We start from the raw sequence: 87,653 nt of genomic DNA, 5'->3' as shown, positions 1-87,653 counted from the left end.
AAAACAAGCGCCGCAAGCGGCAATGAGCCTACTTGGATAAGTCTAAAATATGAAACGCTCAGTGCCAACGTTGGCACTGAAGATAAAAAACCAGAGTCTACGCTCTGGTTTTTTTATGCGCTAAATTTATAACAGTTAGGGGTAATGCAATGATCAGGAATGGATGATAGTAGTCTTGGAAGCTCGCATTTATCTGTTTCGTCCGCGAACAAAAAAAGGAGGCCACATAGGGTCTCCTTTTTTATGCCAAAGCGATGTCGGTTAAGATATTAGTTTGAAAACAACACTGATGAGCCTTGATTCAGGCTAGTCAGTAACAGTGTTTTACCATTAACAATATCAATGCGACGGCTTTGCTGCGCTTCCATTTTTAAGAATTGTTTAATCATTGCCAATTGCTCGTGGGTAAATTCATCAGACTGCGCAGTTGCAGTATCTTTAAACGCACGAGGCGAAATGAGCAAATAGTTGTCGCTAATCGTCCAGCTTCCGGTTTCTGAAATTTTTAGTAATGTATGTGAACTCGGATCTTTGCCGAATAAACGCATAGAAGATTCACGAATATATGTGCCTTCAGGAAGGTACTTCACGTTCGCGGACATTTCGAGACGGCTCAAAGGACCAATATCGGTGTCCGGAGCATTTCTGGATGCAAGAATAGCGACCATGTTACTTTGCCATTCATTAGAGGTGAGCACTTGCTCGAGCTTTAAGTCGCTGCCCCAATAAAGCCAAGCACTTAATGCAGTGGAGGCTGCAAGCAGAATGGATGCGTATTTCATTTTCATCATATTATCCTTCTACTGGCACACTTTACTGAGGTCGGATTGCTCGGTGAAGATTCTCATTGTAACGTTCTCTCCAGAATGCTCCACCGTATGGATGAAGTTGAGTGCAATTTGATCGCTTTGATCGCCAGTAACAATGACTTGCTCGGGTTTCTTTTCAAGCTCGTGTGATTCAATGTATTTTTGAACACACTGTTCAATTTTAGGCTGCCAAGTGGAAACATCGGGGTGACTTTCGGGTGTGACAATTCTTACTTCATCAACAATCGCAAGCTCTCTAAAACTCGATTCAGCAGGGTTTGTGCCAATCAATACTAAGATTGGTAGTAATAAGGCTGCAACAACCATTCCCCATACTGCAGGTGGCGTTTTTTCTGCTGGTGCTTTGCTCACAGGAACATCAGGTGTTGTTGCGGTTGTGGCTTGAACATCTACCTGGTCGTTAGGCAATTCAGCCACCGGCGCTTCATTGACATTATTAAGGTCAATAGAGCTTGAAGGCGCAGTTCGCTCTACGGTTGAAATCAGTTGATAACCACGTTTCGGCACCGTTTTAACAAATAACGGTGATTTTGTTGGGTCCTTAAGCATTTTTCTGAGCGTTGAAATCGCCTGAGTGAGGCTAGAGTCATCAACCTCAAAGCCTTGATCTCGCCAAACGTATTCGTGTAAATCATGACGAGTGACGACTTCATTAGGGCGCTCTGCAAGCAGAAGCAAAATGCGACTTTCGTTACTACCAAGACGTACTACTTCATCATTGTTGGTTTGGTCGACCAAGGAATTGTTATTTGGATCAAAGATATATCTTTGGCCGAGTATGAATTTAGTGCCTATGTTACTCATTGCATTCTTCTTTATAATTGTCGCGGAGCGATGGATAATAATAGTTAGGCGCTGAATGTCGTGCAGTGCCAATTATAGTAATTTAGGATTTTTTTATAGTCAGGGGCACAAGGATAATAAAAACAAATCAAAAAAACAGCATTTTTATGTTTTTTGACCTTGAATTTACAATCTTCAGCCTCATTTCTGTATCAGAACAATCTTAAGTGTATCGAGTGCAAATAAATGTCGATACTTGATACGAAAAGTGTGATGGAGATAACATGAGCGCAACCGAAACAACCAATAAAGAAACTCGTGGCTTTCAATCCGAAGTAAAGCAACTACTTCATTTAATGATTCACTCTCTGTATTCCAATAAAGAAATTTTTCTTAGAGAATTGATCTCGAATGCATCCGATGCCGCAGATAAACTGCGTTTCCAAGCACTTTCTAACGGTGATTTGTATCAAGGTGATGCTGACCTTGGCGTTAAATTGTCGTTTAGCGAAGAACACAATACTTTAACGGTTTCTGATAACGGCGTAGGCATGTCACGCGATGACGTGATTGAGCACTTGGGAACGATCGCAAAATCGGGCACAAAAGAGTTCTTCTCTAAACTTTCTGAAGAGCAAGGTAAAGATTCGCAGCTTATCGGTCAGTTTGGTGTGGGGTTTTATTCGGCGTTTATCGTTGCTGACGCGGTGACGGTTCGCACTCGTGCGGCTGGTGCATCTGCGGAGCAGGGCGTGCAATGGCACTCTGCGGGTGAAGGTGAGTACTCAATTGAAGATATCACCAAAGAAACGCGTGGCACCGACATCGTTCTCCACATGCGTGAAGAAGGAAAAGAGTTCCTTTCAGAGTGGCGTTTAAAAGAAATTATCAGCAAGTATTCTGATCACATTGGTATCCCGGTTTCCATCCAAACGGCAGAGCGCGACGAGGAAGGGAAAGAAACGGGCGAAACTAAATGGGAGCAAATCAACAAGGCGCAAGCGTTGTGGACTCGTAATAAGTCGGACATTAGCGACGAAGAGTATCAAGAATTCTACAAGCACGTTTCTCATGATTTTGCTGATCCACTTCAATGGAGTCACAACAAAGTTGAAGGTAAAAACGACTACACGAGCTTGCTATATATCCCAGCTAAAGCACCGTTTGATATGATGAACCGTGACCATAAAAGTGGTTTGAAACTTTATGTTCAGCGCGTGTTTATCATGGATGACGCTGAGCAGTTCATGCCATCTTACTTGCGCTTTATTCGTGGCTTGATTGATTCAAACGATTTACCGCTCAACGTATCTCGTGAAATCTTACAAGATAATAAAGTGACGCAATCACTGCGTAATGCTTGTACGAAACGTGTATTAACCATGCTAGAGCGTCTAGCGAAAAATGACGAAGAAAAATACCAGTCGTTTTGGAAAGAATTTGGTCTTGTTCTAAAAGAAGGCCCAGCAGAAGACATGGCCAACAAAGAAAAAGTGGCGGGTCTGTTGCGTTTTGCCTCAACAGAGGTGGATTCAGCTGAACAAACGGTTGGTTTAGCATCTTACATCGAGCGCATGAAAGAAGGTCAGGATAAGATTTATTACCTGACAGCAGATAGTTATGCTGCAGCGAAGAACAGCCCTCACTTGGAGCAATTCAAAGCGAAAGGCATCGAAGTGGTTCTGATGTTTGATCGCATTGACGAATGGCTAATGAACTACTTGACCGACTTTGACGGCAAACAGTTCCAGTCGATCACAAAGTCTGGTCTTGATCTGAGCAAATTTGAAGACGAAGCTGAGAAAGAGAAGCACAAAGAAACAGAAGAAGAGTTTAAGTCAGTGGTTGAGCGCACTCAAGCCTACTTGGGCGATCGAGTGAAAGAGGTACGTACTACCTTTAAGCTTGCCACCACCCCAGCGGTCGTGGTGACAGATGATTTCGAAATGGGTACACAAATGGCCAAGCTGCTAGAAGCGGCGGGTCAGGAAGTGCCAGAGGTGAAATACATCTTTGAAATTAACCCTGAGCATGAATTGGTTAAGCGCATGGCTGATGAAGCTGATGAAGAAGCGTTTGGTGGCTGGGTAGAAGTCCTACTTGGACAGGCCATGCTTGCCGAACGTGGTTCTATGACGGATCCTTCGCAGTTCCTAGGTGCCGTTAACCGACTTTTGTCTAATGTGAAGTAGTCACGTTTATTGAAATCAATGGGCTCAGCGTGCTGAGCTCATTGTTTTTTCGTAGTAAGGATCTCGTTTTTAGGTAACTTTATCTTTTCTGCGGGTATTCTTTAGTCGTATTTCACTCCAAGCAAGAATTTTCTATGCTAGAATGCGACGCTTGAATAATCATACATATCACTTTTATACCGAAACTTATCGTCGATACGCTATTCAAAGCCATGCTTTGATTGTGAGCTTCGGTATAAAGTCTTTTTATTTATAAGAGGAAACAACATGCGCATCATTCTTCTAGGTGCTCCAGGTGCTGGTAAAGGCACACAAGCTCAATTCATCATGGAAAAATACGGGATTCCTCAAATTTCTACTGGTGATATGCTTCGTGCAGCGATCAAAGCAGGCACTGAGCTTGGTAAGAAAGCGAAAGCGGTTATCGATGCAGGTCAACTTGTTTCAGATGAAATCATCTTAGGTCTTATTAAAGAGCGTATTGCTCAAGACGATTGTGAGAAAGGTTTCTTGCTAGATGGTTTCCCTCGCACTATTCCTCAAGCTGACGGCCTAAAAGAAATGGGCGTTAACGTTGATTACGTGATTGAATTTGACGTAGCGGATAGCGTGATTGTTGATCGCATGGCGGGTCGTCGTGCGCATCTAGCGTCAGGTCGTACTTACCACGTGACTTACAACCCACCTAAAGTGGAAGGTAAAGATGATATTACTGGTGAAGACCTAGTGGTTCGTGATGACGACAAAGAAGAGACAGTACGTGCTCGTCTAGGTGTTTACCATGATCAAACTTCGCCATTGATTGCTTACTACGGTAAAGAAGCTGAAGCAGGCAACACTCAATACCTTAAGTTTGATGGTACTAAGCAAGTTGACGCGGTAAGCGCCGATATCGAAAAAGCACTGTCTTAATTGCTGATTCGTGAATCTTGTTAAAAAACGACCCTTTAGGGTCGTTTTTTTTATTGATCCAATCCTAGATTCAATGGGTATAATCACGGTCGTTAATTGAATAAATCAAAAGGAAGTCTATGAGCATGGCACCAAAAACAGGAGTACTCTTGGTTAACCTAGGCACTCCAGATGCGCCGACACCAAAAGCAGTGCGCGCATTCTTAGGTGAGTTTTTACATGATCATAGAGTCGTAGATATGACTCGTTGGCTGTGGTGCCCCATTTTGCATGGTGTGATTTTGCCAATTCGCTCGCCAAAAGTGGCAAAGCTCTACCAGTCAGTGTGGATGGATGAAGGCTCGCCTTTAATGGTGCACTCAGTAAGGCAAGTAAAAGCGCTTCAGGAGCGTCTAAATGTACCAGTAGAGCTAGGAATGACTTATGGTAACCCATCGCTTAAGCAGGGGGTGTCCTCTTTGCTAGAGCAAGGCGTAGAGAAAGTGATTGTATTGCCTTTGTACCCACAATATTCCGGCACAACCAGCGCAGCTGTTTTTGATGGATTAGCAAAAGCGTGTAAGTCATTTCCAACAATACCGAGTGTCGACTTTATTCGAGATTATTATCAGCATCCGCTTTACATCAAAGCGCTCGCACAAAAAGTGCGTGCACACTGGGACAAACATGGGCAAGACTATCTGCTTTGCTCTTACCATGGTATCCCAAAACGCTATGCTGATAATGGTGATGTATACCCTCAGCATTGTGAACAAACGACGACGTTGTTGGCGCAAGAGTTAGGCTTGGACGATTCTCAGATAGGAATGAGTTACCAATCTATTTTTGGACGTGAAGAGTGGTTACAGCCATACACAGCAAAGACGTTGGAAGTATTGCCTAATCAAGGCATTAAGCGTTTAAACGTGATTACACCCGCTTTCTCTGTTGATTGTTTAGAGACGTTAGAAGAGATCGCGGTGGAGTGTCGTGATATTTTTGTCGACGCCGGTGGTGAGTCATATCAATATATCGAGTGTTTGAACGACTCAGAACTTCATATCGACATGATGGTAGACCTAGTTCAAGCAAGCTTGTAGCTCAAGCTAACTAAAGGTTTATAGCTCAGGCTAACTTATAGCTCAAGCTAACTGATAACTTACGACTTACGAGCCTTTGACTTTCTGTATTGAAGCTTCGGGGTCATTCAAGATTATTGGCTGTTAAGCATAAAAAACGCCACCCTACCTAGGGTGGCGTTTTTTATTATAGTTCTATTTTGTTCGCATCAATTAGGCGATTTGAGCTTGTTGCTCTTCGACTTCTTGAGCGTTTGATGCTGCAGGTTGCTCTGCACCGTGCATCCATTTTACCAGTGTGTTTGCGCACAGCAGCAAGATAACGCCGGAAATAACCGCAGTGATTGCAATACCACCGAAGATAGACATTGCGCCTAACTCACCAACATGTGAGCCAATCAAGCCTGCTACGTAGTTTGCAATCGCGTTGAAGCCAAACCATGCACCCATCATCAGTGAAGCAAGACGAAGTGGAGCGAGCTTGGTGACCAGTGACAGACCAATAGGAGAAATACACAGTTCACCCAACGTGTGGAAGAAGAACGCACCCACTAGCCATAGCATCGACGTTTTCACGTTGGTGTCACCGCCTTGCTCCATTACCGCACCTACCATGCACAAGAAACCCAGTGCAAGGAAGAAAAGTGCTAGAGCAAATTTAACTGGAGAGTTAGGTTCACGTTTACCCAGTTTAACCCAAAGCGCTGCTAGAACGGGGGCAAGCGTAATGACAAAGAATGGGTTAAGAGATTGGAACCAAGCCGCAGGGACTTCAAAACTACCAATCATTCGGTCGGTATATTGCTGCGTGTAGATGTTCATCAAGCCACCAGCTTGTTCAAAACCTGCCCAGAATACAATAACAAACAAGCCCATGATAAGAATGACTTTAAGGCGATCTAGCTCTTCGCGAGTTAACGGCGCTTTCGTTTTGTTTTTATTCAGTGCTCTCGCTCGCGCGGCCGCAGGAACCGTACCAATATCGCCTAACCATGATTTAGACATTGTCAGTTGCATAATAATACTGATCACCATGCCGATGCCGGCAATCAGGAAGCCAGCACGCCATCCGTAAGAGCCTGTTACTGAACCAGAAGCGATGCCCGCTAACAGTGAGCCTAAGTTAATGCCCATATAGAAAATGGTAAATGCGCCATCACGACGGTTGTCACCATCTTTATAAAGATCGCCCACCATTGTTGATATGTTTGGTTTGAACATACCATTACCAGCAATCAACAGAGCCAACCCTAAGTAGAACGCTTGTTCTGCTGGCAGTCCAATCGCACCGACTGGCATAGCTAGGGTAAATTGTCCCGCAGCCATGAGTACACCACCGATGATGATCGAGCGACGCTGACCTAAGTAGTTGTCAGCAATCCAACCACCGATGAGAGGGGTAATATAAACCAGTCCAGTATAGATGCCATATAAGTCCAGAGCATCTTTAGTGGACCAACCCATACCGCCATTCATCGTTGCGTCAGTCAGGAAAAGGACCAAAATGGCACGCATCGCATAATAGGAAAAACGTTCCCATAGCTCAGTACCAAACAGTAAAAACAGCCCCCGAGGGTGACCTAAAATGTTGTGTTGTGCTGTCATAAGTTTTACTAATTTTAGTTATGAAAGAATATAATGTGCACCAAGATATACATAACAAAATTAATAACTGCAATAGGGTTGTTTTATAGCCAATATGAATGTTTTCACTAAGTGCTTAAATTGTAAGAATTTTTAACTGGAAGAGCACGAAAACAGCGTGCTGGAAACTAATATTTCACTTTTATTGCGTTGCAAGTGACTGTTTTGTCTATAAAGCACTGTAAGAAGCCCCCTACTGCCTATTAGGAAAAGTTGCCTTTGTGGTACGATATAAGGCAGTTAGTGCAGGCGAACTATAAAAATTAAGGCTAAGTGAACACAATGAAACGTTGGTATTTACTGTATTGTAAGCGCGGTGAGCAAGTGAGAGCAAAACTCCACCTAGAAAATCAAGGCTTACAATGCTATTACCCTGAAGTTGAAGTGGAAAGAATCCGACGAGGAAAAAGACAAAAGGTCAAAGAACCGTTGTTTCCTTCGTACATTTTTATTCAGTTTGATTTTGAAGCTGGTCCCTCTTTTACCACGATACGCTCAACGCGAGGCGTGGTGGATTTTATTCGTTTTGGTGCCCAGCCAACAGAGGTTCAAGGGGATCTGGTATTTGAGCTTCAGCAAGCGGTTTACTCGCATGTTGAAGCGGAAGAAGGCGCACTCCCTGATGTCGGGCAAAAAGTTCGAGTGACGGCGGGTCAATTTTCAGGTATTGATGCGATTTTTCAAGAGAAGGATGGCGATACGCGTTCGATTATGTTGGTCAATCTAATCAGCAAGCCTGTACCAGTGAGCATTGATAATAAAGATCTTGATCTATAAAGCAGGAGTTATTGTAAGGCTCAATCAGAAGTGATTGAGCCTTAGCTTTCAAAGATGAGCTCTCTACCTTATTTAGAATAAGGGGGTGCTTACCTTTCATCCTCAGGCAATTGAACATTCAGTTCGAGTACAGAGATATCGTCATCTTTATGCTCAAATGAAAGATCAACCATTGATGGGTCCACGTCCACGTATTTAGCAATGACCTTCAGAATATCTTCTTTCAACTGCGGTAAGTAAGAAGGCGATGGCGACCCTTCACTGCGGCGCTCTGCGACAATGATTTGCAGTCGTTCTTTGGCAAGATTTGCCGAGTTTTTCTTTTGTGGGCGGAAAAATTCAAGTAATGACATGCATTAACCCCCAAATAGACGTTTGAAAATACCCTTCTTCTGCTCGGTTAGGAAGCGGAAATCCACCTGCTCTCCTAATAAGCGCTCAACCGTGTCATTATAGGCCAATCCGGCGTCTGACTCATTGTCGAAAATTACCGGCACACCTTTGTTTGAGGCGTTCAACACCGCTTGACTCTCTGGAATCACGCCAAGTAATGAAATGTGCAAAATTTCTTCAACATCTTCAACCGACAGCATTTCACCTTGATTGACGCGAGTTGGGTTGTAACGAGTTAACAGTAGGTGCTGTTTGACAGGTTCTAAGCTTTCTTCTGCTCGTCTGGATTTAGAGTCGAGAATGCCAAGGATTCGGTCTGAATCTCGCACAGAAGATACTTCTGGGTTTGTGGTCACAATGGCTTCATCTGCGAAGTACAGGGCCATTAACGCCCCTTGCTCAATGCCCGCTGGTGAGTCACAAATGACAAAGTCAAAGCCCATCTCATCAAGGTCATCGAGTACGCGACGCACACCATCACGTGTTAGTGCATCTTTATCGCGAGTTTGTGAAGCTGGAAGAATAAAGAGGTTATCAGTACGCTTATCTTTGATCAGCGCTTGATTCAACGTCGCTTCACCATTGATGACATTAACGAAGTCATAAACAACGCGACGCTCACAGCCCATGATTAGATCGAGGTTACGCAAACCAATATCAAAATCAATCACTGCCGTTTTCTTACCTTTTAATGCAAGACCAGAGGCGATAGCAGCGCTAGAGGTTGTTTTCCCTACGCCACCTTTTCCTGATGTTACAACAATAATGCGGGCCATTATTCTTATTCCTTAATTTCTATATCGTGAGAATGTCAAATCTGAGGCTATCGTCTGTCATGCCAAACATGACTTTTTTTCCCCAGTATTCGCTTTCAATCTGGTCGCTAAGCCAGTAGTTACCTGCAATGGATACTAGTTCAGCTTGTAAATCGTGGCAGAGTATTTTTGCTTCAGTGGAGCCGCTAGCGCCTGCAATCGCGCGCCCTCGGAGTGTGCCATGAATATGGATGGTACCGTCAGCAATCACTTCAGCACCGGCACTCACGTGGCTTAAAATCACCAAGTCGCCATTTTTGGCATAAACTTGTTGGCCTGAGCGTACGGGAGTACGAATTATTTTGGTTGGCTCCATTTTTGCCGGCGCTTTAGCTGGCGTTTTACTTGCCGTCATAATGGCAAATCCAGCCTCAGATGCTAGATTTTGGGTACGTTTATCTTTGCAACCCGTCACACCGACTGGGATCATTCCGGCTTCTTCGATGCCTAGTTTTAGGTCGAGAAACGCGATATCGTCGTGGACTTGGCTGATATTTAAGACAACGGGCGCCGCAGCAAAAAAAGTCGGAGCTTGTTTAACTTTTTCTTGTAAAAAGTGAACGGCTTTAGACACATCGTTGTCAGAAAGATGCAACACCGATAAGGTGAAGCTACTGCCTTTCAAATCAGGGGATGGTGACATTAATGATCAAATCCTTGTGCCAATGACATTGCTTTAGGTTAGGCTAATCATGTTATATTTCAACACTAAAGACAGCAAGCTATCTTGCTCGCAAATAGATAATTTACTCTCATTTTCGATTAAACAACCTGCATCGCCTTTTTTTCAACAAAAACAGCGGTGACAAAAGAGACATATCAATGCTTTGTTCAATTTATAAAAGTGCAAAAAAGCAAGGGGCTTACCTCTATATCACTACGAAAGATGACTTTTCACAGGTTCCTGACGCCTTACTTGAAATGTTCGGAAAACCAACGTTAGTTATGGTAGTAAAATTGGATGGCCGAACGCTTGCCCAAGTGGATGTAGATATCGTTAAACAGTCATTACAAAATGAGGGTTTTTTCTTACAGTTGCCACCGCCGCAAGAGAATTTGCTCGACACTTATAAAGAGCAAAAAAAGGCGCAGAAAAAATAATAAAGACAAATCGGTGAAGACGCTCTGGGGAGGGCACTTTGAAAAGAATGTTATCAGTTGTGTTAGGCGTTAGCTTATCAGCGAGCGTACTAGCATCAGAAAAAGGAAGCTTTGAAGAGTACGTTGAAGGCTTAAAGCAAGAAGCAAAGTCGTTAGGTATCTCGCAACAGATCTTAACAGAAGCATTTCAAGGCGTTGAGTTTAAGCCAAGAGCGGTGACGGCCGATCGAAATCAACCAGAGAAAAAGCTAACGCTAGACGAATACATACCGCGAGCCGTGCCAGACTGGAAAGTCAAAAAAGCCAAAGAATTGCACCAAAAATATTACGCTGAACTTCAGCAGGTCGCGGATGAATATGGTGTTCAATCTCGCTTTATCGTCGCGCTTTGGGGCGTAGAGAGCAACTTTGGTACGTTTACGGGCAACTATCGCGTTATTGATGCGTTGTCGACCTTGGCTTACGAAGGGCGACGCGAAGCCTTTTTCCGTAAAGAAGCACTCGCCGCGCTGACTATTTTGGATCAAGGACATATTGCTCCGGATAAAATGAAAGGCTCATGGGCAGGCGCGATGGGGCAAAGTCAGTTCATGCCTAGCTCTTTCCTTAATTTTGCTGCTGATGGTAACGGTGATGGTAAAAAGGATATTTGGAACTCAGAAGCCGATGTCTTTGCGTCGACTGCCAATTATCTTGCCCAGTCGGGATGGGATGACAGTTATACATGGGGACGCCAAGTTAAAGTCCCTCACGGCATTTCACCCGAGCTACAAGGGCGAGAGGCTGAAAAAGGTAAGTATCTTCAAGAGTGGAGTAAGCTTGGCGTCACTCGTTACGATGGCCGTCCACTGCCACAGCTAGATGAAGACATTAAAGCCTGGTTAATTATGCCTGATGACGAAAATGGTCGCGTGTACTTGGTTTATAACAATTACAATGTACTAATGAAGTGGAATCGCTCGTATTATTTTGCACTCGCTGTGAGTCATTTAGCTGACCGTATTGCAATGGATTAATACGCGTTAGATCTGTATTGATAGTTTTGTATCAATCACAAGAACCATACAAAAAGGCCTTAAGAATTTTTATCTTAAGGCCTTTATATTATCTATTCTGGTTTCTATCAACGACGACCTTATGCGTTACCTAGCCAGTTACACCTTCCAAAAAGCGAGTGAGTTCATCAACGGCTTGGCGATTGGAGGATTGCACTGTTACTTCCGTGCCTTTAACTAAGTTTAGTGTTTGGATCTTGAAGAGGTTTTTAGCGGTAGCAGTTTTGCCGTGGGAGGTGATTTCTACGTCTTCAGAATATTTCTTTGCCTCTTTAACAAACAGGGCAGCAGGACGTGTGTGAAGGCCGCTTTCAGCAGTAATGGTGGCATTCTTTTTGTACATAGTGTCTATCCTCATAATTCATTATTATTTTCACTTCGCCTAGTTCTATCTGAGGAAAGGACGAAAAACCGTGACCTAAGTGCAAAATGCCAATTGTCAAAATGTATATTGGGGAAAAATGAGAGTCAGGGATAACTATTGTATTGATTTATATGTGTTAAAAGAAAAAACACCTCAACTTGATGACTCAAATTGAGGTGTTAGCGTGTTCGAAGAGGTGAAAAGTCGCAGGTTACTTTTTAGCGGTATGAAACTGTTCGCAGGCAATCATGGTGTTTTCAATCAAGCTTGCTACAGTCATCGGGCCAACACCACCAGGTACGGGGGTGATAAAGCTTGCGTTGTTTTTGGCAACATCATATTCCACATCGCCAACTAATTTTCCATCGTCCATTCGGTTGATACCCACATCGACCACAACAGCCCCTTTCTTGATCCAGTTACCCGGAATGAAGTTAGGTTTACCAACGGCAACGACGACGATATCGGCTTGACGAACATGACCTTCTAGATCTTTGGTGAACCGATGGCAGGTCGTTGTGGTGCAACCCGCGAGTAGAAGCTCAAGTGTCATAGGGCGGCCGACGATATTAGACGCGCCAACGACGACAGCATGTTTGCCACGCATTTGGATGTTATAGCGATCCAATAGGGTGATAATACCTTTTGGTGTACAAGAGCGTAGCTTAGGCATACGTTGGGCGAGTCGGCCTACATTGTAGGGGTGGAAACCATCAACGTCTTTCTCTGGGATGATGCGTTCAAGAATAAGCGTGTCGTCAATGCCAGCAGGGAGTGGCAATTGCACCAAAATACCATCCACTTCTGGATCGTGATTAAGTGTATCTACAAGGCTTAATAGCTCATCTTGGTTTGCGGTTGCAGGCAGATCATAAGATTTAGAAACAAATCCCACTTCTTCACATGCTCTGCGCTTACTTCCGACGTAAACTTGTGAGGCAGGATCTTCTCCTACCAGAACAACCGCTAAGCCCGGCGCCCTAAGGCCTGCATCGGTACGTGCTTTTACTCGAGCAGCGACTTCAGAGCGGACAGTTTGAGAAATAAGTTTCCCATCGATGTTTTGAGCAGTCATAATTTTCCTTGAGAAAGTTAATTGGCTGTTATTTTTGTGTGTATTGTCCCAGAAAAGTATTTCAAAAGCCAGAAAGCAAACGTTTGCCTAGTTTGAAATATCACCATTGACTGATAGATTGTGTTTTTTTTGGGCATTTGAATCACAAAGAGTAAGAAACCCATTGATTTACCGAGTTCATCTCGTATAATCCTTTCCCTGTAGCGCGCCCTTAGCTCAGCTGGATAGAGCACGTCCCTTCTAAGGATGTGGTCGCAGGTTCGAATCCTGCAGGGCGTGCCATTTATTAAGAGACCCCTGATAGCTCCTTGAGTTATCAGGGGTTTTGCTTTTTCTGCGATGTATATCGTATCTGCTACACTATCATCACCTTATTACGCGTCATTCATCACGCGTTATTATTAGCGCGTCATCGACAATGTGAGAGATTCTTTTATGCCGTTTACTAAACTTGGGCTCAGTACCCCATTACTGAATGCGATTGAAAAAGTGGGTTACGACAAGCCAACGACGATTCAGAATAAAGCGATTCCGCTGATTTTAAACGGTGACAATCTTCTTGCTGCGGCGCAAACGGGTACAGGTAAAACAGCGAGTTTTGTATTACCTATTCTAGAAAAATTAAGTCGAGCGGAAACTCAGCGTAAGAAGCGGGCAAGAGCGCTTATTTTGACTCCGACACGAGAATTAGCGCAGCAAGTTCATCAGAGTATTGAAACGTATGGCCAAGAGTTATCACTTAAGTCCATGGCGATGTACGGTGGTGTTGATTACGCACCCCAGAAACAAGCCCTCATTGATGGTATTGATATTGTGGTGGCCACACCGGGTAGATTGTTAGACCTTTATGGCCAACATGCGATTCACTTTGATGAAGTAGAATGCTTGGTATTGGATGAAGCTGACAAAATGCTTGATATGGGCTTCATTGAGGCGATTAACAAGATTATTGCTCGCGTACCAGAAGACGCACAAACACTGCTGTTTTCCGCCACGCTATCCAATCCAGTTCGAGAGTTGGCTCGCAGCGCAATTGATAACCCTTCAGAGATCAGTATTGCTAAGCACAGTGCCTCTAAAGGAAATATTAAGCAATGGATAGTGACGGTTGATAAAGATATTAAGTCATCATTGTTAAGCCATTTATTAACTGAAAACTCATGGTCGCAGGCGCTGATTTTTATCGAGACGAAGCACGGTGCTGCAAAACTAGTGAGTCAACTTGAAAAGCGCGGCATTCAAGCGGAAGCGTTTCATAGCGGTCGTAACCAAAAAGTACGCCAGCAATTGATTGAAGACTTTAAGGCTGGGAATATTCAATACTTGGTGTCGACAGGGGTGGCCGCGCGTGGCATTGATATTGAAAACCTACCGATTGTTATCAATTACGATTTGCCGTTCCCTGCAGATGAATACGTTCATCGTATCGGTCGTACAGGGCGAGCAGAAGCGGCAGGTGAAGCATTGTCACTGGTATCGAGAGATAACTTTAAGAATTTATGCATGATTGAAAGCCGCTTAGGGCACTTACTTGAACGTGTGGAGATTGAAGGTTTTGAGCCTCGTAAACCTGTGCCTATTTCGATTTTAAATTATGTACCAAAGCATAAACGTAATAGCGAAGAGCGCTAAGCTAATCACCGCGATGATAAAGTTCTAACAATAATAATAATAATAATAGTAATAGTAATAACAGAAGAACGATAGCCTCTAGTATTTTACTAGGGGCTTTTTTACGTTTTGGGCAATGGTGTTGTTTACCAATTATCCTAACCGCCTAATCAAATTATACGAGGCTATTAAAGTGTAGGCTTGCATGGGTTAGTGTATCGATTTGTCGCTATTGTGGATGAAGGTCGGCGCTGGTGTAGAAAAGTAAGCAGCTCGGGTGAGCTGCTTAGAGCGGATATTTTATCTATTGGACTAGTTTGATCACGTACTCGCAGTTTTTAACACTTAATCCGCTTTTTCGATCAAAAGCGTAATGCCATCGACATCAATAACGCGGACGAGCGATCCTGATGCTATAGGTTCATCGCTGTAGGCAGTCCAAGAGGTGTCACCAAGATTAATTCGGCACTTACCTTTATTGATGTCGTGTTCTAATACGGCGGTTTGACCGATCAGCTGTTTATCTTTTTGGTTTAGATCTCGGCTATTATCTGAGCGTATGTCAGTCTTATGTTGCTTGCGCCACCATAGCCATGTGAGCACTAGGGCAAAGACGCCAAAACTGACCCATTGTAGCTGCCAACTGATTGGCAAAAAGGCGACAATGATGCCAACCAACATAGCAGAGATACCAAGCCACAATAAATAGCCCGCAGTGCCAAGTAGCTCCCCACATAAGAGAAGCAACCCAAATGCGAGCCAGTGCCAATAGTTAACTTGGTTTAATAACTCAATCACGCAGTGTCCTTGTTATCATCTTTGGATTGATTAAACATTTCCGCGATGCCAGCCACTGAGCCCATTAGACCGGTTGCTTCGAGCGGTAGCATAATGATCTTACCGTTTTCAGCTTGGCCTATTGATTTTATAGCGTCAGTGTAACCTTGGGCGATGAAGTAGTTTACGGCTTGCATATCCCCTTGGGCGATAGCCATTGAAACCATTTCAGTGGCTTTAGCTTCCGCTTCAGCCGCTCTTTCTCTAGCTTCAGCTTGAAGTATAGCAGCTTGCTTCTCACCTTCAGCCTTTAAGATTTCGGATTGCTTGTGTCCTTCGGCACGTAGTATCTGAGCCTGTCTTACCCCTTCAGCTTCTAAAACTTCAGCACGTTTGTTTCGTTCCGCTTTCATTTGAGCATTCATCGCAGCGGTGAGGTCTGCTGGTGGTTGAACATCACGGATTTCGATGCGAGTCACTTTCACCCCCCATGAGTTTGTTGCTTCATCAACGATGGCAAGTAATTTGGTATTTATGGAGTCCCGTTGACTGAGCATTTCATCAAGCTCCATGGAACCTAGGACGGTACGCATATTCGTGAGAGTCAGGTTGCGAATTGCATGCTCAAGATTAGTAATCTCATAGGCAGCTTTAGCCGCGTCGATGACTTGAACAAAGCAGACGGCATCGATTACAACATTGGCATTGTCTTTACTGATGACTTCTTGTGGTGGGATATCCAGTACACGCTCCATCATATTGATTTTATTTCCAATGGAATCAACAAATGGAATGATGAGGTTGAGTCCCGGTTTAAGGGTATGGGTGTAGCGTCCAAAACGTTCGACAGTCCAGTTATCGCCCTGTGATACAGTTTTAACCCCCGCAACCAAAAATACGATTGCGACGAGGATAAAACCACCAATAGTAACCATTGCATCAATAGCCATGAGCATATTCCTTGTATGAAATTTAATCCATTCTGGACCAATAAGAGCATGAGCGCAAATGGAATAGTGTATCGGTGTGTATTAGGGGGGTGACTGAATTGTAATTAATATCAATGAGTTAATAAAAGGGAGGCGATGCCTCCCTTTTATTTGATCAGTAGAGTAAGGAGTAGAGTTGTCGGCGATATTTACCAGCAACGGGATTACCCTGTCCTAGAGCTGAAAGGATGTCCATGAAGGTTTTTTTGAGTTCGCCATCTAACGCATTGAGATCGCGGCTTACATAGCCCCAAAGTAGCTCAAGGGCTTCTTCATCTCGACCGACTTGATGGTATTGCAGTGCCAGTTCAGCGACGATCTTAAGCTCGTCAGGGGACGCTTTTAGGGCGGCCTCTAATGACTGAATTTCAGGACTATCGGCGGCTTGCTTGTGCAGCTCAAGTTTAGACACCAACGTTTTATAGTAGTTATCTTTATATTCTAGTGGAATGCTGTCTAGCATCGCTTCAGCGAGATCGAATTGATTGGTTTCTAACAAGCTGTTTGCTCTTGCGAGTTTTATCTCTCCTTTGTTTTGATACTCTTCCGACAAAGTAGCAAACAAAGTAAGAGCTTCGGAGTGGGCATCTTGCTGAGTCAGCTCTAGTGCTTTTTGTGCTGTCAGTTCATCTTGGCTAGGAAGGTGTTTCGCTAACATCGCCGTGATGGCTTCAAGAGGCTGAGGACCGCCTAAACCGTCTACTGGCTGGCCATTGACAAATAATGCAATCGTCGGCAGCGCTTGTACGCCGAATTGACCGGCGATGGCTTGCTGTTCTTCGCAGTTTAACAGGGCTAAGGTAAAAGCACCGCTGTATTGCTCTGTTAGTGCTTTTAATGATGGGATCATTTGAACGCTTTCTTCACTCATCGGCGCCCAGAAATGAATGAGTACTGGCGTGCTCATGGAGCCTTCTAATACTTGGCGAAAATTTTGCTCATTCAGATCAACAATGTACGGTGGTTGCATCCAATAGTCCTTGTTTGTATTCACGTTAGTTCTACAAGCAAGATTGGTATGAAAGAGCTGAAATTCAAGGGTATAAAGAAATTCCAGGTAATAAAGAACTTAAGCGTGGTGCAGAAACCAAAACACCGCACTTTTCAGTGCGGTGTCCATGGCGTTTTTGGTATCGGCTGTTTGGGGGAGTTAAAACCAAACAAAATAGGCGAGCGTCACCCCCACAGCGACCCAATTAAGCTGATTTAACGTCATGCTGTCGTATCCAGATTAATCACTGCAAGCTATAGGATCATCATTGATCCTTCGGAAAGTCGCGACAATAAAACTTATTGCTGCGAGCCTATATTGAGTAATATATCGATACTTTGTGACATTAAAATTACAAATGAACGAATTCTATGCAGCTTTTCGCAATATCGGGTCAAGCCACTTGCCCGGTAGCAGTCTTTTTAGTAATGCAAAGATCTTTGTTGGTGTCGTGATCCGGTATCGGAGTTTGGGGTGGCTGGATTCAAGTGCATGAAGCAATGCAGGCAGACAGGAAGTCGGTGGTAGCGTAAATTGGTTGTTTGATTCTGTGGCCGAGAGGCGTTGCAGTTGTTTTTGATATTCGGCTTTATGGATGCTGGTTTCGACGTTGATCCATTTAAGAAAGGCGGCTTTAGCGTTGCTTCTAAATTGTGTTTCGATAGGACCGGGTTCAATTAAGGCAATACGTACGTTGGATGAGTGTAATTCTAAACGCAACGTATCTGTCCATCCTTCCAATGCAAATTTAGAGGCGTTATAAGCGCCACGATATTTCATTGCAGCAAAACCAAGTACGGAACTATTCTGAATAATACGACCTTCATTTTGCTGACGCATAATTGGTAAGATGAGTCGTACGAGTTCATGCCAACCAAAGAAATTAGCCTCAAATTGCGCTCTGAGTCCATCGGTCGGAAGATCTTCTAATGCTCCCGGTTGTCCATAGGCACCATTATTGAATAATCCAAATAGTCGGCCTTCACAAAGCGCGAGAGTCTTTTGCACACCGAGCTGAATACTCTTTGTATCAGTAAGATCCAACTGAATACAGGTTAGACCTTCGCTTTGTAGGCGTTTAACATCCGATGTTGAGCGACAGGATGCAATGACATGGTAGCCGCGTTTGTTGAGCTCATGCGCAGCGGTATAGCCAATACCGCTGGAACAACCTGTGATTAGTATAGCCTTTTTCATTTAAGTATTAATGCCTTAGTCCATTAGAAAGCTAACCATAGCGACTAGAGGCTAGTTGAGACAAGTGTTATCGACTTTTAATTAATATATTCTTCAAAGCGGGCTCAATATGAGGAAAAGAGAAGTTAAATCCTATTTCCGTTAGACGTTTGGGTTTCGCTCTTACGCTGTCCAGTAGTAAGCAAGATGACTCTCCCATGAGTATTTTTATGAGCCACGCTGGCGTCATTAATATATGAGGGCGCTTTAGGGTTCTTGCCAACATTCGGCTAAATAAAGCGTTAGAAACGGCATGCGGCGCGCAAAAATTAAAAGGTCCTTGAGCATGTGGGGTATCGAGTAGGGCAACGATACCTCTCACCATATCGAGGATATGGATCCATGGCAGGTACTGCTTACCGTGGCCAATTGGACCACCAAGCCCCAGTTTGTAAGGTAGTAACATCTTGCTCAGCGCGCCTCCGTTGTCCCCCAATACGACACCGGTGCGCAATAGGCAAACACGTGTCCTCTCGGATTGCGCCCTCATTGCAATAGCTTCCCACTTTTCACACACGATGTGAGCAAATGTGTTTTGGTGTACCTGTAAGCTTTCATCGAAAGGATGAGATTGTTGATCACCATAATAGCCAACGGCAGAGCCACTAATAACTACGTTTGGTGGCTCGGTACTCGCGTGAATAAGAGTGACTAACTTTTCCGTTGTTTGCCAACGGCTATCGCAGATGATTTTTTTCTGATGCTGGCTCCAGCGTTTGTCCGCAATGGGCTCACCAGCAAGGTTAATGACACCATCGAATGCGTTAAGGTCGTCAAACGTGTCGAGCGTGGCTAAGTAAGTAATATTTCCCACATCGGTATGCTGGAGTGTTGACTTTGCTGCTTCAACATCACGACTGATCACGGTAACCGTGTGTGTGGTGAGGTGTTTAAGCAGTTCTCTACCGATAAATCCAGTACCACCGGTCACTAACAGATGCATTTGATCTCCCTCATTGCTTTTTAACCAACCAGCTTTCTACTTTACGTCAATATGTTACATCGTTTGCCTACTAAGCAGGCAAGTGTTGATCACGTAACGTAAGGTCATTGGGCTATAGGTAATGGATTTGACGCTATTGAGTAAATATAGCAATGAAATAGCCTGACTGACTAACTCTAATAACGTACGTCTTTAAATGGTGGAGATCACAGAATGATGAGTAATTCTGGCTTGGTTGGATGGATGCCATGGTTGTCACATTTTCTTACAATATTATTTGCCATTCTAAATGTAGAACATGAGGAATGGGAGAGAAGCGTGCAAGGGATAAAAGCCCTCATACATGTCATGCTCAATAGTTTGAAAGATTTGATACCCATTGTTCTTGTGGTGCTTTTTTTTCAACTTGTTGTGCTTCAAGAGCCCCTTCCCAACGTGCTCTCGATACTCTTTGGTCTGCTACTAGTGGTATTGGGACTCACATTCTTTGTTTTTGGCTTATCTATGGGGCTTTTTCCCATCGGAGAATCGATGGCGCAGGCATTTGCCAGAAAAGGGAGCGTTTTTTGGTTGGTGTTGTTCGCATTCTGTTTGGGGTTTGGAACGACCATTGCAGAACCCGCATTAACGGCCGTCTCCGCCGAAGCTGCCGAGGTGGCCGCTAAAGGGGGAATGATCGCAATGACTGAAGCATCGATGCAGGACTATGCGATGGGGTTGCGTTTGTCTGTTGCTTTTTCAGTAGGGCTAGCGATTGTTCTTGGTGTTATTCGAATTCTCAAAGGTTGGCCAATACATTGGCTCATTATCGGTGGTTACGTTGGTGTCGTAGTGCTGACGGGGTTTGCTCCAGAATACATCATTGGTGTGGCGTATGATTCAGGAGGCGTTACGACTTCAACCATCACTGTCCCCTTAGTGACCGCGCTTGGTGTGGGTCTAGCTAGCACGATTAAAGGACGAAATCCTATGCTAGATGGCTTTGGATTAATTGCATTTGCATCGCTGCTGCCGATGATGTTTGTGATGGTCTATGGGATGGTGATGGCATGACTTTTATCTCAGAGCTGCTTCAGACGCTATTCTACACTGTAAGAGATGTAACCCCGATCATCGTGATTATTTTTGGTTTTCAGTTTGCAGTGTTGAGAAAGCCGATCACTCATCCACTGAGAGTCGTCGTTGGCTTTGTCTACGTTATTGTAGGCTTGAGCCTATTTCTCATTGGTTTAGAAAAAGCACTGTTTCCGCTAGGGGAAGCGATGGCAATGCAACTCACTGCCCCCGAATTTCTTATTGATGTAAAGCTATCGATAGGTCAGTCGCTAGAGTGGTTTGATTATTATTGGGTCTACCTCTTTGCCTTTTGTATCGGTTTTAGTACCACTATCGCCGAGCCCTCTTTGCTGGCCGTTGCGATAAAAGCTAATCAAGTGTCGGCGGGTTCCATCTCGGTTAATGGGTTGAGAATCTCGGTCGCGTTAGGAGTTGCAATAGGGATTTCTTTAGGCAGCTATAGAATTGTGGTGGGCGATCCTATTCATTACTACATCATCGCCGGTTACATTTTAGTCGTGATACAAACATTTTACGCGCCAAAATTGATCGTTCCTCTTGCTTATGACTCAGGGGGGGTAACAACGTCAACGGTAACCGTGCCTTTAGTGACCGCATTAGGTTTAGGGCTCGCTTCGACCGTACCGGGAAGAAACCCTATGATTGACGGCTTTGGGTTGATCGCGTTCGCGAGTTTGTTCCCCATTATTTCCGTTATGGCCTATGCACAAATTACCCACTGGTTGAATCAACGTGATAACGGGCTTGGCTCGATAGAAAAGGAGAATGACAATGCGCTTTAAATTACTTCTTGCGTTTGTTGAAGACAGTAAAACGGACGTAGTACTCAATGCAGCAAGAGAGGCTGGTGCGACTGGAGCAACGGTGATCAACAATGCTAGAGGTGAAGGTTTAAATAAGAAACGCACCTTTTTTGGTTTGACATTAGAGGTTCAAAAAGACGTGTTGTTGTTTGTGGTTGAGGAACACTTGTCGAGACAAATACTGGAAACCATTAGCGAGGTAGGAGAGTTTGATCAAACCTCAGGACAAGGTATTGCAATTCAAATTGATATTGAGGATGCGGTGGGCGTGGCTCACCAGGTGGAAACGTTAACCAAAGTGGTTGAGGATGAATTATGAGTTCACAACAAAAAATATACGTTCGTGATGTCATGGCGAATACTTATGTGATGGTCGATGGATTGAAAACCGTTCACGAAGGTATTGTACTGGCAAAAGCGCATCAGGTTAAAGCTCTGGTGGTGAGTAAGCGCAATGATGATGATGAATACGGTATTGTACTTATGAATGATATTGCAAAAAAAGTACTGGCCCAAAACCGCTCGTCTCATCGAACGAATATCTATGAGATTATGACCAAACCCGCTTTGTCCGTCGATCCAAACATGAATGTGAAGTACTGCGCTCGTCTCTTTGAACGCTTTGGCATTAGTCGAGCACCGGTTATCGAGGATGGTAAGATTATTGGAATGGTCAGTTACAATAATATTGTTGTGAATGGTATGGCACGTGAGGAATAGAGGCAAAACTACGTTACAATACCCTCATAACGTGTGTTGGAGGTAAATCCGTGAAACTATTCTTTGCATCAGACCTACATGGTAGCGTGAGTGCGACGCAACAAGTATTAGAAGCCTATCGTCAATCGGGTGCTGATCATCTTGTCATTTTAGGTGATGTTCTTAACCATGGTCCAAGGAACCCGGTTCCGGAGAGTTACAACCCACCAGAAGTTGCGGCGTTACTTAATAATTACCAATCTGAAATTATTGCCGTAAGAGGCAATTGTGATAGTGAAGTTGATCAAATGCTGCTTCATTTTCCAATGATGGCGGATTATGCGTGGGTACTTTTGCCCTCGGGTAAGCGACTGTTTTTAACGCATGGGCATTTATATAACGCAGATAAACGTCCTAAGCTTAAAAAAGGTGATGTCATTGTACATGGTCATACGCATATCCCTGTCGCTCATTGGGATGACGAGCAGGTCATCTTTAATCCTGGCTCTATTACGTTCCCACGTGAAGGCTATGCTGCGAGCTTTGGTGTTTTTGATAATGGTACGCTAAGTGTCAATACGTTTACCGGAGAGTTACTTTGCTCTATTGAGTTATAACTCGCATCGACGAATTTGAGAGTAAAAAAAACGCAGCCAGTGGCTGCGTTTTTTTACGTAGTTTAGTTATTCGTGGCTTAAGCGACGAATTACTTAGTTACGCGTAGTACAGGTGTTTCACCAACAGTTACAGAACCAGACAGCTTGTTAAGCTCTTTGATTTCGTCCATGTTAGAGATTACAACTGGAGTCAGCGTTGATTTAGCTTTTTCTTCAAGAAGTGCTAGATCAAATTCGATGACAGTGTCGCCTGCTTTAACAGTTTGACCTTCTTCAGCGATACGCTTAAAGCCTTCACCTTTTAGCTCAACAGTATCGATACCAAAGTGAACAAATAGCTCGATGCCGTCGTCAGATTCGATAGAGAACGCGTGGTTCGTTTCGAAGATCTTACCGATAGTACCGTTTACAGGAGCGACCATTTTGTCGCCAGCTGGTTTGATAGCAATACCATCACCAACGATTTTCTCAGCAAAAACGACATCTGGCACGTCTTCGATGTTTACGATCTCACCAGATAGCGGTGCGATGATTTCGATTGCACCAGCGTCAGCGCTGTCGTCCGATACTAGCTTCTTCAGTTTGTCAAAGAGACCCATGTTGTGCTCCTAAAGGTTTGATTTTATTCTGCTCAATTATATTAGCAGTTTGTCTTTTCTGCGATAAATTTTTCGACGTGCGCTTCAATTTCTGCAGCAGTCGCCATTTCTAGCGCTTCATCCGCCATAGCTTTTACTTCTGCGAAGTTAGCGTTACGGATAACTTTCTTAACCTTAGGAATAGAAATACCGCTCATACTAAACTCATCTAGGCCCATGCCTAGTAGAAGTAACGTCGCGCGTTCGTCGCCAGCAAGCTCGCCACACATACCCGTCCACTTGCCTTCTTTATGCGAAGCGTCGATCACCTGCTTAATTACGGTTAGTACCGCTGGTGAAAGTGGGTTGTATAGGTGAGAAATTAGCTCGTTACCACGGTCTACTGCTAGAGTATACTGAGTTAAGTCATTAGTACCAATACTAAAGAATGAAACTTCTTTCGCTAAGTGATGAGCAATCGCTGCAGCTGCAGGCGTTTCTACCATCACACCGATTTCAATATCTTCATCAAATGCGATATTTTCAGCACGAAGTTCCGCTTTATATTCTTCGATCGCTTTTTTCAGTTCACGGATTTCTTCAACAGAAATAATCATCGGGAACATGATGCGAAGCTTACCGTGTGCAGAAGCTCGTAGGATGCCGCGTACTTGGTCACGTAGAATTTCACGACGATCCAAGCTAATACGAACCGCGCGCCAACCTAGGAATGGGTTCATCTCGGTTGGAAGATCCATGTACGGAAGGTCTTTATCGCCACCAATATCCATAGTACGGATAATGATAGATTGGCCATTCATCGCTTCAGCAACTTCTTTATACGCCTGGTATTGTACTTCTTCGTTTGGAAGAGAATCGCGATCCATGAATAGGAATTCAGTACGATATAGACCGACACCTTCACCGCCGTTACGGATAATACCGTCACAGTCTTTTACGGTACCGATGTTGCCACAAACTTCTACACGGTGTCCGTCTAGAGTTTCAGCATGTAGGTCTTTAAGTTTTGCTAGTTCTTCTTTTTCAGCGAAGAACGATTCACGGACTTGTTTCGCTTCCGCTAATTCTGCTTCAGAAGGGTTGATGATGATCTTGTTGTTCATCGCATCAAGAATCAGCATGTCGCCGTTCTTAACTTGCTTAGTGATATCGTTGGTACCAACGATAGCAGGAAGTTCAAGTGAACGAGCCATGATAGAGGTGTGCGAAGTACGGCCACCGATGTCACAGGCAAAGCCAAGAACGTAATCTAGGTTGATTTGCGCCGTTTCAGAAGGCGTTAGATCGTAAGCAACAAGAAGCACTTGCTCATTGATGTCGCTTAGAGACACGATATTGATGCCAAGGGCATTTTTTACAAATCGAGTACCGATATCACGGATATCCGTTGCACGTTCTTTTAGATATTCATCATCTAAAGATTCAAGTGCACACGCTTGTTCTTCGATCACGGTATAAATCGCGTGGTCCGCAGACATTTTGTCTTTCTTGATGAGGGCTAAGATCTCGTCTTCGAGCTCTTCATCTTCAAGAAGCATGATGTGGCCTTCGAAGATGGCTTCTTTTTCTTCACCAAAAGTTTCTAGTGCTTTTTGCTTAACAATTTCTAGTTGAGCTGATGATTTGTTACGAGCGTCAAAGAAACGCTGAACTTCCGCTTCAACTTGGTCATCAGAGATCGTTGCTTTGTTAAGAACAATTTCGTCTTCTTGAAGTAGTAATGCTTTACCGATCGCAATACCAGGAGATGCTAGGATGCCTGAAATCATAGCTTTACCTTAATGTGGTCAAATGTATAAAGAAAGGGTGACTTACGTTGCTACATTTATGTGTAGCTGATAGTCAGCGCTATTTCCAATAAAGCCACTTTGCTTTTGACAAAATGGCTTTAGGAGAGTGCTGCTTAGTGAAGCTCGTCCATTAGAGCAACTAGGTGGTCTACTGCTTGTTGAGCTTGTGGGCCTTCAGCAGAGATCGTTACGTTAGTACCTTTAACTAGACCTAGAGTCTGAAGTTTGAATAGGCTTTTCGCGCTAGCGCTTTTACCGTTAGAAGTCACAGTGATGTCAGCGTCAAAAGATTTTGCTTCTTTAACGAACTGCGCTGCAGGACGAGTGTGAAGGCCGTTTTCTGCTGTGATTTCTACTTGCTTCTCGTACATTTTTAATACCCCAATTGATTTATTTTATGTTTGTTTTCTTAACTAAAGCCAAGCTTAGCGTCATTTTTTCATTCCTGCTAGAGGACGAAAGTCATGATTTATTAAGCGCCGCATCGGTCTTGAATTGTAGGCTATGATGGCAGTCTTCGCTGTCTCCACATCCTACGACTACTCTTTAAATTGTCTATTTATTTTTTAGCTTAAAATAAAACTGTCCTGATATTACCAAAGGCTGACAGAGATTCAACAAAAAAGCCCCATAAAGGGGCTTTTTTACAGCAAAATTTGATTTGGCAACATATTACTGCTGAATCTCTTTGTCCGTGAATATACCTGCGAACAATGCTGTGCTGAGGTATCGCTCACCAGAGCTTGGTAGCACGGTGACGATGGTTTTCCCTTTGAATTCAGGTAGTTCTGCTAGTTTGTTGGCGGCAACAACGGCGGCACCTGAAGAGATACCAGCCAGGATTCCTTCCTCTTCCATTAAACGACGAGCCATCTCAATCGCTTCATCAGATGTTACAAGTTCAACACGGTCAATGATGTCTAAATCTAGGTTCTCTGGAATGAAACCTGCACCGATACCTTGAATTTTGTGCGGCGCTGGCTTGATTTCTTCACCTGCGAGCGCTTGGCTAATAACTGGAGATTCTGTTGGCTCGACAGCAACAGAAATGATCGCTTTGCCTTTTTCGCCTTTAATGTAGCGACTGGTGCCGGTAATGGTACCACCGGTACCTACGCCAGCGACGAACACATCAATTTCGCCATCTGTTGCGTCCCAAATTTCTGGTCCCGTTGTCTTTTCATGAATAGCAGGGTTTGCAGGGTTATTGAACTGCTGTAGCAGTAGGTATTTTTCTGGGTTAGAGGCAACAATTTCTTCGGCTTTTGCAATTGCGCCCTTCATGCCTTTAGCCGCTTCGGTGAGTTCTAGATTCGCGCCTAGCGCTTTGAGTAACTTACGGCGTTCTAGACTCATGGATTCTGGCATGGTTAGCGTCAGTTTGTATCCGCGAGCAGCGGCAACGAAAGCCAGTGCGACACCAGTGTTACCACTCGTTGGCTCAACGAGCTCAACGCCTGCTTTTAGTCTGCCATCTTTTTCTGCTTCCCAAATCATGTTGGCGCCGATACGACACTTAACACTGAAACTAGGGTTGCGAGCTTCAACTTTAGCTAGGACGTTACCGTTACTAACTTTGTTTAGGCGAACCAGAGGAGTGTTACCAATGGTGAGTGAGTTGTCTTCGTAGATCTTGCTCATTATATGTTCCTTCATTCAGTTAACCGTATCGGTCAGCGATTACATGATAAGAATATGATTTTGTTGGGTGGGGGAGAAGAATTAAATAGTTATATATTATGGAAGAAAGTATGGAAAGCCTGAATTGATAGTGCAAACTAAGTAAATAAAGCGCAGAGCCCAAGCGAAAAATGTGCAGTCATGGATTGCAATGACGTGTTGTTTCCGTTGGGCTATGCGCTAGTAATTATTTTCTACGTAGGTAAAACCCCCACGCTAAACTTAACAGCACCCAACCATAAAGCGGCCATGTTCCGGCTTCTCTGTACCACGTTGTCCCGTTAGTTGGCGTGACTTCTGTACGCAACACCGCGGTTTCAAACTGTGGGATTTGCGCGGTAATTTTGCCGTTATGATCCGTGACAGCGGTAATACCGTTGTTGGTTGAGCGTATTAATGGTATTCCAAGCTCTAGTGCTCGCATTCGAGCAATCTCCATATGCTGTAAAGGGCCAATAGAGCGACCAAACCAGGCATCATTAGAGAGTGTGAGTAAGTAGTCCGTTTCTGTCGTCACATTTTGCCGAACCTGCTCGTTAAAAATGATCTCATAACACAAAGCCGGCGCTAAATGCATGCCATTGGCAACGATATTGGGTTGTACATAGGCCCCTCGACTAAACGAAGACATCGGCAGATTAAAAAACGGAGCGATCGGACGAAGAAGATCTTCAAAAGGAACAAACTCGCCAAAAGGTAGTAGGTGGTGCTTGTGAAAACGTTCATCAAGGTCAAGCTCATAGTCCCCATAAGGGGTTTGTCCTACAACAAGAATACTGTTGTAGTATTCGTCAGACTCTGACTTATTGATAACACCGGTAATGATGGCGGTGTTATTCATTTTTGCCGCTGAGTCTAAATTACTGAGGAAGGACGGCAGCTCAAACTCCATTGCAGGGATAGCAGCTTCAGGCCAGATGATGATGTCGGCGTCCCAGTTTTCTCGGCTAAGATCGGTGTATTTCATAATCGTCGGCCAGCGTTGGCTCGGTAGCCATTTTAATGCTTGGTCAACGTTACCTTGTATTAGCGCGACACTTTTGGTGCGAGTAGTATCCGGTGTTACCCACTCATAGTGACGCAACCCGAAGCCGACTGAAAAAATGACCAACGGAATAAGGGTTATAAGCCAATGTTTGCTTCGAATCGCGTAAGCTAAACTCGCTGACGTTACGATGATCAGTAGTGTAATTAGCTCAACGCCACCCATAGGAGCATAGCTGGCTAACGGTCCGTCTATTTGGCTGTAACCTAGCCATAGCCAAGGGAACCCTGTCATTACCCAGCCTCGAGCCCAGTCAAAGACAAGCCATAGTGCAGGGGCAGCAAGTAGGTAGCGTGTGCGATTCTCTTTTGGGAAAAAACGATTTAGTGACCAAGCAAACAATGCTGAATAGATGGATAGATAACCAACCAACAGTGTCATTAGGAGTACGCTCGCGAACTTCGGCATACCGCCGAAATTATCAATGCTAACGTGGACCCAACTAATGCCGGTCGCAAATTGGCCCAAACCCCACGCGTAGCCAATAAAAAGCGCACGCCGAGCAGATTGACCTTGCAGCAGAAACAGTAGGATAAGTGGACTTAACAGAGCAAGTGGCCACAGTTGGTAGGGAGCGAAGGCTAGGGTTGTACTGGCGCCAACAAAAGCGGCCCCAACGGGCCGCAATAGGCGAAGATAATTCTTCATTTAATGGTGGTCTCACTTAACCGGTGAACACAGGGTATCGCTATTCTTCGACACTCGATGTTGCTTCAAGATCGGGAATGGTAACTTGAACTTGCACCACTCGACGATTATCCGCCGCTGTCACTTTAAAGGTATAGTTTTCTATTTCGACCACTTCCCCTCTAACAGGTAAGTGACCGAATGCGGTCATAATTAAGCCACCAACAGTATCAACTTCTTCATCGCTGAAGGTTGAACCAAAGGTGTCATTGAACTCTTCGATGGTCGTGAGAGCTTTGACTGCAAACGTGTGTTTGCTCAGCTTTCTGATATCTAGCTCGTCATCATCATCAAATTCGTCTTCGATTTCGCCAACAATTTCTTCGAGGATGTCTTCAATGGTCACCAGACCTGAAACACCGCCAAATTCATCAACGACGATAGCCATGTGATAGCGTTCCTCGCGGAATTCCTTAAGCAAGCGGTCAACCCGTTTACTTTCAGGCACTACCACGGCAGGGCGAATCACTTCTTCAATATCAAAAGGGGCGCTGTTTGAGCCCAAGTAACGGAGTAGGTCCTTAGCTAAGAGAATACCTTCCACATGGTCTTTATCTTCACTGATAACTGGGTAACGAGAATGCTGAGCATCGATCATCAACCCAATCAGTTTATCGAAGTCATCAGAACGTTCGATAGTGACCATTTGTGAGCGAGGCAGCATGATATCGCGTACTCGCATTTCGGAAATTTCCATGACACCTTCGAGCATATCTCGTGTGTCGTGGTCTATTAGGTCATTGACTTCAGAGTCACGAATGACATCTACAAGCTCTTGGCGATCTTTTGGATCGCCTTGAAATATTTGACCTAGGCGCTCAAAGAAGGACTTTCTACTCGGACCTTCAGATTTTTTACTGTTTCCCTCGGGGTTAGAGGGAGAAGACTCTTCGTTCATGATTTCTCAATTCAGAATGCTATCAGACGTGTGATAGCGCACATAAGAAGAGGCTAAATGCCTCTATTGTTTCTCTGTTATATATGGATCTTCAAAACCCATATCTAACATGATTTCGGTCTCTAAAGCTTCCATTTCGTCAGCTTCTTCGTCATCAATATGATCATAACCTAGCAGATGAAGGCTGCCATGTACAACCATATGTGCCCAGTGTGCAGTCAGGGGTTTTGACTGCTCTTTTGCTTCTTTTTCTACGACTTGGCGACAAATAATTAGGTCACCAAGCAAATTCATTTCGATACCAGGAGGCGCCTCAAATGGAAATGACAGGACATTGGTTGATTTGTCTTTCCCGCGATAGTCGTGGTTGAGTTGTTGGCTTTCGGCGTCATCAACGATTCTAATCGTCAGCTCCGCTTCCTTTTGAAACGGGATTATCGCTTTGTCTAACCATTGCTGAAATTCAGCGTGAGAAGGTAAGCCTTCTTCAGATTCGACCGCTAACTGTAGATCAAGTTCAATGCTCATCATTTACCTATTTATCGAAACTGGTTAAAGCGTTATTGAGGACTGATATCCGTCCCAGAATTTAGTTTCGCTGCTTCGTATTCTTCGCGACGACGACGCTCAATCTCTTTACGCGCTTTTTGGTCAGCTGATTCCCATTTTTCATAAGCATTTACGATACGGGCGACAACAGGGTGTCTGACGACGTCATCTGCTTGGAAGAAGTTAAAACTAATTTCATCGACTTCATTGAGAACTTCAACGGCATGGCGCAACCCAGATTTTGCACCACGAGGTAAATCTATTTGAGTGACATCACCGGTAATGACAGCGCGTGAGTTAAAGCCAATACGAGTTAAGAACATTTTCATTTGCTCAACGGTGGTATTTTGGCTTTCATCCAGAATAATAAAGGCATCGTTGAGTGTACGACCACGCATATAGGCGAGGGGGGCCACTTCAATCACGTTACGCTCTATGAGCTTTTCAACACGCTCAAAGCCCAGCATTTCAAATAACGCATCGTAGAGTGGACGAAGATATGGATCCACTTTTTGGCTTAAATCACCCGGCAAAAAGCCCAGCTTTTCACCTGCTTCAACGGCGGGGCGAGTCAGAAGAATTCGACGGATTTCTTGTCGTTCTAGCGCATCGACGGCGGCAGCAACTGCAAGGTAAGTCTTACCGGTACCCGCTGGTCCTATCCCAAAGCTAATATCGTGTGTCACCATATTAACGAGGTATTGTGCCTGATTCGGGGTACGTGGTTTGATAATGCCTTTTTTGGTTCTAACAAACACTTCCTTACCGTGAGCAAGCTCAGGCTCGGCGTTTTGCTCCAGTACACCAGACTCTTTCACGGCTAGGTGAATCTGTTCAGGTTCGATATCTGGAAACTGCCCGCGAACCGGTGCGGTGCCGACATAAAGTGACTTGATAATATCCAATGCAGCAGCACTAGTGTGTGGCTGGCCAACGATAGTAAAGAAGTTGCTACGATGGTTGATTTCAACGCCTAAACGACGCTCTAAATGCTTGATATTGTCATCGAAAGGTCCGCATAGGCTAGACAGACGGCGGTTATCAGAGGGTTCTAGGTTGATTTCTAAAGTGACTATTTTATTACTCAATGTAGCCTCACATTATGCCCTATGGGCGATGTATGGAGCCCGATTGAGACCGGGCTCCTCATTAGGTGCTAAGGCGTAAAGGTTGCCACACCTAGCTCATCTTCGCGACGAGTTTTTTCCATCATTTCTGTTGGCGACGTCACAACACGAAGATCGATGTCTTTTTCTGTGCGAAGTAGTTCACCTCGAAGCGAGTTTGCGAATACGTCGACAATCTTCACATCAACGAATTGACCAATAAGGTCTGCGCTACCCTCAAAGTTAACAACACGGCTGTTTTCTGTACGACCACGAAGTTCCATCAGGTTCTTCTTAGAAGGACCTTCAACCAAGATTCGTTGCTCGGTGTCTAGCATTAGACGAGAGTAACGCATTGCTTGTGAGTTCACGGTTTGTTGTAGTTCAGCTAGTCGATCTTTTTTCGTTTGCTCAGGGATATCACACGGATAATCTGCCGCAGGTGTGCCTGGACGTGGTGAGAAGATAAAGCTGAAGCTCATATCAAAATCGACGTCTTTAATCAGTTTCATGGTGTCTTGGAAATCTTTATCGCTCTCCCCAGGGAAGCCAACAATGAAATCCGAACTGATTTGGATATCAGGACGTGCCTTTCTTAGTTTACGAATGATCGACTTATATTCAATCGCAGTGTGCGGACGTTTCATCATCGTTAGGACGCGATCTGAACCACTTTGCACCGGTAGGTGAAGGAAGCTAACGAGTTCTGGCGTGTCTTCGTACACCGCGATGATGTCGTCAGTAAACTCAAGTGGGTGACTCGTGGTAAAACGAATACGGTCGATACCATCAATCGATGCGACTAAGCGCAACAGATCAGCAAATGAACAGATGTCACCATCGTGCATTGGTCCACGGTAAGCGTTAACATTTTGTCCAAGAAGGTTGACTTCACGAACCCCTTGCTCAGCAAGTTGTGCGATTTCAAACAACACGTCGTCCATTGGACGGCTAACTTCTTCGCCACGGGTATAAGGCACAACACAGTAGGTGCAGTATTTTGAGCAACCTTCCATAATCGAAACAAAGGCCGTTGCACCTTCTGCGCGCGGCTCTGGAAGATTGTCGAATTTCTCAATTTCTGGGAAAGAAATATCCATGACTGGAGCGTCATCGCTTTGAGAGCGACGGATCATTTCAGGTAAACGGTGAAGGGTTTGTGGGCCAAAAATAACATCAACAAACGGAGCACGTTTACGAATGTGATCACCTTCTTGGGTTGCAACACAACCACCAACGCCGATAACGACGCCTTCCTTTTTATCTTTCAGCGTTTTCCAACGACCCAGTTGGTGGAACACTTTTTCTTGCGCTTTTTCACGGATCGAACAGGTGTTCAATAGTAGTACATCTGCTTCCTCTGGCACTTCTGTCAGCTCGTAGCCGTTAGCAGCATTAAGCAGGTCGGCCATTTTTGATGAATCGTATTCGTTCATCTGGCAGCCCCAGGTTTTAATTAGCAGTTTCTTACTCATCACTTTCGCTCGTCAGTTATTTAAATTCCGTAGAACTATTGTTCAAATTATAGCCGCCATCACGGCGGTAAGCGGCGTATTGTACTGCTTTAAAAACCGCCTGACTAGTGGTAGGGCAAAAACTCTTTGAGCGCTTATGGCACCAAAGCTGTGAAGAGAAAGTAGCCTCTTAATGTGTAAGGAAATTTGATGAAAATTGCTCGCCCTTTATAGGTTCCATAAGTACAATAAAAATACGTAAAATTCAGGGTAGCAATGGAACAATGGAACAGTTTGAAATCGTAGTCGTTGGTGGTGGAATGGTCGGCGCAGCCGTCGCTATTGGTTTTGCAAAGCAAGGACGTACCGTCGCTGTCGTTGAAAAGTTTGAGCCTAAGCCATTTGATCTTTCGCAACCGATGGATTTGAGAGTGTCTGCTATTTCCCCTCATTCTATTGAGCTCTTAGAAGCGCTCGGTGCATGGGATGACATTGCCGCTATGCGAATTTGTCCTTACGCGCGTTTAGAGACCTGGGAGGCGGAATCTTGTCGCCTTCGCTTTAACGCGGATACGTTAGGGGCAGAGCAATTGGGGTATATTGTTGAAAATAGAGTCATCCAATTGGGATTGTGGGCGCAATTTTCTCACTATGAGAATTTGACGGTTATTGATTCAGACGGGGTGGCCAATATTGCTCTTGACCCACAAGGTAATACGCTGACCTTAGAGTCTGGTAGACAATTACAAACCTTGTTTGTGGTTGGTGCCGATGGGGCTAACTCAAAGGTTCGTCAAGCGGCTGGTATTGGTGTCACGGCTTGGGATTACCGACAAGAGTGCATGTTGATTAATGTGGAAACCGAATTACCTCAGCAAGATATAACTTGGCAATGGTTTACACCGTCAGGGCCTCGATCATTTCTGCCGCTTTGTGGACACCAAGGCTCGCTGGTGTGGTATGACGCACCGAAACGCATCAAGCAACTAAAAGCCATGACATTTAAGCAGTTGGAGAACGAAATTCAGCACAGCTTTCCGGCAGAGTTAGGACAGGTACGAGTATTGGCACATGGCTCATTTCCGCTTACTCGACGTCATGCCCAACAGTACTCTAAGCATCGATGTATTTTAGTCGGGGACGCTGCGCATACCATTAATCCATTAGCCGGGCAGGGCGTTAATCTTGGTTTTAAAGATGTTAGCTCGTTATTACAGCTCTCCAGTGACAACGCGTCCATAGAGGGGATATTACGCCGTTATGAGGTTCATCGCCGTCCTGACAACTTACTAATGCAAACGGGTATGGATGTCTTTTATAAAGGATTTAGTAACACCTTGAGCCCTGTGCAGGTGGCACGTAATGCCATATTAAAGTTGGCTGAACATTCCGGCCCCATTAAAACGCAAATCTTGCGTTATGCCATGGGGCTGAAATAAAAGACCTGAATGATAGGATTGCGCCGACGTTATGTAGTCAGCGCTAGTCAAATACTACACAAACGGGCTTAGGCAAGGTTAGCATTATTTTTGCTAACGTTGGCTGGCCTGTTTTTTTATCCAAAGTAAAGAGGACAAGGTTATCTGAGTGTTGGTTTGCCACGACTAACCAATGACCATCTTTTGATAGGGTGATATCTCTGGGGAAGCGGCCTTCAGTTTTAACGAATCCTTGATAACAGGGCGAGTTTGGCGTGGTGATATCAAACCAACTAATGATGGATTGGTGCCTTCCTGATAGATAGACATAGCGTTGGTCGCTAGAGAGCTTGATAGCACTAGCCGCTTCCCCTTTACTGTGCTTTGGGAATGCAGGTTGGGAGCGTATTTGTTGCCACTTCCCATTGTTCTGTCTTTCAATGGTTCTAAGTGTTTCATCAAGTTCGCATAGAATATAGCCGATCTGGCCATCGCGGCGGAAAACAGCATGTCTAGGGCCACAGCCGGCAGGAAGTTGAAGGGACTGCTGTTGAGCAAAATGCACGGCGTTGAGGCGATAAAAATTCAGCGTATCCAATCCAAGATCTACCGTCATGACTTGATTAGACTGAGGCACGAATACTATTTGATGACCATGCGAGGCCAATTGTCGAACCGAGTGATGCCCTTTTCCCTCATTTTGAACCAGAGCCTGCCGCTGGTGGATTTCCCCACTCGGCGCTAACGTGTACACCTCAAAGCTACCTGACCCGTAGTGCGCGACGCCTAAGTGAGTATGACAGTCAGAAATAGCGACATGGCATGGATGATCGCCTTTAAGAGGTTGGGTGCTGATCGTCTCAAACTTATCGTTTAAAAAGTACAATGCGGCACCATCTTGCTCAGACAGTTCTGAGATGGCATACCAGCCGCCATCGGTGCGCGCAAGATAAGAAGGGTTTTCAATGTCAGACACGTTATGTTGCGACGTGAGTGCCATGGTTTCTAAATTAAAATCAATATGGTTAAACCCAGAATAAGAGTCGTCACTATATTGTCCAATACATAGCGAAATGGAGGCGTGGGGCATGAGAGTACTTAGGTGGGTGATAGGATATCTCTAGAGTGTTGTAAGGGTATTTAAGAGGATAGGGGAAAGTGTGATTTTTGTGAGGGATAGCAAAGCTTTAGTCTGTTTGTTACTTTTTGGGAAAGAGAGTGATTGGGAAAGTTAAAACAAAAAAAGCCCGTCATATGACGAGCTTTCTTAATGATGGTGCGGTCGGAGAGACTTGAACTCTCACACCTCTCGGCGCCAGAACCTAAATCTGGTGCGTCTACCAATTCCGCCACGACCGCAGCAAAGCTTTTCAACCTAAGTAAACACTTAGAGGAGAATATATAGTTAAGAAGACATTGGTAAATCTCAATAACGTTGTAATGGCTGGGCTACCTGGATTCGAACCAGGGAATGCTGGCATCAAAAGCCAGTGCCTTACCGCTTGGCGATAGCCCAACAGGATTGTTTTAGTGTCAATCACACGTTCTTAATTGAGTTAAGTAAATAACACATTAAGAAATAATGGTGCGGTCGGAGAGACTTGAACTCTCACACCTCTCGGCGCCAGAACCTAAATCTGGTGCGTCTACCAATTCCGCCACGACCGCAGCAAAGCTTTTCAACCTAAGTAAACACTTAGAGAAGAATATATAGTTAAGAAGACATTGGTAAGTCTTAATAACGTTGTATGGTGGCTACTGCGGGATTTGAACCTGCGACCCCATCATTATGAGTGATGTGCTCTAACCAGCTGAGCTAAGTAGCCATGTTTTGCAAGCGAGACAATATAATACAAACTTATCTCTAGTTCTACCGAATTTAACAAAAATGTCTTTCAATAAAACGAAATTTTGGCTGGGCTACCTGGATTCGAACCAGGGAATGCTGGCATCAAAAGCCAGTGCCTTACCGCTTGGCGATAGCCCAACAGGATGTTTAGAGTACTTCAAACTCAAAGTCATCAAACTTGATTCTTTATTTCTAAAGAATGGTGCGGTCGGAGAGACTTGAACTCTCACACCTCTCGGCGCCAGAACCTAAATCTGGTGCGTCTACCAATTCCGCCACGACCGCATTTTGTGCTTATTTAAAAGCGAATTTAGAAATGGTGGCTACTGCGGGATTTGAACCTGCGACCCCATCATTATGAGTGATGTGCTCTAACCAGCTGAGCTAAGTAGCCATTTTTTTCTAAATTGACGCTCTCTCCGGTAAGTTGCCTTATCGCTGAGAACGGGGCGCATTATGCGTAGTTGAGACAAATGCGTCAACTTTTTTTTTGAAGAAATTAGCCAAAAAGTGCCGTTCGGGTTTTTTTTAAACAAATAGCGCTGTTTGTGATCAAAAACTGTTACTAAAATACCAGTCACTTGATACTAGCTATAGCCTTTAGCTTCAATACACGATGTTTATTCGAGAGAGTAAAAACAAAAAAAGCCAGCGAGAGCTGGCTTCTTAAACAAAACAAAGTTTGTTTTGTTAGACGTTGAATCTAAAGTGAATCACATCGCCATCTTTTACGATGTAATCTTTACCTTCTAGACGCCATTTACCTGCGTCTTTGGCACCCGATTCGCCATTAAATTCGATAAAGTCGCTATAACCAACCACTTCTGCTCGAATGAAGCCTTTTTCAAAATCCGTGTGGATTTTACCTGCAGACTGTGGAGCGGTCGCGCCAATTGGAATCGTCCACGCACGGACTTCTTTAACGCCAGCAGTAAAGTAAGTTTGCAGGGCAAGCAGGTCATAACCAGAACGAATTACACGGTTTAAGCCCGGCTCTTCGATTCCCATGTCTGCAAGGAACTCTTCACGATCTTCATCGTCAAGTTCAGATAGCTCGGATTCAATTGCAGCACAAACCGCAACAACAACGTTATTTTCATTGGCAGCGAATTCACGAACCGCATCAAGATACGGGTTATCGTCAAAACCGTCTTCGTTAACGTTGGCAATGTACATGGTTGGTTTAAGCGTAAGGAAGTTCAAGTAGCCAATTGCTGCGTGTTCTTCCTTAGCGAGTTCAACGGTACGAGCCATGCCACCTTCAGTTAGAGTCGGTAGCAGTTTTTCCAATACTGTGATTTCAAATTTAGCGTCTTTGTCGCCGCCTTTTGCTTTTTTAGCATTGCGCTGTATTGCACGCTCACAACTGTCCAAATCAGCAAGAGCCAACTCTAAGTTGATCACTTCAATATCTTCAATTGGCGATACTTTACCAGCAACGTGCACAATGTTGTCGTTTTCAAAACAACGAACAACATGACCAATCGCATCAGTTTCGCGGATGTTAGCTAGGAATTTGTTACCTAAACCTTCACCTTTAGAAGCACCAGCTACAAGTCCGGCGATGTCAACGAATTCCATTGTTGTCGGCAAAATCTTTTGCGGATTCACAATTTTCGACAGTGCGTCTAGACGCAAGTCTGGAACAGGAACGATGCCAGTGTTTGGTTCGATAGTACAGAACGGGAAGTTTGCTGCTTCAATTCCTGCTTTTGTTAGTGCGTTGAACAGAGTTGATTTGCCAACGTTTGGCAATCCAACGATGCCACATTTAAAACCCATGATTGTAACCTTATTCAGCTTTGAACGTGTGTAAGCGATTTTGTGCTTTTGGCAGGCCATCTTTCAGTAAGATATCGAGACTGCGTACGGATTCGTCGACGACAGCATCAAGGCATTCTTGCTCTTTTGCTGGCGCTTTACCGAGTACATAGCCTGCGACTTTGTCTCTGTGTCCTGGATGACCAATGCCAATCCTAAGACGATAGAAATCTTTATTGTTGCTTAATTTACTGATGGTGTCTTTAAGGCCATTATGACCACCATGACCACCACCCTTTTTGAACTTGGCAACACCTGGAGGTAAGTCTAGCTCATCATGAGCGACCATGATTTCTTCAGGTTGAATTTGGTAGAACTTAGCTAAAGCCGCTATAGCTTTACCCGATAAGTTCATAAATGTTGTCGGAACCAATACCCTAAGATCACTGCCGTTAGCTTGTATTCTGCCAGTTAGGCCAAAGAATTTTGGTTCATTCTTTAATGTGATGTTATGGATACGAGCAAGCTCTTCGACCACCCATGCTCCTGCATTGTGACGCGTTCTCGCGTATTCAGGACCTGGGTTGGCTAGGCCTACAAGTAACTTTATCTGCTGAGTCAACGGACCGATCTCTCTTGAATATCAAAAAGCGCGGTATGATAGCACACTAACGGTGGACACAAAACTTGAATACAAAAAAACCACTTCCTAGGAAGTGGTTTTTTAAAATACGTTACAGTCTTACTTAGAGCTGAACATCGCAGAGATAGACTCTTCGTTGCTAATACGGCGAATTGCCTCAGCCAGCATTGAAGACAATGTTAACTGGTGAACTTTGCCTGTAGCAGCCATTTCTTTAGTCAGTGTAATTGAGTCAGTGACGATCACTTGGTCAAGTACAGAGTTCTTGATGTTTTTCGCTGCGTTGCCAGAGAATACCGCGTGTGTTGCGTAAGCGAATACACGTTTTGCACCACGTTCTTTTAGCGCTTCAGCAGCTTTACACAAAGTACCGCCAGTATCGATCATGTCATCAACGATAACACAGTCACGACCTTCAACATCACCGATAAGGTTCATTACTTCAGACACGTTCGCACGTGGACGACGTTTGTCTACGATAGCAATGTCGATGTCGCCTAGTGCTTTAGCAGTAGCGCGAGCGCGTACAACACCACCAAGATCCGGAGAAACAACCACTGGATCTTCTAGACCACGGTTAGCCATGTCTTCAAGCAATACTGGTGTACCAAAGATGTTATCTACAGGTACATCGAAGAAGCCTTGGATTTGCTCAGCGTGTAGGTCGATAGTAAGAACGCGGTCAACGCCAACGTTAGAAAGGAAATCAGCAACAACTTTTGCAGTAATTGGCACACGAGCAGAGCGTACACGACGATCTTGACGAGCGTAACCAAAGTAAGGAATTACAGCAGTAATACGGCCTGCTGAAGCGCGGCGCATTGCATCAATCATTACCACTAACTCCATTAGGTTGTCGTTAGTTGGCGCACAAGTTGATTGAATGATGAATACATCACTACCACGAACGTTTTCATTGATTTGAACAGCGACTTCGCCGTCAGAGAAACGGTCAACAGTAGCATCTCCAAGAGAGATGTATAGACGATCAGCAATACGTTGGGCTAGTTCAGGTGTAGCGTTACCAGCAAATAGCTTCATATCAGGCACGGTGGAAACCTCAGGGTTGCGTCCAGTTTAAACAGATTGTGTTTGGGCTAATTGGTATTTAGCCAAGGTCTCTAATAAAGGGGAGCGGTTGCACCCTTTCGCTACAAAAGCGGAGACATTGTCAGGAAGGTGGTGAAAAACTTTCTCTGCGCTATCCTTGCTGTCAAATTCAGCAAAGAGGCATGATCCGGTTCCCGTCAATCTCGACGGCGCGTATTGTAGCAGCCAAGAAAGTTGCTTATCAACCTCTGGGTACAGCATTCGCACAATTTTTTCGCAATCGTTTTCGTAAACTGAGTCCAAAAGCGTTGATAAGTCTCGTTTTGGCGTGTTTCGAGTTAATTCAGGGTGAGTGAAAATATCGACAGTCGCGATGCTCACTTCTGGTTTAACGACTAAATACCATTGCTCTTTTGGGGTGGCAGGAGACAGTTTTTCGCCGACACCTTCAGCAAAAGCGGAAAATCCACGAACAAAAACGGGGACGTCAGCGCCTAATGCAAGTCCGAGTTTGGCGAGTTCATCTGTCGAACAATGGGTTTGCCATAAGAAATTGAGCGCAACGAGCGCGGTTGCAGCATTGGACGAACCGCCGCCAATACCGCCCCCCATAGGGAGGATTTTCTTAAGCTGAATATGCGCACCTAATGGACAACGAGTAGCATCTTGAAGCGATGTTGCCGCTTTCCATATGAGATTATCTTCCGTTTTTACCCCTTCAATATCGGGGGATAGCGTGATTCGCCCTGAGTCGTTAACGGTGATTTCCAGTTCATCACAGAGGTCGATAAACTGGAACAGGGTTTGCAGTTCGTGGTATCCGTTTGCTTGCCTACCCGTAATGTATAGAAACAGATTCAGTTTTGCAGGACTTGGCCATAAGGTGGCAGAATTGATTAGCGGAAGGGTTGTGGTCATTGTTTGATTGTCCATTTTGCAACGACAAGTTTGAGTTTGGTATCGCCTTGTTCCAGTTGCATTCGAGTTGGCATGGGAAGTGTTTGTGTCGATTCCGATAGCGTATAGCTTTGGTAAGCTTCATAATCTAAACGCCACAGTTTATTTTGCAGCTTTTTAGTTAAATGACCCACAGTATTGAGTGGATTGAGAGCGTAACTATCTGCAGTCGAGGGTAGACCAATCAGCCAATCTTGCAGTTGTTCAATGGGGATATCTAAACCAACAAGTTGATAGATGAGTTGGTTCACGTCCTTACCACTTAACTTCTGACCATCATAGGTTTCAATGAATGCACCGTTAGGTGTGGTGGTCAGATTTAATACGGTTTGCCCTAAAAACGTGGTGAGCCTAACTTGAGTGAAATTAGGGGAGTGTGTCCACTGGAAATTGAGCGTTTGACGTTGTTCAGGGGAGACGTAACCAAGTTTACCAATCGCAGTATATTGCGTTAGGTTGGTGAGCTGAGACTGATGCGCTTTCCATTCAACACTTTCGGGTTCTGGCGGCAATGAGCTACACCCAATGAGATAAAGGGCGATAAAGGTATAAAAAAATTGGCGAGAGAGTTTGAGCATAGGAAACATCTTAATTTGATGGTTTATTGTGCAAATTCAATACAATATTGAAAGACTATAGCATCAAACCCACAAACTCAGGAAAACAAATTGGTGTTAGCCTTTCATTAACGCCTGCCATCAAGTAAAATTCGCACCTATTTGTCAAATCCGTATCAGAGAATTTGCGTTACATGTCATTGCTTACCATTGGTATCAACCATAATACAGCGTCAGTGGATCTTAGAGAGAAGGTGGCGTTTCCGCCCGAAAAACTCGATAGAGCCCTGAAAGAGCTAAAAGAAAATACCAAGGTTAATGGCTCAGTAATTTTATCTACGTGTAACCGTACGGAAATTTATTGTGACACCGGCAGTTTCGGGAAAACGCAACTCATTGATTGGCTGATTAAGTTTCATGGAGTGGCGGCGGAAGAATTAAAGCCTTCGCTTTATGTACATGAAGAGCAGGCCGCCATTAGGCACCTAATGCGAGTGTCGTGTGGGTTAGACTCCTTAGTTTTAGGTGAGCCGCAAATACTCGGACAAGTGAAGCAGGCTTATGCCGATGCTCGAAAGCACGCAGCGGTTGATGGCAATGTTGAAAGACTGTTTCAAAAAGTGTTCTCGGTAGCAAAACGTGTTCGTACAGAAACTGAAATTGGCAGCAGTGCCGTATCGGTTGCGTACGCGGCGTGTACTTTGGCAAGGCAAATTTTTGAAACTATCGCCGACTCAGTTGTGTTACTGGTCGGTGCTGGTGAAACCATTGAGCTCGTAGCGAAGCATTTGCAAGGGCACGGGTGCCAACACATGATTGTGGCAAACCGGACGAAGGAACGTGCCGAGGTTTTGGCTTCCCAGTTTGGTGCCCAAGTCATCGCTCTCAACGAGATCCCTGACGTATTACCGAAAGCGGATATCGTGATTAGCTCGACGGCGAGCCCTCTACCTATCATCGGTAAAGGCATGGTAGAAACCGCCATTAAGCAACGTCGTTACCAGCCAATGCTATTGATTGATATTGCCGTTCCACGTGACATAGAGTCACAAGTAGGTGAGCTCAACGATGCTTACCTTTATACCGTTGATGATTTGCAATCCATTGTTGATGGCAATATTGAGCAGCGTAAAGTTGAGGCGATTCAAGCGGAAGCCATCGTTAGCGAAGAAAGTGCCTTGTTTATGACTTGGATGCGTTCTTTGCAAGCGGTGGACAGTATTCGAGAGTTTCGTAAACAAGCGAATGATACTCGCCAAGATCTATTATCAAAAAGTTTACAAGCGCTAGCCACAGGAACCGATCCGGAGAAAGTGTTGCTAGAGCTCAGTAATAAATTAACCAACAAGCTTATTCATGCGCCAACTAAGGCGCTGCAAGATGCCGCAGAGCAGGGTGATCCTGCTAAGCTGACGGTTATTAGACAAAGTTTGGGATTAGACCAAGCTAAATAAGCCATATTCTGAGATAAGACTGCAATTATGAAAGCCTCCATCCTAATGAAATTGGAAACTCTGGTTGAACGTTACGAAGAAGTTCAACACCTGCTTGGCGACCCTGACGTGATTGGCGATCAGAACAAGTTCCGAGCGTTATCAAAAGAGTATTCTCAGCTAGAAGAAGTGACCCAGTGTTTCCAAGCTTTCCAGCAAGCGCAAGATGATCTTGTTGCCGCGGAAGAGATGGCGAAGGAAGACGATGAAGAGATGCGTGAAATGGCGCAAGACGAAATCTCAGAATCTAAAGCAACGATTGAGCGTTTGACAGAAGAGCTACAAGTCCTGCTTCTTCCTAAAGATCCAAATGATGATCGTAACTGTTTCTTGGAAATCCGCGCGGGCGCGGGTGGTGATGAAGCAGGTATTTTTGCCGGTGACTTATTTCGTATGTACAGCCGTTATGCTGAAAAGAAAGGTTGGCGTATCGAGGTCATGAGCTCAAATATCTCTGAGCAAGGTGGCTTTAAAGAAATGATCGCAAAAGTGACCGGCGACGGTGCTTACGGCGTCCTTAAGTTTGAATCAGGCGGCCACCGTGTGCAGCGTGTTCCAGCAACAGAATCACAAGGTCGTGTTCATACCTCTGCGTGTACGGTTGCGGTGATGGCGGAAGTTCCAGAAGCTGAGATCCCTGAAATTAAAGCGGCGGATTTGAAAATCGATACCTTCCGAGCTTCAGGCGCGGGTGGTCAGCACGTCAACACGACCGATTCTGCTATTCGTATTACTCACTTGCCAACAGGCACAGTAGTCGAATGCCAGGACGAGCGTTCACAACATAAGAACAAAGCAAAAGCGATGGCCGTTTTGGCTGCCCGTATTACGCAGGCTGAAGAAGCGAAACGTGCTGCTGAAGTCTCAGATACTCGCCGCAATCTATTAGGTTCTGGTGATCGCAGTGACCGTATTCGTACTTACAACTACCCACAAGGCCGAGTGTCGGATCACCGTATTACACTGACGCTTTATCGACTGTCTGAAATTATGGAAGGCGATTTACAGTCTTTGGTTGATCCGGTGCTAACCGAGCATCAGGCAGACCAACTAGCGGCGCTAGCAGAGCATAACTAATTTATGCTGTTGGAATATTCTATTGAAGCGGTGCTCAAGCGAGCATCGCTTGTTCTTTCTGAGTCGGGTAGTGAATCCGCTTCTTTGGATGCCGCGGTGCTACTTTGTCACGCGTTGGATAAGCCGAGGAGCTATTTATTAACGTGGCCAGAAAAACAATTAACTGACGATGAATCCATGCAGTTTGAATCGCTACTTAAAAGGCGTATTCAAGGTGAACCGGTGGCTTATATCCTAGGGGAACGTGAGTTTTGGTCATTGCCGCTGAATGTGGCTTCTAGTACCTTGATTCCACGACCTGATACTGAACGCTTAGTTGAGCTCGCTCTAGATAAAGCCCAACGCCTAGAGGGTGACGTGCTAGATTTAGGTACCGGTACGGGTGCGATAGCGTTAGCGCTAGCGTCTGAGTTACCGTCCCGTCAATTTGTCGGAGTCGATTACCAGCAAGAAGCGGTGGATTTAGCCACGGGCAATGCCACGAAACTTAATCTTAATAATGTATCGTTTTATCAAGGTAGTTGGTTTACCCCGATTGCTGCTGATAAGACGTTTGCCATGATCGTCTCAAATCCCCCTTATATCGATAAAAATGATCCTCATTTATCAGAGGGTGATGTGAGGTTTGAACCAGCCACAGCGTTAGTTGCTGAGAACAATGGGCTGGCGGATATTGAGTACATTACTGAACATTCGCCTCAATACTTGATGCTAAATGGCTGGTTGATGTTTGAGCATGGCTATGAGCAAGGTGATGCCGTTCGCTCAATATTGCTCAGTAACGGGTTTAAAAATGTAACGACTGAGCAGGACTACGCAGGTAATGATCGTGTGACGCTAGGTCAGTGGCGATAAGAATTGTCACGCGAATCGGATTTATCACGCGAATCGGATTTATAGAGCAGTAAGCACTAAAAACGACAAGTTAACAATGAGTAGTAAATAACGAAAAGTTAGTAAGTCGTTAATAAGCAATGGCTAATAATCAATAAAAACCATAAACAGAGAGTAAAGTTGCTATGTATGAAGGACTAAAACATTTCCACTTAATGACAATAGCGCTGAGTGTTGCGTTACTGACTGTGCGATTTGGTTTGATCATGATGAACTCACCTAAGGTAAATCATCCATTTTTAAAGCGTTTCCCCCATATCAATGACTCACTGTTATTGTTGTCTGGTATTGGCTTAATTACGGTAACGGGCTTTATTCCTTTTACCGATGCTGCGCCGTGGATGACAGAGAAAGTGACGTGTATCCTAGCTTACTTTGCTCTTGCCTTCTTCTCGTTAAAACTCGCTAAGAATAATTTATTGAGAGTTTGTGCCTATTTCGGCGCATTGGGTTGGTTGATGATGGCGGCGAAAATTGCCATGTTAAAAACGCCATTTTTGATGGGATAAACGATGATCGAACTGTTTGATGAAGATTTTGACGCAATAGCGTTGGTCGAAGGTGCATTAATATTAAACAAAGCCGTTGACCCAGAAACGCAGCATCACTGGGCAGAGTTAGAGTTAGCGCGCCTGCTAAAAGAAGCTGAGCAAACTTTGGTTCACGAAATCGATGAAAAACAACGCTTTGATGCGTTGCTACGCTTGTTCTATCGTGAGTGGAACTTCAGCGGCGACAAAGAAGCTTATTTTTCATCTGAGAACGCTTTTATTGATAAGGTGCTAGAAAGAAGAAAAGGTGTGCCGGTAAGTTTGGGGGCTATCTTGATCTATCTGGCTAGCAAGCTAGGCTTCCCAGTAGAGGCTGTCACATTTCCGACTCAGTTCTTACTCAAGGTAACATGGCCTAATGAAGCACCCTGCTATATCAACCCATATGATGGCGAGTATGTTGCAAAGTCTACATTAAGAGCGTGGTTGATTGGTAACGAAGGGCCATTGGCAAAATTGGAAACAAAGCATCTAGAGAGCTCTGATAATCCAACGGTGATTGGTCGTTGGTTAGCCTTGCTTAAAAGTGCCCTTTTACGCGAAGAAAAGTACACACTGGCACTACGCTGCACAGATTTGGCCCTTACCTTTGTGCCGGACGATCCTTATGAAATTCGTGATAGAGGGTACATATACCAGCAGTTAGATTGTCATCAAATCGCCGCGAGTGATTTTCAATTTTTTATTGATCAATGCCCTGATGATCCTGCAATTGAATTACTGAAAACACAGGTTTCAGCGATCAGTCGCTCACCTGTAATCCTTCACTAAAATAAGAGATAGCCCAATGACAGCTAAAACCGTTTACGTAGGTGATATTCCAGTCGCAAATGACAAGCCATTTACATTGTTTGCAGGCATGAACGTGCTTGAATCTCGTGACATGGCAATGCAGATTTGCGAGCACTATGTAAAAGTCACTGAAAAGTTAGGCATTCCATACGTATTTAAAGCGTCATTTGATAAAGCGAACCGCAGTTCAGTGCATTCTTATCGTGGTCCTGGCTTAGAAGAGGGATTGAAGATCTTTCAAGAGCTCAAAGATACGTTTGGTGTGAAAATCATTACCGATATTCATACTGAAGCGCAAGCACAGCCTGTTGCTGATGTGGTGGATGTTATTCAGCTTCCTGCTTTCTTAGCTCGTCAAACAGACCTAGTTGAAGCGATGGCGAAAACCGGCGCAGTCATCAACGTGAAGAAACCGCAATTTATGAGCCCAGGCCAAGTGGGTAATATCGTGGACAAATTTGCTGAGTGCGGCAATGAAAAGATCATCTTGTGTGAGCGTGGTGCATGTCATGGTTACGACAATCTTGTTGTCGATATGCTTGGCTTTGGCGTGATGAAAAAAGTCTCCAATGGTAGCCCAATCATTTTTGATGTGACGCATTCTCTACAAATGAGGGATCCTTCTGGTGCCGCTTCTGGTGGTCGTCGTGAGCAAACCGTTGAACTGGCGAAAGCGGGTTTAGCAACTGGAATCGCAGGTTTATTTATTGAAGCGCATCCAAACCCTGATGCAGCGAAGTGTGATGGTCCTTCTGCATTGCCATTGGATAAACTCGAACCGTTCCTAGCTCAAATGAAAGCGTTGGATGATCTCATTAAAGGCTTTGAACATATCGATATTCGTTAAGCTTGTTTGGGGTTAGATAGATAAGGGTAAGTGGCATAGCGACTTACCCTTTTTTGTTTTTTTAAGTTATAGCTATAGTTTTTGTTTAAGTTATAGTTTTCGTTTGAGTTTTCGCGACCCATTTACTCTTTGTATTTACTGTTTATCTTGATGGCCGATTAAGGCGTATCGAGTAACTGTGGAATGACAGTTTTGTTTCTTCCAGACTGTTTAGCTTGATATAGTCCTTTATCGGCATAGTTGATGGCCGACAAAATGGTATCGTTTTGACTATTTGCTAGATAAGCCCCCGCCGATACGGTGACGAGGACATTTTTTTGTGCCGTTATCTCAGAACATTTCTTTCTTATTGATTCCACGTCACACGCTAGTGTTTTGATATTCGTCGCAGGAAAAATCAATAAGAACTCCTCGCCACCATAGCGAATTAATTGACCACCTTTAGGCTTATTAGCAAGTAACACTGACGCCACTTGCTTTATTACCTTGTCTCCCACATCGTGCCCGTAGTTATCATTGACTTGCTTAAAGCGGTCGATATCTAACATCACAAAAGCGAGGTTGAACGGTGAAGGTAAGTGTTCTTCTTGGCTCACCCAAAGATTCAAATAGTGTCTGTTATTAATCTGAGTGAGGGCATCGGTTTCGCTGAGGTTTTTTTGTCGCTTTGAGTAAGCGGAAAGACGGATAGACTGACTGCGAATTTGTTGGCTTTCCCTAAAGCGTGTTTTAGTTTCTAACTCACGGCGATAGCTACCCAATATACAAAATACCGCAGTGCTAAGTACAATCATGTAATGGTTGTACTCTTTTGCTTCACTCAGTCGCACCAATTCAGGATGTAAATACAAAATATATGGCAGTGCAATTCCTACGATTGCAATGACAGAATAACTAAAAGACAGCCGTGAAAACGTACCGATATAAAGCATTAAAAGAATGCCACCACTTTGGTAATTGGTGTTACCGATATGCAGAGCAATGATCCCAGAGTATTGGACGATGAGTCCAGCACCGATAAATAGCCCAACTTCTAATAATGGTAAGCCACGCCAATGATGTCGAGAGGCGAAATATAAACAAAGCGTCGCAACGATCGCAAGAGTGAAGCGAGCGGCGATAATAATAAATCCGTGATGTTGCAGTACCAGAAAATCGGTGATTGAAAAAAGCAAAAACACAGCAATCGCCCCGTACATAAAGCGAGAGTATGGCTGGTAGATTTGTGTATCTATAAAAAGGCGATAACGTAACACCTGAAACGGAAGTGTTTTAGTTAAATGCAAAAAAGAAAACAAACAATATCCTCAGGCTGGCGCTTGTTGTAATAAGTATAGTTAGGCAATGAGTAGGGCTACAAAATGGTCATTGCTCGAAAATAATTATGGCGACAAACTAATTATGGCGACAATCTAATTATAGCGACAATCTAATTATAGGTATTAGGCTATAGATTGCTTAGTAAAACTACAATGCATCGCTGAAACAATGTTCACGTTTTGTGTTGTAAAAGCGGTTTCCTCCTAGTTCTTTTTCACGAAGCAGGGAATGGTTAACACTCTTGGAGCGAGTTGGTTTATCTTTTAATCAATCAACGTTAGTTATTAATCAAAACTAAAACGAAGTTGGACATGATGATGCGAGTCACTTCTAGGGTTGCTCCGTAACTTGTGACCTATGCATCATAAAAATGAAATCAACATGTTATGTTTTATGGGTTAATTTAAACTAACGCAAATTTTGCTGATGTTTAAAGGCTGGTCTATTCATTAGCTCTCAGTACAAATAGACGGTTCAGCACAGATAGTGAGTCTCTCTAAAATAATATAGAGACTCACTCTAAAATAATTAAAGCAGTGGAATTCTCTAAAGTTCAAAGGTATGACAATGAAAAAGAGCCTTATGTTTAAGTCCGTACTTAGTGCGGCAATCATCGCGTCACTTGCAGGATGCGCAACTCAACCAGAGCACGAATGGAATGCAGATGAAACGTATAAGCTAACTGTACTTCATACCAATGACCATCATGGCCGTTTTTGGCAAAACAAATATGGCGAGTATGGCATGGCAGCGCGTAAAACGTTGATCGATGACATTCGTTCACAGGTTGAAGCAGAAGGGGGGAGCTTATTGCTTCTATCTGGAGGCGACATTAATACTGGTGTGCCAGAATCCGATTTACAGGATGCAGAGCCTGACTTTAAAGGCATGAGCAAAATTGGTTACGACGCGATGGCATTAGGTAACCATGAATTTGATAATCCACTTGAAGTGCTTTTCAAGCAAAAAGAGTGGGCTAATTTCCCAATGCTATCAGCCAATATTTATGACAAAAAAACCGGTGAGCGTATGTTTGACGCATACCATATGTTTGATAAGCAAGGCGTTAAAATTGCGGTGATTGGCTTAACTACAGAAGACACCGCAAAAATTGGTAACCCAGAATATATTGGCGGTATTGAGTTCCGTGACCCTAAAGTGGAAGCGAAAAAACTCATTGCCGAACTAAAAGAAACAGAAAAGCCAGACCTTATTTTTGCTGTGACGCATATGGGCCACTATGAAAATGGTCAACGTGGTGTGAACGCACCGGGTGATGTCGCACTTGCTCGTTACTTAGAGCCAGGTGATCTGGACATGATAGTTGGTGGTCACTCACAAGAGCCTGTTTGTATGGAAGGCCCAAATGTAGTGAAGAAGAACTTTAAGCCTGCGGACGAGTGTAAACCTGATACGCAAAATGGCACTTGGATTGTTCAAGCACATGAGTGGGGCAAGTACGTAGGTCGAGCAGACTATGAGTTTAAAAATGGTGAACTAGAGATGGTGAGCTATGATTTGATTCCTGTAAACTTGAAGAAAAAAGTCAAGGTTGATGGTAAGAAGCAGCGTGTGTTGATCGAAGAAGAGATTCAGCCAGATGCAGAATTATTGGCATTTTTGACGCCGTACCAAGAAAAAGGCCAAGGCCAACTCAGCGCAGAAATCGCCCAAACTAACGGCAAGTTAGAGGGTGACCGTAACGTTGTGCGCTTTAGCCAAACAAACTTAGGTCGCTTAATTGGAACCGCTCATAAAGAACGAGCGAAAGCAGACTTTGCTGTGATGAACTCTGGCGGTGTTCGTGATTCTATTGCTGAAGGCGCAGTGACGTATAAAGATGTATTGACGGTTCAACCGTTTGGTAACATCGTGACTTATACGGATATGTCAGGGGCAGAGGTGTTAGATTACTTAAATGTTGTCGCACTGAAACCCGTTGATTCTGGCGCGTATGCCCAGTTTGCTGGCATTTCAATGACAGTGGGTCAAGAGTCAGTATCGGACGTGGTGATTAACGGTAAAGCGTTGGATCCAAAAGCGACGTATCGTTTCACTGTTCCTAGCTTTAATGCGGCTGGTGGTGACGGCTATCCAAAGCTTAACAACCACCCTGGTTATGTTGACACCGGCTTTGTTGATGCTGAAGTGCTAAAAGACTACCTAGAGGCGAACAGCCCAATTGACGTCAATAAGTACCAACCAAAAGGCGAGATTGTTTACAAAATTAAATAGTCATACATTGACTCCTTTTGAATGAGTCAGTTATAAATAAGCGGTACGGTTGGTACCGCTTTTTTAATGTCTGGGAATATTGTTATGACACCTGCTATTAACCTCGCCAAAAAGAAAAAAATCCCCCATGTAGTACACCAGTATCATCATGATCCAAGGCATGAGAGTTACGGGCTAGAAGCGGTTGAAGCACTAGGACAGGATCCTGAATCAGTCTTTAAAACACTGCTTTTTTCAATAAATGGAGAGCCGAAAAATCTCGCAGTTGCGATTATTCCCGTCGAAGAGAAACTGAATTTAAAACAAGCGGCGAAAGCGGCGGGTGGGAAAAAAGCAGAAATGGCGGACAAAGAGATAGCTCAGAAAACGACAGGGTATGTTTTAGGTGGGATCAGCCCACTTGGTCAAAAGAAAGCATTGCCGACGTTTATTCATGCGAGCGCAGAAGCAAGAGAAACCATGTGTGTGAGTGCGGGTAAAAGAGGGCTAGAAATTGAGTTAGCGCCGCAAGATTTGGCAGCGCTAACTCGTGGTCAATTTGCTAATTTGTGTGAAGCCTAGCGAGTAAAATACAAGTGCCTGTATCTCGAGTGGCTATATATCGCGTTGCCGTATCTTAAGTCGTCGCTGCTCAAGTCGTTATTGCTTACTTAACTACTTCTTAAGCGACAGCGTACCGTTGACTCGAGTGCGAGGTTTACTCGTATCGTTTGAACGTGGTTTGCTGTCTGCATGGGTACGTGTGGAACTCGAGTTATTACGGTGGTTGGGCTTATTACGATCACCTTGTTTATGATGATCGCCTTGCTTGCCGCGACCACCTTGGCTATTACGGTCGCTTTGCTTGGGGCCACGTCTAAACTCATCAGCACCATGGCCTGAAAAGGTTTTCATCTTCTCACGTTTTGCTTCGATACGAGCGTCGTGAAGTTTAGCATCGGTTGCTTTATTGATGCGTCGGCCAGTACCATCTTTTCTAGAGGCTTCTTCTGTGCTCGATGAGTCTTCACACATAGCGTGAATCTCTTGAACTTCGGCTTCGCTTAGGTAACGCCATTTACCGTTGGGGATACCATCGATGCTAATGTTCATGATACGTACACGGCGCAGTTTTAGAACGTCATAGCCTAATGCTTCACACATTCTACGAATCTGGCGATTGAGGCCTTGAGTTAGCGTAATACGAAATGAGAATTTCGTTTCTTGCTCAACCTTACAAGGCAGAGTAACCGTATCTAGAATCGCGACACCAGAGCCCATATTTTTGAGAAACTCTTTAGAAATAGGTTTGTCGACCCTCACCACATATTCTTTTTCGTGGTTATTTCCGGCACGTAAAATTTTGTTGACGATATCTCCGTCATTGGTCAGGAAAATAAGACCATCGGAGGGTTTATCTAATCGGCCTATTGGGAAAATGCGTTTACTGTGTCCGATAAAATCAACGATGTTTCCCGGTACATCACGTTCAGTTGTACATGTGATGCCAGTTGGCTTATTGAGGGCAATATAAACAGGCTTTTCTTTGCTTTTAACTGGCTTACCGTCGATTTCTACATTGTCACCCGCAAGCACTTTGGTTCCCATTTCAGGAACGATGCCGTTGATGGTCACGCGTTTTTGTTCAATCAAGCGGTCGGCTTCACGACGAGAACAAAAACCAGTTTCACTGATGTATTTATTAAGACGTTTACCGTCAGCAGAGTTAGGCATGAGTTTATATTACTCTTGGTTGGTCAGACACAAATAAGGTCGCGTATTTTATACTCAAGTGAGTGACAAGTCACTTAACTCGTCCGTTTTTGGTGACGTTCTCGGTTATCCAGTCTTTTTTCTTGGCTTTTTCGCAATAAAACGTATACCGCCCCGCTGCCACCATGAAACTGTTGAGCGCTATGCACACACTGAACGTCTCTGATCTGAGTCAGCCAATGTGCCAAATAGCTTTTTATTAGTGCCGGTGGGTTCGAGCGCTCTCCCTTACCATGCACGATAAGCAAGGTTCGTACATCTAAACGCATACACTGTTGCAAAAATCCAATGACTTCATCTCTGGCTTGGCTCAAGGTTCGCCTGTGTAAATCAAGTTTAGCTTGTAATGGGTACTTGCCTAGACGAAGTTTACGATAGACACCTTCTTGTACGCCATCACGCTTAAATTGGATAATATCTTCTGGCTTGAGCGGTGGGGCAAAATCAAGGGAGAGATAATCAGGGCACTGCTCTGATAGCCAAAGTGCGGCCTCTCGTTTCGCTAATTGTGCGTCGGAGGCTTTCGGCGGCTGCTTCTTGAGTTCGATGGTATCGTTTTGCAACGGCTTAACGTCGCCCATCATTTGTTGGAATAGATCTAGGTCATTATCTTGAGACATAGCGGTATCTCGGATAGGTCACGACACGTGAGGAAAAGGATAAAGTGAGTATATACCAAGCAACAGGTAGGGAAAAAGTACTTAGTGGAGGATAAAGTAGGAGGATTAAAAGTCCGGAGTGAACAAGCGATTCACTCCGGTGCATAGCGGTTTCTATTCTTAGATGTTTCTGTTCTTAGAGTAGGAGCTAAGCGATTCTAGTGAGGAGATTCGTCATGCATTACTTTATAAATGAAGAAACCACCGTAAAACAACATAAGCCCTAATGCACCAAAGATCACGATCATTGATGACAGACCTACAGCATTACCAAATAGGAGATCAAGCCAAAATTCCATGTTTCCTCCAAAGTTGCGATGACAAACTCAATGCTACTGGGTGGCTAAAATAACGATACTGATCTGGATCAAATGAGAATGTTTCGTTAAATATTTGTAGCTAACAGTGTGTACTTAGTCACGGTTTTGCGATTTTTGGTTGTTAGTTAAGCAAACGAACGTTTGGCACAAAAAAGATGTGCTAAATGACTTGCGTCAAAAAAAATAATCAGTAATATACCCATCCGTTGCTTAGGAAGACTTAACGCAACATTTCGGTGAATAGCGCAGCTTGGTAGCGCATCTGGTTTGGGACCAGAGGGTCGGGGGTTCGAATCCCTCTTCACCGACCACTTTTAAAAAAACCTCGCTTTTTAGCGAGGTTTTTTGCTTTCTGGGTACTTGCAAACGAAGCATTGAAAATTTCGAGTTGAAGGTAGGCACACCGATGACAGGCATAAACGGGTAAAATTTCAAATACCGAACTATGTACAAGCTCAGGACAAGGACACTCAGTTGCATCCCACTCTTTTTCATTGCCATATTATAAAGCCTCGTCATTTCATTCTGACGAGGCTTTTTTATATCTACTGATGTGTAAATTCAGGAGGAACAAGCATCACTAAAGGCTGCCTTAAGCAGTGGTAGGAGCCATGAATCGATTTAGTAATGACTCAATACCGAGTACCGCGAAAATAATAGCAAAGAACGCAACAACACCACTAAATGCGCCTGTAAACGCGACATGCTGACCAAAGACGCTGGCAATGATGCCCATAGCGACAAACTTTGAGCCCACTAGGATGAGGTAAGACGAAACACCTCGTTTTAGCTTAGGGAGTGTTTTATGGGTTAGAAAATGAGATGCCATCACTTTTTCAAGTGATATCGCACCTTTAAGCATACCGGCCAAAATGATCGATGCGAGTACGGCAACTTCTAAGCTAGCAATGAAAACCCAATCCCACGAAGCATTCAAACTTAGCATAACGATGGTAGTAATAACGGTGCTTAGTGCGATCTCTTTGAGCATTTTCATCTTGGTTCCTCAATGTATTTTCGTTGTTTTGTTGACGATGAGAAGAATAACAATGATGAAGTGTCGATATTTACCATTATGCGCCACGCCAGATCTCGTTTTTATGCCTATATCATTTATCCATGGTTAAAGTGTGGTTATACTTTAGTCAGTAGGCTCCTATTTAAAATCTCGATAAATGCGAGACCCCCAGAGAGCGCCAGAATTCTTTTTTAAACTTGTTCGACCACTGCGTAATAAACCTAACTATCAGGGTTTTCCTGAAGAATAAGGGGATGTGTGATTCTAAAGCCATGATCTTTGTATGGACTTAGTTCTATTTGTATGATTAATTAATTGTCGATAATTAGTCCAAATGAGCTTCAGTCTAGCAAGGCGCGGCCTTTCAATAATCATGACCTTAGTGGGCGCGTTTCAGTGATTTAAAAGAGATAGCTTTATATGAATGTAACAATCAATGGCCAACCGTACCTACTGCGTGAGCGTAAAAGCATTTTAGATGTCGCGAAAGACATTCACGTTGATGTCCCTTCCCTTTGTTCAATTAGCCAACATACCGAAAAACAATCCTGCGACTTGTGTGTGGTTGAAATTGTGGGGCAAGGCATAGTGAAAGCTTGCGAAACCGTCATCGAAGACGGCATGAGCGTTGTTACCCAGTCGACTCAAATCAATACCCTTCGCCGCCAAGCACTTAATCGTATTTTTGCCGATCATAATGCCGACTGTGAAGCGCCTTGTAAGGTGGCTTGCCCAGCTCATGTTGATATTCAAACGTACCTTTATCATATTGCCCAAGATGATCACATCAAAGCGGTGGAAGTGATTAAAGATACGCTACCGATGCCGATTTCAATTGGTCGAGTTTGCCCTGCATTTTGTGAACACGAGTGTCGTCGTAGTTTAGTTGACGAGCCGGTGGCAATTCGACAATTAAAGCGCCATGCGGCTGATATTGATTTGTCGCTTAGCGAACAGTTCGAACCAGAAAAATTGCCGTATAACGGTCATCGAGTGGCCATCGTAGGTGCGGGGCCTGGCGGTCTGGCATGCGGTTACTATCTTAGCTATCAAGGCTTTGCGGTCGATGTGTTTGAATCTATGCCAGAGGCTGGTGGTTGGTTGCGTTATGGCATCCCAGAATATCGACTGCCGAAACATATTCTAGATAAAGAAATTGAGGTCATGTGTCGTGGTGGCATGCGCATTCATACCAACACCAAGTTGGGCAGTGATATGACGCTGGACGAGTTAACTGAAAACTATGAAGCGGTTTGCCTTGCCGTTGGTGCGACTAAGGCTGTCAATATGCCTTACCCTGGCTCCGATTTGTCTGGTTGCATACTTGGCGTCGATTTTCTTAAAGACATGATGACTGATCAGACGTTCAAGGTTGGGCATAAAGTGGCCGTTATCGGTGGCGGCAATACTGCAATAGATTGCGCCAGGACTGCGATCCGTGAAGGTGCAGAGACAACGATAATCTATCGACGAACTCGCAATGAAATGCCAGCTGAATTACATGAAATTGAGGCGGCTGAGTTGGAAGGGGTCAAGTTTCGGTTTTTAACTAACCCGGTCGAAAATAGCGCAGATTCTCAAGGGCGAGTCAGCCATATTGAGTTGGAGATCATGGAGCTAGGTGAGCCAGACAGTTCAGGGCGTAGACGCCCTGTATCAACGGGCCAAACGGTAGTGGAGCCTTTTGATACCGTTATTTCTGCGTTATCACAAAAGCCAGAAACTGATTTCTTGAAAACCGGAAAATATGCATTGCCTCTTACCGATTGGGGTACGGCGGCGTCAGATTCGGACTCTATGCATCATGGTTACAATATTTATAGTATTGGTGATTTTAGGCGAGGGCCAGCAACAGCAATTGAAGCCATCGCGGATGGTAAGAAAGCCGCCGACGCGATTGAACGGTTTATTTTGCAAGGTCACTTTAAGCCAACGCAAGCGCTATTCAACAGCCATAAAGCCGAAAGATTAAGCTTAGTGCGACAAACCGAGTATTTGAAAGAGCACGAAAGACCAAGAGCGCAAGCGGATCAGTTGGATGTTGAGGCGTGTCAAACGACTTATCAAGAAGTGGAGTTGGATATTGACAGCGAACGCGCCATTTCTGAAGCGGCGCGGTGTCTAGAATGTGGCTGTCAGGCTAACACTCAATGTGATTTGCGAGATTACGCCACTGAATATCAGGTGGATTATCGTGAGATTGATATCAACGACCGCAAAATGTTTCCGGTAGATAAATCGAGTGAGTTCATTGTATTTGATGCCAATCGCTGCATCAGTTGCGGGTCTTGTGTTCATGCCTGTCAAACCGAGTCGGTACACGGTATTTTGAATTTTTCTGAATCCTCACATCGCCCAAGCTTTCCAGGCAATGCTTCAATGGGTGACAGTAATTGTGTGCAATGTGGTGCTTGTGTTCAAGTGTGCCCTACAGGGGCGCTGGTGGATAAACGCGATAAATCGCATAGTCGAATAGAGATGCTGACACCAGTTAAAACCATTTGTACTTATTGTGGGGTTGGTTGCCGAGTTGAGCTGTATGTTGATGCAGCAAGTAATACCATTCGTTATGTGAAAGGGGACAAAACCTCGCCAGTTAACCAAGGTATGTTATGCGTAAAAGGGCGGTTTGGTTTCGATTTTATTGGCAGTGAAGAGCGACTGACAACGCCACTTATCCGTAAGTCTGGACAACTGCAACCAGCATCTTGGCCAGAAACAATTGAGTACGTAGCGAGTAAGTTTGCAAAAATTAAAGCCATGCATGGCAGTGATAGCCTAGCGGGATTCTCTTCGGCGAAAACGACAAATGAAGACAACTATGCCTTTCAAAAGTTGCTGCGTCGCGAGTTTGGCACTAACAACATCGACCATTGCGCTCGTCTTTGCCATTCATCCACAGTGACAGGCCTTGAGGCCGCGTTTGGCAGTGGCGCAATGACCAATGATATTCCAAGCATCAAACATTCAGATGTCATTTTTATCATTGGCTCAGATACCAGTGCCGCTCACCCTATTATTGGCTCTCATATTAAGCAAGCAGTCGCGAATGGAGCGACGTTGTTGGTTGCTGATCCTAAACGTATTGATATGGCCGACCATGCCGAGCTTTACTTGCGTCATCGCCCAGGAACGGATGTGATGTTATTGAATGCCATTATGCATCAAATTGTGCTTAATGGTTGGCAGGACGACGCTTATATTGCTGAGCGAACGGAAGGATTTGACGAGTTATTTGCCGAGGTCAGTAAACCAACCTATTCCTCGAGCAATGCAGAGTTGATTACTGGCGTGCCAAAAGCAGACATTGAAAAAATGGCGAAGATCATAGGGACTGCGAAGGTCAGCTCAGTGTTTTATTCAATGGGCATTACTCAACATACCACAGGTCACGACAACGTTCGTTCTATTGCAAACCTACAAATGTTATGTGGCAACGTTGGTATCGAAGGCGGTGGTATTAATCCACTTCGTGGCCAATCTAACGTGCAAGGGTCGTGTGATATGGGCGCGTTACCGACGGACTATCCAGGTTACCAGAAGGTGACACGTCCTGAGGTTCAAGAAAAATTTGCACAGGCTTGGCAAAGTGACACATTGCCTACCGAACGAGGTTTAACGCTAACGGAAATTATTGATGCCGCTTGTGACGGTGATATGAAAGGTTTGTACGTCATGGGGGAAAACCCTGTGCTGAGTGATCCCGACCAAGCTCACGTGCTAAAGGGCTTGAAAGCTTTAGATTTCCTTGTTGTTCAAGATATTTTCTTAACCGAAACGGCCGCGCTAGCTGATGTGGTACTTCCATCGTATTCGTTTGCTGAAAAAGCGGGACACTTTACGAATACCGAAAGGCGAGTGCAGCGTTTAGTGCCAGCTGTCAAGGCGCCAGGCGATGCCATGGAAGACTGGCGTATTATCCAAGAGATAGCCAATGCGATGGGGGGGGAATGGAATTATCAAAGTATCCAAGATATTACCAAAGAAATATCGCAGGTCACGCCTCAATACAAGGGTATCCGCTGGGAGTCGATTGGAGGTAATGGGCTGCAATGGCCGTGTAATGATGTAAAACCATTTGGTACGCGCATCATGCATAAAGACCAGTTTATTCGCGGTAAAGGAGCGATGGCAGCTATCGCGTTTGAATATGCAGCCGAATTACCGGATGAAGCGTTTCCTCTAACGCTCACGACAGGACGACTGCTAGAACAATTCCATACTGGCACCATGACACGAAAAACTAAGGGGTTAGATAACCTAGCAGGTCCAAGGGTGATGATCAGCGTGGAAGATGCCGAGCGTCTTAGTATCGCGAATGGTGAATCTGTGGTGTTGGTTTCTCGCCGTGGGGAAATATCGGCGCCTGCGTTTGTCACTAAGCGTATGCAAGCTGGGGTGGTATTTGTCCCGTTCCATTTTGCCGAATCAGCGGCGAACAAATTGACGAATACCGCCACGGATCCTTATGCGAAAATACCGGAATTTAAAGTATCAGCGGTGCGTTTAGAAAAGCAGCGAGAGTTTTCTCATTAAAATGAACTGCTGGTATGGAAATAGGGCTAACGATCTATTTTAAATGGATAGAGGTTGTTTAACGATCTGGCGAGAATTGGGGGGGACCTAATTCTCGCTTTTTTGTGTCATAACCGGTGTACTTATCGCGCTTAAAATTATTTTGTTGGTACTAATTCAAAGATTTGCATCAATAATATTGAAAAAATGACCATTTCGTACTAAATTGTAATTGTAGTGTAATAAAGAGGAGAAATTGCCTATGCATAATGAAATGATCCAACATTCAAATTTTGGCGTGATTAGCCGTACTTGCTTATTTTCACTAGGTTCTGTGGTTGCCATTCTCGCGCTAATCTAATCCTACCTGCTTTCTTAGAGGACAGTTCAAATTCCAACTATATATTGGCTTCTGGGTGCTCCTCTAGGCTAAAGACCTTTCTTTTTGTTGCTTTTTTATTACATCCTTGCCGCTATACTCTAATTACACCATATTTGCTGTAAAAGGGTTTACCTATGTCGGTTTGGGACCGTGTTCATCTCTCCACACGCTTTGCTGAATTTCCCGCGAGTTTTTATACATCCGTCAATCCAAAGCCCCTAATCACACCGCAATGGGTAGCGTGGAATGGTGATCTAGCTAAACAGCTTCAACTTCCGCAGCATGCAGACGACCATCCAGAGTTATTGATGGTATTGTCTGGGATAGAGTCTATTGACGGCTTATCACCATTGGCAATGAAGTACGCTGGGCATCAATTTGGCGTATACAATCCAGATTTGGGTGATGGTCGTGGGTTGCTTCTTGGTGAAATAATCGATGTAAATGGGGTTCATCAAGATGTTCATATTAAAGGCGCGGGAAAAACGCCATACTCCCGCATGGGGGATGGCCGAGCGGTGCTTCGCTCAACGATTCGCGAGTACTTGTGCAGTGAAGCTATGTATGGGTTAGGTATTGCTACAACGCGAGCGTTGGGCATGATGGCAAGTGAGACACCGGTATATCGAGAAAAGGCAGAAACAGGTGCGCTGCTAGTGCGTGTCGCAGAAAGTCATATCCGTTTCGGTCACTTCGAACATTTTTTCTATTCCGGTCAACACAGCGAACTGAAGTTACTGCTTGATAAAGTTATCGAGTGGCATTTTCCAAACAGTGGCCATCAAACACGCCCTTATGCACACTTTTTAGATCAAGTTGTGACAAAAACTGCGCAGATGATAGCCCAATGGCAATCAGTTGGGTTTGCTCACGGCGTGATGAATACCGATAATATGTCAGTGCTAGGACAGACGTTTGACTATGGACCGTTTGCTTTTCTTGATGATTACGAGCCGGGCTATATTTGCAATCATTCTGATTATCAGGGGCGTTATGCGTTTAATAACCAGCCCTCGATTGCGCTGTGGAATTTAACGGCTTTGGCGCATGCGTTGTCACCGTTCATTGAGCGTTCGGAATTAGACAAGGCGCTTGAAGGGTTTACCGCCACCTTGCAGACTGAATACAGCAAGCAGATGCGAGCCAAATTTGGTTTACTGACCAAGCAAAGTGAGGATGGGGGCTTTTTCAATGATGCGTTTGAATTTATTGAACGGCATCAAGTAGACTTCACGCTGTTTTTTCGAGCGCTATCGAATTTAGATAAACAAGGCTCTATACCGGTTCTAGATCTGTTTCGTCGTAGAGAAGAAGCAGAACAATGGTTAGAAGGTTACGAACGCCGCGCCTCACTAGAGCCTTTATCTATAGGTGAGCGTTGTGATGGAATGCGGGCAGTGAACCCTAAATATATATTACGTAACTATTTGGCCCAGCAAGCCATCGAAGAGGCAGAGCAGGGGGACTTTTCTATGGTCAATACGCTGCTCTCAGTATTGAAGACGCCTTATGACGAACATCCTGAATTATCCATTTTAGCGGCGCCACCGCCTGAATGGGGACAGAAGATGACAATTAGTTGCTCTTCATAAGGTTGAATATTTTTTGCCCTATCAATTTTGACGTGGCTTGATAAGTGTCACTTTCGTGATCTCAGTCAATATTCACGTGTTAATTTTATTAATGAATCGATGATAAATAATCCCTCAAAGCCTTACACTATAGGCTGTGAAGTAATCATTAAGGATTGGAAATGCAACCAAAGACACACATTCTTGTCGTAGATGACGATGAGGAGATCCGTTTATTACTCGATGAATATTTGAGTAAGTCGGGTTTTCAGGTCACCACAGCAGAAGATGGTGTTGAAATGGAGTTGTTCATTAAAGCCAAAGGCTATCCAGACTTAATTTTACTGGACGTAATGTTACCTGGTGATGATGGTTTTACTTTGTGCCAACGTGTACGCCGCGACTCGCAAGTACCGATCATAATGCTGACCGCTGTTTCAGATGAAACCGATCAAATTATTGGCCTTGAAATTGGCGCCGATGATTACATTGCAAAACCATTTAGCCCACGTCAGTTAATGGCGCGCATTAAAGCGCTATTGAGACGTGCTCACATCCATGAAGACCGAGATGAGCAGCCGCCAAGAACGATTGATTTCGGTGACTGGCGGCTTGATACGCTATCGCAGCGTATGGTGAATCGGGTGACCAGTCGCCATCATGACTTGTCTGGCAGTGATTTTGCGTTGTTGATGCTATTTTTGTCGAAGCCTAATGAAGTGCTAGATAGAGATACGATTTCCTTTGCGACTCGCGGTAGAGAAGCGTTGCCGTTTGAACGTGGGATTGATGTGCAATTAAGCCGAATCCGTAATCGCTTAGGTAAAAGTGCTGAGTTCCCACACTACATTAAAACGATGCGTGGCAATGGTTATATTCTGTCGGTTGCCGTTGAGTATGGTTACTAGTCGAATATGGTTACTAGTTAAGTATTGTTACTAGTTAAGTATTGTTACTAGTTAAGTATGGTTACTCGCTGAATTTAGTTATGAACCGCCATGACGACTCCAATTGGTATTTGTTCTAGGCGGTCAAAAGTCGATACTCGCTAATCTAGAGTGGTAAATCCCTAATGTCTCGTTCTCGCTGGTTAAGACGCTTTAACCTTAATACGTTAGTTGCTCGCACGTTGCTGTTAACCCTACTGGCCGTCGTGTGTTCACAGGGTGTTCTCACGGCTATTTGGTATCAAAAAACCAAGCAAGACGAGCTAGCGGGGATCCGAGATACGTCCGCCAGTATGGCGAATATGTTTGCATCGACGGTGACTTTCTTTCAAAAGTTGCCTATCAAATACCGACATATTGTTCTCGACCAGATCCGTAATATGGGTGGTACACGCTTCTTCGTATCGTTTAATAAAGAAGAGCTGATTGTCGACCCGATTCCTGATACGCCTTTAAAGCTAGCCTCGATGGCATCGGTCAGCGACGTCTTGAATGAGAAACTTCCATCGATCCAAGCGGTGAGTGTCGAATTCTCTAAAGCCGAAAATTTAAGATTATTAAAAAACGATATTTTCCTCAATGATTTACCTAAGTCATGGGCACACCACACGTTAACGCTTGGTCCGCTTGATCCGCCAGTGCTGGTGGTGCAATTAAAAATAGCCGAAGGTGAATGGTTGTATATCGCAGCATTACTACCTTCCCCATACATCCAGCTTGACGATACGATGCTGACTCAAGATCAGATGGTCTTCTTATTCACATCAACCACACTGCTATTGCTCCTTACCTTTTTGCTAGTTCGAGCACAAGTGAAACCATTAAGACGGTTAGCCAAAGCTGCCAACGACATGAGTATGGATATTGATCAGCCGCCTCTTGTTGAACAGGGTGCAACGGAGCTGGTGACTGCCACTCGAGCTTTTAATCGTATGCAAACTCGTATTCGTAAGTATATCGCGGATCGGGAACATCTTTTTTCATCGATTTCTCATGACTTAAAAACACCAATCACGCGCTTAAGGCTGCGTGCTGAGTTGCTCGACGATGATACGAAACGCGACAAATTTAATCTTGATCTCGATGAACTCGAAATGATGGTGAAAGGCGCATTGCAGTGCGTTCGTGACACTGATTTACATGAAAATAATGCCTACATCGACTTGAATGAGATTATTCGTAATGTGTCGGAAATGCATAATCAGGTGCATACTTTAGTCTCAGTAACGTCTGAGCCGGTTGAGCCGTTTATTGCTAAACCACTGGCGATTAAGCGAGTGTTAACCAATTTAGTCGATAACGCTGTGAAATATGGTGATCGAGCATTTATTAACGTGCAAGAAACACCGAGTTGGATCATCGTTACCATTCAAGACAAAGGTCCCGGCATTCCCAAAGAGAAAATGGACGCCGTATTTGAGCCTTATGTCAGGCTCGCAACAGATAAGGATGGTCACGGTCTTGGGCTCGGGATATGCCGTAGTATTCTTCACGGACTAGGCGGGGATTTGATTATCCGAAACGCAGACTCTGGTGGTCTAGAGGTACAAGTTTTTATCCCGCCAAACCTGGAAGCGTAGTTTAGACCTGAAAGTTGAATGTTAACTTAAAGCTTACTATTCACTGAAAGCTTATTGTTAACTTAGAACTTATTGTTAACTAAAAACTTACTGTTAACTTAAAACTAATGGTTAGCTTTAAAATTACGTGTTGAGCTGACAGCTAAGTGTCATCTTCTTTTCACCCTATGATGGCTCGTGTACTGCGAGTGTCGTAAGACGACAATGTGAACGCCATGAGAATAAACAAACTGTTTTTGATGCTAGCGATGAGCGCACCGGCATTGCTGCCACAACTTTCCTCTGCCGGAGAAGTAGAAGTGCTTCACTGGTGGACGTCTGGTGGTGAGGCTAAGGCAGTAGAGCCATTAAAGCAACGCCTTGAAGAGCAAAAGCATACTTGGAAAGATTTTGCTGTGGCTGGTGGTGGCGGTGAAACGGCGATGACCGTACTCAAAACACGTGCTGTATCAGGTAATCCACCTTCTGCGGCGCAAATAAAAGGTCACGATATTCAAGAGTGGGGAAGTCTTGGCTTTTTAACCAGTCTAGATGACGTGGCGACAGCTGGCGATTGGGATACCAAAGTCCCGAAAGTCGTGACCGATATTATGAAATTTGATGGTGAATATGTGGCGGTGCCCGTGAATATCCACCGAGTCAATTGGCTGTGGGCGAATCCGAAGGTATTGAAGAAAGCTGGGGTAAGTGTGCCTACTACGCTTGATGAGTTTTTTGATGTTGCAGATACTATTAAATCGGCAGGTTACCTACCGTTATCAAATGGAGTGAACTCTTGGCAAGATGCGACTATGTTTGAAACGGTCGCATTAAGTGTGTTGGGAACAGATGGCTACACAAAGGCATTTGTGGATCTTGACCTAGAAATGCTGGCAAGCGATAAAATGGTGGAAGCACTCATTAAATTCAAGAGGTTACGTGACTACATGGATGCCGATGCGCCAGAGCGCCAGTGGAATACAGCAACATCTATGGTTGCTAATGGTGAAGCAGCGATGCAGATTATGGGTGACTGGGCAAAAGGTGAGTTTATCGCTTTAGGCAAAGTACCCGGTAAAGATTTTATCTGTGCACCAGCGCCCGGAACGGCGAATCAGTTTTCTTACAACATTGATAGTTTTGCCTTTTTTGATTTAAAAGACAGTGGTGATGTGGGGGCTCAGAAAGCGCTCGCAGCCGCCATTTTTGACAAAAAATTTCAAGAAACCTTTAATCTTAAAAAAGGGTCACTTCCCGCCAGAACAGATTTAGACATGTCTAAGTTCGACCAATGCTCGTTGGATTCTTTAGCGAGTTTTAAAATGGCAGAGAAAAGTGGTGAATTAGTGCCGAGTGTCTCTCAGGGCATGGCAACCACAAGTTATGTACAAGGCGCCATTTTTGATGTTGTGACCGACTTTTTTAATGATCCAAATGCTGATCCGAAAAAGGCTGCGAAGAAATTAGCCAAAGCGGTGAAAGCGGCGATTTAGGTAAGCTTCAGGAAGGGTATAGTCAAATTCAAATACCGTTATGTCATGAATCTCGCATCTACGTAGGCCGAGAGCTATTCTCATCCTCTATCCTCTATCCTCTATCCTCTATCCTCTATCTATTCGTTATTCCCTTTTTTAAGAGAGTAACGAATAGTGGAATACGCTGGTTATCGATGAAGCCGCGTCCTTGATTCAAACAACAGCTTGAAAATGACTAAGGTTTATTGCTCACCATTTGTCGCGACCCACGCGTTTTCTTTTCTATAAAATGAGTCATTGTTTACCCTTTGTAAGGTAATTAATGGGTCATTTCCCCCCCATTCTCTTTGTCTACTTCGATGTTTTGATGAGTTTTTTGACCTAAGTAATTAAAAGTAAAGGTTATTTGTTGGTTGGCATTCTATTTGCTCTATAGAAGTATCAGTACCCATTGAAGGGACTGCTTCAATCCAAGGAGAATAAGAATGTTAAAGCCTCTATCCCTACTTACGGTTTCCATCCTGTCTGTTGCGAGTTTCAATGCGGCGGCTAATTGCGATCCGGGTGAAATTGTTATTAAGTTTAGTCACGTAACGAATACCGACAAACACCCAAAAGGCATAGCAGCATCTTTACTTGAAGAGCGTGTGAATACCGAGATGAACGGCAAGGCGTGTATGCAGGTTTTCCCTAACTCGACGCTTTATGATGACAATAAAGTGCTTGAAGCGATGCTAAATGGCGATGTGCAACTGGCGGCGCCATCATTGTCCAAGTTTGAGAAGTTCACGAAGAAATACCGCATTTTTGATCTCCCTTTTCTATTTGAAGACGTGAACGCTGTAGACCGATTCCAGAACTCAGAATCGGGTGACAAATTAAAAAATGCAATGAAGCGTCGAGGTCTGCAAGGTCTGGCTTTTTGGCATAACGGTATGAAGCAAATGTCAGCAAACAAACCGTTATTAGTGCCAGAAGATGCCAAAGGGTTAAAATTCCGCGTTCAGGCATCCGATGTATTAGTGGCACAGTTTGAACAGCTTGGAGCGAACCCGCAAAAAATGTCGTTTAAAGAAGTGTACGGCGGCTTACAAACCAAAGTTATTGATGGGCAAGAGAACACATGGTCCAACATCTACGGCAAAAAGTTTTTTGAAGTCCAAGACGGTGTGACTGAGACTAACCACGGAATTTTGGATTACCTTGTTGTGACGTCGAATGATTTTTGGAAAGGTCTACCTGATGACGTTCGTGATCAGTTAGGTACGATCATCCAAGAAGTGACCGAGACACGTAATGCGGAGTCCAGTCAGGTTAATTTAGCGAACAAAAACAACATCATTGAAGCGGGTGGGGAAGTTCGAACGTTAACACCAGAACAGCGCCAGTTGTGGGTGGAAGCTCTGCAACCAGTATGGGCGAAGTTTGAGAAAGATATCGGCTCAGAGCTGATAGATGCTGCACTGGCATCGAATCAACAGTAATACCATCAAAACTAAGCTAGGTCTTGTCCACGCAGGGTCTAGCTCCCTTCTCCTATTTATAAAAAGTGATGGTTCACATGGAACAATCAATAACCGCAAAAATCGGTAAGCTGACCGATGCATTTGAAGAAGTGCTGATTGCCTTTTTTCTTGGTGCGATGACGCTGCTGACGTTTGCCAATGTTATTTCTCGTTATGTGTTTAACGATAATATTCTTTGGGCGCTTGAATTAACCGTCTTTATGTTCGCGTGGATGGTACTGGTTGGCGCATCGTATGGGGTTAAAAAACATTTTCATATTGGCGTGGACGTCATCATCAATATGGTGTCCGTTAAGTGGCGTAAGACATGTGCGATTATCGCGGTACTGAGCTGTTTAGCGTTTTCGATATTATTGTTGATCGGTTCTTGGAATTACTGGTATCCGTTTGTCACCGAGCGAGCGTGGTATGAAACCGATGATATTCCTATGCCTGAAATGTTTCAGTTTCTAGCTGACTGGCTTAACGAGGGCGAACGCTACGAAAAACTGCCTCGATTCATCCCGTATATGGCGCTGCCAATCGGAATGGCAATGCTGACCTATCGTTTCTTGCATGTTGCTTATCAAGTACTAACAGGAAAAATGGATCGCATGATTGCAGGTCATGAAGCGGAAGAAGATTTGGAAGCGCTGAAGGCTGAAATGGCGAATGGCAATGCCTTTGACAAGGCTGACACGCTAGACAATACCAAGGATAAGGGGCAGTAACCTATGGCGATTTTATTTCTATTTTTAATGGTTATAGCCTTCATGCTGGTGGGGGTGCCAATTGCCATCTCACTGGGCTTATCGAGCATTTTGTTTTTGTTAATGCATTCCGATGCGTCTTTAGCCTCCGTGGCTCAAACTCTATTTAATGCTTTTGCCGGTCACTATACGCTACTGGCGATCCCGTTCTTTATCTTAGCATCAAGCTTTATGTCTACGGGTGGCGTGGCGAAACGCATTATTCGTTTCGCTATTGCAATGGTCGGGTCATTTCGTGGTGGTCTGGCTATGGCGTCGGTGGTTGCGTGTATGATGTTTGCCGCTCTATCCGGGTCGTCTCCCGCGACCGTGGTTGCGATTGGTAGTATCGTGATTGCCGGGATGATTAAAAATGGCTACACCAAAGAATTTGCTGCTGGCGTTATTTGTAATGCAGGCACATTAGGAATACTGATTCCACCTTCGATTGTGATGGTGGTTTATGCCGCAGCGACAGATGTATCCGTAGGACGAATGTTTTTGGGTGGGGTGATTCCGGGACTACTTGCAGGTTTAATGTTGATGATTGCCATTTACATTGCTGCAAGAGTAAAAGGATTGCCTAAACAACCTTTTGTCGGCTGGAAAGAAGCTTTTGATGCTGCGAAAGATGCAAGCTGGGGTTTGTTGTTGGTGGTGATCATCTTAGGGGGTATTTATGGCGGTATTTTCACACCAACCGAAGCCGCTGCTGTAGCCGCTGTGTATTCATTTCTGATTGCCAACTTTATTTATAAAGACATGGGACCGTTTGCTGACAAAGAAAATCGTAAGCCGGTTATCGTGAAAGTTGTGCAGACCTTTGTACATAAAGATACCAAACACACGCTCTATGAAGCGGGCAAGCTGACAATAATGCTGCTATTCATTATTGCCAATGCGTTGATATTGAAACACGTGTTAACAGAAGAGCGTATTCCCCAAATGATAACAGAATCGATGTTGTCAGCAGGGCTTGGACCTATCACATTCCTTATTGTCGTCAACATCTTGTTATTGCTTGGTGGGCAATTTATGGAGCCTTCAGGGCTATTGATTATTGTCGCACCATTGGTGTTTCCAATCGCAATTGCGCTTGGTATTGACCCCATTCATTTAGGGATCATGATGGTGGTGAATATGGAAATAGGGATGATCACACCGCCAGTGGGGTTAAACTTATTTGTTACGGCTGGTGTGGCGAAAATGTCGATGATGAACGTGGTGAAAGCCGCGCTGCCTTGGGTCGGAGTGATGTTCTTGTTCTTGATTATCGTGACCTATGTCCCTTGGGTGTCAACGTGGTTGCCAACGCTACTTATGGGCCCTGAAATCATTACTAAATAAAGGGTCAAGTACAGATAAGGTGACGCGCTAATAGGCCAACGTATAAAAGGTCAATGTTTGATAGGCTAATGTGTACGCTAAGCTAATGTGTACACTAAGCTAATGTGTACGCTAAGCTAATGTGTACGCTAAGCTAATGTGTACACTAGGCCAGTGCGCACAATAGTCTAATCTATCACCTATCACCTATCACCTATCACCTATCACCTATCACTGGCCAGTGCACAGTCGCCAAGTGGATGAAGGCATATAACTTATGACGAAGAGTATTACACTTCCTCGTCAATATGTTTTATATGCGCGGTACGTGGATCTGGTTGTGAGCGACGTTCATAAAATACTCGTTGGCTACGCTGAGTCCGCCGTTCAGTGTATTCTCGTTGCTCAACATAATAGACGCCATCAATCTCGATGGTCTCGGTAATGGCGGGAACCGTGGTTTTTTCACCCATACGCGACCTCTCTTTTGTTAATTACTTGTTGCTGTTATTTTCAGTATAGAAGTCGATAAATGGATTTCGAGCTTATTTAGGTCACTATTTTTTTGCTCGTTGGTAGGGTGAATATAGAGCGCTATTGATGCCGAATAGCAGCTTATTCATTTTTGTAGTCGTTTTTATCCAGCCCATACTTTTGCATTTTGTCGTACAGCGTTTTTCGAGCCGTTTGTAGTACGTTCATAGTGTCGTTTATTCTGCCATCACAGCTTGCTAGCGCTTGTTCAATCAGCGCTTTTTCAAAATCGGCGACTTGGGTGGTGAGCGGCGCATCAACATTCTCTTGATTCGGTTCAGCTAAATTACTCAGCTTTCCTAACAAGACAAATCGTTCCGCGCAGTTTCGCAACTCTCTCACATTTCCTGGCCAATCTTGGCTCATTAACGTTTGTAGTTCCGTCGCGGGAAGTGCGTTGGAGGCTTTGCCATAACGAGCGGCGGCAACTAACAAAAAATGATGAAATAGTGCGGGTATGTCTTCTTTGCGTTGTCTCAGTGGAGGAAGCTGCAGCGTGACGACATTCAGCCGATAATAGAGATCCTCTCGGAAGGTTCCTTGAGCCGCGGCTTTTTTGAGGTCCACCTTAGTGGCAGCAATGACTCGAATGTCGAGAGGGACTAAATTGTTGGAGCCGACACGCTCTATCACTCTCTCTTGTAATACCCTGAGGAGACGGATTTGCGCTTGTATTGGCATTGACTCGATTTCATCAAGAAACAGCGTGCCTCCTTGCGCGTGTTCAAATTTTCCTACCCGAGCAGAGTCTGCCCCTGTAAATGCGCCTTTCTCATGACCGTAGAGTTCACTTTCGATGAGGTTTTCGGGGACAGCGCCACAATTGACGGCGACAAAATTGGCATCGCGTCGCGCGCTTTGCTCATGCAAAGAGCGAGCGACCAACTCTTTGCCGGTGCCGGTTTCACCAAATAACAAAATGTCCGCGCTGGTGTCAGCCACTGCAGTAATAGTCTGCCTTAGCTCTTGAATGATATTCGTGTCGCCGATAATCCTTGGACCTAGTGTTTGGCTGACTTTTAGTGACTGCTTTAACCGTTCATTTTCTAGCGTTAACTGCTGTTTTTCAATGGCACGCAATGTGGTCTCAATAAGTCGATCGGCAGAGAATGGCTTTTCAATAAAATCATAGGCGCCTTCTTGGATAGCTTGCACTGCCATAGAAATGTCGCCATGTCCGGTGATTAAAATAACCGGAATTGCGTGATGTTGATGAGTAATCGTTCTGAGCAAATCCATGCCAGACAAGCCTGGCAGACGAATATCGGAAATTATCGCCAGTGGAGCGGTTTGCTGTTGCAGAGCGATCAGCGCATCTTCGACTGAAGAAAAGCACTGCGCATTGATATCGGCCAGTTCAAAGCTTTGCTGTAAAGCGATGCGGATATCGGTCTCATCGTCGATAAAAAACACATGGCTCATGGGCTATTCCTTCTTTGTCGTGTCGTGCCGGGTGGGAAGCGATACGGTAAAGCGTGCGCCACCGAGAGGAGAGCGGGTCACTGATATTGTCCCGTTGAGGTTTTGGATGATCTGTTGGGAGATAGAAAGTCCTAACCCGAGCCCATTATCCTTAGTGGTATAGAAGGGCTCAAATAACTCACTAAGGACCTGATCGTCTAACCCTGGGCCTGAATCATCGATATGAATGTCAACATTAGCGGAATAACGTTGAATGGAAATTTCCAGCTGCTTTGTTTCTTGTGTTGTCATTGCCTGAATGGCATTGGTGATTAAATTGATCAGTACCTGCTCAACTTGAATCGGATTGACCCGCACCGGAATTTCTTCTTCGTTGGCGGTGTAATTGAGGACAACTTGGCTGGTTTTTAATTGTGGCTGAATCAACTCAAGCGTGGAAAAAATAATGGGTGTCAGGCTGACGTCACACAACTCATCAGCGTCACTGCGTTTGGCAAAGGATTTAAGTTGTTGGCTTATCTTTGCCATGCGTTCTGTTAATGCCACAATTCTGGCTAAGTTATCTTCCGCACGGTCTATTTTTTGTTTTTCGATAAACCGCTGACCATTCTCAGCAAAGCTTCTAATCGCCGCCAGTGGATTATTCAGCTCATGGCTAATACTGGCTGACATTTGCCCGAGTACCGCCAGCTTTGCCGCTTGTATCAGCTCATCTTGTGTTTTCCGCAGGGCTTTTTCGGTCTTGACCCTTTCATCAATCTCGACATGTAATTCTGCGGTTCTTTCCATCACTAGAAATTCCAACTTTTGCTTGGCTTCTGCTTGAAGGCGTTCGATTTGTCGATGCTTAGACTGGCGTGTCGCAATCACCACCATAATTAAATAGGCGGTGACAAACAGAAGAAAAAGAATGAACACAAATGCCAAAATATCGATGTAAAGCGTAGAAAGTGGCGTGAGCACTCTTAAGGTGAGATTGGGGACGCCCGAGTCACGTTGGCTCATTAAGTAACTTTGAGTGAACAGATTGTGGTTTGGCTTGGTGATAATACTTGAGTCTGCGGTCAATACCCCCTTAAACCCAAGATCGGGAATAGACGTGGAGAGATACTGCCTTGAGCGCTTAATATTGTTCAACGTTCCCGCAGACAAAGGCGCTAAGCTGTGGAACAGCCAATTTGTTTGGCTAGACATAAAAACCACATGATTATTATCGGTGGCCACATAGATACTGGTATCACTTTGCCAGTTTCGTTCTATGGTGGACAGATCCATCTTAACCACGACAACGCCAATATGCTCAGCAGCATAGGTCACTGGGAAAGAATAATAGTAGCCACGCTGTCCCGAGGTTGAACCCAAGGCAAAGTAGGTACTTTGTTGGCCTCGTATTGCTTGTTGAAAGTAAGGCCGAAATGCGAAGTTTTTACCAATAAAGGAGTGCTTGAGGCGCCAGTTGCTCGAAGCAATAGTATTACCAAACTTATCGATGAGATAGGTGTCAGAGGCTTGCACAACATGATTGACTTGCGATAAATAACGGTTAGTGACTTCAAGCTGAGCACTGTTGTTTGGGGTGAGTAGGGCATCAACTAACTCTTTATCTTGCGACAAGAGTTGTGGAATATGGCGGTACTTGTCGAGTTTGCTATCGATATTTTCAACAAATCGATTGAGCCAACTTTCATGCTGGTCTTTAAGCAAAGCGAAGTTGTGTTGCCAATACCATTTTCCGCCCAAAGCCGAAAGGATAATAAATAGGACGGATAGGCCGAATAATATCTGTTTTAATCGCATAGCACCTCCGTCATATCGCTTGTGCATAGGTTAACGAATTTGATGAATATGTGGCGAAAAAGTTATACGAACTGAGAGGTTGCAAGCTAGGAAAGGGGACTTAGTTCGCGTTTTTAAAGGTTTAACAAAAAAAAACGTTTATTATCTTGAAAATGGCAATATTGTCCCCATTTCTGGTTGGAACCGAGAACAAACTCGCCGGTTTGTTCGTTTCGTTGAGTAATTAGTGACAAAACCAACGATTGATTGGAGTTCGACTCGACACCATAGATTGAGATCGCTAGAATGTCGCGTCTGAAATTTTGTCCTGAGACTAATTGGAGATGCCTTCGAAGTACTACTTCAAAAAGAAGACGTCACTTATTAGTCCGGTAGTCATGAAACATGTTTGATGATTATCGATACCCATTTAGAAGGTGCATTAGTGCACTAACAAGGATGAAGCTGAAGTATTGTTTGAGCTGATAATTATATCGCTTACTTGATATGGATGCTCATATGCTCAGCTAAAGTTGAGCCAAACTGAGGTTTATAGAATGCAAGTTACTGTTGAAACTCTAGAGGGCCTAGAGCGCCGTCTAAACATTACTGTTCCTGCTGCAAACATCGAAGATGCAGTGACAGCTGAACTACGCAACATCGCGAAAAACCGTCGTTTTGATGGCTTCCGTAAAGGCAAAGTGCCAATGAAAATGGTTGCGCAAATGTACGGCCAAGCAGTACGTCAAGACGTAATGGGCGAAGTAATGCAACGCCACTTCATCGAAGCAATCGTTTCTGAAAAAATCAACCCAGCGGGCGCACCTACATTCGCTCCAGTTGAAAACGAAGCGGGTAAAGACCTTGTTTTTGCTGCAACGTTTGAAGTTTACCCAGAAGTTGAACTAGCAGGTCTAGAAAACATCGTTGTTGAAAAGCCAGCAACTGAAGTTAACGACTCTGACGTTGAAGAAATGATCGACACACTACGTAAGCAACAAGCTACGTGGGCAGAAGTTGAAGAAGCAGCAGAAGACGGTAAGCGCGTAACTATCGATTTCGTTGGTTCTATCGATGGCGAAGAATTCGAAGGCGGTAAAGCTGAGAACTTCCCACTAGAGATGGGTGCTGGTCGCATGATCCCTGGTTTTGAAGACGGTGTTAAAGGCAAGACTGCCGGCATGGAATTTGAAATCGACGTAAACTTCCCAGAAGATTACCACGCTGAAAACCTAAAAGGTAAAGCAGCGAAATTCGCAATCAAAGTAAGCAAAGTTGAAGCGCGTGAGCTTCCTGAGCTAACTGACGAGTTCGTATCTAAGTTCGGTGTAGCTGAAGGCGGTGTTGAAGCACTTAAAGCTGAAGTTCGCAAGAACATGGAACGTGAGCTTAAGCAAGCGATCAAAAACCGCATCAAAGAGCAAGCGCTTGACGGTCTAGTAAAAGAGAACGAAATGGACGTTCCTTCTGCACTTATCGACCAAGAAATTGTTGGCCTACGTCAGCAAGCAGCACAGCGTTTCGGTGGCAACCCAGAAGCCGCTGAGCAACTTCCACGTGAATTGTTCGAAGAGCAAGCTAAGCGTCGCGTAATGGTTGGTCTTCTTCTTGGTGAAGTGATCAAGTCAGAGAAGCTAGAAGCAAGCGATGAGAAAGTGAACGCACTTATCGCTGAAATGGCAACGGCATACGAAGATCCAACAGAAGTTATCGCTTACTACGAGCAAAACGAGCAAATGATGAACAACATGCGCAACGTTGCTCTAGAAGAGCAAGCTATTGATGCGATTCTTGCTAAAGCTCAAGTTTCTGATAAAGAAGTTAGCTTCAACGAGCTAATGAATCAGCAACCAGCTCAATAAGCAATATCTTGTATAGAAGGTTGACTTAGAGTCGACTTCTCTGCTAACAATGGTCCGTATGATGTTTATCATCCGGGCCATTTATTTTAGGGACATAAGAATATGAGTTACCAAGAAAAAAATGCAATGTCGCCAATTATGAACGCGCTAGTACCTATGGTTGTTGAACAAACTTCCCGTGGTGAACGCTCTTATGATATTTTCTCGCGATTACTAAAAGAACGAATCATTTTCTTGACGGGTCAAGTGGAAGACAACATGGCAAACCTTGTGGTTGCCCAACTGCTTTTCTTAGAATCAGAAAATCCTGACAAAGACATCTTCCTATACATCAATTCACCAGGTGGTAGTGTGACAGCGGGTATGTCAATTTACGACACCATGCAGTTCATTAAACCGAATGTAAGTACGTTATGTACTGGTCAAGCTTGTTCAATGGGTGCATTCCTATTGGCCGGTGGTGCACCAGGCAAGCGTTTTGCTCTGCCAAACTCTCGCGTTATGATTCACCAGCCACTTGGTGGTTTCCAAGGGCAAGCGTCGGACATTCAAATCCACGCACAAGAAATCCTGACGATTAAAGAGAAACTGAATAAGCTACTTGCTGAGCACTCAGGTCAGCCACTAGAAGTGATTGAAAAAGATACGGATCGCGATAATTTCATGTCAGCTGCTCAAGCGGCGGAATACGGCATTATTGATGAGGTATTGACCCAACGAGGTTAATCCATAACGGTTTGATTGTAGATAGACCAAATTGTTCGCTTGGAATAATTAATTGTCGGGCGCATTTTGGTCTAAATTGATATACACTCAAATCATAGAAAGTACAGGCTAAGAGGTTAGCGAATGACAGATAAAAGCAAAGAGAGTGGTAGTGGTAAACTGCTGTACTGCTCTTTCTGTGGCAAAAGTCAGCACGAAGTTCGCAAGCTAATTGCGGGCCCTTCTGTTTACGTCTGCGACGAATGCGTTGATTTATGCAACGACATCATTCGTGAAGAAATTAAAGATGTGCTCCCGAAAAAAGAATCTGAAGCGTTGCCAACGCCAAAAGATATTCGCGCGCACCTCGATGATTATGTAATCGGTCAAGACTACGCAAAAAAAGTGCTTTCAGTTGCGGTATACAATCACTATAAGCGTCTTCGCAATGGTGATACAACAGCTGATGGTGTTGAACTGGGTAAGAGTAACATTTTGCTTATCGGTCCAACGGGTAGTGGTAAAACGCTACTTGCTGAAACGCTTGCTCGTTTCCTAGACGTACCATTTACGATGGCTGATGCCACCACATTGACCGAAGCGGGCTATGTGGGTGAAGATGTTGAGAATATTATTCAAAAACTTCTTCAAAAGTGTGATTACGACGTAGCCAAAGCTGAGCGCGGCATCGTTTATATCGATGAGATTGATAAAATCTCTCGTAAAGCAGAAAACCCATCAATCACCCGTGATGTATCTGGTGAGGGTGTTCAGCAAGCACTACTCAAACTCGTTGAAGGCACCATCGCTTCCGTTCCGCCACAAGGTGGTCGTAAGCATCCTCAACAAGAATTTCTACAAGTAGACACATCGAAGATACTGTTTATTTGTGGTGGTGCGTTTGCCGGTCTTGATAAAGTCATTGACCAGCGCGTTGCAACAGGTGCAGGTATTGGCTTTGGAGCTGAAGTACGCTCTAAAGATGAAACTAAGACTGCTGGTGAGTTGTTCAAACAGGTAGAACCTGAAGATTTGGTGAAGTACGGTCTTATTCCTGAATTCATAGGTCGACTACCGGTTACAACGACATTGACGGAACTTGATGAAGAAGCGTTGATTCAAATATTGAATGAACCAAAGAATGCCCTAACGAAACAGTACGGCGCGTTATTTGACCTTGAAGGTGCTGAGCTTGAATTCCGTGAAGACGCTTTACGTGCAATTGCGAAAAAAGCAATGGAGCGTAAAACCGGTGCTCGTGGCTTGCGTTCAATTCTAGAAGGTGTCCTTTTAGAAACAATGTATGAACTGCCATCTGCCACAGATGTGAGTAAAGTTGTTATTGATGAAAGTGTCATAAACGGTGAATCAGAACCACTGCTTATTTACAGCAATAATGATAATCAAGTCGCAAGTGCAGACTAATTTTTGATAGTAATAAAAAAGGAGGTATTTGATACCTCCTTTTTTTTATTCTTTTATTGAATCCAACGAATACGCCCCCATATACAGAAAATAATACTAAGCGGAAGAGAGAATAATATGAACTTGGAACGTTCCGAGCGTATCGAAATCCCGGTATTGCCTCTGCGCGACGTTGTGGTATACCCACACATGGTAATTCCTTTGTTTGTTGGCCGCGAAAAGTCCATTAGTTGCTTGGAAGCGGCAATGGATAATGACAAACAAGTCCTACTCGTCGCTCAAAAAGAAGCAGATACTGAAGAACCGACAATTGAAGATCTTTTCACTACTGGCACCGTTGCCACGATTCTTCAATTATTAAAACTTCCAGACGGAACAGTAAAAGTTCTAGTAGAAGGCCAGCAAAGAGCGAAAATCAATCATTACCGTGATGAAGAATTCTTCATGGCGGACGCTGAATTTCTTATTACTCCAGAGCTTGAAGAGCGCGAAGAAGAAGTTATTGTTCGTAGTGCTATTGATCAGTTCGAAGGGTTTATTAAGCTAAATAAAAAGATCCCACCAGAAGTGCTAACGTCGCTCAGTGGTATCGATGAAGCCGCACGCCTCGCAGATACCATTGCGGCGCATATGCCACTGAAATTGGTGGATAAGCAACAAGTACTTGAGTTACTTGACGTATCAGAGCGTTTAGAGTTCTTAATGGGGCAGATGGAGTCGGAAATAGACTTACTGCAAGTTGAGAAGCGTATTCGCGGCCGTGTTAAAAAGCAGATGGAAAAATCACAGCGTGAGTATTACCTGAATGAGCAAATGAAAGCGATTCAGAAAGAACTCGGCGATCTAGATGATGCACCAGATGAATTTGAAGCGCTGAAGGCAAAGATTGAAGAATCAAAAATGCCTCAGGAAGCGAAAGAAAAAACAGAGCAAGAGCTGCAAAAGCTTAAAATGATGTCGCCAATGTCGGCTGAAGCGACAGTGGTTCGAAGCTATATCGATTGGATGGTCGGTGTACCTTGGGCGAAACGCTCTAAAGTGAAAAAGAACTTGGCGAAAGCGGAAGAAACGCTTAACGAAGATCACTATGGTTTGGAGCGGGTCAAAGAGCGCATTCTTGAGTATCTTGCGGTACAAAACCGTATCAACAAACTTAAAGGCCCGATCCTTTGTCTAGTCGGTCCTCCGGGTGTCGGCAAAACATCATTGGGGCGCTCTATCGCGTCTGCGACTGGCCGTAAGTACACACGCATGGCGTTAGGTGGCGTTAGAGATGAAGCTGAGATACGCGGTCACAGACGCACGTACATTGGCTCAATGCCGGGTAAGCTGATTCAGAAAATGTCAAAAGTGGGCGTGAAAAACCCATTATTCTTGTTGGATGAAATCGACAAGATGGCATCTGACATGAGAGGTGACCCTTCATCAGCGTTGCTTGAAGTCCTCGATCCAGAGCAAAACAACGCCTTTAACGATCACTACCTAGAAGTAGATTACGATCTGTCAGATGTGATGTTTGTGGCAACGTCAAACTCAATGAATATTCCTGGTCCATTGCTTGATCGTATGGAAGTGATTCGACTATCTGGCTACACCGAAGATGAAAAGCTTAATATTGCTCGTCGCCATTTAGTGGATAAGCAAGTACAGCGTAATGGTTTGAAGCCACACGAAATTGAGATTGAAGACTCGGCGATAATCGGCATTATTCGTTACTACACTCGTGAAGCTGGTGTTCGTAGCCTAGAGCGAGAGATTTCTAAGATCTGTCGCAAAGCGGTGAAGAACATTTTACTGAATACAGACCTAAAGAAAGTCGTTGTTAATCAAGATAACTTGAAAGAGTTCCTTGGTGTACAACGATGTGATTTTGGTAAAGCCGACGAAAGTAATCGTATTGGTCAAGTTACCGGTCTTGCATGGACAGAAGTTGGTGGTGATCTACTTACGATTGAAACTGAGTCAATGGTAGGCAAAGGCAAACTCACCCAAACGGGTTCGCTGGGCGATGTCATGCAAGAGTCTATTCAGGCAGCAATGACGGTTGTGCGTGCACGCGCAGAGAAATTGGGTATCAATACCGATTTTTATGAAAAGCGTGATATTCATGTACACGTTCCTGAAGGGGCGACACCTAAAGATGGACCAAGTGCGGGTATCGCAATGTGTACGGCTTTAGTGTCTAGCTTAACGGGTAACCCAGTAAAAGCTGAAGTTGCAATGACGGGTGAAATTACCCTTCGTGGTGAAGTCCTTCCTATTGGTGGTTTGAAAGAAAAACTACTTGCTGCGCACCGAGGCGGTATCAAAACCGTGCTGATTCCTAAGGATAATGAACGTGATCTAGAAGAGATTCCAGACAACGTTATTGCCGATTTGAAAGTGATTCCGGTGCAATGGATTGATGAGGTACTAGAAGTTGCGCTAGAGCGCGCACCACTTGGCGTCGCGTTTGAGCCTGTAAAATAGTGATGTGCTCCAAATTTAGGTAAAAGAAATACGCTGATAAGTAAAAAAAGCTTGTCAGCGTTTTTTTGTCGCACTAACTTTAGCTATGTAACTCTGAACCCTTGATAGACAAGGCTTAGGGTCTTTTATTACTAGAACGGAACTAACGTTACCTTTTTCAAAATAATAACTCGGTAACACTAAGGGGAAACACAGTGAACAAAACTCAATTAGTAGAAAAAATCGCAGAGAACGCAGACCTATCTAAAGCTTCAGCAGGACGTGCACTAGATGCAGTAATTGAAGCGGTAAGCACTACGCTAGCAGATGGTGACCAGGTTGCACTAGTTGGCTTTGGTACTTTCAGCGTGCGTACTCGTGCGGCGCGTACTGGCCGTAACCCTAAGACGGGTGATGAAATCCAAATCGCAGAAGCAAAAGTACCAGCATTTAAAGCAGGTAAAGCGCTGAAAGACGCTTGTAACTAATCAATTGTTACAGTTGGAATCAAAATGAGTATCAACTGAACAGAAATCGAACCTTTTTTAGGTTTGATAGGCTAAAAAAGCCAACCTTTTTTAAATATGCGCATCTTACTGATGCGCATTTCTTTTTCTGATATTATCCTATTCAGTAGAAGATAAACCTTCCTATCTGGAGAGTAATAAAATTATGATGGAGCGAATGCGCGAAGGCGTGAACAGTATCGCTGTTAAGATTATCCTTGGACTCATCATCCTGTCTTTTGTGTTCGCTGGCGTAGGTAGCTACATCGCGGGTGGCAGTGGTAACACTGCAGCAAAAGTTGGCAATGTTGAGATCGGTCGTGGCGAATTCGAGCAAGCTTACCAAAATGAGCGTAATCGAATGCAATCTCAAATGGGCGACTATTTCTCGACGCTCTTGGCTGATCCAAATTATGTGGAATCGTTCCGCAAGTCTGTTCTTGATCGCATGATTAACGATGTGCTACTTGAGCAACACGCAGAGTCTTTAGGCCTTCGAATTGGTGACGCTCAGATTCGTCAAATGATTTTAGAAATGCCTCAATTCCAAAGTGACGGAAAGTTTGACCAAGATATTTATCAAGCAACGCTGAGACGCGCTGGCTTTAGTGCCGATAGCTTTGCTGAATACCTACGTACTGATTTAGTACGCAACCAACTTCTTTCTGCTCTGCAAGGCAGTGAATTTACGCTCCCTAGTGAAATCGAATTACAAAGCCAGTTACTGACTCAAACTCGTGACATTAAGACGTTGACACTTTCTCTAGCTGACTTTGCACAGCAAGCGCAAATTACTGAAGAAGAAATTCAACAGTACTACGCTGCTAACCCAGCGCAATTTACTCGCCCTGAGCAGTTAAAGGTGTCTTATGTTGAGCTCTCTGCTCAAGCGTTAAAAGACAACGTTGACATTTCAGATGAGCAAATCCAGCAGTACTACGATGAGCACTTAGATAAGTACTCAACGTCTGAGCAGCGTAAAGTGAGTCACATCTTGGTTCAAGGTGATGACGAAGCCAAAGCACAAGCTATTTTAGATGAATTGAATGCAGGTGCTGACTTTGCAACGCTAGCGCAAGAGAAATCTGAAGACATCGGCAGTGCTGAAGAAGGCGGATCGTTGGGTTGGATCGAGCGTGATGTTATGGACCCTGCATTTGAAGAGGCCGCATTTGGGCTACAAAATGTTGGTGATGTGACGGCATTAGTGAAATCTGATTTTGGTTACCACATCATTAAACTTGATGAAGTTAAAGCATCAGAGTCTAAGCCTCTAGCAGAAGTTAAGGGTGAGATTACGACTGAATTGCTTGACCAACTAGCGGTTGATGATTTCTATAACTTACAAAATGAGTTAGAAAAAATCGCCTTTGAATACCCAGATTCACTTGATGATGCCGCTGCTGCAATTCAGCAAAAAGTAGTAACAACAGACTTTATCTCAGTTTCAGAATTACCAGAAGTGCTACAGAACCAATCGGTTGTGCAAGCGCTTCAATCTCCTGAAGTGAAGGAAGATGGTTTGAACTCTGAAGCGATGGAAGTCGCACCAGAACATATTGTGGTTGTTCGTGTCGAAGATATTCGTGGTGAAACAGTATTGCCTCTTGATGAAGTGAAAGCACAAGTGACCTCACAGCTTGCAAGCGTGAAAGGTGAGCAAGCAGCGATGGAACTTGGTGTTCAGCTCGTTAACGAACTCAAAGAAGGTAAGACAGACGCTTTGCAGGCGAATCAGTTAAGCTTTAGTGAGCTTGAAACGATTGATCGTAGTTCAGCTCTCGCTGGTACCGTTTTTGCTATGACCAAGCCGGCAGAAGAGGCATCGACATTTGCTCAAGCGAAAGACGCGGAAGGTAATGTAGTTGTTGTTGAGCTGAGTAAAGTCGCGTCAAATGCTGATCCTATGTATAACGAGCAGATTAGCGCTCAAATGGAACGTGCTGCGACTCAACAGGACTTAGCATCTGTGCTGACGATTCTGCGTAAAAACACAGAAATTGAGTACTTCATTGTTTCTGAGTAAATCTTGCTGAGCAACTCGTTGAGTTCATGAGAAACCCTCGTGAGATCACGACAATCATGCAATTGATAGTAGAATAAAAACGGGTCGCGAAAGCGGCCTGTTTTATTTTAAGCATTGTTGGCTGGTCATTCCGGATACTGAGTGTATTTTGAAAAATCACTTAAAGAGAGGGATCAGAAATGAAAGTATTGCTATCAATTTGGCTTATTGTATTGTGTGCATTGAGTCCGTTATCAACGAGCTTCGCTGCCAAGGCGGATAAGTTAGAAGGCATCGAAATTACTGTTAACGTGAATCAAGCAACGCCAGAAGAAATTGCTGCGTTACTTAATGGTATTGGGATTGAAAAAGCAAAGAGTATTGTTGAGTATCGCGATGCGCATGGGGACTTCAAAACCATCGATGACCTAACGCAGGTGAAGGGCGTTGGCCCTGTTACTGTTGAGAAAAACCGCAGCAGAATCTTATTGTAAACGACGTTTTTGATACAACCAGTACAGGAGCGCAAACGTAAATCCAGCGCCCATGCCGATGGCGTGGGCCTCGGTTGCAACATTAGCAGCAATCAACTCTTTGGTTGAAGCAGAAGCACCAAATGCCGCTTCCCACCCTACCTTTATGATCACGCCTAGCGTTAACCACATACTGCTTTTTCGTCCTGATAGCCACTCACTTAATGCCCAGTAGGCGAATAAGCCATGCAAGACGCCAGAAAGCCCCAAATAGGCATCGAGGTTTGTCATTAGCAACCCAACTCCCACAGAGAACGATAACAGTGCTAGCAAGGCATACAGCGCTTTCTCGGTCGGTTTAAACAAATAACAAATAACGACCAGACCGGCCATATTCATTGTTAGATGGGCAAGGTTGGTGTGAGAGAAGTTTCCTGTTACTATCCGCCACCATTCACCGTTATAAATAGCCTCACGATGCCACATCGCCCAATTTTGGAGCTCGGGTATTTGTAACACCACGCAAAGTAGTAAGATGAGAGCTAGTCTGATGACGAAAGAGAAGGTCATGTTGAAATTTTGTCCTCAATGTTTTAAGGCAAAGCGTGCCTGTATCTGTCAATGGATTACATCGATTAACAGCGGGTCTGAATTGGTTATCTTACAGCATCCTAGTGAGGAAAAACGCCCACTTGGTACGGCTAAAATACTGCAGTTGTCCTTACCTTCGACACAAGTATTCATTGGTGAAAACTTTTCAGATAATACTGCACTTAATGCATTATTGGCAGACGAGAATTTTCGAACTTGTGTGTTATTTCTTGGTGAACAATCGCAACCACTTGAACCGCTCAGTCAAACCCATGATACAAGGCCATTTCGTATTATTTTATTAGATGGTACATGGAAAAAGGCCTATAAGATTTGGACCTTATCGAAGAATCTTCATAACCTGCCAATGGTGCAATTACCGACGGATCTTGAAGGTGACTATCGTATTCGAAAAGCGCCAACGAGTAATGCGTTGTCAACCGTAGAAGCGGGCTACCATATTCTGTCTATACTCGAACCCGAGCGAGATTTTTCCCCGCTAATATTTGCTTTTAACCAAATGATTGAGTTTCATATTTCGCAGATGCCACCGGGCGTTTTCGAACGAAACTACGAGTAGTCTACCAACATCAGTGAACGGCGTGATCAATGTGAATGTGCTGCAAATAATTGTTGGTGCATTTTTTGAGCGTAGCCATCGGTCATCGCAGAAATATAATCGGCGATCACCCGCATTCCTTTCGCCTCGTCCCCTTCGGTATTCAGCCAAATCTCTTTTGTGGACTCTGGTAATAAGCGCGCAGGATCGGCGCTGAACGCTTCAAAGAGATCCATAATAATTTGTTGGCCTTTATACTCAAAAATCTGTACCCGTGGTACTTGTATGACATGCTCACTAACAAATTGTTTTAGGATAGAGAGTACGTGCGCCATTTCTGGTTGCAAGTAGGCATTGAACTGAAGTAGGGGCGAATCAAAGGTAATATCAGCATGTGGTGCGATACTAATGCTCGTGAGCAATGCATTAACGATGCCCCCGATGGCGTCTTTCCTTTGATAATGCTTACCGGAAAATAATAACTCAGTAATTGCATCAAAATGCTGGCTGAACCATGAGTTAGCTTGCAAAGAAAGTTGGCCTTCAATACTGGTTCGCCATGCTTCTTTACTGATTAGCTCAAGTACAATGGCATCTTCTAAATCGTGAACGCCATAAGCAATATCATCGGCTAGCTCCATAATTGAGCAGTCGAGAGATTTGAATTTGGTTTTGTTGTGCTGATCACTGGCTAGTTGAGGTGTGCGCATTTGTTGTAATTGCGAGTGATCATTTTGGCTGAGTGACTGCGTGACCCATTCAAATTGTGCGTTATCTTGGTCATAAATGCCTTTAGCCGGCGACCAATCTTTGGCTTTAAGCTGACGTTGATGTGCGACTGGCTCAGGCTGAGTTCTGGCACAGGTTTGGCTCAAATAGGCGGGGTACTTAAGTAAACCAAGTAAGGTTCGGCGTGTTAAATTCATTCCGTGATGTTCGGTATAAGGTTCGAGCTGCGACACGATACGAAATGTTTGGGCATTGCCTTCAAAGCCACCAAAGTCTCTCATCATATAGTTCAATGCGACTTCGCCTCCATGACCATAGGGAGGGTGACCGATATCATGCGCTAGGCAAAGCGTTTCAATTAAGGCGTCACTGGGTAGGATTTCCAGATACTCAGGCTGTTTTTGTCGCAAGTGAGAAACAATCCCAGAGCCAATTTGTGCTGCTTCAAGTGAGTGCGTCAGGCGAGTTCGATGAAAATCGTTGCCACCGGTACCGTGCACCTGTGTTTTAGCTTGTAAACGACGAAAAGCAGCAGAATGCAGGACTCGGGCTCGATCTCTTTGATATGGGTCCCTATGATCATTACGGCGTAGCTTGTGCTCATCACTGTGCCTTGATTGCCAAATCAACGGTTGTTCTAACTGCATTGGGTTACCACTCTCATTACGCTTTATCGTGTCGCTTTTTAACACACAGCGATATTATGTTGTTATTCGCTTACCTGCTGTCTTGAGTCTGATGTCGGGGCGGACTAACTGATTTCATCGAGCGACAACTCAAAACTCGGAGCAAAGGTATGCAAGAAGTAATTCATTTCTTCGGTTGCGATGGATTTAAGCGTTTGGTCGAGTCGTTTTTTTGCCAACGCAAATTCGTGATTGCCCGCACTGAGTTCTTCAAGACATTTGAGGTAAGCACAAAGAGAATCGGCTTGTTTGACGATTTTGGTATCTTCTTCGTAAGCACTAGTGGAAACAAGAAAAGGCTTAAAATTTTCTTGAAACTCTTCAGGCAGCATGGACAGAAGTTTTAACTCGGCTGCGGCTTCAATTTTTTTATATTCTTTGGCAATTTCAGGATTGTAATATTTGACTGGGGTAGGGAGATCGCCTGTTAACACTTCACTGGTATCGTGATACATCGCTAAGATCGCAATGCGTTCTGGGTTGGTGTTTCCGCCAAATTTTTTATTTTTTATTATCGCGAGTGCATGCGCGACAAATGCGACTTGAAGACTATGCTCTGAGATGTTTTCGTTGGATACGGAACGCATTAAAGGCCAGCGTTGTATGAGCTTCATCCGAGCTAAGTGAGCAAAAAAGTGGCTTTCTTTGATACAACTGTTTTCCATTGGGCAACCTCCCTAAAAAAATGCCGCACCTCACAGTGCGGTATTCAATAAGAATAGGCTTATTAATAACAATATGAAAGAGTTACTGGCTATAGGTTGTTAGGAATTTTTCGAATCTTCCGATGGCTAGTTCCAGATCTTCGACATGCGGTAAGGTCACGATGCGGAAGTGATCGGGTTTTGGCCAGTTAAAGCCAGTGCCTTGAACGAGCAGTACTTTTTCTTGCTTGAGGAAGTCAAGTACCATGCGTTGATCATCTTTGATGTTGTACATCTTCGTATCAATTTTTGGAAATAGGTACATGGCGCCCTTCGGCTTCACACAAGATATGCCAGGGATTTGCGTAATAAGATCATACGCGCGATCTCGTTGCTCAAGCAATCGACCGCCAGGAAGAATGAGTTCATTAATACTCTGGTATCCACCAAGCGCTGTTTGGATGGCATGTTGCATAGGCACATTGGCACAAAGCCGCATGGAGGCGAGCATTTCCAAACCGGCAATGTAGCCAACGGCATGCTCTTTTGGACCAGTTAAAAACATCCAGCCGCCGCGAAAGCCACAAACACGGTAAGATTTAGACAAACCATTAAAGGTGAGCACCAGCACATCTTCAGCAAGTGTTGCGACAGGAATGTGTGTCGCGCCGTCATACAGCACTTTGTCATAAATCTCGTCAGCAAAAATAATCAACTTATGCTGGCGAGCAATTTCGATCACTTCGAGCAAAAAGTCGCGATTGTACACCGCACCCGTTGGGTTGTTCGGGTTAATTAGAACAATGCCACGAGTTTTCGGTGTAATCTTTTTCTTAATGTCATCCAGGTCTGGGTACCAATCAGCTTCCTCATCGCAGAGGTAGTGAACGGGCGTGCCGCCAGACAGAGAAACCGCTGCTGTCCATAAAGGATAGTCAGGAGCGGGAACTAACATTTCATCTCCGTTGTTTAACAGAGCTTGCATCGCCATTACAATAAGCTCAGATACGCCATTGCCGATATAGACGTCTTCAACGTCTAGGCTGTGAATGCCTTTCTTTTGATAGTGTTGCACCACAGCTTTACGAGCGGAGTAAATACCTTTGGAATCACAATAACCTTGCGATGTTGGTAAATTTCTTATCACATCGACTAAGATTTCATCGGGGGCGTCAAAACCAAAAGGGGCGGGGTTTCCTATATTCAGTTTCAGGATTTTATGCCCTTCTTCCTCCATGCGCTTAGCATGTTTGAGTACTGGTCCTCGAATGTCGTAGCAGACATTATCGAGTTTTGACGACATCTCGATATTTTTCATTGTTATGTTCCTAAAAATCCGATAATTTCTTTACCAAATTACACCAGATTGCTTTTTTATAGAATAAAAATCTAATAAAAGTAGGAAATAAAGTGTTGATATGAATCTGGTTGTGGCGTGCTACAGCACATGGTTAGCAAATAACGGTCTTGGCGCTTGATCTATCTTGTAGGTATAAATACAGTAGCTCTGTATCACTGATTAAATTAAAGAAATCGTTTTGAGGTTGATTTGTCTCATTTAAAACAAGCTATTATCCAGCTTCTTGATAAGTTGAAGAGTGTGCCTCCGGGTACGAAGCGTCTTGAACAACCATTGGATGGTAAACCCAAGTCATCAAGTATTGACTGGTTAGATGTGCAACCTCATTACCCCAAGTTCTATTGGCAGTCGCGAGACACCCGTGAAGAAGTCGTCGCTCTGGGTCAGTTACATACGTTTTCTGAACCAGCGCCAGCATACGCAATCTTAGACCGAAACCAGCGAGTATGGGGCGGACGTTCTTTTGATGGCCATACGGCAAAGAACCGCCGTTGTATGCCAGCTTTTTTCTTTTTACCACAAATAGAATTGATTCGTTTTGATAACGGTTGGCGTTTAGCCGTTAATATCGGGACGAATATTGATACGTCGATACGAGCCCTGCAACGTCTGATTGTTTCTCATCAAGATTTACCGCCTATCTCTACTTCGGTAGAGGCGATAACGCACACCCCAACCGAAGCTGAATGGGGTGATTTAGTTGATGATGTATTACAGGGTATTCAACAAGAAAAATTTAAGAAAGTAGTATTGGCTCGTAAGACGTCAATTGACCTACAAACGCCAATTTCACCAGCCCAACTGCTAAAAGCGAGTTATTTGAATAATCACCACAGCTTTCACTTTTTAATGGCGTTGTCTCCTAAACATAGTTTTGTCGGCTCAACCCCAGAGCGTTTGTATCGACGCCGTGGGCTCGAGTTAGAAACGGAAGCATTAGCCGGCACCATTGGTCGAGGTGGTAACGCCTCCCATGACATGCAGCTATCTAACTGGTTAACTCAAGATGCCAAAAATATAAAAGAAAATCAGTATGTTGTGGATGATATTCAACAAAGCTTAGCGCCGCACTCGTGTGGTGTCGCAATAGAAAAAGAACTTCGCTTAGTACGTTTGCGCAAGGTTCAGCACCTCAAACGTAATATTCATGCTCAGCTTAACACTGGAATAAATGGTGTGCAGTTATTGCAGGCGTTGCAGCCGACGGCGGCCGTTGCTGGTTTGCCGCGTCAGGCTGCCATGCAATACATCGAACAAAATGAGCCCTTTGCCCGTGGCTGGTATGCCGGTTCCGTTGGTTATCTGAGTCACGACAGTGCTGAATTTTGCGTCGCGATTCGCAGCGCGTTGCTCGTTGAAGACCAATTACAACTGTTCGCGGGTGCAGGCATTGTTCCTGGTTCGGTTGCTGAGCACGAATGGCAAGAGCTGGATAAAAAAATGTCGACGCTACTTAGCCTGATTACCGAGCATCCGTTGTTTGGAGTAGCATCATGATGGCGCACCAAGCGGCATTAAATAGGGTGTGGACTCAAGTCATGTTGGAGGCGCTTTATCGGCAAGGGGTACGTCACCTTTGCATCGCCCCTGGATCTCGATCTACACCGTTAACGTTAGAAGCTGTGGATCACGGTGGCTTTACCTTGCATAGCCATTTTGATGAGCGCGGGTTGGGGTTTTTAGCGCTAGGACTGGCAAAGGCAACCAATAATGCTGTCGCGGTTATTGTCACGTCTGGCACTGCAGTCGCCAATTTATTACCTGCCGTTGCGGAGTCTATGCTGACCAAAGAACGGCTGATATTACTCACGTCCGATCGTCCGATCGAGTTAGTCGAGTGCGGCGCAAACCAAGCCATTGTGCAAACGGGCATTTTTTCTAATCACGTAACGAAATACGTCGGCTTACCTTCGCCAAATACCACGATTTCATTAAACTGGCTACTGACCACTATTGACTCCGCTTTCGTCTCGCAACAACAAAATGGCGGAAGTATACATATTAACTGCCCTTATCCTGAGCCCTTGTACGGCGGTGAAGACCAATCAATGTTTCAGGACTACCGTGAGTCAATCAGGGGGTGGTTAGACAGTGACGATGTTTATGTACGATACGAACGCCCTGTCATTCGAGATTATGCTGAGAGCATTCAGCAG

At 44.4% G+C, this 87,653-nt stretch carries 80 protein-coding genes and 9 tRNA genes (1 of these 89 only partly in view); 42 read left to right on the top strand and 47 right to left on the bottom strand.

What is annotated here, in order from left to right; all coding sequences use genetic code 11:
• Positions 1-269: 269 nt before the first annotated feature.
• Together M9196_RS15935 and M9196_RS15930 are read right to left on the bottom strand one after the other, a co-directional pair.
• Positions 270-788, bottom strand: a complete 519-nt coding sequence (locus M9196_RS15935; RefSeq protein WP_250618514.1) for a regulatory protein ToxS — start codon at positions 786-788, stop codon at positions 270-272.
• Between the two features lie 12 nt (positions 789-800).
• The gene (locus tag M9196_RS15930) at positions 801-1,634 is read right to left on the bottom strand and encodes a winged helix-turn-helix domain-containing protein (RefSeq protein ID WP_250618510.1); all 834 of its coding nucleotides are present in this window, start codon (positions 1,632-1,634) and stop codon (positions 801-803) included.
• 263 nt (positions 1,635-1,897) lie between these two features.
• Between M9196_RS15930 and htpG the strand changes: the two genes are divergently transcribed.
• From htpG to hemH, 3 genes are all read left to right on the top strand, one after another.
• Positions 1,898-3,805 (top strand): molecular chaperone HtpG, encoded by a 1,908-nt coding sequence (gene htpG / locus M9196_RS15925; protein WP_250618509.1) that lies wholly within the window; start codon positions 1,898-1,900, stop codon positions 3,803-3,805.
• 267 nt (positions 3,806-4,072) lie between these two features.
• On the top strand, positions 4,073-4,717 hold the full coding sequence (adk, locus tag M9196_RS15920; RefSeq protein ID WP_250618508.1) for an adenylate kinase: 645 nt from the start codon (positions 4,073-4,075) through the stop codon (positions 4,715-4,717).
• 119 nt (positions 4,718-4,836) lie between these two features.
• Positions 4,837-5,796, top strand: coding sequence for a ferrochelatase (gene hemH, locus M9196_RS15915; RefSeq protein WP_250618507.1), 960 nt, complete (start codon positions 4,837-4,839; stop codon positions 5,794-5,796).
• Between the two features lie 192 nt (positions 5,797-5,988).
• On the opposite strand, the gene M9196_RS15910 is transcribed toward hemH, so the two are convergent.
• On the bottom strand, positions 5,989-7,380 hold the full coding sequence (locus M9196_RS15910) for a peptide MFS transporter (RefSeq protein WP_250618506.1): 1,392 nt from the start codon (positions 7,378-7,380) through the stop codon (positions 5,989-5,991).
• Positions 7,381-7,701: 321 nt separating this feature from the next.
• Between M9196_RS15910 and rfaH the strand changes: the two genes are divergently transcribed.
• Complete coding sequence (gene rfaH / locus M9196_RS15905; protein WP_250618505.1) at positions 7,702-8,196, top strand: transcription/translation regulatory transformer protein RfaH; 495 nt, start codon at positions 7,702-7,704, stop codon at positions 8,194-8,196.
• An 89-nt stretch (positions 8,197-8,285) separates the two neighbouring features.
• Here rfaH and minE read toward each other — a convergent pair whose 3' ends face one another.
• Genes minE through minC form a run of 3 tightly spaced genes read right to left on the bottom strand, consistent with a single transcriptional unit; the run spans position 8,286 to position 10,047 of the window.
• Positions 8,286-8,549, bottom strand: a complete 264-nt coding sequence (gene minE / locus M9196_RS15900) for a cell division topological specificity factor MinE (RefSeq protein WP_250618504.1) — start codon at positions 8,547-8,549, stop codon at positions 8,286-8,288.
• A gap of 3 nt (positions 8,550-8,552) precedes the next feature.
• Complete coding sequence (minD, locus tag M9196_RS15895) at positions 8,553-9,365, bottom strand: septum site-determining protein MinD (RefSeq protein ID WP_102470797.1); 813 nt, start codon at positions 9,363-9,365, stop codon at positions 8,553-8,555.
• A 19-nt stretch (positions 9,366-9,384) separates the two neighbouring features.
• A complete protein-coding gene (gene minC, locus M9196_RS15890; RefSeq protein ID WP_250618503.1) occupies positions 9,385-10,047 on the bottom strand; it encodes a septum site-determining protein MinC in 663 nt (220 codons plus the stop codon).
• 179 nt (positions 10,048-10,226) lie between these two features.
• Here minC and M9196_RS15885 point away from each other — a divergent pair, with 179 nt between their 5' ends.
• Positions 10,227-10,505 carry a YcgL domain-containing protein gene (locus M9196_RS15885; RefSeq protein ID WP_250618502.1) on the top strand — a complete coding sequence of 93 codons (279 nt, stop codon included), beginning with the start codon at positions 10,227-10,229 and terminating at the stop codon, positions 10,503-10,505.
• A gap of 38 nt (positions 10,506-10,543) precedes the next feature.
• Entirely contained in the window at positions 10,544-11,521 is a 978-nt protein-coding gene (locus tag M9196_RS15880) for a lytic murein transglycosylase (protein WP_250618501.1), read from the top strand.
• Positions 11,522-11,651: 130 nt separating this feature from the next.
• Here the strand turns inward: M9196_RS15880 and M9196_RS15875 are convergent, their stop codons facing one another.
• Entirely contained in the window at positions 11,652-11,903 is a 252-nt protein-coding gene (locus tag M9196_RS15875) for an HPr family phosphocarrier protein (protein ID WP_250618500.1), read from the bottom strand.
• Positions 11,904-12,135: 232 nt separating this feature from the next.
• Positions 12,136-12,999 (bottom strand): bifunctional methylenetetrahydrofolate dehydrogenase/methenyltetrahydrofolate cyclohydrolase FolD, encoded by an 864-nt coding sequence (gene folD / locus M9196_RS15870; protein WP_250618499.1) that lies wholly within the window; start codon positions 12,997-12,999, stop codon positions 12,136-12,138.
• 205 nt (positions 13,000-13,204) lie between these two features.
• Between folD and M9196_RS15865 the strand changes: the two genes are divergently transcribed.
• Together M9196_RS15865 and M9196_RS15860 are read left to right on the top strand one after the other, a co-directional pair.
• Positions 13,205-13,281, top strand: a tRNA-Arg gene (locus M9196_RS15865).
• Positions 13,282-13,434: 153 nt separating this feature from the next.
• Positions 13,435-14,631: a DEAD/DEAH box helicase gene (locus M9196_RS15860; protein WP_250618498.1), complete on the top strand. Its 1,197-nt coding sequence runs from the start codon at positions 13,435-13,437 to the stop codon at positions 14,629-14,631.
• A 324-nt stretch (positions 14,632-14,955) separates the two neighbouring features.
• On the opposite strand, the gene M9196_RS15855 is transcribed toward M9196_RS15860, so the two are convergent.
• The 3 genes from M9196_RS15855 to M9196_RS15845 all read right to left on the bottom strand — a co-directional run bounded on the left by M9196_RS15855 (position 14,956) and on the right by M9196_RS15845 (position 17,346).
• Positions 14,956-15,408, bottom strand: a complete 453-nt coding sequence (locus M9196_RS15855; RefSeq protein WP_250618497.1) for an NfeD family protein — start codon at positions 15,406-15,408, stop codon at positions 14,956-14,958.
• Complete coding sequence (locus tag M9196_RS15850; protein ID WP_250618496.1) at positions 15,405-16,337, bottom strand: SPFH domain-containing protein; 933 nt, start codon at positions 16,335-16,337, stop codon at positions 15,405-15,407. Before M9196_RS15850 ends, M9196_RS15855 begins: the two co-directional genes overlap by 4 nt.
• 154 nt (positions 16,338-16,491) lie before the next feature.
• A complete protein-coding gene (locus tag M9196_RS15845) occupies positions 16,492-17,346 on the bottom strand; it encodes a thioredoxin family protein (RefSeq protein ID WP_250618495.1) in 855 nt (284 codons plus the stop codon).
• A 48-nt stretch (positions 17,347-17,394) separates the two neighbouring features.
• On the opposite strand from M9196_RS15845, the gene M9196_RS15840 reads away from it, so the two are divergent.
• Positions 17,395-17,586: a hypothetical protein gene (locus M9196_RS15840; protein WP_250618494.1), complete on the top strand. Its 192-nt coding sequence runs from the start codon at positions 17,395-17,397 to the stop codon at positions 17,584-17,586.
• A gap of 150 nt (positions 17,587-17,736) precedes the next feature.
• Here M9196_RS15840 and M9196_RS15835 read toward each other — a convergent pair whose 3' ends face one another.
• Together M9196_RS15835 and M9196_RS15830 are read right to left on the bottom strand one after the other, a co-directional pair.
• Positions 17,737-18,564, bottom strand: a complete 828-nt coding sequence (locus M9196_RS15835) for an SDR family oxidoreductase (protein WP_250618493.1) — start codon at positions 18,562-18,564, stop codon at positions 17,737-17,739.
• Positions 18,565-18,631: 67 nt separating this feature from the next.
• A complete protein-coding gene (locus M9196_RS15830; RefSeq protein ID WP_250618492.1) occupies positions 18,632-19,546 on the bottom strand; it encodes a TIGR01777 family oxidoreductase in 915 nt (304 codons plus the stop codon).
• A gap of 348 nt (positions 19,547-19,894) precedes the next feature.
• On the opposite strand from M9196_RS15830, the gene M9196_RS15825 reads away from it, so the two are divergent.
• From M9196_RS15825 to yfcE, 5 genes are read left to right on the top strand one after another with little or no spacing between them, the layout of a single operon-like run.
• Positions 19,895-20,599, top strand: coding sequence for a DUF1538 domain-containing protein (locus tag M9196_RS15825; RefSeq protein WP_250618513.1), 705 nt, complete (start codon positions 19,895-19,897; stop codon positions 20,597-20,599).
• Complete coding sequence (locus tag M9196_RS15820) at positions 20,596-21,405, top strand: DUF1538 domain-containing protein (RefSeq protein WP_250618491.1); 810 nt, start codon at positions 20,596-20,598, stop codon at positions 21,403-21,405. Before M9196_RS15825 ends, M9196_RS15820 begins: the two co-directional genes overlap by 4 nt.
• A complete protein-coding gene (locus M9196_RS15815; RefSeq protein WP_250618490.1) occupies positions 21,395-21,745 on the top strand; it encodes a P-II family nitrogen regulator in 351 nt (116 codons plus the stop codon). Before M9196_RS15820 ends, M9196_RS15815 begins: the two co-directional genes overlap by 11 nt.
• A complete protein-coding gene (locus M9196_RS15810) occupies positions 21,742-22,146 on the top strand; it encodes a CBS domain-containing protein (protein ID WP_250618489.1) in 405 nt (134 codons plus the stop codon). The genes M9196_RS15815 and M9196_RS15810 overlap by 4 nt, the downstream gene beginning before the upstream one ends.
• Positions 22,147-22,196: 50 nt before the next feature.
• A complete protein-coding gene (gene yfcE / locus M9196_RS15805; RefSeq protein ID WP_250618488.1) occupies positions 22,197-22,742 on the top strand; it encodes a phosphodiesterase in 546 nt (181 codons plus the stop codon).
• Between the two features lie 89 nt (positions 22,743-22,831).
• Here the strand turns inward: yfcE and crr are convergent, their stop codons facing one another.
• The 9 genes from crr to miaB all read right to left on the bottom strand — a co-directional run bounded on the left by crr (position 22,832) and on the right by miaB (position 32,571).
• A complete protein-coding gene (gene crr / locus M9196_RS15800) occupies positions 22,832-23,341 on the bottom strand; it encodes a PTS glucose transporter subunit IIA (protein ID WP_250618487.1) in 510 nt (169 codons plus the stop codon).
• Between the two features lie 41 nt (positions 23,342-23,382).
• Positions 23,383-25,110 carry a phosphoenolpyruvate-protein phosphotransferase PtsI gene (gene ptsI / locus M9196_RS15795; protein WP_250618486.1) on the bottom strand — a complete coding sequence of 576 codons (1,728 nt, stop codon included), beginning with the start codon at positions 25,108-25,110 and terminating at the stop codon, positions 23,383-23,385.
• 134 nt (positions 25,111-25,244) lie between these two features.
• A complete protein-coding gene (locus M9196_RS15790; RefSeq protein ID WP_102470818.1) occupies positions 25,245-25,502 on the bottom strand; it encodes an HPr family phosphocarrier protein in 258 nt (85 codons plus the stop codon).
• Between the two features lie 301 nt (positions 25,503-25,803).
• Complete coding sequence (gene cysK, locus M9196_RS15785) at positions 25,804-26,772, bottom strand: cysteine synthase A (RefSeq protein ID WP_250618485.1); 969 nt, start codon at positions 26,770-26,772, stop codon at positions 25,804-25,806.
• 226 nt (positions 26,773-26,998) lie between these two features.
• The gene (gene lnt, locus M9196_RS15780) at positions 26,999-28,504 is read right to left on the bottom strand and encodes an apolipoprotein N-acyltransferase (protein WP_250618484.1); all 1,506 of its coding nucleotides are present in this window, start codon (positions 28,502-28,504) and stop codon (positions 26,999-27,001) included.
• Between the two features lie 40 nt (positions 28,505-28,544).
• A complete protein-coding gene (gene corC, locus M9196_RS15775; protein WP_250618483.1) occupies positions 28,545-29,441 on the bottom strand; it encodes a CNNM family magnesium/cobalt transport protein CorC in 897 nt (298 codons plus the stop codon).
• Positions 29,442-29,504: 63 nt separating this feature from the next.
• The gene (gene ybeY, locus M9196_RS15770; protein ID WP_250618482.1) at positions 29,505-29,969 is read right to left on the bottom strand and encodes an rRNA maturation RNase YbeY; all 465 of its coding nucleotides are present in this window, start codon (positions 29,967-29,969) and stop codon (positions 29,505-29,507) included.
• A gap of 32 nt (positions 29,970-30,001) precedes the next feature.
• Positions 30,002-31,078: a PhoH family protein gene (locus tag M9196_RS15765; RefSeq protein WP_250618481.1), complete on the bottom strand. Its 1,077-nt coding sequence runs from the start codon at positions 31,076-31,078 to the stop codon at positions 30,002-30,004.
• A 68-nt stretch (positions 31,079-31,146) separates the two neighbouring features.
• Complete coding sequence (miaB, locus tag M9196_RS15760; protein WP_250618480.1) at positions 31,147-32,571, bottom strand: tRNA (N6-isopentenyl adenosine(37)-C2)-methylthiotransferase MiaB; 1,425 nt, start codon at positions 32,569-32,571, stop codon at positions 31,147-31,149.
• 263 nt (positions 32,572-32,834) lie between these two features.
• Between miaB and M9196_RS15755 the strand changes: the two genes are divergently transcribed.
• Complete coding sequence (locus M9196_RS15755; RefSeq protein WP_250618479.1) at positions 32,835-33,989, top strand: 2-octaprenyl-3-methyl-6-methoxy-1,4-benzoquinol hydroxylase; 1,155 nt, start codon at positions 32,835-32,837, stop codon at positions 33,987-33,989.
• A 43-nt stretch (positions 33,990-34,032) separates the two neighbouring features.
• On the opposite strand, the gene M9196_RS15750 is transcribed toward M9196_RS15755, so the two are convergent.
• From M9196_RS15750 to lolB, 13 genes are all read right to left on the bottom strand, one after another.
• Positions 34,033-35,058, bottom strand: a complete 1,026-nt coding sequence (locus M9196_RS15750; RefSeq protein WP_250618478.1) for a lactonase family protein — start codon at positions 35,056-35,058, stop codon at positions 34,033-34,035.
• A gap of 184 nt (positions 35,059-35,242) precedes the next feature.
• Positions 35,243-35,327: transfer RNA gene (locus M9196_RS15745), tRNA-Leu, on the bottom strand.
• 82 nt (positions 35,328-35,409) lie between these two features.
• Positions 35,410-35,484: transfer RNA gene (locus tag M9196_RS15740), tRNA-Gln, on the bottom strand.
• A 67-nt stretch (positions 35,485-35,551) separates the two neighbouring features.
• Positions 35,552-35,636, bottom strand: a tRNA-Leu gene (locus tag M9196_RS15735).
• Positions 35,637-35,717: 81 nt separating this feature from the next.
• Positions 35,718-35,794 (bottom strand) — tRNA-Met (locus M9196_RS15730).
• Positions 35,795-35,880: 86 nt separating this feature from the next.
• Positions 35,881-35,955 (bottom strand) — tRNA-Gln (locus tag M9196_RS15725).
• Between the two features lie 62 nt (positions 35,956-36,017).
• Positions 36,018-36,102, bottom strand: a tRNA-Leu gene (locus M9196_RS15720).
• 32 nt (positions 36,103-36,134) lie between these two features.
• Positions 36,135-36,211: transfer RNA gene (locus M9196_RS15715), tRNA-Met, on the bottom strand.
• A gap of 296 nt (positions 36,212-36,507) precedes the next feature.
• Positions 36,508-37,599: a redox-regulated ATPase YchF gene (ychF, locus tag M9196_RS15710; protein WP_250618477.1), complete on the bottom strand. Its 1,092-nt coding sequence runs from the start codon at positions 37,597-37,599 to the stop codon at positions 36,508-36,510.
• A 10-nt stretch (positions 37,600-37,609) separates the two neighbouring features.
• A complete protein-coding gene (pth, locus tag M9196_RS15705) occupies positions 37,610-38,200 on the bottom strand; it encodes an aminoacyl-tRNA hydrolase (RefSeq protein ID WP_102470827.1) in 591 nt (196 codons plus the stop codon).
• A 120-nt stretch (positions 38,201-38,320) separates the two neighbouring features.
• The gene (locus M9196_RS15700) at positions 38,321-39,271 is read right to left on the bottom strand and encodes a ribose-phosphate pyrophosphokinase (RefSeq protein ID WP_102470828.1); all 951 of its coding nucleotides are present in this window, start codon (positions 39,269-39,271) and stop codon (positions 38,321-38,323) included.
• A 27-nt stretch (positions 39,272-39,298) separates the two neighbouring features.
• On the bottom strand, positions 39,299-40,189 hold the full coding sequence (ispE, locus tag M9196_RS15695; protein WP_250618476.1) for a 4-(cytidine 5'-diphospho)-2-C-methyl-D-erythritol kinase: 891 nt from the start codon (positions 40,187-40,189) through the stop codon (positions 39,299-39,301).
• Entirely contained in the window at positions 40,186-40,806 is a 621-nt protein-coding gene (gene lolB, locus M9196_RS15690; RefSeq protein WP_250618475.1) for a lipoprotein insertase outer membrane protein LolB, read from the bottom strand. Before lolB ends, ispE begins: the two co-directional genes overlap by 4 nt.
• Before the next feature lie 173 nt (positions 40,807-40,979).
• Between lolB and hemA the strand changes: the two genes are divergently transcribed.
• The 6 genes from hemA to kdsA all read left to right on the top strand — a co-directional run bounded on the left by hemA (position 40,980) and on the right by kdsA (position 46,439).
• Positions 40,980-42,239 carry a glutamyl-tRNA reductase gene (hemA, locus tag M9196_RS15685; RefSeq protein WP_250618474.1) on the top strand — a complete coding sequence of 420 codons (1,260 nt, stop codon included), beginning with the start codon at positions 40,980-40,982 and terminating at the stop codon, positions 42,237-42,239.
• Between the two features lie 27 nt (positions 42,240-42,266).
• Positions 42,267-43,355 carry a peptide chain release factor 1 gene (gene prfA, locus M9196_RS15680; RefSeq protein WP_250618473.1) on the top strand — a complete coding sequence of 363 codons (1,089 nt, stop codon included), beginning with the start codon at positions 42,267-42,269 and terminating at the stop codon, positions 43,353-43,355.
• 3 nt (positions 43,356-43,358) lie between these two features.
• Positions 43,359-44,210, top strand: coding sequence for a peptide chain release factor N(5)-glutamine methyltransferase (prmC, locus tag M9196_RS15675; protein ID WP_250618472.1), 852 nt, complete (start codon positions 43,359-43,361; stop codon positions 44,208-44,210).
• A 164-nt stretch (positions 44,211-44,374) separates the two neighbouring features.
• Positions 44,375-44,758 (top strand): SirB2 family protein, encoded by a 384-nt coding sequence (locus tag M9196_RS15670; protein ID WP_250618471.1) that lies wholly within the window; start codon positions 44,375-44,377, stop codon positions 44,756-44,758.
• Between the two features lie 3 nt (positions 44,759-44,761).
• Positions 44,762-45,571: a SirB1 family protein gene (locus tag M9196_RS15665; RefSeq protein ID WP_250618470.1), complete on the top strand. Its 810-nt coding sequence runs from the start codon at positions 44,762-44,764 to the stop codon at positions 45,569-45,571.
• A 16-nt stretch (positions 45,572-45,587) separates the two neighbouring features.
• Positions 45,588-46,439: a 3-deoxy-8-phosphooctulonate synthase gene (gene kdsA, locus M9196_RS15660; RefSeq protein WP_250618469.1), complete on the top strand. Its 852-nt coding sequence runs from the start codon at positions 45,588-45,590 to the stop codon at positions 46,437-46,439.
• Between the two features lie 158 nt (positions 46,440-46,597).
• Here the strand turns inward: kdsA and M9196_RS15655 are convergent, their stop codons facing one another.
• Complete coding sequence (locus M9196_RS15655) at positions 46,598-47,737, bottom strand: GGDEF domain-containing protein (protein WP_250618468.1); 1,140 nt, start codon at positions 47,735-47,737, stop codon at positions 46,598-46,600.
• Positions 47,738-48,326: 589 nt separating this feature from the next.
• On the opposite strand from M9196_RS15655, the gene ushA reads away from it, so the two are divergent.
• Together ushA and ybaK are read left to right on the top strand one after the other, a co-directional pair.
• Positions 48,327-49,994 carry a bifunctional UDP-sugar hydrolase/5'-nucleotidase UshA gene (ushA, locus tag M9196_RS15650; protein WP_250618467.1) on the top strand — a complete coding sequence of 556 codons (1,668 nt, stop codon included), beginning with the start codon at positions 48,327-48,329 and terminating at the stop codon, positions 49,992-49,994.
• 84 nt (positions 49,995-50,078) lie between these two features.
• The gene (gene ybaK / locus M9196_RS15645; RefSeq protein ID WP_250618466.1) at positions 50,079-50,555 is read left to right on the top strand and encodes a Cys-tRNA(Pro) deacylase; all 477 of its coding nucleotides are present in this window, start codon (positions 50,079-50,081) and stop codon (positions 50,553-50,555) included.
• A gap of 93 nt (positions 50,556-50,648) precedes the next feature.
• Here ybaK and rluF read toward each other — a convergent pair whose 3' ends face one another.
• From rluF to M9196_RS15630, 3 genes are all read right to left on the bottom strand, one after another.
• Positions 50,649-51,707 carry a 23S rRNA pseudouridine(2604) synthase RluF gene (rluF, locus tag M9196_RS15640; protein WP_250618465.1) on the bottom strand — a complete coding sequence of 353 codons (1,059 nt, stop codon included), beginning with the start codon at positions 51,705-51,707 and terminating at the stop codon, positions 50,649-50,651.
• Between the two features lie 74 nt (positions 51,708-51,781).
• Entirely contained in the window at positions 51,782-52,366 is a 585-nt protein-coding gene (gene smrA / locus M9196_RS15635; protein ID WP_250618464.1) for a DNA endonuclease SmrA, read from the bottom strand.
• A 197-nt stretch (positions 52,367-52,563) separates the two neighbouring features.
• The gene (locus M9196_RS15630) at positions 52,564-52,704 is read right to left on the bottom strand and encodes a DUF3149 domain-containing protein (RefSeq protein ID WP_250618463.1); all 141 of its coding nucleotides are present in this window, start codon (positions 52,702-52,704) and stop codon (positions 52,564-52,566) included.
• Positions 52,705-52,959: 255 nt separating this feature from the next.
• Between M9196_RS15630 and M9196_RS15625 the strand changes: the two genes are divergently transcribed.
• A tRNA-Pro gene (locus M9196_RS15625) sits at positions 52,960-53,036 on the top strand.
• A gap of 281 nt (positions 53,037-53,317) precedes the next feature.
• Here the strand turns inward: M9196_RS15625 and M9196_RS15620 are convergent.
• Complete coding sequence (locus tag M9196_RS15620) at positions 53,318-53,722, bottom strand: hypothetical protein (RefSeq protein ID WP_250618462.1); 405 nt, start codon at positions 53,720-53,722, stop codon at positions 53,318-53,320.
• 441 nt (positions 53,723-54,163) lie between these two features.
• Between M9196_RS15620 and fdhF the strand changes: the two genes are divergently transcribed.
• From fdhF to M9196_RS15580, 8 genes are all read left to right on the top strand, one after another.
• The gene (fdhF, locus tag M9196_RS15615) at positions 54,164-58,279 is read left to right on the top strand and encodes a formate dehydrogenase subunit alpha (RefSeq protein WP_250618461.1); all 4,116 of its coding nucleotides are present in this window, start codon (positions 54,164-54,166) and stop codon (positions 58,277-58,279) included.
• Positions 58,280-58,774: 495 nt separating this feature from the next.
• On the top strand, positions 58,775-60,232 hold the full coding sequence (locus M9196_RS15610) for a protein adenylyltransferase SelO (RefSeq protein ID WP_250618460.1): 1,458 nt from the start codon (positions 58,775-58,777) through the stop codon (positions 60,230-60,232).
• 161 nt (positions 60,233-60,393) lie between these two features.
• A complete protein-coding gene (locus M9196_RS15605) occupies positions 60,394-61,119 on the top strand; it encodes a response regulator (RefSeq protein ID WP_250618459.1) in 726 nt (241 codons plus the stop codon).
• 164 nt (positions 61,120-61,283) lie between these two features.
• Entirely contained in the window at positions 61,284-62,738 is a 1,455-nt protein-coding gene (locus M9196_RS15600) for an ATP-binding protein (RefSeq protein WP_250618458.1), read from the top strand.
• A 215-nt stretch (positions 62,739-62,953) separates the two neighbouring features.
• The gene (locus M9196_RS15595) at positions 62,954-64,210 is read left to right on the top strand and encodes an ABC transporter substrate-binding protein (RefSeq protein WP_250618457.1); all 1,257 of its coding nucleotides are present in this window, start codon (positions 62,954-62,956) and stop codon (positions 64,208-64,210) included.
• A 467-nt stretch (positions 64,211-64,677) separates the two neighbouring features.
• The gene (locus M9196_RS15590; protein WP_250618456.1) at positions 64,678-65,676 is read left to right on the top strand and encodes a TRAP transporter substrate-binding protein; all 999 of its coding nucleotides are present in this window, start codon (positions 64,678-64,680) and stop codon (positions 65,674-65,676) included.
• A gap of 77 nt (positions 65,677-65,753) precedes the next feature.
• Entirely contained in the window at positions 65,754-66,428 is a 675-nt protein-coding gene (locus M9196_RS15585) for a TRAP transporter small permease (RefSeq protein WP_250618455.1), read from the top strand.
• Positions 66,429-66,431: 3 nt separating this feature from the next.
• Positions 66,432-67,793 (top strand): TRAP transporter large permease, encoded by a 1,362-nt coding sequence (locus tag M9196_RS15580; RefSeq protein ID WP_250618454.1) that lies wholly within the window; start codon positions 66,432-66,434, stop codon positions 67,791-67,793.
• Between the two features lie 269 nt (positions 67,794-68,062).
• Here the strand turns inward: M9196_RS15580 and M9196_RS15575 are convergent, their stop codons facing one another.
• The 3 genes from M9196_RS15575 to M9196_RS15565 form a co-directional block, all read right to left on the bottom strand.
• On the bottom strand, positions 68,063-68,245 hold the full coding sequence (locus tag M9196_RS15575) for a hypothetical protein (RefSeq protein ID WP_250618453.1): 183 nt from the start codon (positions 68,243-68,245) through the stop codon (positions 68,063-68,065).
• Between the two features lie 142 nt (positions 68,246-68,387).
• Positions 68,388-69,728 (bottom strand): sigma-54-dependent transcriptional regulator, encoded by a 1,341-nt coding sequence (locus M9196_RS15570; protein ID WP_250618452.1) that lies wholly within the window; start codon positions 69,726-69,728, stop codon positions 68,388-68,390.
• A 3-nt stretch (positions 69,729-69,731) separates the two neighbouring features.
• Positions 69,732-71,525 carry a sensor histidine kinase gene (locus M9196_RS15565; protein ID WP_250618451.1) on the bottom strand — a complete coding sequence of 598 codons (1,794 nt, stop codon included), beginning with the start codon at positions 71,523-71,525 and terminating at the stop codon, positions 69,732-69,734.
• 536 nt (positions 71,526-72,061) lie between these two features.
• Between M9196_RS15565 and tig the strand changes: the two genes are divergently transcribed.
• The 7 genes from tig to M9196_RS15530 all read left to right on the top strand — a co-directional run bounded on the left by tig (position 72,062) and on the right by M9196_RS15530 (position 80,949).
• Positions 72,062-73,366, top strand: a complete 1,305-nt coding sequence (gene tig, locus M9196_RS15560) for a trigger factor (RefSeq protein ID WP_250618450.1) — start codon at positions 72,062-72,064, stop codon at positions 73,364-73,366.
• A gap of 102 nt (positions 73,367-73,468) precedes the next feature.
• Positions 73,469-74,092 (top strand): ATP-dependent Clp endopeptidase proteolytic subunit ClpP, encoded by a 624-nt coding sequence (gene clpP / locus M9196_RS15555; protein WP_250618449.1) that lies wholly within the window; start codon positions 73,469-73,471, stop codon positions 74,090-74,092.
• Positions 74,093-74,215: 123 nt separating this feature from the next.
• Positions 74,216-75,496: an ATP-dependent protease ATP-binding subunit ClpX gene (gene clpX / locus M9196_RS15550; protein WP_250618448.1), complete on the top strand. Its 1,281-nt coding sequence runs from the start codon at positions 74,216-74,218 to the stop codon at positions 75,494-75,496.
• A 117-nt stretch (positions 75,497-75,613) separates the two neighbouring features.
• Positions 75,614-77,965: an endopeptidase La gene (gene lon / locus M9196_RS15545; RefSeq protein ID WP_250618447.1), complete on the top strand. Its 2,352-nt coding sequence runs from the start codon at positions 75,614-75,616 to the stop codon at positions 77,963-77,965.
• 194 nt (positions 77,966-78,159) lie between these two features.
• Complete coding sequence (locus M9196_RS15540; protein WP_250618446.1) at positions 78,160-78,432, top strand: HU family DNA-binding protein; 273 nt, start codon at positions 78,160-78,162, stop codon at positions 78,430-78,432.
• 184 nt (positions 78,433-78,616) lie between these two features.
• Positions 78,617-80,476, top strand: coding sequence for a peptidylprolyl isomerase (ppiD, locus tag M9196_RS15535; protein ID WP_250618445.1), 1,860 nt, complete (start codon positions 78,617-78,619; stop codon positions 80,474-80,476).
• Positions 80,477-80,655: 179 nt separating this feature from the next.
• Positions 80,656-80,949 (top strand): ComEA family DNA-binding protein, encoded by a 294-nt coding sequence (locus tag M9196_RS15530; protein WP_250618444.1) that lies wholly within the window; start codon positions 80,656-80,658, stop codon positions 80,947-80,949.
• On the opposite strand, the gene rrtA is transcribed toward M9196_RS15530, so the two are convergent.
• A complete protein-coding gene (gene rrtA, locus M9196_RS15525; protein ID WP_250618443.1) occupies positions 80,941-81,498 on the bottom strand; it encodes a rhombosortase in 558 nt (185 codons plus the stop codon). The two genes, M9196_RS15530 and rrtA, sit on opposite strands and share 9 nt — an antisense overlap.
• On the opposite strand from rrtA, the gene M9196_RS15520 reads away from it, so the two are divergent.
• Positions 81,497-82,099, top strand: a complete 603-nt coding sequence (locus tag M9196_RS15520) for a tRNA-uridine aminocarboxypropyltransferase (protein ID WP_250618442.1) — start codon at positions 81,497-81,499, stop codon at positions 82,097-82,099. The two genes, rrtA and M9196_RS15520, sit on opposite strands and share 2 nt — an antisense overlap.
• A gap of 26 nt (positions 82,100-82,125) precedes the next feature.
• On the opposite strand, the gene M9196_RS15515 is transcribed toward M9196_RS15520, so the two are convergent.
• The 3 genes from M9196_RS15515 to M9196_RS15505 form a co-directional block, all read right to left on the bottom strand.
• Positions 82,126-83,454: an anti-phage deoxyguanosine triphosphatase gene (locus tag M9196_RS15515; RefSeq protein ID WP_250618441.1), complete on the bottom strand. Its 1,329-nt coding sequence runs from the start codon at positions 83,452-83,454 to the stop codon at positions 82,126-82,128.
• Positions 83,455-83,558: 104 nt separating this feature from the next.
• The gene (gene yfbR / locus M9196_RS15510) at positions 83,559-84,143 is read right to left on the bottom strand and encodes a 5'-deoxynucleotidase (protein ID WP_250618512.1); all 585 of its coding nucleotides are present in this window, start codon (positions 84,141-84,143) and stop codon (positions 83,559-83,561) included.
• 97 nt (positions 84,144-84,240) lie between these two features.
• The gene (locus M9196_RS15505) at positions 84,241-85,455 is read right to left on the bottom strand and encodes a pyridoxal phosphate-dependent aminotransferase (RefSeq protein ID WP_250618440.1); all 1,215 of its coding nucleotides are present in this window, start codon (positions 85,453-85,455) and stop codon (positions 84,241-84,243) included.
• 231 nt (positions 85,456-85,686) lie between these two features.
• Between M9196_RS15505 and M9196_RS15500 the strand changes: the two genes are divergently transcribed.
• A complete protein-coding gene (locus M9196_RS15500) occupies positions 85,687-86,994 on the top strand; it encodes an isochorismate synthase (RefSeq protein ID WP_250618439.1) in 1,308 nt (435 codons plus the stop codon).
• A protein-coding gene (gene menD / locus M9196_RS15495) for a 2-succinyl-5-enolpyruvyl-6-hydroxy-3-cyclohexene-1-carboxylic-acid synthase (protein WP_250618438.1) crosses the window boundary here: on the top strand, positions 86,991-87,653 show its beginning. Its footprint extends 1,047 nt past the window's final position; only the first 663 of its 1,710 coding nucleotides appear in the window; it begins with the start codon at positions 86,991-86,993; its stop codon lies off the right edge, out of view. Before M9196_RS15500 ends, menD begins: the two co-directional genes overlap by 4 nt.

Origin of the sequence: Vibrio methylphosphonaticus, from assembly GCF_023634655.1 — a bacterium.
GTDB lineage: Bacteria > Pseudomonadota > Gammaproteobacteria > Enterobacterales > Vibrionaceae > Vibrio > Vibrio methylphosphonaticus.
Note: the sequence above shows the minus strand (reverse complement) of the source record. Positions and strands in the feature narration are given on the sequence as shown.

What these genes read in the sequence shown, in the direction of transcription:
- M9196_RS15935 (WP_250618514.1), bottom strand. Translation starts at nt 788, where the DNA reads ATGAAAATGAAATACGCATCCATTCTGCTTGCAGCCTCCACTGCATTA.
- M9196_RS15930 (WP_250618510.1), bottom strand. Translation starts at nt 1,634, where the DNA reads ATGAGTAACATAGGCACTAAATTCATACTCGGCCAAAGATATATCTTT.
- htpG (WP_250618509.1), top strand. Translation starts at nt 1,898, where the DNA reads ATGAGCGCAACCGAAACAACCAATAAAGAAACTCGTGGCTTTCAATCC.
- adk (WP_250618508.1), top strand. Translation starts at nt 4,073, where the DNA reads ATGCGCATCATTCTTCTAGGTGCTCCAGGTGCTGGTAAAGGCACACAA.
- hemH (WP_250618507.1), top strand. Translation starts at nt 4,837, where the DNA reads ATGAGCATGGCACCAAAAACAGGAGTACTCTTGGTTAACCTAGGCACT.
- M9196_RS15910 (WP_250618506.1), bottom strand. Translation starts at nt 7,380, where the DNA reads ATGACAGCACAACACAACATTTTAGGTCACCCTCGGGGGCTGTTTTTA.
- rfaH (WP_250618505.1), top strand. Translation starts at nt 7,702, where the DNA reads ATGAAACGTTGGTATTTACTGTATTGTAAGCGCGGTGAGCAAGTGAGA.
- minE (WP_250618504.1), bottom strand. Translation starts at nt 8,549, where the DNA reads ATGTCATTACTTGAATTTTTCCGCCCACAAAAGAAAAACTCGGCAAAT.
- minD (WP_102470797.1), bottom strand. Translation starts at nt 9,365, where the DNA reads ATGGCCCGCATTATTGTTGTAACATCAGGAAAAGGTGGCGTAGGGAAA.
- minC (WP_250618503.1), bottom strand. Translation starts at nt 10,047, where the DNA reads ATGTCACCATCCCCTGATTTGAAAGGCAGTAGCTTCACCTTATCGGTG.
- M9196_RS15885 (WP_250618502.1), top strand. Translation starts at nt 10,227, where the DNA reads ATGCTTTGTTCAATTTATAAAAGTGCAAAAAAGCAAGGGGCTTACCTC.
- M9196_RS15875 (WP_250618500.1), bottom strand. Translation starts at nt 11,903, where the DNA reads ATGTACAAAAAGAATGCCACCATTACTGCTGAAAGCGGCCTTCACACA.
- folD (WP_250618499.1), bottom strand. Translation starts at nt 12,999, where the DNA reads ATGACTGCTCAAAACATCGATGGGAAACTTATTTCTCAAACTGTCCGC.
- M9196_RS15860 (WP_250618498.1), top strand. Translation starts at nt 13,435, where the DNA reads ATGCCGTTTACTAAACTTGGGCTCAGTACCCCATTACTGAATGCGATT.
- M9196_RS15850 (WP_250618496.1), bottom strand. Translation starts at nt 16,337, where the DNA reads ATGGCTATTGATGCAATGGTTACTATTGGTGGTTTTATCCTCGTCGCA.
- M9196_RS15845 (WP_250618495.1), bottom strand. Translation starts at nt 17,346, where the DNA reads ATGCAACCACCGTACATTGTTGATCTGAATGAGCAAAATTTTCGCCAA.
- M9196_RS15840 (WP_250618494.1), top strand. Translation starts at nt 17,395, where the DNA reads ATGAAAGAGCTGAAATTCAAGGGTATAAAGAAATTCCAGGTAATAAAG.
- M9196_RS15835 (WP_250618493.1), bottom strand. Translation starts at nt 18,564, where the DNA reads ATGAAAAAGGCTATACTAATCACAGGTTGTTCCAGCGGTATTGGCTAT.
- M9196_RS15830 (WP_250618492.1), bottom strand. Translation starts at nt 19,546, where the DNA reads ATGCATCTGTTAGTGACCGGTGGTACTGGATTTATCGGTAGAGAACTG.
- M9196_RS15825 (WP_250618513.1), top strand. Translation starts at nt 19,895, where the DNA reads ATGCTCAATAGTTTGAAAGATTTGATACCCATTGTTCTTGTGGTGCTT.
- M9196_RS15820 (WP_250618491.1), top strand. Translation starts at nt 20,596, where the DNA reads ATGACTTTTATCTCAGAGCTGCTTCAGACGCTATTCTACACTGTAAGA.
- M9196_RS15815 (WP_250618490.1), top strand. Translation starts at nt 21,395, where the DNA reads ATGCGCTTTAAATTACTTCTTGCGTTTGTTGAAGACAGTAAAACGGAC.
- M9196_RS15810 (WP_250618489.1), top strand. Translation starts at nt 21,742, where the DNA reads ATGAGTTCACAACAAAAAATATACGTTCGTGATGTCATGGCGAATACT.
- crr (WP_250618487.1), bottom strand. Translation starts at nt 23,341, where the DNA reads ATGGGTCTCTTTGACAAACTGAAGAAGCTAGTATCGGACGACAGCGCT.
- ptsI (WP_250618486.1), bottom strand. Translation starts at nt 25,110, where the DNA reads ATGATTTCAGGCATCCTAGCATCTCCTGGTATTGCGATCGGTAAAGCA.
- M9196_RS15790 (WP_102470818.1), bottom strand. Translation starts at nt 25,502, where the DNA reads ATGTACGAGAAGCAAGTAGAAATCACAGCAGAAAACGGCCTTCACACT.
- cysK (WP_250618485.1), bottom strand. Translation starts at nt 26,772, where the DNA reads ATGAGCAAGATCTACGAAGACAACTCACTCACCATTGGTAACACTCCT.
- lnt (WP_250618484.1), bottom strand. Translation starts at nt 28,504, where the DNA reads ATGAAGAATTATCTTCGCCTATTGCGGCCCGTTGGGGCCGCTTTTGTT.
- corC (WP_250618483.1), bottom strand. Translation starts at nt 29,441, where the DNA reads ATGAACGAAGAGTCTTCTCCCTCTAACCCCGAGGGAAACAGTAAAAAA.
- ybeY (WP_250618482.1), bottom strand. Translation starts at nt 29,969, where the DNA reads ATGAGCATTGAACTTGATCTACAGTTAGCGGTCGAATCTGAAGAAGGC.
- miaB (WP_250618480.1), bottom strand. Translation starts at nt 32,571, where the DNA reads ATGAGTAAGAAACTGCTAATTAAAACCTGGGGCTGCCAGATGAACGAA.
- M9196_RS15755 (WP_250618479.1), top strand. Translation starts at nt 32,835, where the DNA reads ATGGAACAGTTTGAAATCGTAGTCGTTGGTGGTGGAATGGTCGGCGCA.
- M9196_RS15750 (WP_250618478.1), bottom strand. Translation starts at nt 35,058, where the DNA reads ATGCCCCACGCCTCCATTTCGCTATGTATTGGACAATATAGTGACGAC.
- ychF (WP_250618477.1), bottom strand. Translation starts at nt 37,599, where the DNA reads ATGGGTTTTAAATGTGGCATCGTTGGATTGCCAAACGTTGGCAAATCA.
- ispE (WP_250618476.1), bottom strand. Translation starts at nt 40,189, where the DNA reads ATGACCACAACCCTTCCGCTAATCAATTCTGCCACCTTATGGCCAAGT.
- lolB (WP_250618475.1), bottom strand. Translation starts at nt 40,806, where the DNA reads ATGCTCAAACTCTCTCGCCAATTTTTTTATACCTTTATCGCCCTTTAT.
- hemA (WP_250618474.1), top strand. Translation starts at nt 40,980, where the DNA reads ATGTCATTGCTTACCATTGGTATCAACCATAATACAGCGTCAGTGGAT.
- prfA (WP_250618473.1), top strand. Translation starts at nt 42,267, where the DNA reads ATGAAAGCCTCCATCCTAATGAAATTGGAAACTCTGGTTGAACGTTAC.
- prmC (WP_250618472.1), top strand. Translation starts at nt 43,359, where the DNA reads ATGCTGTTGGAATATTCTATTGAAGCGGTGCTCAAGCGAGCATCGCTT.
- M9196_RS15670 (WP_250618471.1), top strand. Translation starts at nt 44,375, where the DNA reads ATGTATGAAGGACTAAAACATTTCCACTTAATGACAATAGCGCTGAGT.
- M9196_RS15665 (WP_250618470.1), top strand. Translation starts at nt 44,762, where the DNA reads ATGATCGAACTGTTTGATGAAGATTTTGACGCAATAGCGTTGGTCGAA.
- kdsA (WP_250618469.1), top strand. Translation starts at nt 45,588, where the DNA reads ATGACAGCTAAAACCGTTTACGTAGGTGATATTCCAGTCGCAAATGAC.
- ushA (WP_250618467.1), top strand. Translation starts at nt 48,327, where the DNA reads ATGAAAAAGAGCCTTATGTTTAAGTCCGTACTTAGTGCGGCAATCATC.
- ybaK (WP_250618466.1), top strand. Translation starts at nt 50,079, where the DNA reads ATGACACCTGCTATTAACCTCGCCAAAAAGAAAAAAATCCCCCATGTA.
- rluF (WP_250618465.1), bottom strand. Translation starts at nt 51,707, where the DNA reads ATGCCTAACTCTGCTGACGGTAAACGTCTTAATAAATACATCAGTGAA.
- smrA (WP_250618464.1), bottom strand. Translation starts at nt 52,366, where the DNA reads ATGTCTCAAGATAATGACCTAGATCTATTCCAACAAATGATGGGCGAC.
- M9196_RS15630 (WP_250618463.1), bottom strand. Translation starts at nt 52,704, where the DNA reads ATGGAATTTTGGCTTGATCTCCTATTTGGTAATGCTGTAGGTCTGTCA.
- M9196_RS15620 (WP_250618462.1), bottom strand. Translation starts at nt 53,722, where the DNA reads ATGAAAATGCTCAAAGAGATCGCACTAAGCACCGTTATTACTACCATC.
- fdhF (WP_250618461.1), top strand. Translation starts at nt 54,164, where the DNA reads ATGAATGTAACAATCAATGGCCAACCGTACCTACTGCGTGAGCGTAAA.
- M9196_RS15610 (WP_250618460.1), top strand. Translation starts at nt 58,775, where the DNA reads ATGTCGGTTTGGGACCGTGTTCATCTCTCCACACGCTTTGCTGAATTT.
- M9196_RS15605 (WP_250618459.1), top strand. Translation starts at nt 60,394, where the DNA reads ATGCAACCAAAGACACACATTCTTGTCGTAGATGACGATGAGGAGATC.
- M9196_RS15600 (WP_250618458.1), top strand. Translation starts at nt 61,284, where the DNA reads ATGTCTCGTTCTCGCTGGTTAAGACGCTTTAACCTTAATACGTTAGTT.
- M9196_RS15595 (WP_250618457.1), top strand. Translation starts at nt 62,954, where the DNA reads ATGAGAATAAACAAACTGTTTTTGATGCTAGCGATGAGCGCACCGGCA.
- M9196_RS15590 (WP_250618456.1), top strand. Translation starts at nt 64,678, where the DNA reads ATGTTAAAGCCTCTATCCCTACTTACGGTTTCCATCCTGTCTGTTGCG.
- M9196_RS15585 (WP_250618455.1), top strand. Translation starts at nt 65,754, where the DNA reads ATGGAACAATCAATAACCGCAAAAATCGGTAAGCTGACCGATGCATTT.
- M9196_RS15580 (WP_250618454.1), top strand. Translation starts at nt 66,432, where the DNA reads ATGGCGATTTTATTTCTATTTTTAATGGTTATAGCCTTCATGCTGGTG.
- M9196_RS15575 (WP_250618453.1), bottom strand. Translation starts at nt 68,245, where the DNA reads ATGGGTGAAAAAACCACGGTTCCCGCCATTACCGAGACCATCGAGATT.
- M9196_RS15570 (WP_250618452.1), bottom strand. Translation starts at nt 69,728, where the DNA reads ATGAGCCATGTGTTTTTTATCGACGATGAGACCGATATCCGCATCGCT.
- M9196_RS15565 (WP_250618451.1), bottom strand. Translation starts at nt 71,525, where the DNA reads ATGCGATTAAAACAGATATTATTCGGCCTATCCGTCCTATTTATTATC.
- tig (WP_250618450.1), top strand. Translation starts at nt 72,062, where the DNA reads ATGCAAGTTACTGTTGAAACTCTAGAGGGCCTAGAGCGCCGTCTAAAC.
- clpP (WP_250618449.1), top strand. Translation starts at nt 73,469, where the DNA reads ATGAGTTACCAAGAAAAAAATGCAATGTCGCCAATTATGAACGCGCTA.
- clpX (WP_250618448.1), top strand. Translation starts at nt 74,216, where the DNA reads ATGACAGATAAAAGCAAAGAGAGTGGTAGTGGTAAACTGCTGTACTGC.
- lon (WP_250618447.1), top strand. Translation starts at nt 75,614, where the DNA reads ATGAACTTGGAACGTTCCGAGCGTATCGAAATCCCGGTATTGCCTCTG.
- ppiD (WP_250618445.1), top strand. Translation starts at nt 78,617, where the DNA reads ATGATGGAGCGAATGCGCGAAGGCGTGAACAGTATCGCTGTTAAGATT.
- M9196_RS15530 (WP_250618444.1), top strand. Translation starts at nt 80,656, where the DNA reads ATGAAAGTATTGCTATCAATTTGGCTTATTGTATTGTGTGCATTGAGT.
- M9196_RS15520 (WP_250618442.1), top strand. Translation starts at nt 81,497, where the DNA reads ATGTTGAAATTTTGTCCTCAATGTTTTAAGGCAAAGCGTGCCTGTATC.
- rrtA (WP_250618443.1), bottom strand. Translation starts at nt 81,498, where the DNA reads ATGACCTTCTCTTTCGTCATCAGACTAGCTCTCATCTTACTACTTTGC.
- M9196_RS15515 (WP_250618441.1), bottom strand. Translation starts at nt 83,454, where the DNA reads ATGCAGTTAGAACAACCGTTGATTTGGCAATCAAGGCACAGTGATGAG.
- M9196_RS15505 (WP_250618440.1), bottom strand. Translation starts at nt 85,455, where the DNA reads ATGAAAAATATCGAGATGTCGTCAAAACTCGATAATGTCTGCTACGAC.